Below are 115,343 nucleotides of genomic sequence, written 5' to 3'. Positions count from 1 at the left end.
GGGTCTCTTTTACCGGATTTCGTAAAAACTCCTGGTACGCGTCAACATCTAGACTGTCTGCTACCACCGAAGCAGCTTTCATGCTTTGATTCGCAATGGAGAGTCGGACGGATTGAATCGTATTGAAATAGGAAATCGCGATGCTTACACAAGTCAAGATCAAAACAAGGATACCAGAAACGAGCATAATGAGTAGTACTCTAGGATTTTTTGGATGTGAACTCGTCATAATCCCCTCAATCTATCTGTTCAAAAAGTCGTCTGTGGATGACGCAGTTGTACTAAAAACACGACCTTTTGAACACGTCTCTCTAATATTCTAGAGATTTCTACTGGAAATGTCTACATAATATGAATTTCGCTTCATTATAGTTCTCAAAATCATACATTGAATTATGATTCGGAATATTTTTATAATAAGACGAATACGAAATACCAATCTCTTTCCCTAGGAAAAAGGAGTGGGTTCGATGGAAGAAAAATGGTTTGCCCGACTGCAGGAGATTTATCCAGAGCTTGTTTCATTCAGACGTGATTTGCATATGTATCCCGAGCTTTCTTTTCAGGAGGAAAACACAGCGAAGAAAGTTGCGGACAAGCTGGCTTCTTTTGGTATAGAAGTACAAACCGGTGTCGGCGGCATGGGTGTTGTCGGTCTCTTGCGGGGTGGAAAGCCAGGAAAAACAGTTGCGTTGCGGGCTGACTTCGACGCCTTGCCCATTCAAGATGAAAAAGAAGTACCGTATAAGTCCCGCATTCCAGGCGTTATGCACGCTTGCGGTCACGATATACATACCTCAGGACTTTTGGGAGTCGCACAAGTGTTGAGCGAGTTTCGCGATGAGCTCCCAGGAAATGTGGTATTTCTGCATCAGTTCGCGGAAGAGCTACCACCTGGTGGCGCCAAAGCCATGGTGGAGGCGGGTTGCCTCGAGGGAGTCGATGTCGTGTATGGCGCGCACGTCGCCTCCGAGCTTCCCGTAGGCACTGTCGGGATCGGTCATGGCTACATTACGGCAGCAGCAGACAGCTTTGAGATCGTCTTGTACGGAAAAGGCGGACACGGTGCTTATCCTCATACCTCCGTTGATCCAATCGTATTGGGCAGTCAGGTTGTCATGAATTTGCAGCAGATTGCCAGCCGTCAGGTAGATCCGCTGAAACAAGTCGTTCTGTCTGTTTGCTCCTTCGTGGGCGGGGGCGAAGCGTTCAACGTCATTCCTGATCAAGTAAAGCTAAAGGGAACCGTCCGCACGTATGACGAGGAAGTGAGAGTCGCGGTTGAGCAATCCCTGAAACGTATCGTGGAAGCCAGTTGCCAGGCAGTCGGCGCTACTTGCGAAATCATGTACCAACGCGGCTACCCAGCTACTTGGAACGATGAGACCGAGACTCCGCTTTTTGTAGCAGAAGCCAAGCGGATTTTTGGTGAGGAGCGCGTATTGAAAATCCCACCTGGCATGGGCGGAGAGGACTTTGCTTACTTTGCCCAAGAACGCCCCGCTACCTTCTTCATGGTCGGTGGGCGCAACCCGGAGATTCAGGCGACGTATCCGCATCATCATCCCAAATTCGATGTTGATGAGCGCTCCATGATTCAAACCGGTCAGTTATTCATTGCAGCGTTGCTAGCCTATCAGGCACGTCATCAATAAACGGATAAAGTTGAAAGGCAAGGGCCTCATGCACCTTGCCTTTTTTCTGCCGCCGTATTCACACCTCGTGTCCAACAATCCAGTCCAGTCTTCTGCTCTGGATACGGGCAGGAATCGTTTTTAACAGGAAATGACGGGTCGCGATGGCCAGCGGATTTTCCCACTGGGTGACTGCCCCCATTAAGCGCGAACCTTTCACAATTGCATTCGCCCGCTTCTTCCGTTTCTCTTCATACATACGCAAAGCATAAGCCGAGTCCGAGTCCGCATCGGCTTCTGCCAAGCATCTGGCCAGCACAAGTGCGTCTTCCATTCCCTGACCCGCTCCTTGCCCCAGATTCGGCAGCATCGGATGGGCCGCATCGCCTACTAATGTAACTCGGCCCTCACTCCATCTCCTGAGTGGTGCACGATCGTAAATATCATGCCGCAAGATGGCTGCATCCTCTGTCGCCTCAATCACTGCACGTACTGGCTCATACCAGCCATCCAGTCGGCGCAAAGTCTCTCGCTTTCGGCCCAGCGGTCCATCCTTTTCTCCCTCAGGTGCATTGATGGCGGCAAACCAATGAATTCGATTGTTGCCGATATGGGAAAACCCGAAACGAATCCCCCTGCCCCATGCTTCAAAGCCGCCTCCTGACTCCAGTGGATAACGAGGGTCTTGGTAAGTAGCAATCCCGCGAATCGCCGTGTACCCGGAGTATCTCATCGACTCTTCACCGAACAGTCTCTTTCGTACATGAGAATGAATCCCGTCCGCTCCGATCAGAATCGCCCCCTGTGTACTTGACCCATCTGCAAAAGCGGCTTGAACCCTTGCTTCTTTTTGAGAAAAAGAAACGAACTGCTTGCCTAAAACCAATTCATGTGTTGAGATTTTCGCCAAAAGAGCCTGCTGTAGATCAGCCCGATGAATCAAGTAGCTGTCAGCCCCGTACCGTTCTGCTTGTTCCGTGACAGGTAGCTCGACTAACAAATTTCCCTTCCAGTCGCGAATCCTTGCTGAACGGACAGCTGCCCCAAGCTCGCGTACTTCCTGTCCAACTCCCAGCTTATCCAATGCCTTCATCGCATTGGCAGCCAAAACGATTCCAGCACCGATTCCTTTATGCTCCCGTGCCTGCTCATAAAGCGTCACTTGCCACCCCTTTTGCTTCAAGGCAAGCGCTGATGCAAGCCCGCTCAAGCCTGCCCCGATGATCAGCGCGTGTTTTTCGTTGCTCATCGCCTTTTCTCCTAATTAGAAAAGATTCATACTCAAATACCGCTCCCCCGTGTCAGGCGCAATGCAAACGACCCGCTTACCCACTCCCAGCCTTTTGGCAATCGTGATGGCAGCAAAGACCGAGGCACCCGATGAAGGCCCGACGAGAATCCCTTCCAACGCTGCAAGCTGCCTCATGCTTTGTAGGGCGTCTTCGTCTGCGATTTGAATGATTTCATTATAAACGCTTGTATTGAGGATTTGCGGAACAAAACCGGGGCTCGTGCCTACCAGTTTATGTGGACCAGGCTTTCCGCCAGACAGAACCGGGGAGCCTTTTGGTTCGACAACAGCGATATACAGCTCCGGGAGCTTTTCCCGCAACGCTTCGCCTGTCCCGGTAATCGTTCCACCTGTCCCAGCAGTGGCGACAAAAGCATCCAGTCGACCATTCGTTTGCGTAAAAATTTCCTCAGCTGTCGTCGTTCGATGAATGTCCGGGTTCGCCTGATTCTCGAATTGCTGAGGAATAAAGCTGCGCGGAATCTCGTTTTGCAGCTCTTGCGCTTTGGCAATCGCCCCCGGCATTCTCAGCTCGCTCGGTGTCAATACCACCTCTGCCCCATACGCTTTCAATATATTGATCCGTTCCTTCGACATATTGTCAGGCATGACCAAAATCGCGCGATAGCCTTTTGCTGCGGCATTCATCGCCAAGCCGATTCCGGTATTTCCGCTCGTCGGCTCTATGATCGTATCCCCCGGTTGGATCAGTCCCGCTTGCTCAGCCGTCAAAATCAGATTGTAGGCAGCGCGGTCCTTCACACTTCCGGACGGATTGAATTTCTCCAACTTCACAAAAACTTCTGCTGCTCCTTCAGGAACCATGCGCCTCAGTCGAACAATCGGCGTATTTCCAATCAATTCGGTAATGTTCTGGTAGACGCTCATCGTACTCCTCCTGGAAAATTTGCCTTATGATTATCTCTTAGTAATACTATAAGAATAATACAGTTTTTTCGACCTGAAAACGACAAGGGTGCCCAAATGGGAAAAAGCTCTCGAATGAGAGCCTTTTTCCTGTCTAAAAACCATACTTTGCTTTTGTCTGATTCAGTACATTCACCGCTTGTTGATACAGGCCGTGCGCGGTTTCTTTCACTTTTGCTTGTCCGCTTTTGTCTACCGAGCCTTGGCGCTGCTTCGCCTGCGCGATTGAATCGGTCGCCGTCTTGACTGCTGCATGGATTGCTTTTTCCCTTTTCTCGGCATCCGGCACGCTCGCTTTGATTTCCGCCCATATCGTTTGGATATCCTTCAAGTCGGTCTCCATGATGGCGATCATTTCCTGCATGTTTTTGTTTTTATCCTGGATGGAACCATCCATCGTGTTCATCCCATCGACCAACACTTTCATACTACCCAGTGTTCCTTGCATGACCTCGAATTCCATCTTGCTCAAGCCTGGCTGTGTCGAATAGGTACGAATCTCTTCCAACAGTCTTTGCAGCTCCGCTATTTGATCGTTTGAAAACTGCGCTTCATCCGTAAATTGCAGCTCGTCCAAATACTTTGCCGTTTCAATCAGATCAGCCTCTAGCTTTCCTGTCTGTTCTACTTTTTTGGCGAAGTCGACACGTGCTGCTTCTTTGACTCTTTGTTCTGCTACTTCTTTCTTTTTTACTTCCGCTTCCTCGTTGGTCCGCTTGGTTAGTGTCGCCAATTTACTTTCATACGCGCTTTTGTTTGTGGCAACCAGACTTGTCGATCTCTTATTCTCTTCCATAAGCAGACCGTCAAATTGGAGCTCATCACCCTTCACTGTGCCGATGATATCCTGACCAGTTGCCGGATTTTTGAGAGTCAGCTTCTCCCCATCCAGCGTTCCCTCCAGCAAGATCGACTCCGTTTTCAGAACAGGGATGCTGTCTTCTGCTTCGACGATGGAATCCTTCATTTCAACGTTTACTTTCTCGTTATTCACCGTGACACTCGTGTATAGCATGCGTGTATCGTCTTCATACAAATACCCTTCCGCCAGTGTCACAGGACCAAGGAATCGATAGCCTGCGTATCCCAGCAATGCGACGATGACCAGAGCCATGACGATCATGATGCTTTTGTTTTTTCCATTCATGCTGCGACCCCTTTACCCACAATTTCTATTACGTTTGACCTGTTTTTCCTGCCAAAACGTGCCATAGTTTTATGATACATGAATCGCGGGGGAAAACCCTATGAGTCTAAAGGCCAAAACAAGCTTAAATATAGGTATTACCAAAATCGTGGCTAAAATCGAGCGTTTGGTTTTCTTCAATCGTAATTTTTGAAAGTTCATGTTTATACAACAAAAACGTAGCGGCTTCGAAATTTTCCCAATCCCTAACGTACGGATTTAACGTATAGGCAGTAAGGTCATCTACAGGTTCCTGCACATTTCGAATGGTTTGTTTTGACACTACTAAGATATGATACTCCCCAGCAGGCACGTTGCCGATCTCGTAATTTCCATACCCATTTGCTTTTGCAGCATACAATCCCGAGCCTTTTGGAGCAATGGTATCATACGCAAACATACCCTCTTCCAGATCTGTAATCGTATTTTTATCAAAGTCAGTAGGAATGAGGTAAATCCTTGCATTCACATCCGGCTTCGTCCCAACAAAATCGTTATATTGCCACGTAATCGTGCCCTTGAGTGCTCCCTTTTCAGTAGGAAGTTCGGTTCGTGATACCTGTCCTCGCTCATTACTTTGTTGGCCTGGCGTTTCGACGGGATAGGCCGCTGGCATTGCCACGTCCGTTGCACCAGTTCCCTCAGAGGAAACAGCTACAGCGTTTGAATGCTGATTTGTGCCCGCTTCTTGATCTGTCGACGCCGGACTTTTGGGTGCAGGAGTAGTTGCAGGCTGATTCACTTCCTTTTTCGCTACAGGTCGCGCACCTAGTAAATCATCAAGATTTTTCCCAGATAAATAGAAAATAGCACCGCTGGCAATTCCGAGGATTAAGGCAACTACAAACAAAAAAGTAATGAGTTCTTTGAAAAATCCTGGCTTCTTCGCTGCTTTTGCTGTTTTGGCTTCTGCCATGGTACCCCTCCGTCTATTTCTCTCTATTCATGCGAAAATTTTTCCAATCTATATTTTACCAAATGAAAAGAATCTAGGTCTAGGCTTCTATGTCCGCTTTCATAGGAAAAAGCCGATGTATTCAAACATCGGCCCCCACAACTCTCATTCTATTAAACCTCAACCATTTCACGCTCGGACGGATAATACATGCCTGCTGCACCGAGCACACCTGCTTCCGCTCCGATCGTCGTCAACTGGATGTTCGCTTGGTTTGCCATCCGGGAGATAGAGCGCTCGCGAATGACGTTCTTCGCTTCCGCAAGCAGCAGCTGTCCGTTCTTCATCACACCGCCACCAATGACAATCACCTGCGGATTGAACAGATGGATCAGATTAGTCAGCCCGACCCCGAGATAATAACCAGCTTCCTTCATCAAGGTCATGCTGAGTAAATCTCCCCGAACCGCTGCCTCTCCGACCTCTCTCGCCGTTATCCTGCTCAGGTCATTCCCATTTTCAACGAGCAACGAGCTGGTAACACCCTGTAGAAGCTGTTCCCTAGCTCTACTTGCCAAAGCCAGCCCAGACGTGTAATTTTCCAGACATCCTCTATTCCCGCACACGCACAACGGTCCTTCGGGATCAAGCGAAATATGCCCGAACTCCCCGGCACTATCACCAACACCTGTCATCAGCCGTCCTCCACTAATAATGCCAGCACCAACACCCGTACTGACCGTTACATAGATCAAGTCTTTCGTGCCTCGTGCACTTCCAAACGCCCATTCTGCTACCGCTGCTGCATTGGCATCATTGATTAAGTGCACGGCTACGCCAAACCGCTCCTGAAGCATCGCACCGATCGGCACATCGCTCCAGTTTAGATTGCTCGCAAAAATGACCATTTGGCGCTGTGTATCAATAATTCCCGCAGTTGCAATCCCGATCCCGCGAATGCAAGAGAGAAGGATGCCGCTATCGTCTAAGACAGTCTGCACCAAATCACCGATACGACCGATGACTGTCTGCGCTGCCTCTTCTGTTTGGGTCGCTGCGTTCGCCTGACTGAGGATATTGCCATGCTGGTCGACGATCGCGGCTATGATCTTGGTACCACCCAGATCAATCCCGATGGCATATGGTTTGTCTTGATTCATCTTACGCTTCACATCCTTGCTGTCCATTCACGATTGAAAAATGGCGTCCAACGCTTGGGACGTATGCGCGATCAATTGCTCAGGCAACTGGCTGTAAGGCGAGATTTCCGGGATGATGTAGCCGTCGTACCCGATCTCACGCAATGCTTCCACCACACGGTTCCATGGAATATCGCCAGCAAGCAGCGGCACGAAACCTGTGATGTTGCCAGTCGACGTCTTGAAATCTTTGACGTGAATAGCTTGGATTCTCTTGCCCAAAATGCGAATCCATTGCTCAGGAAAACCGAATTGCAGCACGTTGCCTACATCAAAATAAGCACCTACCCATGGACTGTCTACTTCATCGATCAAGCGGGCCATCTCCAGTGGACTGAGCAAAAACTTGTTCCACACGTTTTCTACCCCAATGTATACCTGATGCTGCTCTGCCTTTTTTGCCAAGCGCTGCAATGCTTCACGCGCTCGCTCGTAGGCCGTATCATACGACACCTCAGCCGTTACGAGACCTGGGACGACGAGAACGGTCCGTGAGCCAAAAATGCTTGCCGCCTCTATCATTTTCTCGACAACACGAATGCCTTGCTCGCGGATCGCTTCCTCATTGTGTGTCAACGGATATTTCCATAAAAGAGCCGTAGAGACGCTTGGCAGCTCCAAACCGAGCTCGCGAGCCTCATCCGCCAAGCCCTTTAATTCCTGCTCTGTCATTTCTAGATGAAAGGGAGCATCTCCCTCGTCCAAATTCAGTTCTACCCCTTGATAGCCATGTGCTTTCGCCTGGCGAAACATTTCTTGCACGCTCGTTTCCTTTGGGAAGCACCACGTATTGATTCCCTTTTGAAAAGTCATGTTGCTCACTCCCCTTTTCTCAAAATAGTGACAGGCTTCCCTTCTTGTGCCGATTGATTCGCTGCCAACGTTACTTCTAGCGTCTTTCTCGCTGATTCATACGGCGACAGAATCAAGCTGCGATCCCCTGTCAAAATCGCTGTGATAAACGCCCGATCTTGCTCCATGTACATATCCACCGTGCTCTCTTTTGTACGTGTTCCCTGCTCATCCAAGATCACTACTTTCTTTCCGTCGATCATGACGCGGAAATCTTTGCCCAAGATTTCTACATTCGTACGGTGATCCTGCTGGATGAAACACGTATCCAGATGTCCTAGCGCCCCTGACTGAAACACCATACTGATGGAAGTCACGTCCGGAATATCGATGTTTGGAATGTCACGCGAGACGAGTAAGGCCATCTGCGCATAGACCTTCTCGATATCTCCTGCCAAATACCGCATCATGTCAAGCGTATGTGTCGCCTGCTCGACAAGCTGTCCACCTGACTTGCCCATTTCCCTCCACCAAGGCGTCGTGACGAACTTGGTCAAATAATGGCCGCGGACGAGTGCAATCGACTTGCCCTCCAAGTACGCTTTCGCTTCCTGCACGATATCGAGATAGCGCAGGCAATAGCCAGTTGCAGTCATAATCCCTGCCTTTTCAATCGCTGCTTGCTTTTCGTTCACTTTCTGTATGTCCAGCCCAATTGGCTTTTCCACAAACAGATGAATGCCTTTCGCCGCCGCCGTTTCCTCAATCTCTTCATGTGCAAAAGGAGGGACGCACACAAACAAAGCATCCAGCTTTTCTACCTCCAATAGCTCACGCCAAGAGGTGTAGCCATGCGCACCAATGCGCTCAGCAGTCTCTGCAGCCGCCTCATGGTTCACGTCGCACACTGCAACGACCTTTACCCTTTCGTCCGTCAACAAGCCTTTCAAATGATGCTGCCCGATTCCACCTACGCCGATCATGCCTACACGTACACTCATGCGTTATTCACCGTCCTAGCGTAATACGACTGGTTGCTTCTGTTCAGCAGATTGATAAGCTGCGAGTGCTACTTCCACCGCTCGCAAGCCGTCTTCACCGGTAATCGACGGTGCTTTCTTTTCACGCACGCTGGTGACGAAATCTTTGACCAATTGACTGTCCATGTCATCGCCCCAGTTGACCCACTTCAAGCCTTTTTCATTGGAATAGACATCCAGCTTTTGAGAAAAAGCGTCGAGCGAGATCGTGCCTTCTGTCCCGATAATTTCCATCGTCACGTCTCCCCATGTCGGGAAGGCCTTGTTGCGAGACCAGCTGCAATCGAGTGTGGCAAAAACTCCGTTCTCAAATTCCATGGTCAAAATGCCGCAATCATCAATCGGTGTATCGGAAAACTTGCTGTCTACCTCCGCATAAACCTCACGCACTTCAGAGTCCATGAACCAGCGCATCAAATCAACAACGTGAACGGTGTGATCGATCACTGCACCTCCGCCGGATTTTTCCGGATCGACGAACCAGCCACCAGGATTTTGTCCACGGTTCGTACCCCGGATCGCCATGATACGTCCGACCTTGCCTTGCTCCACCAGTTGCTTTGCTCGCACGACAGCCGGATGGAATCGCACTGGGAATGCCGTCTGCAAAATGACGCCCTGTTCGCGGCAAAAGTCAATCATCTCTTGAGCAGCCTCTGCTGTTGTCGCCAGCGGTTTTTCGCACAAGATGTGCTTGCCAGCCTTCGCTGCCGCTAACGTATGCTCTTGGTGCTTGGCATTTTCCGAGGTGACGATGACCGCATCGATATCCGTTGCGAGCAGCTCATGATAATCGGAGAAGAACGGAACGCCAAACGTTTCAGCCGCCGCCTTTCCGCGCACTTCATCCTCGTCTGCTACCCCGACCAATTGAACCCCATCTAATTTCGCAACCGCATTTGCGTAGCTGTATGCATGCATATGTGCAACACTGATGATTCCGAGTTTCATGTCCAGTCCCCTCCTACACCAAAGTTACGGGTTTACCCGTTTCGATTGACACAAGCGCAGCACGAGCGATTTCTACCGCTTTCACGGCATCTTCTGCCGTCACGAGTGGCTCCAGATCACGGTCGATGCATTCGATGAAATGCTTCAATTCTCTGAAATACGGGTTTTCACGCAACGGACTCTCCGGAACTGCTACTCCGCTCATACCCGCTTGCTTCGAGCGATTAACCGCCACTAACGGTTTTTCCTTCGAACTGTCGTAGGAAATGATGCCTTCCTTGCCTGCCAGCTCCATTTTCATCGCGAAGCCTTCATGTGCCCACGAGCCTTCCACATGTGCGATCATGCCGTTCTTGAAACGAAGCGTAACCAGTGCGTAATCCATCCGGGCAAAACCTCGGCCAAGCAAGCCTTTCGCGTACACACGCTCCACATCCCCGAAGCACCAACGCAAAAAGTCAAAATCGTGAATGATCATATCTAAAACAAGGCTGCCACTGTTTTTGTAGTCCGCGTACCAGTCGTTCCACGCTGTCGGGAAGATACCACCACGGAACGTACGTGCCACACCAATGTTGCCAATCGCGCCGTCATTAACCAGCTGACGGGACTTCTCGTACTCTGGGAAAAAGCGCAGGACGTGTCCGACGAACAGCTTGACGTTCTTCTCCCGGCAATAATCAACGATAAAACGAGCTTCTTCCTTATCACGAGCCAACGGCTTTTCGCAAATGACATGCTTGCCTGCATCCGCTGCCTTTTTTACATAGGTTTTATGCAGGTACGTAGGCAAACACACATCTATGATGTCGACCTGCGCCAGTTTTTCCATAGCTTCTTCATAACTCTCAAACCATTCCGTTTTTGTCTCGGCTGCTAGCTCTTTTCCTCTCTCGCTGCGGATATCGACGATCCCGACCAGCTTGACGTTTTCCATGGCAGCATACGATTTCGCGTGAACAGTCCCCATGGTGCCTGCTCCGATTACCAGAACATGATGCATAATGGTTTCACTCCTTTTTTCGAAAATGACTATTTGCGGTTTTTCAAAAAGCCAACTTTTTGAACTTGTACTATTTGGACCCAGTTAGGGTAATTCCCTCGACAAAATGCTTCTGCAAGAAAATAAAGACGATAATCATCGGCCAAATGGCAAGAACGGAGCCCGCCATCAATATCGGGTAGTTCGTCAAATTGGTGTGCTCGCCTGTCAAGTACGCCAAGCCAGCAGAGAGCGGCATTTTATCAGGCGTGCTGTTGACGATCAGCGGCCACATCAGGTCGTTCCAAGACCACAGCGCTACGAAAATGGCGAGTGCGATCAAGCCGGGCTTCGCCAGCGGTAGCATAATTCTCCAGTAAATCTGAAAATGGTTGCAGCCATCGAGCTTCGCCGCTTCTTCCAGTTCTTTTGGCAGCGACATGAAAAACTGACGCAGTAGAAACGTGCCGAATGCACTGAACAAGCCCGGTACAATTAATGCTGTCAACGTATTCAGCCAGCCGAGCTCTTTCATAATCATAAATTGCGGGAGCAGAAACACCTGACCTGGCACCATCAAAACGGTCAAGAACAGGATGAACAAGGCGTTTCGCCCTGGAAATTCAATTCGCGCGAATGCGTACGCCGCAAGTGAGCAAAGGAATACTTGCCCGACTACCTTCGCCAAGGTTGTGATCACGGTATTCCAATAAAAATCCAAGAACGGCAGCATCTCAAAAATATGGGTGTAGTTCTCCCATTGATACTTGGTCGGCAAAATGACCGGAGGCACCTGTGTCGATTCGCCCAGTGACTTGAGCGAAGTGAGAACCATCCAGATGAATGGCGCAATCATCACGAGAGCACCTGCAATCAACAGCAGATGAATGAACAACTTCTTGCCCATTTTGTTCCGACTCGTATAAACACTCATTCCATATCCCTCCCGTCTGTTCAGCTTTAATTAATCATAGTGAACCCATTTTTTCTGCAATTTCATTTGAATAGCCGTGACAATCAGGATCATCACCAGAAGCACGACGGCAACCGCGGCCGCATAGCCACCGTTCCCTGATTCAAATCCATTGGTAAAGAACAAGTACGCCATCGTTTGCGTTTGCTCAGTAGCTGGATTGCCCATTTTGCTTCCAAGCATCAGATAAATCAGGTCAAATACCTGAAAAGCCCCAATCAAGGAAGTGATACTGACGAAAAAGATGGAAGGAGTCAACAGCGGCAACGTAATCTTGAAAAACATGCGAACCGGTCCTGCGCCGTCAATTTCTGCTGCTTCGTAATAGCTTCTCGGGATGCCTTGCAGTCCGGCCAGGAAAATCACCATGTTGTATCCGATGGAGCTCCAAACGGCAACGATAATCACCGCATACAAAGCAATAGCGGGATCAGATATCCAGCGTGGCCCCTCAATGCCTACCAAGCCCAGTAAATAATTGATCAGACCGTAATCAGCGTTGTACAACCATCTCCACACCATCGCCACCGCTGCCGCCATCGTCACAACGGGCAGGAAGTACAGGGTGCGATAAATCGTAATCCCCTTAATTTTCTGATTAAGCAGCACAGCGATAAAAATGGAGATAGCGATACCGACAGGAACTGCGATCACTGTATAAATCAGCGTGTTTTTCAGCGCGATCCACAAGTAAGGGTCCTTAAACAACAACTCGTAATTATGTAAGCCAGCCCACTTGTACTTGCCGAATCCTCCCCATTTGGTAAAGCTCAAATAAATGGTTTGTACGATCGGCCATAAGTAGAAGACACTCAAACCGATCAGTGTCGGAGCAATCATGAGATACGCCCAGAACCAATCATTTCTCTTCATATGATTCAACGATTTTTTCGTTTTTTGCTGGACGGCGGCGTGCATTTCAGGCTGCAACTGGCTGCTCATCGCATTCATTCCCTCCTTACATAAGCTTTTCAAAAAAGGATGGCCTCGTCCATGATACGAAGCCATCCATCATGGACCTTTTATTCTTGACTAAGCATTTCATTCATTTTTTGCGCGAGCTCTTTGGATGCATCCTCTACGCTCATTTGTCCAGCCCAAGCCTTGGTCATGAGTTCTGTTTCCAGCTTGGCCCATTTTGCCGTGTCCTTCGAGATCGGATACGGTTTCGCTACAGCTGCCTGATCAATAAAAATTTTCAGATTAAAGTTCGGCATGGATTGTATCCATGTATCCTGTGTTCCGTTAAATGCCGGAATCGCAGCACCCGATTTTGCCAGGATTTCTGCCCCTTCTTTCGAGCCCAAGAATTTCACGAATTCCCATGCTTCCTTCGGATGTTTGGTATTAGCCGAAATCACGTTGCCCAGGCCGTGAATAACGCTTGTGTTCTCTTTCCCTTTTGGAAGATACGTCACGTCCACTTTGTCCTTTGTATACTCATTCTTATTAAAAGCGGATGCCATCCATGATCCGTTGTACATCATCGCGATCTTGCCTGATTCAAACAGCTGTGTTGCCTCTGTTTCGGACAATTGCGCTGCTGTTGGCGATGCTTTTTCGTTGATCAGGTCTGTCCAAAACTTGAGGCCATCGATCGTTTCCGGTTTGTCATAGCCGGACGTTTTCTTGTCTTCCGAAATAATATAGCCACCGTTTTGATAGATCGTGTTATAGAAGCCGTCCTGTCCATAAGGAGGTGCTGCAATTCCCCAAACGCCTTTTTTCTCATCAGTCAGTTGCTTTGCTACTTCCTTCAGCTTGTTCCAATCCCAAGTTTCGTCTGGATACGGTACTTTTGCGTCGTCAAACAGCTTCTTGTTGTACCAAAGGCCAATGGTGTCGAAATCTTTCGGTAGCGCGTAGTTTTGTCCATCGTAGGTGTAGAGATCAACGAGAGCTTTCGGATAATTGTTCAGATCGATGCCATCTGCCTTCATTTGATCTGTAAGCGGCAAGAGCATGTCATTCGCTGCGTATTTAATGATACGTGGACCATTAATCCAAAAAATGTCCGGCAAGGTGCCACCCGTTGCGGCTGCCTCCATCTTTGTCCAGTATTGCTTGTTAGGCGTTAGCTCTATTTTGATGTCCACGTTCGGGTTCTTTTCGTTAAACTTTTTCGCCATTTCCTCCATCGCAGGCAATTGGTTTTTGTCCCACAGCGCATATGTGAGCGTTACCTTTTCACCTGAAGCAGCACTGCCAGTCGTTCCAGCTGGTGCGGAGCTCTGTCCGCCGCCCGAACATCCTGCCACTGCTACCAAGAGAGCAGCCATTGCAATCGAAACCAACTTCTTCATCAGAAATCCCTCCTCGATTTACGTTCTCCTCTTTTACCCCCAAAATATTGCCAAACACGACACGCTCCCCTTTTCGACTCGCCCCCTTTCAACGATTTTTGATGGGTTGACTTTCTTTTTCCAATGACCAAATTAAGTTTGCAAAAAAGATGTTACAAGCTGAAGTGAAAAACATCTTGTAACAAAACAGCAGCAGCAGCCTTGACCTCGAAATCAGCCCCCAATACCGTTGGACGGAATTCCAGCCCTTCGACCATCGTCCCCATCGCTTGAGCCATTACTTGTTTTTGGATGCGCTCAAACAACACTTGATTGTCCCGGATCATTTCTCCACCCAGTATGATCAGTCTCGGGTTGAACAAATTCACCAGATTCACAATACCGATCGACATGTACGAAGCGATTTCGTCGACGATGTCTTGGCATACTTGATCCCCCTGATGCAGTGCTTGGCGAAAAACATCAAATGTGATTTTTGTCATATCTCCGTCTGCCAAATCCATGACGAGCGTTTCTTTTCCGCGTGTAACGGCGGACAGTATACCTGAGTAAATGGCTGGCCACGCCACGTAGTTTTCCAAACAACCAACGTTGCCGCAGTCACAGCGCATCCCGCTTCGATCGACTGTCGTATGTCCGAATTCACCTGCTCCACCACGACTTCCACGGAAGATGGAACCGTTTACAACGAGACCCGAACCAACCCCTTCTCCTACGGTGACAAACAGGAGATTATTAGCATTTAGTCCACCACCGAAGTTTTTTTCTGCCAGGGCGATTGCATTGGCATCATTGTCGAGCCAAGTTTTTAGCCCAAAACGCTCTTCGGCCATGTCTTTTAACGGAACATCATGCAAGCGCAGCTTGGAGTTGAATCGGATGACCCCACTCGCTGCATCGACAATCCCTGGTGCGATGATGGAAATGCCAAGACAACGGCTGACATCATCCACCGACTGGAGAAAGTCCTCGATCGAATCCAGCACATACTGGATGATCAAGTCACTCACTAGACCAGCTTTTACCGGATAGATTTTCTTTTGCTTTGTAGCCGCTTCCAAATTCATTTCGGCAATCGTAATCGCTGTATTCGTAATAGAGACGCCAATCAAAAACTTCCCGTCTGGACAGAAGCGAACCATAATCGGCTTACGGCCACCCTTTGACTCACCTGTTCCATCTTCTGCAACCATTCCGTCACGAATCAGCTCATTGACTGCCGAGGTGACTGTAGTTGGACTGATGCCCTGCTTTTTGGCGATATCACTTCGCGAGATGGGCCCAAACTGGCGAATGGTGTCGAGTATAATAAAGCGATTGAGCTCTTGGATTAGTTTCAGATCTCCAGTTCTGCGCATCGTATTCGTTCATCCTTTATTTTTCCAATGACTTTATAAAGTGATCATACTGAAATTTGTATTTTGTGTCAATTTCGTTTTTTTTTATATTTCGATCAACTTTTTCTGATTGAAAAAGAACCTCCCTTAACCTGCTGGCAAAGGAGGTTCTTCTTGCTTATGGCTTGGCTTATTTCTTATGTATGTTAAAATTTACAAAAAAGGGAAATGGGGCGTTAGTATGAGTGAGCAGCCCTTTTGGTTTAAAGCGACTACAACTGTTGTTATTGTCATTGGAATTTTAGCACTACTGACAAGTGTCGCTTTCTTTCAGCTATTAGCATTGGTAGGCCTTGTCGTTATCTGTACCTCGAAAGGTGTATTGGAATGGAAAAAGAACAGAGACTGGGCTGTTATTATTTTTGGTCTAGTTGCACTACAAATCGCTATTTTTATCAAGGCATTCTATCGCTTTTTTACATAAGCCACTTAGTTAATTCAACATGAGTGGAAAATATTTCTTGATTACTATTATGAACATTAATATAATAATAGTGAATTTGGAATTTTAAGGAGGGGCTTCTATGAATACTGCAATTGCGATTCTTACTTTTATTGGAGATCTTATTCCATTAGTCCTCCAACTGTTAAAAGCCTTTGCTTAATTTCCAAACGAACAAATAGGGGCTGTTCTTCCGTCATTTTCATGACTGGAGGGACAGCCCCTTCCCTACTTATTGGGTATCTACATTTCCTTCTGTTTCTGGTGTTTGTTCTGTTTCTTCAGTACCTTCTGTTCCTTCAGTACCGTCTGTTTCCTCCACAATTGGCTCATCTACATAACCCTCGACGCCTTCAACTGCCGCTTGTTGTTGAACTTGCCAGAGAGCTGCTACATTTGGTGGCTCCCATCCCACGAGTGAAGTGTGTGGTTGCAAACATTTGTATACCTTGCCTTGATAGCTGACCAGATCACCAGGCACGTAGCTTACATTTGGTGCCCACGCTGGGGTTCCCGGATTTGCAGCATCTGTTACACCTACTACCTCGACGCTCTTCTGTGAAGAATTACCTGCCGCATCCTTCGCTACCACAGAGAAGGTATAAGAAGTGTTAGGTGTGAGTCCTGTGACAGTTGCAGTCGTAGTTGTTACATCCGCAGCTAATGCTGTTCCGTTGTAAACCTCGTAATTCGTCACCGCGATATTGTCCGTAGAAGCAGCCCAGCTCAGACTGATACTCGTTCCTGTTTTCCCTGTAATAACCAGATTGCTTGGTGTGCTTGGAGGTTGATTATCTGGCTGAATTGTATCCGTCGTAACCGTTACCTCATTGCTTGCTACGGAGGAATTACCTGCTGCATCTTTCGCCTTCACAGTGAACTGGTAAGCGGTTCCAGCAGTAAGCCCGCTAATTGTAGTAGTTGTACCGGTTACCGTTTTTGCAAGCTGAGTGCCATTGTATACCTCATAGCCAGTAACCCCTACATTGTCGGTAGCAGCTCCCCAACTCAGGCTAACACTTGTCGCTGTTTTTGCAGTCGATTGGAGAGTGGCTGGTGCTGTCGGCGGTACGTTGTCGACTGGAGCTGGCCCGCCCAGAAGATCGCCATACACTTTATCTAGCAGTGCTTTGTTACGGTCTCCGCTAAATTCCCAGAACATCGCGCCTGCCAAACCTTTGGATGTAATATAAGAAGTTTTGTGTCCGATTGAAGTCACATCGTCATAGCTAATATATGTTTTCGAAGCCGGGTTGAAGAGATAGGGCACTTTTGCCGCGTCATTCCAGTGGCGTGTGAAGCCATTTTTGTTCACATAATTATTTTGGATATCCGTGAAGTCAAGCATGCCAGGTTCCCATGTTCCGACTGACGGCCCCGTGCAATTTTGATATTCTCCATTGTTAGCCGTTGCGCAACCCGACCAGCCCCTTCCGTAAAACGGAAGTCCGAGAACGAGCTTGCTGGCAGGAACACCGTCACGGAGATGACCCTCTACAGCTGTTTGGATATTATAGGTTTGAGCATTTGGCAAACCAGCTGCTCCTGCTGCCGGATCATAGGCCAACGGCGCATTATGTCCGCTCTGCTTTTGGAAGGCTCCATAGAAGTCGTAGGTCATAATATTGATCCAATCCACAACCCGGGCAATGTTTCCAAGCTCTGTATTTGCGGCATAACTAGGGCTGGCACCAGAGGCAATCGTCAAATAGTACTGTTTGCCATCCGTTACCTCAGCCGCATCGAGTTTGTCTCTGACAGCCTGTAGCAATAGCGTGTAATTTTGTTTATCTTCTGGACGTGTGCTGTTTCCAGGCAACCCTCCACTAACCGGGTACTCCCAATCGAGATCGACCCCATCCATCTGATATTTCCGGATAAAATCTACCGAGGACTGTGCAAATACTTGGCGTGCAGCCGGATCTGCCGCTACATCAGAGAAGCGATTGGACCACGTCCAGCCCCCGATCGATATTAATGTCTTTAATTGAGGGTTTTTTTGCTTTAATTTTGCCAATTGATTCAAATTTCCGCGGATCGGCTGATCCCACGTATCTCCTGGAAAGGACTTTTGCACATCAATCCATGGATCTCCGAGAACAACTGTACCATTCGGGGCGTTAATATTGCCTACTTCATCCTGGCAAGCCCATGTTTGTGGGTTGGGCCCCGTTGGATCTGGGTTGCCGTGTCTGCCATTCCAGCAAATATCCGCAAATGCGTAGTTAATATGCGTTACTTTATTGGGATCGATATCCGTTACATTGTAGTTTCGTCCATAAGCTCCCCATGAGGGATAGTAGCCAATAATTTTGGAATTGGATACCGCTGTCGCCTCCGCTTGATTTTCCTCTGCTTGTGCCGCCATGGGCAATACGGAAGTGACAAGCAGGGCACCTACCATTAGTACATTCCTAACACATTTCTTGAATTTCATAGTATCCCTCTCGATCTTCATGGATTATGTTACAAATCCATCTTATTACGACTTATATCACGATATGCTAATACATTTACATAAATGGTAATAAAAGGGTTATTGAGCGCAATTGAACATAAAAAAACCCCTCCCTTCCGGCCAAGGGAAGAAAAGGGCGGCTGGGTCACTAGAGATTACCGCCAGCCATGTATTGAAAAAACTCCTCGAAATTTCAGTATTCACATTTTTGTAACAAATCCTTCCATACATCAAAAGGAAAACAATTGATAGTCAAGAAATTCATATTGAATTGGAAAAAAATTACAATTGAGGAGTTGTTTTTTATGAAGCGAACTTTGTCTTGCCTATCTGCTACATTACTTTTAGCTAGTATGTTGGCTACACCATCGTATGCTGAATCAAATAAGACGACTGCCACCTCTCATTCTTCAAAATCAAATCAGTCCATTCAAGCAAAAGCAATAGATCCACATCTATTGAATGGTTTTCGGGTGAAAGAAACTAACAGTGCAACTGTATATTTGGTCATGGATGGTAAAAAAAGAGGCATTGTTAGTGCCGAAGTTTATTTTAAATTATTTAATAATTGGGATGGTATTCGGGAATATTCGTCTCTAAGCAGTATTCCAGATGGGCCAGTCATTGGTGAAAATGCTCAACTGATAAAGTTCCAAAATAGTGCAACTGTCTACCTTTTGGATGAAGAAAATGGAAGAGTCGTTAAGCGCGGCATCACAAGCGCATCTGTTTTTAACAAGTACAATTTTGATTGGAGTAAAATTATTGTACTTGCTGACTCTCTAAAGAATGCATTTCCCGATGGTTCCCTACTAGACAACTAAATTTACGTTTTAACAAAGTTTGATAATAGACACACCTCTTCCATTTGGTTAAGAGGTGTGTTGACGTTTCTTGCGTCTTTCCCCTTCATGAAATACTTCTGTTCCTTCATAAGGATATATTTTGCCAACTTTCATTCCGTATTTCATGACATATCCCCCCTTACATTTATCAAATCGTGTGCTAAGTTCCCATATGCAATCATTCCAATGGTTGATAGATCAATATTTTACAAAAATTTGAAAACAAGTTACACCATTATATTGTCCGTTATATGACATACCTTACTTTTGGGGTTGTCCGCAATCACAATTAAGTAGTGACATTAATGAGTGTAATTGTTGCTTGCAGTTTCGAGTAATTTTCAATGTTTATGGGCGGCTTTATTAGCTGCCCTTTTTACATAATTGCCCTTTAAACTTTGTCGTTCATTTGGATAAGCCTTTATTAAATGAATTTGCGAATCAATTAGCACATTTGCGTTTACCATAGGTTCGTATCAGTTGCCAAGCTTCCCTCATTTGCATTCTCTATACCATGTGAGAGAAACGAGCTGATTAATATGTCGAGAACTGGCGTGGTGGTCATTCCATTCAAACGTATCAGCGTGGCTGGCGTACGGAGGCCAATTATACGCAAATCTCTCTCACAAAAACATCAAATTTAGTATTAACGATCGTTTATAAGGAGGTGCAGAATTGGCAGCACAAAAAGGTGTTACAACTTCGTCGAGAAAAGTGTCCTTAGAAGTACAAAGAAAGAATCGTAGAAAAGCAGTCCGTTTAATCAACAGAATTGTTGTAGTAAGAACAATATTTGATACATTTACAGGCTGTCTGCTCAGTGTCGGACCAAATGGTTTTCGCGTTCGGGTCTACACTGGTAGCAATGAAACGTTCACCATCATCACCATTCCATTAAATTTCGTTATAAACCTCTTTCCTTTCCCTTGCAATTGCAATTGCTAGGTTCAAGGCCCCAGTCCAACGGGGCTTATACATATTCACCAGATATAAGGAATTCAGTAGACGACCTTTGTAAAATAGGGTCGTCTTTCTACTTTCCTATTTCTCATATGTTAATACTTGTTCTCCATTCGAAAGGAAAGAATATTTCGAGTTTTAAAATATTGTATTTTTTGTCATATAAAGGTAACCTCTAAATAAACCGAAATATTAGGAGATGATAGAAAATGAAAAGATTAGCATCTGTAGCTTTATCAATTTTTTCACTCTTTGCCATTGTTTCATCAGCGAGTGCCGCATCACCTCATCCCGTACAATCAAATGTTACAGCTCCAGTCACTGTCACGAAGCTTGTTATTGAAGAAGATATCCCTCGTTACTTCTATCCTGGTGACTATGCTCCGATTTGGGTAACTGCATTTTTTTCAGACGGCACATCTAAGGTTGTGTCAAATGAAGTTAACATACTTGAGGAAGCAGCATGCGAGTACATTAAACAGCCTAGAACTGTATATGCCATGGTTAAAGCGACACATTCTACAGGATCGGATGTTGGATGGTTTACTGTTGAGTACGGTGGCTTAGAAAAGACAATCTATTTTAGTGTTCGATAAGAAATGAAACCAGAGTCCTTCAGTAATATAGAAGGACTTTTTTGTTCCCCTCCCCCTGCCGCCTCTGCCTCATACCGATTTATACAAATGGGATTTCAAAACACATAAGATCATTCCTATCAGTAATAAGTGAAACCGTATATCTTTATTCGCCAAACAGCATCCGGTGTGTCTTAGTTCAAAGGGCACACCGTTTTTATTGTTTCTAGAAAAACTCGCGAAAGGTCTCTTTGGCCAGTTCAAGAGTATTCAGAACTTCTCCATTTAACTAATCGTGTGGTTTGTAAAAAATTGAAATAAGTTGTAACAAATTACCATTAACTTCGTCCTTAAAATGTAAGCAAGAGCAGTATTAGAATCGGAGGTAATTCATTTTGAACAAAAAACTTTTTAAATCCGGAAACTTACTAGTTGTTCTGCCTCTCTTATTTGCACTTTTAATTCCTGCAAGTTTCTTTCTTGACCCATTACCAGCCCAAAGAAATGAATTTGACTGGAAATTACAAGCCGGTTCTGCCAATGGAATTGTATCCAAAACTCCAATTGATGTAGCGAGCGGTTTGTTTTACAATGGTAGGCCGTTACGGAATGCATTAGTAAAAGTAACTTACTTTGACAATAACCAAAATGTGAGCATTGTAATGCAACCTTATGAGGATGGATATGAAGGGATAATTTTCTTCCAAGAATCAGGAAAATATACCCTTCGATTTACTGTAGAAAAAGGAAATATTATAGGCTCAGAAGATTGGGAAATTGATGTAAAAGAGTAAAAATCAATGTCTCTTCTTACACTTCTCGGTGAGAAGTGTTTTTTTAATTTTCATAGTTACCGTTTTGTTAATAACCATTGAACTCAGGCATTTGATCGAGCTGCCACTGCTGCATGGTCTCTACTACGATCTGATAGTCCTCGAAAATCGTGTTCGTTCCGTCGATCCCATACCAGCAGGAATATGTGGTGTAAACGTCTTAATCTTTGTGCAATCCAACATACCCTCCCCTCCCTAACTAATCAGTTAACGTCCGCTTTTTTATGGTAATATACTTAGACTGACCAAATTCGAGGTGAAACAATTGATTTATGCTAAAGTAAAAAACATTATTGATAGATGGGACCCGATTGGGTTAGTTAGTATAGATCCCGAACACGATCATTACCGATTTGAAATAAATGAGATTATTACACTGCTTCAATCTAGCTACAGCACCCCTGAAGAGTTGGCCAAACATGTAGAAACCATTTTCATCGAATATTTCGATGACGAAATTTATGATCATCCGTTCGCAGAATGCCTGGATGTCGCTCACATTCTAATAACAATCGATAGCGATTAACAATGCCCCTTTTAAGTGCTACATCTATCTTTTCCCCCATTCTCTTCATACACTTTTTGATAAATTGCTCTTCGCCAGTCATATATTGAAAAATGTGCCTCAGAGCGCTATCCATAAACTCACTGATCGGCATCCCTTTTTCCCAATTGCGTCCATCGCCGTATTTGATTTCACCTAGCTCACTTCTCTGTGCTATTCGGCGCATTGCTACAGGCGAGAGCACATCATATCTGCCTTTCCCTAGCGCTCGATCTCGTTTTGCTCCAGTTTCAAACGTCTTGTGTTTTCCGTCATCTCGGATTCCAGCAGGCACCATCGTTCCCACACCTTCACTCCCGAAATATTGTGTTAAATACTTTGGCTCCGCTGCCTACCCACACTTAACCCAAAACAGCTATTCTTCTCCGTCGATCCACCACATGTGCTCGAACACAATTGGGGGGGGCCCTCCGTGGATTCATCTTTGCAGTAGAGGATAATTGCTATTTTCATAGTGAACGAGGGCGATCATGCTCTCGTTTTCTTACTTTCTCTTTTGTTAAGTAACGATAGACTAACCATGTGTGGGACAGTCCTCGCAATCGAAGTTTTGATCGCACTGTTTCTTGGCATGTTCTGCCAATGATTGGAGCTTTCGCAAAATCATTAACAAATTCAGCTATTCATTTCATCATCTGTAAAGCGAAATACCGACCGCTAAGTTGTACTACTCTTTGCTTCATTATTTTCAAATACCTCTTTCAGACCGATAAGTGTTGCTATTTTGAAATCTGTCAATCTGGTACTACCAGGACGGATTTCAAGACTTATGAGCTTGAACATGAAATTGCCAATTGCCAGATTTCGTTCGTGATATTGATATTGTATATACTCTTTTAAAGCGTCATAGATGCAACATATCAATAGAGGAAACAGTCGTTCCCACTCTGTATTTCCTTTCAAATCATCTTGAATCAATGCTTCATTCTTAAAGCCAATAAGACCTTGACATGGTTCGATTACGAAATCAACGATGGCATAATGGTCTGGCCCTGCCTGTCTAATATATCTAGCTTGTTTTTCAACCCATTCCGTTACAGTAATAATCGATACTTCTTCTACTTCATAAGGTGGATTAATCCAGATCATAGCGAGCCCCTTTCTGTTTTAACATCTGAAATGATTGCTTCCATAAATAACTCCTTCACCAGATATCTTATTTAAGCACATTCTAAGGAGATAACTGATTGTAATTGTAATGAATTTAGTCTTGGATTTCTAAAGATGAGGCAGTCGGAAGAATTAATCACCGAAGGTCCCTAGATAAACTCCGCTTTATTCTTAACTCCCGTAATGTTGTGTTAACTCATTCGAACCACATACACTTCTTTTATGTGCGACTTATTCACATCGTAATATTCACTCGCGCCCACTTGTTATTTTTCTTTTCGTATACCAACTCTCCGTTATTGTTGATAAATACCCATTGGTCAGTCACTACCACGCCGCCTTCGCGTTTGATCAAAATAAGCGGAACCCCGTTTGTCCAATCCTTTCCGCCATGATGTATGTGAGACGTTTTCGGGTCTTCGTACTTTGTCACTTCCTCCAATTTCTCGATCTTGATTAGATTAATCATGCTAAACCCTCCATTTAACAAATGTGTGTTTTGTAAAATGCCGCTGTACTTCTAGTAAGTTGTTTAAAATCGATTGCATATTTACCATTTTCTTGAAATATGATCTTCATGTAGTTACTTTCCTGAGAGGGTGTTTTTTCATGAGTGCACTTAAGTCGACGTTTATCGGCGCTATTTATTCCGCTCCTTCCCCATTGCCTGGTCAATCGCATCGTTCTAGCTCAAATATTGGTACGGAAGTCCTTCCGCCAGACACAGTTAATTTTCAATGGGTAATAAGTGGAGTTTCCAATCCTAATCAAATTAGTTTTTCTGTCAGTCAAGATGTTAGTGGAGGCAATGATCCTACTCATTTTACTGGAGTAGTTAGCGAGAAAATCACAGATGTTGTTTCTACTCGCTCTCTTTACATTGGGAGTCCCAAGGGTGCACAAGAAAACTTTTTGGTTGAAATCTATGCACTTTCAAGATCATAAATAATGCTGTTCAATTAGGGTGTCCTTTGGGAAACTTCTTTGTTATTTGCAAATGACTATCTTGCATTACCGTTGTGATAAATCAGTGCCATTGACAGCATGACCTTTCCTGGCTGCAGAAATTGCTCATCTGCCAGTACGTGGGTGATAACCCGCCTTACAATCCGACCGATGTACTCTTCTTCTTCTGCGTCCCACTCTCGAAGCAAAAGTGTATCTCCTGCCTTATAGCCTCTATCATTTTTTCGTATCTCTGCCTTTTTGGTGCCGTACATGACCTTAAGAAAAATAAATTTGATTAGCAGTTACATTTTTCCATAATCCTCGTATTTCATAATGAAACCAACTTTATATGAAGTAGGAGGAAATATGAAAATCAGAAATATTGTTATTTTGAATCTATTAACTTTAGCAGTTACTTTAACCCCAACAGCTTTCGCAGCGGAGGCAAGTAATTCGAGTCAGCCTAGTAAAATTAACGAAACACACTTTTTTTTAGAAGCCCCCATTCATGATACCTATGTAATTTCCTCTGATTTCGGCTTGCAAATTAATCCTGAAACTAAGGAATCAAAAGGTCATAACGGATTGGACTATGCAACCGCTAAAGGTACAGCTATCTTTGCAGCAAATGATGGTGTCATTCTTTTCGCTCAAAGCTTAAAAGGATTTGGAGAAACTATAATAATCAAGCACAATTCCGAATTCAGTACTCTCTATGGTCACATTCTCCTTGGTTCATTTCTTGTGAAGGCCGGAGATACCGTAAAAAAAGGGCAAAAAATAGCAGAAGTAGGATCGTCCGAAACAGGAGATATGTTGCATTTTTCTGTTATCAAACAAGGAACTCCAGTGAATCCTACCCATTATTTACCACAAAGTACTCAATGAGGATTTTAGTCACCTTCCGCAAGGATTGGTGGCTTTTTCAATTCCACACATTAACTATCTCAATTGATTGTTTTCTGATGCCCATTTCCCTAAAATGGTGGATCTCATTAAATAAATTCATTTCTGGAGAAAGTCGTTATGTTGGCGAAGACCAATAATAACAAAGTACACATTTTGATAAATTGCTCTTTAAGAAAGTCCATATACTTGAGGTTTTAAAGCCAAAAATGGTAATATTTTTTCTAATCAACATTTAGGGGGTGTCTCAAATGAAGTTATATCCTCAAACATAGAAAATTTGAAAGCGAGGAGTTATATGTCATTTGAGATTATAGAACGCACCCCTACTCTTGAAGAGTTTCATCAATTGTGCGTTTCGGTTGGTTGGGAAAAGACGATGAATTTCAAAGTGATCAAAGACTCACTTGAAAATTCGTTGTAAGTATCCTGCTTTAACAGGAATGTTTCAAGTAGCGCCATTTTAGTTAGTACAAAAAGCATCTCCTTCGGGAACAAACTACATCTTCTTGCTTGTGACCCATACTCGAAAGGCGTTGTGTTCCCACCAATTGCTGGTATTCTTCTGTATGGAAGATTTCCATGTAGTCTCACTTCAAAGGAACATCTGATTTAAAATCCTTTGTTTCCATGTAGAAAGTATCTTCAAAACGTCTTTCTTCTCCCCATGTGTGCATCTTCATTTCGTATATCGTCCCTATGTACTGCACTGTACGTTTCATCATTTTTAATTCTGCACCCTTGGCAATTAGGGCATCTAACTTTGAATGGTTCCGATAATGTGGTGGCCGAAGCCTCCAGCCCGCCATTACCGATTACATCCCAACAGCCGAAGAGATTCAAGCTCCGTTCAGATCCTATACCCTTCGACCATCGCCTTCTCTACTTCTTTCTTGTTTGCTATTTATACAAAAGTAATTAAAAGGGCATTTAAACGCAAATGAACATAAAAAACCCTCCCTTCCGACCAAGGGAAGAAAAGGGAGGCTGGGTGGACTGGGTTCAAATCTCTAGTTCACCAAGTCGAACGAGTTCGACTACTGCCTGAGATCGACCTTTGACACCTAATTTTTGCATGACATTACTAATGTGATTGCGCACAGTCTTTTCGCTGATGAAGAGTTGTCCGGCAATCTCTTTGGTTGTCTTATCTTGGACCAAGAGTTCAAACACTTCTCTTTCGCGATTCGTTAACAACGGCTTGGTTTGGTCGCTACCCTTCAATCGTGCCACCCCTCCTTGTGGGCTCTACAGGAACAAGGTTGAGGGATTACAGAGTCACCTTATCCTATGATGGGGGGTGGGTGATGGTGCCGGAATTTCAAGGATTTTAGGCTTTTGCCTTACATCCTATTCAGAAAATGGGCAATGGGTTCCGAACACCGCAGAGAAACCTCTTCGACATCCGCCGTGAATTTTTCCGTTCGAGACGACGATGGCCGCCAGTTGTCCCCCGTTCAGATCGCGACGAGTTCGCCTCGCCTGATGAGATTGCCATCGGAACCCAAGGCCAACACCGCCCCCGACACTCCAGTCTATTCACCCGACACATATACTGCTCCCTACAATTCGACTTCCATTCCATTATTTTTAATCGGATCAACCAAAAATGCCCTTGATTCGTAAAAATCAAGGGCACCATAACTTAAATAAATGGGGTGCGATTATACGTTTGCTCGAACTTATCACGCAAACCTTTGGCCAACAAGCTAAATGCTCCAATGGCGATCATGAATGCCCCCAATGGTACGAGAAAAATCCACGTATAATTACTGTAAATAAAGCCTCGATAAGACCCGAGCAGTCCTGCCCATTCGTGTGTAATAGAATGATTCAGAACCGGGTCAAAGGTCATTTTGGTACCACCTACAAACAGGTCAAATATACCGAGAAGCCCCATCAAGGTCATGACGGCGATCATTTCTGTCACCAAGATGATAATGAGCTGTTCCTTCAAATGTGGCAAGATGTGGCGAAAGACGATTTGATTTCGGCCAGCTCCCAGTGCAATGGCAGCCAAAACGTATTGTGATTCTTTAATTTGTTCGGTCATTTGACGCACAGAAGAGGCTACAGAAGGGGTTCCAAGAACAGAGACAAGCCCAATGAAAATCAGTACGAGCGTGAACGTCGGTAGCTCGGAATTCACATTGATTCCTCGCAAAAGAAAATACACGGGAATAAACACAGGCATATAGCTCCATGCATTTTCAATCGCCATCCACCAACGCTGTTCTTTATCTTGGATGCCGATATAGAGTCCAATCCATGTACCAAGTAACACGCGAATAAATGCGATCGCAAGGGTAATAAAAACGGTGTATGGCGCTCCATCGAGCAAGAGGGTCAGTAAATCATACCCCCATTTGTCCGTGCCGAGTAAATGTTCCTCTGACGGCGGAAAGGGCGGTGAGACCATGACTTGTTTACCGTTCACAACCTCGTGACGCATCTTCGCTTGATATTCCAGATCATAGGGAGCCAAGTAAGGCCCCGCCACAGCGATCACGATCAGAAGGAACACGAAAATACTGCCTAGCCATAAAGAAAAATGGAATCGTTTTTTCATCAAAAAACCTCACTTATCCCTCATGCTGAAAAGTGACCAGCTGCTTAAATAAATGGGGTACGACTATACGTCTGTTCGAATTTATCACGCAATCCTTTGGCCAATAGACTAAAGGAACCGATTGCAAGCATATAAGCAGCAAGTGGAATCAGGAAAATCCACGTGTAATTCGTGTAGACAAAGCTTCGGTAAGTCCCGAGCAGTCCTGCCCATTCATGTGTGGTCGAGTGATACTCAACAGGGTCATAGTACATAGTCGTGCCGCCTACAAACAGACCAAAAATCCCGAGAAGCCCCATCAACGTCATGGTGGCGATCATCTCTGTCACCAGGACAATGACCAGATGCTCCTTCAAATGCGGCAGGATGTGGCGAAAGATGATCTGATCCCGCCCAGCCCCCAGCGAAGTCGCAGCCAAAACGTACTGGGATTCCTTGATTTGCTCCGTTTTTTGACGGATGGACGCAGCTACCGAAGGCGTCCCAAGCACTGCCACTACCACTACGAAAAACAACACGAGCGTAAACGTTGGCAATTCGGGATTGATATTGATTCCTTTCAATAAAAAATAGACAGGAATAAATATGGGCATGTACCCCCAGGCGTTCTCTATCGCAATCCACCAACGCTGCTGCTTGTCCAATATCCCAATATACAGACCGATCCATGCTCCAAGCAATAATCGCAATAACGCAATCAAGAGCGTAATAAAAATGGTGTAAGGTGCCCCGTGGAGCAGTTTTGTAAGCAAATCATAGCCCCATTTATCCGTACCCAACAAATACTCGCCTGAAGGTGCCAAAGGAGGCGAAATGATCACTTGCTTCCCGTTTACCATCTCATTGCGAACTTTCACCTGGTAATCGATGTCATAGGGGGCCAAATAAGGTCCGGCTACACCGATAATTATTAGAAAAAATACCAAGATACAACCTAGCCATAAAGCCCAATTGAACCGTTTCCTCATACCATACCCTCACTCATTCCATAAGAAGTCTGGGCTATTTATACACAACCGCGCGTTCAATCACATACAGAATGAGACGAATCAATACATAGACCAAAATGGATAGCAAAATAATACCTAAAAGTCCCATGACAGCAGCATTGAATTCGTATCCGCCATCTTTACTAAAAATAAAGCGAGTCAATCCTACGACGTTTAATAAGTACTCAACAATAAACAAGTTGGCTACTGTAATGGCAATCGTCTTCTTTAAATCAGCAATGAGAAACGGCTTGATATTTTTATAGACGTGGTGAATGAGAACATGCCAAATCCCCATCCCCTTGGCAAGTGCTGTTTTAATGTAGTCTTCGCCGCCGATTTGTACATACTTCAGGCTAACAACCTTCATGAGGAAAATCGTTGGTCCAATTGACAGTAACGTGATCGGAAACCATGTACTCTCAGAGTCACTTATAGGTGACAGGGTGATAATTCGAATGTTCGTCAGCTTGTAAAATCCGACAGCACCCACAATCGAAACAACAATTAGGATAAAGTCAGGAATCGTGGCAAGCAGATTCAAAACCTTTTGAAATTGACGTACAATCCGAAAGCGCTGCAATAGCAATCCAAAAATAATACTAGCAAGGACTGCGACACCAACACTCGCGAACAGTAGTTCAAAGGAGCTAATTGCAAATGGGAGGATATCCTCAGCGATGCTCCTTTCCGTTTGCCCCGAATAATAGGTTCCGAGGGAGCCCTCTGCAATCTGCTGAATCAGATATACCGTATGAACTACGATATTTCCCGGTTCGAACACGATTTCTTCCTTTTGCGTATATAGCATGAACGGCCCACCGCAAACGACGATAACTAGGAAAAACATCCCAATTAATTGTTTTACATAGGTCAAGCTCTCATACCCCCTTACTATTTCCAACAATACACTATCTATTAAAAATCATCCAGACAATAGAAAATATTTTATTTTTTTATTCTATTCATATAGAATGACAAAATAAAAAGTGGCTGAGCAGGATAGCCTGTCAACCACTTCTCCATTCTTGGGACAGTTGATTCGAAAAAGATGATAGCTGATCGACTACTTCGCAGAAGAAGTAGCTACACGCAGCTGCTCATTTTTCATGAGAAGATTTTGAATCGAAGCAGTGAACGGTTTTCTTACTCCGTCTTTCAAACGTGGTACCATTGGAATCATCTGATAGTCCTCCTTTCTGACAATATCTTCTTAAGAATAGCATTTTTCCTTATTTAGCGTCAATTACGGCTCCCAGATAGGAAGCGAGTTGATTGATTTCGGCCATATAGATGTTTTCTTGTCCGTAATAGCCCTCCTGCTCCCCTGCAACCTGTGCAAATTTCGAATAGAGCCGGTTCAGATAGGCATGATCAGCATCAGCGCAAAAGGTCACCTGTTTCACTTGTGCATTTTCTGCGTGAACCTGTCTGATTAGATGGCGAAAGCCTTTCAGAAATACCCTGCTCCTTCGATATTTTTCTTCGACGATGACAGAATGAATATAGCAAATTTCTCCCTCTGGGTTTGGTTGCCTTTCTGCTGTCATGTATTGATAGTGGCCCCATCCGACCACTTTACCGCGCTCGTCCTCTATCAGGATCAAATGAGAATCCGGGAGGAACGTCAAAATATGAATGAGCGTGTCACTAAGGGAAAACATACGACTAAATTCCAATCGATTGCGCATAAAGAATAGCGTGAACTGGGCAAAATCATTGTCACTGGTACAACTTCTAAATTGGACATGCATCCTTTGCACACTGCCTTTCTTTTTCTGTTCGTTAGCGTATTAGCTGTTGGGCGTTTTTGCCAATCGTCGAGTGTTGGGACGTGATGTACTGGTATACCTTTAAAGGCAAGGTCAAAACAACACAAGAGGTGAGAGCCGTCACCGTTGTTGTCTGTAAAGCACCCGCTAGGTCTGTTTCTCCAAAGTGATCGCCGTCCTCCAGAATCGCAAGTCGAATCGGCTCCTCAAATTCAGCAGATGATTGGGAAACTTCTACCTTTCCGCGTGCGAGGATATGAAACTTTTCTGCTGCTTCTCCTTCCCGAATGATCGTCTGTCCAGCAGTAAACGTCTCGGTATGGAAAAGATGCAAAATATCAGACACGTCGACACCTAGAACATCCATAACACCTTCTGGGCTGGCCAACACACTTTGTTTCTCCCATAGCCTTTTGTAATAACCCCGCTTTTGCAACAGTTGAGAGTGTGTCCCTTGCTCCACTAGTTCCCCGTGCTCCAACACAAAGATTTGATCCATGTCCGTTATCGTCGACAAACGATGTGTCACCGTAATGACAGTCCGATCGCTGGAAAGCTTCGCAAAGGTCTTGTTAATAGAAGCCTCTGAAATGGGATCGAGAGCAGAAGTTGCTTCATCTAGAATGAGTAGAGAAGGATTACGCAGAATCGCTCGAGCAATGGCAAGGCGCTGCCTTTGTCCCCCTGAGAGGTTGCTGCCCCCATCCAAAACAAGTGTTTCGTACTTGTCTGGTAGACTCATGATATAGTCATGGATCTCCGCTTGCTGTGCAGCCATCCTCAGCTCATCGTTGGTCGCATCGAGTTTGCCGAGCCGGATGTTTTCGGCTATGGTTCCGTGAAAAAGAAAGTTATCTTGAAAGACGACCCCTACATGGTTGCGGAAGGCTCCCCGATTATATTCATCGAGTTTTGTGCCGTTTATCTCGATATGACCAGAACGAGGTTCATAAAAGCCTACTATCAGCTGAACGATCGTGCTTTTTCCAGACCCACTGGAGCCAACAATGGCAACTTTTGTCCGAGCCGGAATCTGCATGCTGACCTGATTGATAGACAACTGATTTTCCTGATAACCAAACGTAACATTTTTTACGGACACTTCAGTCATACGCAAATCGAGCGGATCCGCTGTAGAATGGTCGACTTTTTCACTAGGTTCATCCAGTACCTTGTGGATTCGTTCCATACTGACTTGTGCATCTGTAATCAGAGGGAGCGTAAAGGTCAGATTAAACACTGCATTCCCCATCGACGTATACATGGTGAAAAAGGCGACAAGCGAACCGACAGAGATTCGCCCGGTGAGTGCCAGATAGGAACCAAAGCCAATGATCGTAAAGTTGATGAGTAGTAGGCATAGCGCAGGAATTCGTTCCAGCTTCGCTGCCATCAAATTTTTGCGATAGTTGCTGAGCAACAGCAATTTGAGTCTTCCATTAAATTTATCGATCATGACTTCTTGCAGGTTGAATCCCTTGATGACCATTTGCGCTTTCGTATTTTCCTGAACATCATTCGTCATAGCTGCGAGCTGTTCTTTGTATGCGGCATTGACGGCATGGGCACGTCGGCCAAGCAAATAAGGACCTGTAAAGATCAAGATTGCTCCCACCAAAATACACAGCGCCATCACCCATTCCAAGTAAAACAAAACCATCGTACTAATCGTCACGACCACCAATGACTGAATACCCGTCGTGAAGAGAATGGCCAACGATCTATCAATGACAGGCAAATCCACTGAAAAGGAAGAGACCAGATCGCCAGAACGCGTTTTGTGGAAGTAGCTGACCGGCAAATGCTGCATATGCGCAAACAGTTTTTGCCGCAAATCATTTTGCACACGTGCATTTAGTTTTGCCAGCACATAGTCACTGATTATTCCAGCACTGACACAGATAAACCCGCTAATCGCCAATACGATCATGATGACGGTGAAAACGTACATATCTTTGGGAACAATCGCTTTGTCAATGATCATCTGGAAACTAAGAGGTGCCAAGGATAAAAAAAGCAGATCGAGTGCAAGCGAGAGGAAAAAAAGGAAACTGAGGAGCTTATAGGGGCGTATGTAGCCAAACAGGTTTTTGATGACGAACAGCATCGTAACGTCTCCTTCTTGGATTAGAAAAATGGTTCATGTTGAAACCTGGCTGCATAGGATTGCCAAGCCAAAAACGATGCGCGATATTCATCCAATGGACCGTTTGCCGTTTCCACAGAAGCTACTCGTTCTGCAATCTTGGTAAACAATTTGCGTAAAGAGTCTTCCGAGGAAGTCCAGAATCGAAACTCCTTCACGTCCTCCTCCATATAGGCGATATATTCGGTTACATACTGAAGAGCGTGCAAAAAAAGGCGACTGCTGCGATACTGTTCTAAAAAATAGACCACCTGAATTTGAACGATATGCTTGTCTTCGTACTGATTTTCACCTGTCCCGTAAATGTACGAAAAAGCACCGATCACTTCATCGTCATCGTTGAAGCAAAGAAATGCTTTCCCCTCCATTAAAACGGGACTCGCCAGAAAACTGAGCGCCACAGGAAAGGAATATGGCATGCGGAGCTGGTCGTAGTTTTCCAATAAAAAGGCCATGTATTTCTCATAATACATCTCAGCTGAACAAATCGAGAAGTAATGATCCATCTCTTTCCATCCCTCCTTTGAATGATGATGTGTAGCTACGTATCCTTCACAAAAAAGACGGCCATAAGCCGCCACTATCTTATCACAATAATTTGAATATCCAGTCTGCCCATGTCATGGAGATCGAGCGGTGCAGTCAATGCTGTCCCTGCCATGCCTTTCAAGTCATGCTGGTGTAAAAATAAGGGCGGGGTAATGTCTACAAGAACACCTCGATTGGACAAAAGCGTACTCGCATTCCCGGAAATCATGTTCCCCAACTCAGAAATGGCACTTTTTCCGAGCTCATCCATCTCTTGCACGGGATAGCCGCCCATCATGGCCGAGACAATGCGCAAAGCCAATTCCTCTTGCAGACCGAAAAAGACCTCACCCTGTAATTGACCTGTCATTCCGATTCGAATCCATGTATGGCCTTCTACATGGCTCCATTCTCTTTCAGCTAACTCTCCACGCGAAATGTCGACATTGCATACTTGTTGAATCACGGACGAAGCTGATTCAAGAAATGGATCAAGGTACTGGACTATCATCTGCATTCTCTTCCTTTCCCGGGCAATTCACTCTTAGAGGTTGTTCAAAAAGTCGTCTTTTGATCACGTAGTAGTACTGGAAGCCTATTCGACATCGAAAGAGGTGCTGAAAAGACGACTTTTTGACGTACTCGTATAGGACTATCATAATGTCGACTTTTGGCAGATGCAATAGGATTACGAAAACTTCATAGGCATAAGGTCACGAAAACAGGGAGTACTGGGAAAATAATCCTCTACTTTTGTCTCATGACGAATGGTATAGATGGCCGTGCACGTTCGCAAGTCTAATATTTCTACACCGATCTCATGCTTACTCAATTGCCACATCGGAAGCTGGACGCGATCAAAGGCAAAAACAGTATCTCCAAATGCCAAGCACTCTTGTATACAGCGGACAGCATCGTAATGTTCGTCGGCCTCAAGCAAATGAACGGGCTCCAAACCGAATTGTTCGATCAGATGAATGCGATCCCACAATTGCTCTGCCACACGCTTCCTTCTGGCGGTCCTTCTCGGTGATAGCACAGGGTACTCTCTCGTAACATATTCCCACATGATCCCGTGGTAAAACATCAAATAGAATCCTCCCACAAAAATTTGGCCCGGCAATAGCCTTCTATCTGCTACTGACGGGCCCGCTATCCTATTTTTTCTTTCCGACGACATTCATCTCCGCTCGGGCTTCCCTACCCAGTGCATCAGTCGCAACAACCGTCAGTTTTTGCTTGCCTTCCTCTACCTCATGAAGCACCAGGCGAAATAGCCCACGATCATTCGCGTTGGTCTGAAAGCTTTTTGATCCATAGTTGATTTGGAGGTTAACAGCACCAGCACCTGTCACCTTCCCTTCGATGGGCAGCGCTTCACCTTCCTGCCCTTCTAGCTGTTTGTTCGGCAGCTGGATCGTCGGAGCTGGCACTGTTCGCGCCTTGTAGGATATACGCTGCTCTCCATTACTTATGACGACCGACCCTGCATTGGCATCGACATACGCATACACCAGCAACATGCTTTGATTGCCTGCACCGTCTTTGCCTTCAAGCAAAATGCGATTCTCTCCCTGCTTCATACTCAAAATTTGCGTTACGTATTTTTGCGCAGGGATTTCCAATTGCTCTTCTTCAAAGTAGGACACGATTTGCCCATTGATACTTACCTGACCTTTATAGGTTTGATCTCTGTACATGAAGCGGACTGGAACCAGCATGTTCTTGGTTGCTGCATCGAATTGTACGTCTTCACTGCCATCGTTGATCAATTGCAGTGTCGGAGGACTCGTATCGACGATGACCCGTTGCGTGAATTGGCGCTTGTTTCCATACATATCCATTGCACTGTACATCACATAATTGAGACCTTCCGTTAATCGCAGGATGGTTTCAAATGATCCATCCGTCGCCAGCTTTACAGGCGTTTTGTTAATCGATAAGCGGACTCTGTCCATCATATCCTCGCCTGTTACTTTGCCCCTGAAGGCTACATCCGGCTGCTTGGATATTTTCAGATAAGGAAACAAATCATCCGGAAACTCCACAAATGGCGGAGTACTGTCACTTTTCCCGTTAATATGCGCCACGCTGATATTCCCTGCATAATCATACGCGACTACACTCATTTTTTTATCTGGCTGATTAATAAGTGTGCTGGACACTTTTGGAGAATAGGGGCCTCCTACCCTCTTGCCGTTTACATAAAGGAAATAGGCTTGGATATCTTTATCGCGGCTGCTCCACTGAACCCGGTTTCCTGACACAGAAGCTGTAATCACAGGAGCTTTTGTATCCACGCGGATGGGGAGTGTCATCGTTTGCCAATTGGCATTGCGGTCGTCTATTTTGGCCTTAATGGAGAATTGGTACTGTCCATCAGGTGCCTGTATATAGGCGCCTTTTTGTGGTGAAAAGATCTTTCCGTCCCAGCTCCACGCTTCCTTTTCTGTATAATAGTATGGCGTCCCCAGCTTGGATTGGTCGTACTTGCTCACCTTTTCATCACGCACAAGAGTGCGAATCGGCTTGCCTGACTGATCTGTTACTTCGACGATAATATGACGGGCATTGCGCAAAAAAGTAATCGAAGGAGCAGCGACATCGTAATGCCCATCCCCGTTTGGCGAAAAGGCAATATGATTGGGATCGATTTTCGCACCGCCATCGGCTTTGACACCTGTAACACCTAGATAATCCCGATAGCGCCATTTGTCATTGCGTTTATCGTGATACCAGCTCGTCTTGACACCTGTTCGTTTTTCCTGACTTTCTGCCTCCCATACGGGCTGATCCATTATCTTTGGTTCATCCCAGTCCCCGTAGAAGCCATAAAACGGCGTGCGCAAAGTAGGCAGCTCTTTATCATCTGGTTGAAAGGAAATAAATCCTTCTGCAAATTGATTACGTGGAGAACCTGTCGGAATCGTGAGCGTTACCTTCACTTCCTCTAACTTCCCCGGCGCAACGGTAATCTTAGGAGCGGAAAATTGTAGTTCTGCCCCCTCCAAAAGGGTATCTGTCAGCATGTTGATCCCGTTTTTGCGTAAGTCAGTCATGACACCAAACTCATTTTGTAGCTGATACGTAATTGGCTTTTTACCAAACTTGTTATTAATAAATAGAGAAAAGGTCGTTGAATTCCCAATCTCTCCTAACGAGACACCTGCTTTTCCTTTTGCATTCACAACAATGGCTGGCGTCTTGATCGCTTTTGCGATTTGCATCAGGCCTGCCCCTTGAACCCGTGGGCTGTAAGGAACTTTTTTTGCTTTCTCTTTATCCGCTGCGGGTATGCTGATTTGCGGATCGATAATCGGTTCTGCTGTATTCATCGCCGCAGCCTTCAACGTATCGACAAGCGATTTGCCTTGCAGGTTCCGCCCTTGCTTGAGATAACCTTGTTTCAGCAAAGCCATCCCGCCCGCCACATGGGGCGTTGCCATTGACGTACCACTTTTCACGGCATATTCAGACTCTCGCGTGAGTGACAAGATGCCTCCACCTGGAGCAGCAATCTCCGGTTTGAACTGCAAATCGGGTGTTGGTCCCCATGATGAAAAAGCCGAGATCGTTCCTCCGTCTGGATAAGGCATTGGATTTTGGCCATATTCACCGTTAAATGAGACCGTCACTTTCTTGCCTTTTTTAATCGCTTGCGCCATTTGCTCGCCCATGTGCTTCAAGACAGAAACAGCCGGGATTTGCTTGGCATGCTCCGCACTGATAATGAGTGGTCCCATTTCATTGTTGTAGATAACAGCACCAACTGCTCCTGCTTCTTTGGCGAGGCGTAGCTTATCGTCGAATGAAATGTCGCCTCGCTCGAGCAATACCACCTTATCTTTTACGGAAACATTGTAGTCTTCCTTCTTCCCTTTCCCCATATAGACAAGCGGATACGGCTTCATCAATGTCATGACCGGGTTTATCGCACCCCCGCCTTCCACATAGCCCGATAAATACACGACTTTCTCCATACCGGGTACCCCTTGCACCGTGAAGCTATAGCCAGCTAGTGCTGTAGCGTTGACAGAAGCAACCGAAAACGCATCAGGACTCAAGCCTGGAGAACCGATCATGGCGATATCTGGATTCTGTGCTCGTACCTTATCACTGCCGAAATACGCATCATTGCCGGCGGCTGCCACAACTACGATCCCATTATCGACTGCTCGCTTCACAGCCATTTGCTCCACATTTGTTTCATCCACATAGCCCGCTGAGGAACCGAGACTCAGGTTGATGACATCTGCTTTTTTCGTAATGGAATCATTGATCGCAAATAAAATCGATTCACCTAGCCCAGGAACCTCGCTTTGATAATTGGAAAATACTTTTTGGCTGATGAGCTGGGCTTCAGGAGCAACTCCTTTTACTTTTCCGTTCGCCCCAATAATTCCCGCCACATGGATACCATGCTGAGATTCCGATACGTCTTCCGTTGTTTGCGTACGGTCAGCCCAGTTAAAGCCAGGGATCACCTTCTGGGAAGAGCCTGACTTTTGCATGGCTGAACGCTTATCATGTGGGACAGGGAAATCGGGATGGCGCGGATTGACTCCCGTATCGATCACGGAAACGAGCGTCCCTTCCCCTTTTACCCCCGCTTCCTCCCAAGCCTTCGTTGCCTCAATCATTTCCAGCGAATCGACAGGCGCAGATTTTAATTGCTCACCTCGCAGTAGCAGTTCTTGTCGTTGCCATTCATCTGCCTTCGTTTTATATTCCTTGTCCGCGTTGCCTGTATGTAATGGCTCGTGCATTTCCGCGAGATCCTGCAAAATCTGCGTACGAATGGTCGCTGTTCCTTCAAACGCTGTTGTGCTGACAGTCGTTGCGGGAAGCAAAGCCAATATCAATCCAATGCTGCATACCTTTTTCTTCATCGTTTGCCCCCTTGCTGGAAGTCATTCCATTATGTTTTCAGTTTTCACTAGGAATCGCTTGGGTATTCCCTTCTTTTCGCGAAGGTTGACAAACGAAGTACTTTCAGCCTATATTTAAGTGCGTTAAATATTACATATCAAATATTCCCGATAACGAAGAAATAGATCAAATAAGGAGACGATACGAGCATGCCCTCCCCCTTAACAGATACGCTTGAGCGCCTGCAGGAGGCGTTTCGTACCATTATGCGCACGATGGGAACGCAATTAGCCGAACCTGTCTCTGGTTTAACTGGCCCGCAATTCTACATTCTTCATCAGTTGGAACAGAAGGAAAAATGCACAGTCGGAGAATTGGCTGAATCAATGGGGGTCAAACCAAGCGCCATCACAGCAATGGTCGACCGTTTGGATAAACACGGTTTCGTCGCCCGTGATCGTGATGAGGAAGATCGCCGAGTGGTTTACATCAGCTTGCGCGATTCTGGCAAAAAAATTCTGCAAGTAGCCAAGCAGAATCGAAGAGAAAAACTAAATAAAATGTTCTCTCACCTCAGCGAAGATGAACTCCAGCACTTCGTCCTCCTTTTTGAAAAGCTGGCGATGGCGGCGGTCATCGAGGCGAGTGAATAAACTCCTTGTACGTTGCTGTTGTGGTGGGGAGAAAACAGGAGAAAACGCTCTGCTTCCTCTACGATCTTTCCATGTGATCCGCTTTTTTAAATCCTTCAAAGAATGAAATACCTCATCTGTTACGACAGAGAAGAATATTTCCAGGCGTAGCGACTTGTGGAGTCCTACCGCGCGGAGAAGGGATTTGCGGGCAAAAGAAACGCAACGTGCCCGTGCTACGAAGCGGCTACCACTTTTGCGTTTCCCCGCAAATCCCTTCGGAGCGGACAGTCTTATCCCCCAGCAGGACGGAGCCTGGAGCCTAACCTGGAAATATTCTTCTCTCCACTACAGCGACATATACAGTAAACACTTAAACAAACTTTCCTAAACTAAAAAAAGGCGTGCATTCCGGATCACCGGTGCACGCCTTTTCTATTGCAAACAATTAGGAGAAGAAGAACTTCTTCACTGCATGTTTGGTTGTTTCTTTGTTCATGTGAGCGATCGAAGTTGTGAGCGGAATACCTTTTGGACATGCTTGTACGCAGTTTTGCGAGTTACCGCAATCACCGATACCGCCATCTTCCATCAGGGCTTCCAGACGCTCATGCTTGTTCATCATACCCGTTGGATGCTGGTTGAACAGACGAACCTGCGAAATCGCGAACGGACCGATGAACTCAGCCTTCGCATTCACGTTCGGGCATGCTTCCAAGCAAACACCGCACGTCATGCACTTCGAAAGCTCGTACGCCCATTGACGCTCAACTTCCGGCATGCGAGGACCTGGTCCCAGATCATGCGTACCATCGATTGGAACCCACGCTTTTACGCGCTTCAGCGCATCGAACATGCGGCTGCGGTCAATCGACAAGTCACGTTGTACAGGGAAGGTGCTCATTGGCTCAAGACGAATCGGCTGTTCCAGCTTATCTACCAGTGCCGAGCAAGCTTGGCGTGGTCTTCCGTTAATAACCATCGAGCACGCACCGCATACTTCTTCCAAGCAGTTCGATTCCCAGTTTACTGGAGACGTTTTTTGACCTTGTGCGTTGAGTGGATTACGTTGAATCTCCATCAAAGCACTGATCACGTTCATACCAGGACGGTAAGGAATCTTGAACTCTTCCTTGTACGGAGTGCTGTCAGGGCTATCTTGACGAGTGATAATCAAATGAATCAATTTTTCTGCCATGATCAGTTTCCTCCTCTCTTATTTCTTGTCAGACGTATAGTCTCGCTTACGTGGTGCGATCAGGGATACGTCGATGTCTTCATAGTAGATTTCAGGCGCAGTCGTTTCAGCATTGTACTTCGCCATTGTCGTCTTCATGAAGTTCTCGTCATCACGCTCTGGGAAATCAGGCTTGTAGTGAGCACCGCGGCTCTCGTCGCGCTTGAGCGCACCGATCGTGATCGCACGGGACAGTGCGAGCATGTTCCACAGATGACGGGTAAACGCCGCACCGGAGTTGCTCCATTTATTCGTATCGTTGATGTTGATTTTCTTGTAGCGTTCCATCAGTTCAACGATCTTATCATCCGTTTTTTGCAGACGGTCGTTGTAACGTACTACCGTTACGTTGTCAGTCATCCACTCACCCAGTTCCTTGTGAATCAGGTAAGCATTTTCTGTTCCATCCATTTTCAGGATGCTGTCGTATTTCGCTTGCTCTTGGCTAGCAAAACCGTCGAAGAGCGTGGAAGACAGATCATCAGAGGATTTGTTCAAGCCTTTGATGTACTCGATTGCTTTTGGACCTGCTACCATACCGCCATAGATAGCGGACAGGAGGGAGTTCGCACCCAAACGGTTTGCACCGTGCTGAGAGTAATCGCACTCACCTGCTGCAAACAGACCAGGGATATTGGTCATTTGGTTGTAGTCTACCCACATACCGCCCATGGAGTAGTGAACCGCAGGGAAAATCTTCATTGGAACTTTACGTGGGTCATCCCCAACGAATTTTTCGTAAATCTCGATAATACCGCCCAATTTTACATCCAGTTCTTTTGGATCTTTGTGGGAAAGATCGAGGTATACCATGTTTTCGCCGTTGATACCCAGCTTCATATCTACGCAAACGGAGAAGATTTCGCGAGTCGCGATGTCACGCGGAACCAGGTTTCCGTATGCAGGGTATTTATCTTCCAGGAAGTACCAAGGCTTACCGTCTCTGTACGTCCATACACGGCCACCCTCACCACGAGCAGACTCGGACATCAGACGCAGCTTGTCGTCTCCAGGGATTGCAGTTGGGTGAATTTGGATCATCTCACCATTGGAGTAAATAACCCCTTGTTGATACGCCGCAGACGCTGCTGTACCTGTATTGATAATCGAGTTCGTCGATTTACCGAAGATGATACCAGGTCCGCCTGTTGCCAAAATAACGGCATCCGCACGGAAGGATTGAATTTCACCGGAACGCATGTTTTGCGCAGTAATCCCGCGACAGGTTCCTGTATCGTCCAAAACGGCTCCGAGGAAATCCCAATATTCGTACTTGGTTACCAGACCTTCAGCTTCATAACGGCGTACTTGTTCGTCCAATGCGTACAAGAGCTGTTGTCCAGTTGTCGCACCCGCAAAAGCGGTACGGTGATGTTTGGTTCCTCCGAAACGACGGAAGTCCAACAAACCTTCTGGCGTACGGTTAAACATAACACCCATACGGTCCAACATATAGATAATGCCAGGTGCTGCATCGCACATTGCTTTAACTGGCGGTTGGTTTGCCAAGAAGTCTCCGCCATATACTGTATCGTCGAAGTGCTCCCATGTGGAGTCGCCTTCCCCTTTGGTATTTACCGCACCGTTAATACCGCCCTGCGCACAGACAGAGTGGGAACGTTTTACCGGAACCAGGGAGAACAGCTGAACAGGAACGCCTTTTTCTGCTGCTTTGATGGTAGCCATCAAGCCGGCCAAACCTCCACCGACAATGATCAGTTTACCTTTTGCCATGAGTTTAGTCCCCCTATCCCTACAAAATGAAAGCCGACATCGCACGCAAGCCGATGAAGGTTACAATTACGAATACGCCCAAAGTCAGGAATGTTGCAATGCGTTGGGAACGCGGCCCAACTGTAATTCCCCAGTGAACCAGGAACGACCACAGTCCGTTGGAGAAGTGGAAAGTCGTGCTAATAATCCCGATTGTGTAGAATACGATCATTGCAGGACTGCTCAAAATGTTTGCCATCATGTCATAATCCACGTGTGCACCCAGTGCTTTTTGGATACGAGTTTCCCAAACGTGCCAAACAATAAAAATGAGGGTAATGACTCCTGTAACGCGTTGCCACAAGAACATTTGGTTTCGGAAGTAACCGAAGTTCCCTACGTTATGCTTCGCTTGGAACGCGATGTAGAGACCGTAAACAGCGTGAAACAGGATCGGGAGGTAGATCAAGGCAAATTCAAGTACTAACAGAAATGGAAGGCTTTCAATGAAGCCTACGGCCTGGTTGAAAGCTTCAGGCCCACGAGTCGCTTGATAGTTGGCTGTCAAGTGGAACACGAGGAAGAGCCCGATCGGAAACAAACCAAGAAGTGAGTGTAGCTTGTGACTGAGAAAGCTATGGCCTTTCGCCATACAATGGTCCCCCTTTCAATGTATGTAACTCTCAATTCTGTGAAAAACGTCAAGCGTCACCGCAAGCAGTCCAAAACGGTTTTCGGCCGTTTTGATAGACCTTTCCCCAATATCCTAACCCATTGCCTCACCCATTAGACATAGCAAAACCGCCACGATCATTTTATGAAGAGCGTCTTGACGCTGTTCACAAAAAGACTGCGTTCGCTAGATCACATGAATTTGTCGGAATGTGTCAAAATCCGAGAAAAAGTTGGGCAAAACTTTGACCAAATCCAATTGTACTCTTGTCGACACATAGCGTCAAGACAATCAATGTACTAAATACATTGATAGAATAACTTTGTTTAGTCCAGCTATTTTTTCTATTAAGATGTCATGAATGCGAGTCCCTCCTCATAATCTAGTACAGACAGGAGGGAAGCACATATGAAAGAGAAGGATCAGCTTGCAGCACTGTTGCCGCCAGAGACCATTCCCTATGCGGAAAGAATGAATATGCCCTATCTTGGCTATCATCTTCTACGCGAAACGTTGACTAGCACCCTGCTAGGCGATAGTGAAAACCATATTCTCTATTGGATTGGAAAAAATATGGGCCGCCAAATCCCCATTCAATCTGCAACAGGCCCGATTATGCCTTTTATTCGGCTCGGATTAGGCCAGCTCGACGTCGTGGAGGAGTCCGGGCAAACTATCGTCTATTCGCTTACTCATTCCATTTTTAGCTACCAGTCTATCGAAAGACTAGGATTCAGTCTTTCTTTTGAGGCTGGGATCATTGCTGGTATGATTGAGCAATGGAAAGAAAGAGAAGCGTTCAGCAAAATCGAAATGGAAAGCTCCTCTGACATACGTATATCTGTACAAGTGGCGTCATGAAGAAAATGCCCCCTCTACCTATAACAAAGGGAGAGGGAGCATCCATGTTTTATACTCCGTGCACGACCGCGGTTTCCTCGACATCCAGACCATATGCCGAATGAAGACTGCGAACAGCCAGCTCCGTCAAGGCTGCTGGAATGACACAAGAAACCTTGATATCAGACGTAGATACCATTTTAATAGAAATTTCTTTTTCTGCCAGGACACGGAACATTTCGGCAGCTACCCCTGGATTATTGATCATGCCTGAGCCAACAATCGATACCTTGGTCAAGCCTTCCTCGAAATCGACTTTTTCAAAGCCAAGCTCGTTTTTGTTTCTGTCCAGCGTATCCAGTGCTTTTTTCAGGTCATCCGCTGCAACTGTAAAAGAAATATTCGTAACAGACGCATCATAAGAGCTTTGGATAATGATATCGACGTTCACCTGATTGTCCGCCAGCGTATTGAACAGACGGGAGAGCGTCCCGACCTTGGCAGGCATGCCGACAACCGTGATTTTGGCTACATCTTCATCGTGTGCAACTCCACTTACTACTCTTCCTGTTTCCATGTTGGCAACCTCCTCAACGTACGTACCATCTTCGGCAGTAAAGCTGGAGCGGACGACCAGCCTTACCTTGTATTTTTTCGCAGCCTCTACTGACCTTGGATGAAGAACCCCTGCACCGAGGTTCGCCAACTCCAGCATCTCATCATACGAGATCGTATCCAGCTTGCTCGCAGCTGGAACCACTCGCGGATCAGCTGTATACACCCCGGACACGTCTGTAAAGATTTCGCATTTCTCAGCGTTCAAGCTCGCTGCGAGTGTAACCGCAGATGTATCCGATCCACCGCGGCCGAGCGTCGTAATTTCACCTTCGTCACTGATCCCTTGGAATCCTGCCACGATCACCACACGACCACGGCCGAGCTCGGATTGAATCCGCTCTGGATCAATCTGCTTGATCCGTGCTCTTCCGTGAATCGCCTCCGTGGTGATTCCAGCCTGCCAGCCCGTAAGAGAAATGGCGTCGTAGCCTTTTGTATGCAAGGCCATCGACAAAAGCGCGATCGATACCTGCTCCCCCGTGGTCAGCAGCATATCCATTTCACGCTCGGATGGGTATGCGCTTATCTGCTTGGCCATATCTACCAACACGTCAGTAGATTTGCCCATTGCAGAAACAACGACTACCACATCATGCCCTTCCTCTTTGTAGCTGACAATTCGATCCGCAACTCGTAAAATTCGCTCAATGGTACCTACAGAGGTGCCTCCATATTTCTGCACGATCAACCCCATGCGGCTTCTCTCCCTTTTTCTCATATCCAATGTTGGTATTTATCTCGTATCGTATGGTTTTTCACTATTCTCTCTATAAGGAAAAATCTTGCATTTTATTTTACAAAAAAGGCACCGACAAGGAATAAGACCTGCCGCTGCCTACTGTTTCGACATACCGGTTCCTCCCTCCCAATACACGCGGACAACGAAGATTGACAGTCATCACCATCAAAACTCACATTGACACACCGTGAGATAGCTCTCCATCTGACAATTGGTCATTGTGCAGATGACAGTCCTGCATTTGTTCAACGCAGACCCAGCATGGAGAAAAGCGGGTTTCCCTCCACACTTCGGCGAATTCCCCTTTCCCGTCCCCTTCACAGATTCCCGATCTCAGGGTGGTACTCTTGGTTTTCGCGCCTCTACCTCACTCCATAATGGAAGTGAGGCTAACTATTCTGTTTGAATCGGATTATATCATGAGTCTAAAAATGGATCAATTCCTTTTTAGAGGTTGTTCAAAAAGTTACATGTGCTATGTGTCCAGCTTGCGCAGATGCCCGATGATTTCTTTTGCCAGCTTGTCACCGATCCCTAATTGGCGGAAGTCTTCAACGGTCGCCTCTCGCATTTTTTTCAACGAGCCAAAATGAGAGAACAACAGCTTGCGTCGCTTCTCACCGATACCCGGGATCTCATCTAACTGCGAGGAGAGCATCGTTTTTGTCCGGGATTGTCTGTGGAATGTAATAACAAAACGGTGGACTTCATCTTGGATGCGCTGCAACAAATAAAACTCATAGCTATCACGTCTAAGATTCACAGGCTCTGGCGGATCTCCGTACATGAGCTGAGCGGTACGGTGCTTCTCGTCCTTCGCAAGTCCACAGACGGGAATATAGAGACCCAGCTCGTTTTCCAGCACGTCCATAGCCGCACTGATTTGGCCTTTTCCACCATCGATCACTATCAGGTCAGGCATCGGCTGGTTTTCTTTCAGCAGGCGTGAGTAACGACGGCGAACCACTTCGCGCATGGAGCCGTAATCATCTGGCCCCTCGACGGTTTTGATCTTGAATTTGCGGTATTCCTTTTTGTCAGGGCGACCATCTGTAAACACAATCATTGCAGACACAGGCTCTGTTCCCTGAATGTTGGAGTTGTCAAACGCTTCAATTCGATGAGGAACCGGAATCCCTAAAATGTGACCAAGATTGTGTACCGCTTGGACTGTACGAGCATCGTCCTTGGACATCAGCGCGAACTTCTCCTGCAAAGCAATACGGGCGTTCTCGGAAGCCATCTTCACGAGCTCATGCTTTTTGCCTCTTTTCGGAGCATGGACTTTGATGCCCAGCCACTCACCCAAAAGCTCCGGTTCACTCTCTTGCGGGAGCAAAATTTCTTTTGGTAGCGCATTTTGTTTATCGTAGTAGAACTGGCTCACATAAGACATAAAGTCCTCGGTTTCGCTTCCATAGTATGGAAAGGAAGTCGTCTGACGCTCGATCATCTTCCCTTTTCGCATGTAGAACACTTGAATGCACATCCAGCCTTTTTCCACAGCAAATCCGATAATATCGCGGTCTACCGTATCCGTGAACGTGATCTTCTGCTTCTCCATCACCGCTTCGATGCTCTTGATCTGATCGCGATATTCCTTGGCTCGTTCGAACTCCATGTTTTCAGCGGCTTGCAGCATTTTTTCCGTGAGAGTTTGCTTCATTTCCTCGTGGCCACCATCGAGGAACCGGCTGATTTCATCCACCAAACGCTGATTTTCCTCTGCCGATACCTCGTACACACAGGGCGCTAAACATTGTCCCAAATGGTAGTAAAGACAAACCTGCTTGGGCATATTGCGGCACTTGCGCAACGGATAGAGGCGATCCAGCAGCTTCTTCACCTCGGAGGCATCTCCGGCATTCGGATACGGACCGAAATACTTGGCTTTATCTTTTAATACCTTACGGGTAATCTCCAGGCGTGGCTGCGCCTCATTCGTAATTTTGATGTACGGATACGTCTTGTCGTCGCGGAGCATGACATTGTAACGCGGATCGTGCTCCTTGATCAGGTTGCACTCGAGGATGAGCGCCTCAATCGCGGAGGATACCACAATGTACTCAAAGTCCACGATTTCACTGACCAACAGCTGCGTCTTCCCGTTATGACTGCCTGTAAAATAAGAGCGGACGCGGTTTTTCAGTACCTTGGCTTTTCCTACGTAAATGATTTCCCCGCTCGCATTTTTCATCAGGTAGCAGCCTGGCTTATCTGGCAGGACGGCCAGCTTATCTTTTAAGGAGCTGTTCATGGCTGCTCCCTCCTCTTTGCTCTATATCTGCTATGCATCTATTTGTTCTTGTGAATTGGTTTTTCCAATACATACAGTTCATCTTCTAAGGAACTCATCCGTTCCATCAGCAGCTTGCGGCTGTCTTGCACCCCTTGATTGTAATAGAAGGGGCCGAGCTCTTTTGAGAAAAAGGCAATCAACTCTTCCGTCTCCAAATTGCCGAGTGTCTCCGACCGTTCTTCTTTAAAATAGCGTTGTACTTGATGAACAAGATATTCCATTTGCTCTCTCGTCAATTTGGCTGGCATCGTATCCGGCTTCCTTCCCTATTTCGCATCATAAGAGAATATACGTTCTATCCTTTATAGTACCATGGAATGATGACGAAAAAAACTGCCGCCTCATTCCATGGCGACAGTTTTTTACAGGCAGACTAGTGCTTGCGACCACCCAAATATGCTTCTTTTACACGCTCGTCGTTTAACAACGCTTCTCCTGTGCCGTCCAACACGATTTGCCCTGCCTCCAGTACATACCCGTAATCAGCGATTTTGAGGGCTTGTTTGACATTTTGCTCCACGATGAGGACGGTTGTACCTTCCGCATTGATTTCTTTGATCACCTTGAAAATGTCCGACACCACGATGGGAGCCAAGCCCATCGACGGCTCGTCCAAAAGCAGCAGCTTCGGTCGAGACATCAATGCGCGAGCAATGGCTAGCATTTGCTGTTGACCGCCAGACATCGTCCCTCCCAATTGGGAAAGCCGTTCCTTCAGGATGGGGAACCAGGTCATCATCTTTTCCATGTCGTCCTTGATGCCTTGTGCATCGTTGCGCTGGAATGCGCCCATTTCCAGGTTTTCCAGCACGGTCATCTTCCCGAGGATCGCACGCCCTTCTGGTACCAACGCCAATCCGGCTTTTACGATCTGATGGGGTCTCGAACCCTCTATGCGTTGACCACAAAACGTAATCGTCCCTGCTTCAGGCTTCAGTTGACCCGCAATCGTACGCATGGTTGTGGTTTTTCCCGCTCCGTTCGCCCCGATCAGCGAGACGATTTTTCCCTCAGGCACTTCCAGCGTTATCCCACGAATTGCCTTGATTTGACCGTAGGAGGTCGTCAAGTTTTGTATATTCAGCATCTTATTCGTCCTCCTTGCCGAGGTAAGCTTCAATCACATCTGGATTGTTTTGTACCTCTGCCGGGGTGCCGTCAGCAATTTTGACCCCAAAGTTGATACATACAACCTTTTCACACAGGTTCATGACCAATCCCATATCGTGTTCGACCAACAGGACAGTCGTCCCGTCATCGCGAATTTTTTTGACCAGCTCCATGAGCGCTTTTGTCTCGGTCTCGATCATTCCCGCAGCAGGCTCGTCCAAAAGCAAAAGCTTTGGCTCAGTAGCCAGTGCCCGCGCAATCTCCAGACGCCGTTGTTGACCGTAAGCCAATGTATCCGAGCGAACATCAGCAATGTCAGACAAGCCTACGAATTCGAGGAGCTCCTCTGCTTTTTTGGTAACAGCCTTTTCTTCCGCACGTTGTCCGGGGGTTTTCAAAAGGGAAGCCCAGAAGCCCGCCTTCATGCGCGAATGACATCCTACCTTCACATTGTCCAGCGCACTCATGTGACCGAAGAGGCGAATATTTTGGAACGTCCTTGCAATCCCCATTTCGGTAATTTTGTTAGGCGCCACCCCATTTAGCTTTTGTCCGGCAAAAGAAAAGGTGCCCGTGGTTGGTTCGAATATGCCCGTTGCCATATTGAAAATGGTCGTTTTGCCCGCACCATTCGGACCAATCAAGCCAACAATTTCGCCCTCTCCGACCGTAAAAGAAACGTCACGAAGAGCGGTGATGCCGCCAAAGCTTTTTCCTACGTTCGCAAGTTCCAACAACATCTTATACTCCCCCCTTCGCTTCCTTGTCCGATGGCTTGCCCCGACGACGCTTGAACAGCTTTTGGAACGTATCGGCGCCAATCAAGCCATGCGGACGGAACGCCATTACACCGACCATGATCAAACCGTACATGAGCATTTTGTACTCGGCCAAACCACGTAGTACCTCCGGCAGCGCTGTCAAAACCAAGGCACCAAACAGCGGCCCCCATACCACTTCGCTGCCGCCGATCACGGCATAAGACAGAATCTCTACGACTTTATGATAGTTAAAATCATCTGGCGTAATGGTCGTCGTAATGTGGGCGAACAATCCTCCACATACACCAGCCAAAATGGAACCGATCACAAAAGCAAGCATCTTATAATAGTTGACTTGCAATCCCATCGCTCGTGCCGCCGTTTCGTCTGCTTTGATCGCTTCAAAAGCTCGCCCGAGACGAGAACGGTTCAGACGCAGCGTCAGGAAAAGAACGAAGGCAAACAGGAGCAGCATAAACACAAAGGTCGATAATGACTTCATTTGCATGACCGAAATGCCAAAGGTTTGCGCTTTTAACCCCATTGCTTTTTCAAAATCGTATAAGTAATTGCCAATCGATTGAAGTCCGGTCAGTCCGAGGGCGCCATTTGTAATTTCCATATTGAGAAAAATAACGCGGATCACTTCACCAAAGCCAAGCGTAGCAATGGCCAGGTACAAGCCGTGGAGCTTCAATGTCGGAGCACCGATCAACAGTGCAATTAGCCCTGCCGCAAGTCCACCGATTATGATGGCGATAAACAGAGGCATGTCCGCTTGCTTTGTCAAAATACTCGCCGTAAAAGCACCAATGCTCATAAAGCCCGCATGTCCCAAAGAAAGCTGGCCCGTCGAGAGTGTAATGTAAATACTGATCGCCAAAATACTGTTTAACAAGATAAAAGTCAGTACCTGTAAGTTATATGGATTGAGAATGTCCAATGTCTGCACCTCCCTTACGCTTTGCGTCCAAATAGTCCTTCCGGCTTCAAGAGCAAAATGAGAATGATCAAGCCAAAAGCAACCGCATCTCGATACGACGAGTCTCCGTATGCGACGGTAAACACCTCGATAATCCCGAGCAATACGCCGCACACCATGGCCCCAGGAATGCTGCCTACCCCGCCTAAAATCAAAACAGCCAAACCTTTGAAGCCAAGCGTCATCCCCATCGTCGGAATGAGAGCAGAGTACGCCATCCCGATCAATATGCCGGCGACACCTCCCAGTGCCGACGCAAGCATGACGATCACGACAATGACCATATTCGTGTTAATCCCCAAAATATTTGCTGTATCCGTATTTTCAGCCGTCGCGCGAATGGCTTTTCCCATTTTCGTTTTTTGTATCCAAAAATGCAGGACGAACATCAGCAACACAGAAATCCCTAAAATAACGAGATCGACGCTGCGAATTTGAATGAGCCCCAAGTCAAAAGTGGTATCCCCAAAGGATTGTGGGAACGCACGGGAGTCAGCACCGAAAAACTTGTGCATGGCTTCCTCCATCAAAATGGCAAATCCGATCGTACTGATCAAGGATGCCAGATGGGGTACATTTTTTTTACGAAGTGGGCGAAGCGCTGTATACTCCAGCACAAGACCCAAAATGGCCGATATCACGATGGCCACAATCAGCGCTACCCCTAAAGGCATGTTCAGGCTGGTCATCAATACCAAGCCAACCAGTGATCCAAAAATAAAAATTTGGCCATGTGCCATATTAATGATTCCTAAGACACCAAAAATGAGCGTATAGCCCAATGCAATCAATGAATAAGTGCTACCAACTGTCAAACCGTTGACTAATTGCTGCCAAAACAAATGCCTCACCTCACTGTTAAGTGGTTACTATCCAACGATGATTGAGTTATTCTCGCTGGATCAGCAAGCGAAGAACATGATCTGGTACTTACTGATCCAGCGAGATAACGGATAGAAAAAGAAGCCCGGAGCGACCCCGGGCACAATCCTATTCAAACGGGACGAATTTGCCTTCTTTTGCAACAACGACAACCGCATCCCCAATCGGATTACGTTTCTCGTCAAAAGACAGTTTGCCGGATACACCTGTGAAGTCTTTCAGCTGAGCCAATTGTCCGCGCAACTCTTCGCGATCTGCTTTTCCTGCGGCAAGCAGTGACTGCGACATGATGTACAGCGAGTCGTATGCTTGGGCTGCGAACTGGTCAGGCTTTTTGTTGTATTTAGCTTCGAATGCTTTTACGAAGGCTTGTACTTTATCATCTTTCTTTTCAGGGCTGAATGGAGTCGCAACGATCAAGCCCTCAGCAGCTGGACCTGCAATTTCAAAAACTTTCGGATTATTGAAACCATTTCCACCAAGAATTGTCCCCGTAAAGCCCAACTCACGTGCCTTTTTCACAACCATAGAGCCTTCTTTGTACAAAGCGGACACAAGCAGAGCGTCTGGGTTTGTTTGTTTCAGCTTGGTCAATTGTGCCGAGAAGTCCACATCACCATTTGCGAAAGTCGCTTCACTGGTAATCTCCAAGCCCAGCTTTTCAGCGGTTGCTTTCATGACTTTGTAACCATTCACGGAGAAGTCATCGTTAGAAGCGTGGATAAGTGCTACTTTTTTCAAGCCATTTTTCTCCACAGCTGCTTTCATAGCTGTCGGGATCGCAATGGATTCAGGCAAAGAATTTCGGAACACATACTCCCCGATATCATTGATTCCTTCTGATGTGTTGGAGATACCAAAAATCGGAGTTTCGGCCTCGTTTGCAACTGGTCCTGCAGCAAACATTTCACCGGAAAGTGTCGGTCCGATGATCGCCACGACATTATCCTGATTAATCAGTTTATTTACCGCATTAATCGCGCCTTCTTTTTCTCCGGCGGAGTCTTCAAACTTCAGTTCGATCTTGAGCTTGCCTTTGTTCGCTTCATTCAGCTCGCCCAACGCCAGCTCCAATCCTGCTTTTTGCGCTTCTCCATAAGCTGCCCCAGAACCAGAGAGGAAACCAACCACACCGATTTTTGCCTGAATCTCTTGTCCGTCAGTGCTAGCGGCTTGCCCGGAGCCACCTTCTCCTGCTGCAGGAGCACTTGTATTTCCTCCGCTCGAACATCCGACCATCAATACCGCCCCTAGCGAGATCGCCGCCAGCGAGCGCATCAAATGAAATCCCTTCATTAGAAAAGCCCCCTCTATTATCGAAATAAATTGAATATATGAAGTTTAATCAAAGTATTCTAAAAACGCAATTATTTTCGCTCAAGTAAACTTAATTTTTTGACAAACGATCGTTCAGAATTCCGTATCCAAACATAAAAAAGCGGCATATTGCTATGCCGCTTCACTCATTGCTTTGCGATTACAGATGTTTGCCTACAGTTGCCATAAGCGCTTCTTTTGGTTGGAAGCCGATCACTTTGTCAACTGGTTGACCGTCTTTGAATACGATCAGCGTTGGGATGGACATTACGCCAAAACGACCAGCAGAATCTGGGTTGTCATCCACGTTTACTTTGACGATTTTGAGCTGGGAGCCCACTTCACCGTCGATTTGCTCCAGTACAGGAGCGATCATTTTGCAAGGGCCGCACCATGGAGCCCAGAAGTCAACCAGGACTGTACCGCCTTGCTCTACTTCCTGGGAAAAGTTTTGGTCAGTAGCATTTACAATTGCCATGAGAAGTTACCTCCTTGAATTTCAATTGCTAAATAAAGGTTCCTAACGGTTATCAGTATATCATTCAAACACCAAATTGACTACGCCGCTCCACACTTTGCCCTGCACTTCTCACTTTAGTTTGTCCAGTCTGGCTGCACCTTATTGCCCGACTTGTTTTAGCCGATTAATCTCCCGTTCGTGATCACTTACTTTCCGATGCAACAGATCGAGGTCTGCATCGATGTGTTTGTTTTGGCGTTCCAGTCTGTCTAATCGGCGCGTAGCATCATCACGGAATTCGTACATTTCATCACGAAACGCATACATCTCGTCACGAAACGCATACATCTCATTCCGAAAATCATACATCTCATTCCGAAAATCATACATTTCTTTCTTAAACTCGCGTAGCTCCTCCTGCGTTTCTTTAACCAATCGGTTATTCTCCGCCACCATGTGTATCAGTTGTTGCAAAAGCTGTTCGCTCATCCCGATCACCTCTCCTTACTGCCTATTATACCAAGCAAGGAAAGCATAAAGTAAGCCTTGCGGACAAAAAAAGCGCCCCAAAAGGAGCGCCTTGTTACTGTCTTTCTGTTACACCAACACTTTTTTAAACTCAGCCGTCAGCAATGGCAGCACTTCGAACAAGTCACCTACGATACCGTAATCAGCCACTTGGAAGATTGGCGCTTCCGGATCTTTGTTGATGGCAACAATGATTTTCGAGCTGGACATACCAGCCAAGTGCTGAATCGCTCCCGAAATCCCGCATGCGATATATAGATCAGGTGTAACAACCTTACCTGTCTGTCCGATCTGCATGGAGTAATCGCAATAGTCTGCGTCGCAAGCGCCACGAGATGCACCAACAGCCGCACCGAGTACTTCCGCCAGATCGTTCAATGGCTGGAAGCCTTCTGCACTCTTCACTCCGCGTCCACCGGAAATCACGACTTTTGCTTCGGAAAGGTCTACTTTGCCACTTGTTTTTCTTACAACTTCTTTTACAATCGTGCGCAAATCCTTAATTTCCAATTCAACTGGTACCACCACTGCCGTTTTCGAAGGGTCCGCAGCGCCGATGGCAATGTTGTTTGGACGAATCGTAATAAATGTTGTTCCATCAACGAATTTGCGTGTTTGCGTCGCTTTTCCTGCATAGATCGGGCGAATGAAGACAGGGCCTGCTTCTACACTTGTTACGTCTGAAACTAGACCGTAACCGAGTCGCGCTGCTACGCGAGGTGCGATGTCACGACCGATCGCGGTGTGACCCAAAACAACTGCATCTGGAGAAGCTAGCTCAATCAACTGCGTGAGTGCCTGCACATACGCATCTGGCGTGTACTGTGCTAACGCTGTATGATCAGCCGTATACACCGTGCTCGCACCATGCTGACCCAATGTCACTGCATGCGTTGCTGCATTTGCCCCGAATACACCTGCTACAATTTCGCCGCCCTCAGCCAATGCTTGTGCTGCAGTCAATGCTTCCAGCGACACGTTGCGAAGTTGTCCGTCACGTACTTCTGCCAATACAAGTACTTTTTTCATGGATATCCTCTCCCTCTCGCTTAGATCACTTTCGCTTCATTGCGCAACAGTTGCACCAATTCCGACGTTTGAGCTGCCAATTCGCCTGAGAGAATGCGACCCGCCTGTTTTTTCGGAGGCAATGTCTGATCGACGATTTCTGTCTTTGCTTTTACCTCATCCGCAGTAATGCCCAAATCGTCTGCGCCGAGTCTATCCAATGGTTTTTTCTTCGCCTTCATGATACCTGGGAGAGAAGGATAGCGCGGCTCGTTGAGTCCTTGCTGAGCCGTAATCAAAACAGGTAGGCTCGTCTCCACGACTTCCAGGTCACCTTCTACATCGCGCTCTACGCGTACGTTCGTCCCGTCCACCTCTAGCTTCACAGCAGTCGATACATGGTTAATTCCCAGTTCTTCTGCTAGACGAGGACCGCCTTGGCCAGCCCCGGAGTCTACAGCCATTTGTCCACCAATGATGATATCGTAGCCAACCTTTTTCGCTACGGCAGCCAATACTTTGGCAATCGTGAATTCGTCTCCGAACAGAGACTCGTCATCCACCAAAACAGCCTTGTCTGCGCCCATTGCCAAAGCCGTGCGCAGCGCACTTTCAGCACGGTCTGGGCCGACGCTGATTACGGTTACTTCCCCGCCATGATCTTCCTTGAGCTTGATTGCCTCTTCTACAGCGTACTCATCGTAGGGATTAATGATGAATTCAACGCCATCTTCGGAAATTTGTCCGTTTTGGATGACGATTTTTTCTTCTGTGTCAAACGTCTGTTTCAACACAACCACGATATTCATCAGGATGCCTCCTCCTTAGTGGTACCTCATACTTGTGAAGCTATATGCTTAACTACCGATCTGCGAATTGCGGCTTGCGCTTTTCCAGAAAAGCAGTCACGCCTTCTTTTACGTCCTCCGTCGCGAATGCATCGCCAAATAGCTTTGCTTCCTGCTCCAAGCCTTGTGATAACGAAAGCTCCGTTGTGTTATGGATAGACGCTAGCGCAAACTTCAGGGTAATCGCACTCTTACTTGCGAAAACAGCTGCCAGCTTTTGTGCTTCTGCAAGCAACTGCTCTACGGGATAAACCGCTTCCACAAGACCGATGCGCAAAGCTTCCTCGCCACCGATCATCTCTGATGTAAGAATCATTTGTGTCGCTTTGCCACGGCCAACCAGACGCGGTAGACGTTGCGTACCACCGTAGCCAGGAATGAGTCCGAGATTCAACTCAGGCAGCCCAAGCTTGGCCTCAGGTGCTGCGAAGCGGATATGGCATGCCAAAGCAAGCTCCAATCCTCCGCCAAGGCAAGCACCGTTAATTGCTGCAATGATTGGCTTCGGGAACGTTTCCAAGCGATTGAACAATGCTTGACCCTTCTTCGCCAGTTCTTCCGCATTATCCCGATTCAGTTGGGTAAATTCTTTGATGTCCGCTCCTGCAATGAAAAACCGACCTTCGCCAGTCAAAACGATTGCTTTGATCTCATCGTTATTTTCCCACTGGTCCAAAAGTTCACTCAATTGACCGAGCACTGCTTGACTGAGTGCGTTAGCAGGCGGGTTGCTAATCGTTACCGTAGCAACGCGATCAACGATTTCTACATTCCAATGCGACGCCATTCCTCTCCCCCCAAACTCTCCCCATATATAAAAACAGCTACTATTTCATTCCGAGCGATCGCTCAGTCTTACTGTTTCCATTGTAACAAACGTTTTCATGCAAAAAAAGCTTTTCTTTTCATTCTTTTCCCTTCATACCAAGCAGGAAGAGGTTATGAATGGAATCAACATAAGAGACAAGGTCGTACTTGCACTGTTTCATCACCCAAGATGTCGTCACTTCGTCCAGCGTTCCAAAAATCATTTTGCGCGTAATCCGCACCTCGAGATCGGATCGGAATACACCCTGTTCCATACCCGCTACGATCACTTCGTCAATGAGATTAAAATACTGCTTCATCACGTTGCCGATTCCTTCACTAATGATCGGACTGGATTGGCGCAGCTCGATTTGAGTCACTTTTGCCAGATCATGGTCCTTGGATAGCTGGCTCAAGTGTGCATGAATGAGTACATACAGCTTTTGCTCAATGGTCGTCGCTTCCGAAATGCGTTTGCGGTTTGTCTCCACAAACAGGCCCATCTTTTCGTTAAACAGTGAAATCAAAATATCATCCTTGTTTTCAAAATAGAGGTATATGGTGCCGTCTGCTACCTTCGCCTCTTTCGCAATTTTCGATACCTGGGCACTGTAATAGCCCTGTCTGGCGATTACTCGAACAGCAGCATCAATAATGGCTTGATACTTTTCCCCCGTTTTCTTTGCCATAACTACCTCCATGTTTACTAACATTGATGACGAAATGAATGATCACTCATTCATAATTAGTGTAATACAGGGCCACTCCTCTGTCAATCGCAAGAGGTCAGCAAAAAAGGCCGCTTTCCGCCTGGGATCGCAAGCCTCAAAACATCAGCTACTAGCTCGTTTTGATTTCTTCCTGGGCTTCTCTTTTCTTCTTGTCTTCTTCTTGTAATTGGCGACGCAATACTTTTCCGACCATGGTTTTAGGCAAATCTGTACGAATCTCGTATTGTCTCGGAATCTTATAGGCGGCGAGTCTCTGTCTGCAATGCGCTTCCAGATCCGCTTCATTCGCGAGCTGTCCATCCTTGAAAACGACGAATGCTTTGACGGTTTCGCCCCGGTACGGATCTGGGACACCGATGACTGCTGCTTCCTGGATGGCGGGATGCTCAAACAGCACTTCTTCTACTTCGCGCGGATAAATATTGAAGCCACCAGCTATAATCATGTCTTTTTTACGATCGACGATATAAAAATAGCCGTTTTCGTCCATATAGCCCATATCTCCCGTCAAAAACCAGCCATCCTTCAATACGGCAGCGGTATCCTCTGGGCGATTCCAATAGCCGCGCATGACTTGAGGCCCTTTTACAGCCAACTCCCCGACCTCGCCTTGGGGCATCTCATCTCCCGTTGCCGTATCCACAATTCGGCAATCCGTATCTGGCCACGGCATTCCGATGCTTCCGGTAATGCCTTTTTCCCAAATGGGATTGGAATGTGTGACGGGAGAAGCCTCCGTCATCCCATAACCCTCGACCAGCTTGCCGCCCGTCAACTCTTCAAATTTGAGCTTGACTTCGATCGGCAACGGAGCTGATCCACTGACACATGCGTCGATGGAAGAAAGATCATGCTTCTTCAAGTCCGGGTGGTTGATTAAACCGATATACATGGTTGGTGCCCCTGGGAAAAGAGTAGGCTTTCGCTTGTCGATCATTTCAAATATTTGTTTCACGTCGAATTTGGGAACGAGAATAATTTCTGCTGCGATACAAATGCCTTTGTTCATCACGGTAGTCATCCCATACACGTGGAACAGTGGGAGTACACACAGAATCCTTTCCTTTCCCATTTTCAGCTTGTAAAGGACCGCTTGGCACTGGACTGCATTCGCAATGAGATTGGCGTGCGTCAACATGACGCCTTTGGCAACACCTGTTGTCCCCCCTGTATATTGGAGGAGTGCGATATCCTGGGTCGGATCGACTGGTACTTCTACAGGCTTGGTAGCGCTTTCTTTTAAGGCGGAAAGAAAAGGTTCAATATCTGCGCTGTATGTAACCTGCGGATTTTGTCCTTGTTTCTTCTGCACGAACGGATATAGCCATTTTTTCAATAAGGGAAGGAAATCGCCAATGCTTGTGATGATGATTCGTTGAAGTGAGGTAGATGCACGGACTTGGGTAACACGTTTGTACAACAAATCCAGTGTGATGATGGTCTCGGCGCCTGAATCGTTCATTTGGTGAATCAATTCTCGCTCGGTATACAGCGGGTTGGTCATGACCACGATCGCGCCTGCAAAAAGCGCCCCGTAGTAGCTAATGACGGCTTGAGGAGTATTTGGCAGCATAATCGCCACGCGGTCACCTTTCTTTACACCGCGCTTGATCAATGCATTGGCAAATTGGTATGACAACTGCAAAAGCTCTCGATACGTAATGCTTTTTCCCATGAAATAGATCGCGTTACTGTCTGGATACATAGCTGCAGACTGCTCCAGAAAATGCGTCAAAGGAACACGGGGGTAATCCAATGACGGCGCAGTTTCGGGCGGGTAATTGGCAATCCAAGGCTTGGCATTTGACATGGTCATTCCCTCCATCCCTTAAATGGCCTTGCCTCTCCCTATGATCTACATTCATAATCTCTTCCTAATGACTATTGTATTCGAAACATATTCAATTTTCCAACTAAAATCATATATTTTCCTTTTTTCGGAACAAGACTATTCGACAAAAAAAGGACAAAGCCCATGACGAAAGCCGTGTCCTTTGCCCTTATGCTCTTCGTGTTTTACGGTGTAACTTCCTTGACAATTTGCTGTCGTGCCCTTTCCCGTTCAGATGTGGGGACGAGATGATACCAGCCAACGATTCCATTATGCCAAATGCGCTCATCCTGCCCGACCAATGTATCAGCTTGAATGGAGTTCGGAGTGCCATCGCCATAGGACAATAACAGAGAGGCGATTTCCTGCTCAGTGAGGTCCGTTTTCACATGCTGACCCAGTATTTCCATGAGTGAAAATGCCTTCGTATACACTTGGAGCGAGGTGCCTTTTGAAGCTAATGCTTTGAGAATCTCCTGCTGTCGGTCAATCCGCATGTAATCACTGTCTTCCTTGCCCAAATCACTTTTTCGATAACGTGCGTAATCCAATGCCTGCTCACCTGATAAAGTCTGTAGCCCTGGTTGAATGTCGATGTACGTATCGTCGCTCGGATCGCTGTACTTCATTCGTTTCTTCACATCGACAGTGACACCTCCCAGCTCGTCTACAATTTGACGGAAGCCATCGAAATCTACGGAGATATACCGATCAATTTTTATTTGTAAATATTTTTCCAGCGACTCTTTCACCATTTTTGGACCACCAAAAGCCATTGCATGGTTCACTTTGTCGTATCCTTTTCCCGGGAGCTCCATGTAGCTGTCACGCGGAATCGCCAAAAGGTAGACGGATTGCTTCCCGGGATGAATCGCCGCAAGCATCAATGTATCTGAACGTGCACTTTCCCCGTCTCGACTATCCACACCAAGAAGCAGGGCGACGAAAGGCTTCAACGGTTCTGTTCCTGTCAAAAGATCACGTGGTGGAAGGGAAGCAGCTGCCTGTTTTGCGCTCCCTTTGGCTCCATCAATCGGAGCATACCACTGATTTGTCATTTGCTTATATTGATAGGCACTGTAGGCAACCAGCAGCAACGCCCCGATCGCCAAACAGGATAAGGTATGAAACGCAATCTGTTTTCCATGTCGCTTGAAAAATGACCATATAAACATGACAAAGCCTCCCCCTTTGCTTCCATTTTTAACAGGGGAGACTTCGTTTAAACCTATGGGCGTTCGACAACCATTGCCATACCCATCCCACCGCCAACACAAAGGGCAGCCATGCCTCGTTTCAGCTGTCGTCGCTTCATTTCGTGCAGCAAGGTTACGACAATTCGGCAGCCAGTAGAACCGACAGGGTGACCCAACGCGATGCCGCTTCCGTTCACATTCGTTATTTCCCGTGGCAGCTCCAGCAGTTTTTCCACGGCGAGGTATTGCGCGGCAAAGGCTTCATTTACTTCGATCAGTTCGATATCCGCGAGCGTCAAACTGGCTTTTGCCAATGCACGCTTTACTGCTGGAACGGGTCCATATCCCATCAAATCAGGCTCTACCCCCGCTACCGCCCACGAGACAATTCTGCCGAGTGGTTCGATCCCGAGCTCTCTCGCTTTGCCTTCTTTCATCAAAACGGCTGCGGACGCTCCATCGTTGAGACCGGAGGAATTGCCTGGCGTCACTGTACCATTGTCACGAAAACTGGGTCTTAGCTTCGCGAGACTTTCCAAGGTCACTCCCCTGCGAGGGAATTCGTCTTCCGTTACGACGATTTCTTCGGTGCGCTTTTTAATGGGGACCCCGATGATTTCCTCGGCAAACAAGCCGCTGTCTATGGCTCGGATCGCATTTTGCTGACTGCGCAAGGCAATCTCATCCGACTCCTCGCGCGTGATCCCATAACGATCTACCAGACGTTCTGCCGTCTCGCCCATCAGGATTTGATGGTGAGGGTCTGTTAACAAATCCCACATCGCGTCGGTCATTTCCCCATGTGTCAAGCGTTTGCCCCAGCGCGCATTTTTCAGGACATACGGGGCGTTGCTCATGCTCTCTACGCCGCCTGCCAAGACGATTTCACTGTCACCTAAAAGAATTTGGGAAGCGCCGCTCACAATCGCTTGCATGCCGGATGCACATTGACGTTGAATCGTGTAGCCCGTCACTTCTTTTCCCAAGCCCGCATCCAATGCTGCCACCCGCGCTATGTTTGGTTCGTCTGTACGCTGAATGCAATTCCCTAAAATGACTTCATCGATCAGAGAAGCTTCCAAACCAGATCTAGCCATGACACCACGAATGACGGTTTCTCCCAGCTTGCGAGCGCTTACATCTTTCAGGACGCCACCAAACGTACCGATTGGCGTACGTCCAGCAGCAGCAATGACAACCTGCTCCATTGATTTTCCCCTCCATTTGAGTACCCTATTTTCTTTATTGTCTCACACGGAAGTTACAGGGCGGTTCCCAGCAATGTTTTTCAATACAACGGTGACCCATTCGTCTTGTTGACTTTCTTTCTCTACTTGGAAGCCTGCCTGTTCAAATGTGGCAATGACAGCTTCCCGATTCCATTCAACAATTCCCGAGAGAATCAAAATTCCTTCAGGAGCCATTCGCTCCGTAATCATCGGAAGCATCGCGACATTTTCATCGCCTCCGATGTTGACCAGAATGACATCAGCTTGGTCAGGCAATTGGGACTTAACTGCGTCCTCACACGCATCCCCAATCACGACTTGTACAGCGTGGTCAGGAAGGTGGTTATTCGTCGCATTGACGAGAACCTGATACTCGCTTTGCGGATTAATATCCACAGCCCATACAGGATGCTTCGCTCCATTCAAAGCACAGTACAAAGAGAGAATTCCTGAGCCAGCTCCTACATCAATGACTTGCTTACCCTCCAGATTCATTTCTTGCAAAAACAATAGAATGTCCTGCGTCGTTCCATGATAGCCGGTTCCGAAAGCTGCACCTGGATCAATCCATAGGATATGCCGAGCCGACTCCAACGCTGCGGGGTCCGTCCACGTTGGTGCTACCCACCAGTCGCCTATCTTGACTTCCCGGAACTCCTCTTTCCACGATTCATTTTCTTCAGCTACAAGTTCTACTTCTTTTATAGTGACTTGTCCATTCCAGCGTTGAATGTAGCTCTTTAGGCGGTCTACATGCTCCTCTTCACGATCATGCTGGGGTTCAAACAAATAGCCAACAAGTGGACCTTCCGTATTTTCTGCGTAATCATATCCATTTTCCGTTGTCAGCACTTCGATTTGCGGTTCGATCCAGCCAAGCGTGTAGGAGCTGGTCAAAACCTCTGCCACAAACAAATCCTCAATCTCTGGTTCCACTAGTAATGTGTATTTGAGCCACATGCTTTCCATGATGAAAAATGCTCCTTCCCTTCTGCTGTCATTCGCCCCTATTCTTGCGGACATCTATTCACTCATATGTGGATGGCAAGGATGATAGAGAACATGGTATGATAGTAGAATGGACTATCACAACCGCAGGGAGGCTTACCATGTTTGACGAATTTTTTTACCGTCGCCGCAAAAATAAAGGGCTGTTCATCGTCATGATTGCCCTCATCGTTCTTGGCATCGGCATGTTCGGTATGGGTTTCCTCTATATGTTCTCGTAAGTCGGAACAACATCATTATACCCTACGAACGGCGCTGCACCCACTGTATCTGTCCAAACAATTGGGGCGTGAAGTTTTCTACTGTGGTTGCTTTACTTCCGCTTGTTTACTCGATTATACTTGAGAATGTATTTTTCCTGTACGTTTGATATAGAAAGAAGGTTCACTCCATGTCGCGAATTCTCATCTCCGGGTACTACGGCTTTAATAATGCCGGAGACGATGTGGTCCTGTACGGCATCATCAGCTCTCTTAAGCGGGAACAACCAAATATCTCTCTCGCCGTTCTGTCCAATCAGCCTGATCGGACTACGGAACTGTTCGGGATTGAAGCCTATAACCGCTGGAGCTTTGGAACCATCGTCCGCGAGCTTTCGCGAAGTGACATGCTGGTGATGGGCGGCGGTACACTGATGCAGGATGTAACCAGTCCGCGCAGTGTCCTCTACTATTTGGGCATCGTCACCATTGCCAAGCTTTTAGGTAAACCCGTGGTCTTTTACGCACAAGGATTTGGCCCCATCCTCAAATCGCTCAGTCGCACGATGATTAAACGCGTGGTCAATCACGTCAACATTATCACGGTTCGCGACTACGAATCAGGAGAGGACTTCAAAGCCTGCGGCGTAAAAAAAGCCCCTATCTATATAACAGCTGACCCTGCTCTGACGATATCCCCAGACGATATTGCAGATCAACGGGGAAAAGAGCTGCTCCATGGTATGTTTGATGATCCTTCCAAGCCTTTGGTCGCCATCTCTGTCCGGGACTGGAAGCAGGAACAACCATTCAAACAGAAGATAGCCCGAGCAGCCGATTGGTTTATCATGCGCGGATGGAATGTTCTCTTCCTGCCGATGCATGTCCCTAGCGATTTGGCACCGTCCCAGGAAATCATGGACCAGATGAGCCAACCAGGAGCACGTCTTCTCGATGCGCCTGTAACTTTTCATGACATTATGTCGGTATTGAAGCAATGCAACTACGTCGTTGGAATGCGGCTTCACTCGCTTATTCTTGCGTGCATGCTGCGAATCCCTTTTATCGGCATCTCCTACGATCCGAAAATCGATCGATTCGTCGAACGAGCTGGAATGCCTAATGCTGGTCACATTACTGAACTCGATGAAACTACACTTTTGACCTTGCTCGCTGAAAAACTGGACAACCTCGATCACGAAATTGATGTGGTAACGAAGCATTCCCATCTGTTAGCAATCGAAGCTTCCAAAAGCAGTGAACTTGTTCTGCAAGCGCTGCGTAAATAAGGCTGACCTGGAAAGGAGGACATCATGTCCTTTTCTTCACAAGTGTTACTAGGTTTAAATCGATTATTTCCTCTCCCCGTTCACCCTTTCAATCTGGCAAACAACGGGGAAATGAGCTATACCGAATGGCAATTTCAAAAAGGGGATCAAACCATTCAGTTTTTCCTCCCCTTCCATTCACAGGAGCAAATGTTCCATGACAAAACCGTTTTGGACATCGGCTGTGGCGGCGGGGGAAAAACCTGCTATTACGCCACGTTTGGCCCGAAAAAAATGATCGGCATCGATATCGTCCCCCACTATGCGGAGGAAGGAAATGAATTCGCGAAGAAAAAAGGGCTGGATCATCTTGTCTCCTTCATGACTGGTGATGCCGCGAGAATGGACTTCCCGGACAACACGTTCGATACGATCATCATGAATGACGCGATGGAGCACGTAGGCGAACCGGAAAAGACGCTGGAGGAATGCTTTCGGGTATTGAAGCCTGGCGGGCATCTCTACATCAATTTTCCGCCGTATTATCATCCATTCGGTGCCCATTTGTCAGATGCGATCGGCATTCCTTGGGTGCATGCTCTCTTCTCGGAGCAAGCCTTGATTGATGCCTATAAAAAGCTAGTCCGTGACTTGCCAGACGGTTCTGACCGGATTGCTTTTCGTTTCGACAAGCTTCCTGATGGCAGAGATACGATCTCGTACATTAATCGCATGACGATCAAACGGTTTCGAAAAATTCAACAAGGCGTGGTGCAGCCTGCGGTTTACCAGCGAGAGATTCCGTTGCGCAATCAGTTGCAGTCCTTGGCGAAATTATCTGCTACCCGTGAATTTTTCGTAAAAATGGTTGTATGTGTTTATCAAAAAGCAAAATAAGTAAGATCACATAAAACCCCTTCCTCCGTTTTTGGAGAAAGGGGTTTTTCGATTCTATTAGTCGTTATTTGTATTGGACTTTAACGAGGAAGCCTGCTTCTTCCGAATGAATTGGATAAAGGCGCGCAGCTTGTTTCCTCCTGGCAGCCAGTCCAGCTCCTTATCCTCAATGAGTGGAATGAGGATCAGCAGTCCCAGGTAAACAACGAGTCCTACACCGACTCCAGCGACGGTCTCTATCGCTCCCAAAATGCGCACTGGTTCTCTTCCCCTGAACAGGAAATCAACTGCCTCTGTCGCTCCCCAAGCCAGAATCAGCATGAGGTTAGCCACCAGTAACGGATAAACGGTATCAAAGCGCCAGTTAATCGGAATCGATACATAATGGTTGATGACGCGCATATTCAGTACGCAGACAAATGCAGTCGCAACCAGCCATGACAGGGACAAGCCGTCCATACCGAACATCGAGGTAAACACGAGTGTCGCCAGTACTTTTACAATGACACCATACAGCAGATGACGCGCAGGGATTTTTTCTTTACCGATTCCTTGCAAAATACCATTTGTAGCAAGCAACAAGGAAAGCGGAATCGCTGTGATGCCTAAAATCGCCATTGCACGCGTGCCTTCCATATCACCATACAACGCGAGATTCGCCCCTTCAGCTACAGCTGTCAGTCCAAGACCAGCAGGTAGACCGATTAGCCAAGCAAAGCGGAGCGAGAGTTTGGTCAAGGTCGTAATCCGTTCCTGATCCTTTTGTCTGATCGCTTCGGCAATGGCAGGCACGATCGAGAGGGCAATCGACGATCCGAACAAGCTCGCCATTTGCAGAAGTGGTCCTCCCCTGCTGTAAATGCCAAACCACGTATCCGCCGTCAATCCATCCACGTTCCAAATGTAGCGGAAGATGTTAATCGCCAGGAAGGAATCCGTCAGGCTGAAAATCGGGATAACCAAGGCGCTGATACAAATCGGCCAGGCAATTCGCCACATCGAGGCGAAGAAGGCACGATCATACCACCAAGTAAGACGCCCCCACTCTGCCCCGCTAAATACGGAATTTTTCCGATTGTGGAGCCACATGAGCAACGCTAGAAACCCGAGACTTAAAAATGTACTGATCATCGTACCGAAGTTGACTCCGGTAATCACGGTGTCCGTATCTTCACCGAGTGACACGAGATACAGGGAAGCTACCAAAATAAATACGACACGCAACGTCTGCTCTACGATTTGCGAGAGCCCGACAAACAACATTTTTTGATGGCCGTAGAAAAAGCCGCGAATAACCGCAATCAAGGGAACGAACAGCAGCGACATGGAAATCGCCCGAATCGGCTCAATCAAATGCGGATTCCCCATGAGCTTTGCGATCAGTGGAGAGCTGGCGTACAGGAGCGCAAACAAGACAAGTCCGATCCCGCCCATCATGACCATGCTACGGGCCAAAATTTGTCCAATAGAGCCTTGTTTCCCTTCAGCCAATGCCTCTGCAATCACCCTCGACAACGCTACTGGCACACCTGCTGTCGCCAATATGAGGAAGGTCAGGTAGAGAGGATATACTTCCTGATAGAGTCCGAGACCTCTGTCGCCCACTATCTCCTGAAGCGGAATCCGATAAAACATCCCGATAACTTTTGACAAAATCCCCGCTATGGCTAAGATCAATGCTCCCGCGAGAAAATGACTTTTTTTCAACATGGGTAACTCCTTTATTCGTCTCTTTGACTGGATACCCGTGGGGCAGTACCAATCGACATGAACCCACTCTCTATCCTACTATCATTTCCCTCTTCCAGCAAACAGGTATATCGATGGAATTTCGCAGCAATACTGGTAAAAAACAGATTCCATTGATTTTTGTGAAAAACGTCTCGACGTTTTTCATTAGACAGAATGTGACCGCTTGCGGTCTGCCTGTGTGATCTGTGAGTAGGAGGGGATATTATGCCCACAACCGGATTTTTGATCCGACATGTACAGTGGCCGTTAATGGAGGCTTTGAAAGGAAATCGCATTCGTCCTTACATGAAAGAATTGCAAGCAGCCGAGCATCTATCTGCCGCAGCGCTTAACGTGCAGCAGCGAGAAAAGCTGGTGAAGCTACTCGATCATGCGATACAAAACGTACCAGCCTACACTGCCCTCGCCCCAGACTGGAGCAAAATGCGCGAGATGCCTGAACGTTTTTTGCAGCGTATTCCTGTTCTGACCAAAGCACACTTTCGGCAAAACGCTGATCAATATATGAGCCAAGGACTACAAACCAAAAGCCTCATTGCAAATCGTACGGGAGGCTCCACAGGTGAACCTACCCATTTTTATCTCGATCGTCCTACTGTCGAGCGATATGAAGCTGCGCGCTGGTTGGGGTTATCCTGGTACGGCATTCGCATAGGTGACCCATGTGTAATGATCTGGGGCTCTCCTCTCGAATTAAACGCCCAGCAAGCTCGCCGCTACCGCTGGAAGGAGCGCTGGTTGAAAAACCGTATGATGATTTCTGCCTATGAACTGGACGAAAGACATTTGGAAGCAAACCTGCGCCTCATCCGGGATTTCCAACCAGCCTATTTATACGGGTACACTTCCGCACTTCATGCGCTCGCCACGATGATTCTACGACGCGGCATGGCACTCGGAATCCCGCTCAAAGCCGTGGTCTCTACAGCAGAAAGCCTGCACGAACACCAGCGACAAACGATTACCCAGGCTTTTGATGCGCCTGTTGTGAATGAATACGGCGCCCGTGACGGCGGAATCATTGCCTACCAATGCAAGTCTGGAAGCATGCATGCCTTTTCTGGGAACTGTTATTTGGAGGTAGTCGATCCAATTACGCATATTCCCGTCTACAAAGGGCACCCAGGAGCACTGCTTGTCACAGACCTGCACAATACCGTCATGCCTCGCCTGCGCTACCAAATAGGAGATGTCGTCGCGCTTTCTGATTCAGCCTGTTCATGCAATCTCCCTTTTCCACTTCTTGCTTCGATCGACGGCAGAGAAGACGACATGTTCCTAGCGCTAAATGGACGGTACGTGCACGGACATTATTTTAATCACATCGTGCGCAATATGGACAGCTTCCGCACCTTCCAGATCGTCCAGCATGAGCCCGAGCGACTAAGCCTGAGACTGGTGAAGGAGCCTGAACATTTTTTACCTGCCGATGAAGCAAAGCTTTTGGCAGGAATTCGCTCGGCGTTAGGTCAAGTAAGCATCCAAGTTTCTTACGTGGAGACCATTCCCCCCGCAAGCTCGGGTAAGACTCGTTATGCAATCCGGGAATTCCCGCTTACGATCGCCCTCCCGCTGGAGTAGACCGCTTGCGTACTTTTTGCAGTAGCTCTGATACGAGTGGCTCGCGAACCAAAATGAGCACCACGAGATATAAAAGCGCTGCACCGATAATTCCTAACGGCAAGTACAGCCAGACAGGCCATGCGGATAACCATGGATCGATGAGTAAAATAGCACCGGCCATGACTGCGCAGCCCAAAATGGTTTTCCCGGCAGTCATGAGGAAATTCGCCCGTACAGGGCTGCCTACCGCCCTCCATAGCAAAACAAACAGCAGGAGTGCTTGACTGATAGCCGAAACTGCATTAGCTAGGGCAATTCCGCCATGACCAAGCAGTGGAATGAGCAACCAGTTGGCAAGGGCATACACAACGATCCCGATCGCCCCGATCATAACGGGTGTCTTCGTGTTTTCCAGTGCATAAAAGGCGCGAGTCAGCAAGTCTCTTGACGCTAAAAAGAAAAGTCCTACGCCATAAAACGGCAGTGCCCACGCTGTCAAAGCTACAGAATGCTCATCGAACGCTCCGCGCTCAAAAGCTAGTCGGATGATAGGCTCTGCATATAACGCAAGTCCAACCGTCACGGGCAGCAGCAAAATGAGGAGATAGGCAAGTCCTTTTTGCAGGATTTGCTTCATCTCCGTCATTTCCCCCCGCTTGACATGACTAGCCAACAGTGGGAATAACGGCAACGTAAACGCCCCGACAAAAATAGCCAGAGGCAATTGCATGATCTGGTTCGCATTGGCGAGAGCGGAAACGACACCCGTTCCGAGTCCTTCTGCGAAGCCGCGCTCCAAAAAGGTAGTGGCCTGGGCTACAACCGCACCAATCAAAATCGGAATGACGCGCTCGCCCATGCCTTTGAGAGAAGCGTCCTCACGCCAAGAAAATGAGAAGCGGTGCTGGTAGCCGAATCCGCGCAAAGTCGGGAGAATCGGCAACAGTGCCGCCAAGTAACCGATTGTCGTAGCCATCGCCAATCCAATGGGACCATACATCGGAACGAGCACATACATGCTGACAATCACCAAAGCTCCATTGACTACCGTGCCAAGCGTCGGTGTAAAGAAATGCTGGTGCGCATTGCAAATACTCGACCACAGTCCGGTTAACCCGATGAAAATAGCTGATGGCCACATCCATTGCAGCATATTAGCCGTGAGTTCCAGCTTCTCACCTGTCAGTCCAAACATCCCAGCAAGCTCGTAAGAAAAGACAACTCCTAAGACAGAGAGAGCAACGAATACGCCCAAAATGATCGTGAGCATCTTCTGATACAAATCAGTCGTCCGCTCTCCTTTTTCCATCATGCCGCGCATCGTCGGAATCAGTACAGCATTGACCGCTCCCGGTATGACCAAGAACAGCGTCAGCGGGATCGTTGCCGCGATATTAAACGCATCTGCCTCCATCCCAGTACCGTACAAACTCGATACATACACACTGCGAAAAAAACCTAGAAGCCTTCCAACGAGAGTCAGCACGACAATCATGGAAGCGATTTTTAACAAACTCATGTCCACTTTTCTCCTATCCCTATTCGAAACCCTACGTTCCAGGCTTGGTTCTAACCCTCAAACTACCTAGTTATCATATCTTATTTCTACCTTTCCTACCAACCTCTTTCCCCCCGGCTTGCTACTGGGTTGTCAGATTCATTATAATAGGTAAGTTAATCCCTACCTGTAGGAGGACTACAATAAAAATGAGAGAAACCGTGTTGAAGTGGGGAAGCCAATCATCTACGTGGTTGTATTTGCTGTTGGCCTATCCAGTAATCGATTACGTCTTGCGACAGATTCTACCGATTCCAGTCATATCTTCTTTGTGGGATGAAGGACTGCTCATCGTCTTGATGCTGTTTACATTCGTTGCGTTTTTACAGTCAAATCGGACGATGCCTGGAATCAAACATTGGCTTGGAGCCCTTTTCGTCCTCGGAGTTGCCATCATGGTGACAGACATGGCGAACTGGGAAGCGAGCGTAGAAGGATTCCGTTCCGTCTACCAGTACATCCTCGCCTTTTTCATGGGCTTCTATTTATTGAAGTCGATGGAAGACCTAGACAAGTTCATGAAGGGACTTGTGCTGGTTGGTTTCATAGCGGCACTGTATGGTGTCTTGCAAGTCATCGTAGGCGTCAAAACACCTGAATCATGGGTGCAGGAAGGGGAAGCAGTTACCACGCGTGCATTCTCCTTCGTAACGAGCCCGAACGTATTGGGCAGCTATATGGCATTGATTACACCGATTGCCGCTGGTCTATTCATGACAGCGAAGGATCGCAAGCAAAAATGGATTTGGGCCATCGTTGCGCTGACGACTTTGCTCGCCATGCTGTTAACAAGTTCCCGCGGTTCTTGGTTTGCCCTTGCCTTTGCTGCATTTGTTTGCTTCTACATATGGAACAAACGAGTCGCAGGATACTTGGTGATCGCAGGGATTATCGGGATTGTAGCCCTGTTCTTCGTTCCTGATTCTGTTCCGCTTGTCGGAAAAGTAAAAGATCGCATTTTCACGCTGTTTACACCTGAATACTTCGAATCTAGCAGCCAAGGCGGACGTATTGGTCGCTGGGGCGAAGCCTATGACAAGATGCGCATCGAGCCATTATTTGGCGTCGGTCTCGGTCATCATGGCGGTGCAGTAGCGACTCGCCATTTCGGAACGATTTATTCAGACAGCTATTTCTTCAAAAGTCTAGCGGAATACGGTCTGATCGGGATCATCCTGTTAATCGGAACCGTGATCACCATGTTCAAATACGGAGCTGGGCTTATCCGCAACCTCCAAGGCTCGCCGCACTTTTTTGCGATACTCGGCCTATTGGGCGGTTTAATAGCCGTAGCTACCCATAACCTCGTGGAAAACATTTTCGAGGTGCCGTTCATGGCCCTCTATTTCTGGCTGTTTGGTGGCTTCCTGTGCGCATTATTCGTCGACCAGACACAAAATAAAAGGTGGTGAGGGCATGCGCCGGAATCCTATTCTCGAAACGATAAGCTGGGCGCTGTACGCCATTGCCCTGTTTCTGATTTACCATTTGCTCGTGAAACCAGCTTTCCTTGATTTAACGTGGATTGCTGTACTCATTTTCCTGCCACTGCTAGCATTTTGCTACTTCGTGGTCCATCCGTCGGAACGTCGTCAAGTGCTTGTGTTTACGATCGGCTTCTTGCTCTTGGATCGGGCATTGACACGCGTCGATGTGAAAACGACCGCTGCTCTGTTGATCGGAGGAGCGATCGCCATCATCGTGATTGCCCTACTCGTAAAATGGTACGGGCGTCTCAATTGGCGTGCAGTCGGCTCATTAGTTTTGATCGCCCTCTTGGCGAATGTCACGTTCAACCGAGATACATTGACTGCACTCAGTCACTTTACTGTGAAATACGAATCTGACCGTCTGTACAACGGAGATTGGGTGGATTACTTCCCGGTCACACTGCATGACGTCAATGGCGATGGCAGCATGGAGATCATCACGTACGGCAATGCCGAGGAGCTTCCACTGCCTGAAGAAATTGAAAAGCCAGAGACGGAAGAAGAGAAAAAAGCAATGGCGGAGAAGCTGCGCCATTTGCAGGCTGAACCTGTTTCTCTTTACGTCCTGACCTGGAAAGACGGCCAAATGGTGCGGATGCCGAATGATCAAATTCCGGCAGATACCATGGAGATCATCAAGGAAAAATTGCCAACCGACTACCCGGGCTTCCCGTATTACACGATGAAAGACGGTCAATTGGTACCGAATGTACAACGCCAACCGTATGCGGAAGGCATGATGCAAATCGGAACGGCACCATATCGTGCGTTGATGCTTGATATGGAAAACATCGCAAATCAACTGACAGAAAACGAAGGCAGTATGGACGTACGACAAACGTTGGGCTCCAAGTACACGGATCTACACATCAAGGATGGTATGCTGACAGGAAACTACGACGGCAAGCCTTTTGGCGGGATGACCAAATCAACCAAGCTGTTGACCACCATGATGCTCCCAGATGGACACGAAGGACTCATTGTCATGGGTGAACATCTGAGTGTACTGACCGTCGATTCTGATGGCACACTGACGGAAGCCTATACCTTGACTCGCAAAGAAGCTGAATTGGCAACTGGCGAGTTCATTCCTGCCGATATCGACAACGACAAGGTCGACGAGCTGCTCGTAGCAGGCAAGCCTTCGTACATCTTGAAACCAAAACCAGATGGTACGTGGGAAATATTGTGGGCTAGCGGTGACCGCGACAAGAGCTTCCGCTTCTCCAACTTTGCTACGCTCGGTAACAGCGACAAGCCTGAGATCGTAGCAAAGGCTAAGAGCTGGGTAAGCACAACGGATTCCCGCTATTTGTCTGGCTATGACTACACACCTGAAGGTTTGAAACAAAACTGGCGTATTTACTTGCCACTGATCAATGTTCAAATCGGCGACATCGATGGCGACAAGCAAAACGAAATCGTGGCCAACATGTACAATACGCATCGCATTCTCGTGTTTAAGCAGCACAACATTCCGGTATTCGGACTCACAATCGCACTATTCGTGGGACTCTTGGGATACGGAGTCGTAAGGAGGTTTCGCCATGCGTAAAGCGACGAAAGCATGGGCATTACTCGCTGCCATCTGCACAGCCTCCCTGCTCGGTGGCTGCACGTATGAATCAGGAACGAAAGCATTTGCCACCACCAATTTTGACCAGAAGCCGGATCAGACGACGACAGTCCAAACTGAGTCAGGTGCGGAGTGGCTGAAAACAGCCCTAGAAAAAGGCAAGACGGATAAAGAGGCACAGACCTACTGGTACAAGGGCCATGTAAAAAACACCATCTTGTCACGTACGACGACGAGTATGTTCAATGGTGCCGTCATTAACGGGAAGGGCTACAATGTCGATGCACGCATCGCAGCCCAACCCTATTCGTACTATCGCATTCACGACAAACGCTACATCAAGGCAAACGAGCAGTTTGTAACCGCTCCGGATGAGCCGCTGGCGTTTGATGTATTGAAAGGCTTCGAGGACTGGCTGCCTTTCATGGACAAGGCCGTCCAATTGCCTGAGGAAAAAGTAATTGGCGTCGTCAGCGTTCCGTTCCAATTGAAAATGACAGGAGCAGAATGGCTGAAAAATAGCCAAAGTCCACTGTTTGAACCATTGAAAAAGCAATTGGGCGAACGTCCTGATCTGGATTACATCTTGAAGGAATCCACGATCAAAACAACGATTTGGTTCGGCAAGGAAGACCGTCTGATCCACCAGTACGAGACGTGGATCATTCTGCCGCTGCCTGAAGCCGGAACGATGGACCAGCAAGTGATGTTCAACCTGTTTAAATACGACGATACGGGTGGCATTCACATCAAAGAACCGGAAGAAGTAGAAAAATATTTGCTGTACTAAAAAAGCCTGCTACATTTGCGTGGTAGCAGACTAATCGGTACGAATCAGGGCCTGGCGATTATCGTCAGGTCCTTTTATTTTGAAGCAGAAGAAGTATGCCTGTCATGAAGAAAACCCCGCAGCCTTCATTGGCTCCGGGGCTATGCTGTCCTATTTTTTTACCAGTTCATCCATCACGTTCGCCAGTTGCTTCGCCTGTTCACGACGTTCGTACGGTTTCACACGTTCTGCAAAATCCGCTCCGCGTTTCTCGCTACCCGTTTTTCCTTGCGCTTTCCACTCCTGATACAGCTTCAGGTACGCTTGCTTGATCTCGTCTTTTTGCTCTGGATCGGCTACTTGTCCGAGACAGAAATCTTCAATAATCTCTGTCGCTTCGCCTCTTTTATTCAGAGCAAGAATCGGGTTGCCGATCCCCATGTATTCGTAGAGCTTACCCGGAATATACGCTCCAGCGTCAGCAGACACATCCCCGATCAGCAACAGGGCATTCGCACCTTTCATTAGTCCGAGTGCTTCTTTATGCGGCAGATTCCCCAACACGCTAACGATGTCCCCCAGCCCCAATGCTTCTACACAGTCGCGATTTTCGGAATAACCCGGATAATCGAACACCCCTGCAAAGCTGAGTAAGAGATCATTTCGGTCTACTGCTTTTTCATCGATGAGTTCCCGGATGGCTTGCAGGAGTAGGCGTGGGTTGCGCTTTTGATACAAAATACCTGCGTACACCGCATGAAATTTGTCCGGAGCAGCATGACTAGGAGCCAACCCTTGAAAATCAGCCTGATCAAACCCATTGTAGATCAGTTCCATCCGCTTGATGCGATCCTGGTGCTTCTCGCGAAAATTATAGGCGAAGGTCGCGGTAACGGTCGTGATCGCATCCGCTTGGGACATCACGGCCTCCTCCATTCGCTCTTCCATACGCTCTCGCCATTCGATGCCAGAGGTGTGCATATTTTGCGTCCACGGATCTCGGAAATCCGCTACCCATTTGCAGCCAAACTCACGGGAAAGCTTTTTCGCAATCAAATGGTTCGTAACCGGTCCCGATGTAGAAAAAATCACGTCGATCTTTTCACGGCGCATAATTTCCCGCCCCAGCTTGAGCGCATTCGGCATCCACAGGATTTGGTCGTCTGGAATCAATAAGTATGGCTTTACTTTTTTCAGCACATTGACGATCTGTTTTTTTACCTGCGCTTTGAACGAAGGCTGTGATGGTGTGGACGTTGTATTGGCACTTGCTGATGCGGCTTGTCCCCCTCGATTCGGCAGCAGCTGCCATTCCTTCGCACGGTGAATGGTGACATCACTCGGCAGCTGTGTCAAAAGGGATGGATCGAGCGTCGCATGATAAGCAGGATCTACTGTCAGCACATGGACATTCCAGCCAAACTCCCCTAAATATTTGGCCATTTTCAACGGTCTTGGCACGCCGCCTCCACCAATTGGAGGAAATATGTAGCATATGATCAACACATTGTGCGTATTCATTTACGTAACCGTCCTTCTCCATTTCAATTTTCCATCATCAACGATACCATAAGTGCTGTCTTATTGCGAATCTAGCAGGCATCTGCTATAGTGAGAATGGCTTTGTTTACAAATTATCCTTCATTTTCGGCACACCGCCTGTATTGGGTCGTGCCTCCATGTACATACCTCGGTAGAGGTTGTTTTTTAATTACGATTCGGGTGAATTCAGATGAGCAAATTACGAGTCCTCCACGTGATTGGCGGGGGGGAATTTGGCGGTGCTGAACAACATATTCTCAATTTGGTCACTACTTTTCCAGTCGACGAAGTAGATGTCGCAGTCGTATGCTTCTATGATTCTCTCTTCGCGAGTAAATTGCGGGAATCAGGCATTCAAGTCATTACTCTGAATCAATTCGGACGTTTTGACTTACGATTGCTGCAGGCTCTGCGGAATGCCTTTTCCACATTCCAACCAGCGATTATCCATACGCATGGGATTAAAGCCAATTTCTTTTCTCGACTGGCAGCTCGCGGTATGAAGGTGCCTTTACTGACCACTGTTCACAGCTCACTCCGTTATGATTATACAAGCTCCTTGGCCTACGCCATTGTCAGCATGATGGAAATGAGCACGAGACATTGGAACCGTCACTATATCGCGATCAGTGGTGCGATTGCCGATATTTTGCGGGGGCAGGGTGTTCGCTCGTCTGACATTAGCGTGATTTATAACGGAATGGACATGAAGCCTTATCGGCAAAACCATTTACGGGAGAATGACCGCAATCGACTGCGTGCGGAATGGAACATACCAGAGGACGCCTTTTTATTCGGGACAGCAGCTCGCTTTGTTCCCGTAAAAGGTCTCCCGATTCTGCTCGATGCTTTCCATACGCTTGTGGTGGACAAGAAAGAGGTCCCTTATCTCGTGTTGATCGGAGACGGCTCTGAACGTGCTGCGCTCGAAGCTAAGGTGAAAGAATTGGGCCTGGAATCGCGTGTTCGCTTTGCAGGATTTCGGCAAGATATTCCTGCGTGCTTGCATGCCTTAGATGGCTTTGTCCACTCTTCTCTGTACGAAGGGCTAGGCTATACGATCATCGAGGCAATGGCTTCGGAGGTTCCTGTCGTAGCAAGCAATGTCGGCGGCGTGAAAGAGTTTGTTTTCGATGGCGAGACGGGGCTGATCGTCGAACCGGGAAATCCCACTTTGTTGGCGCAAGCAATGGAACGGTTATGGACTTCACCACAGTTGCGTGAGACCATGGTGCAACACGCTCTGAATAAAGTAGAATCCACTTTTACCATTCAACTCATGACCAAACAAATTGTTGCTCTTTATCGTACGTTACTGAAATGACGAAAAGCACGGTGAAACGCGAACAGCGGGCATCGTGCTTTTTTCATGTGATTTGTTTGAAGAATCTGTTTTTGTGGTTGCCTACTTATGATCAATCTGGTTACATATGAATTGGAACTATTTTGTATAGCAAGCTGTACCAGACAGAAAGGGTGAAAATGAGATGAAACTATTTCTATCGGTAGACATGGAAGGTATTTCAGGCATTGTGGATACGAGCTATATTAACCCGGATTCGGGGGTTAACTATCAGCGTGGCCGCCAGTTTATGACGGACGATGCTAATGCAGTTATTGAAGCTGCACTTGAGTCTGGCGTAACGGAAATTGTTGTTGCAGACAGTCACAACACGATGAACAACATTCTCTGGGAAAAGCTCCATCCTAAAGCGAGACTGTTGGCAGGTTCTCCACGCGATTCATCCATGATGCAGGGACTCGATGAGAGCTTTGATGCAGCGATGTTTATCGGCTATCATACCCGCCAAGGGATTCCTGGCGTGCTCAGCCATACGATGTCCGGTGTGGTTCACAATATGTATATCAACGGACAAGTCGTGGGTGAGTTCGGCTTTAACGCCGCGATTGCAGGCATGCACAACGTTCCTGTTGTCATGGTGTCTGGTGATAATCTCATTGCCGTCGAAGCCCAGGAACTGATTCCAGGTATTCAGACAGCGATCGTGAAGGAAGCTGTATCCCGCACAGCTGCTATCTGTCTCTCGCGTGAAGAAGCGACCGCTGAACTGAAGCGCAAGACGACCAATGCCTTGCGCAATCGGAACAACATCCAGCCATTCCGTACAGCTGTACCTGTAGAGCTGGCGATGGAATTCTCCCATGCAGGACAAGCCGAGATGGCCGCGATTGTCCCGGGCACGCGCTATGAAACAGCTACAAACATGGTTTATTACAATGCAGCCAATCCGCAGGATATGTACAAAACGATGCGGGCTATGCTGAACCTGGCGTCAGGTGCAGAGTTTTTCTAAACAGGTGAGGAGAGAACGGAAGACTGAAATCAGTTCTTCCGTTCTCTATTTCTTTTTTTCGCCTCTTTTTTCATTTTTTATTTGTTTTTACAAAGCCAAAGCCACTGAGAAAGAAGTGCAGCTACTCCTAATCCAAATAAAAAAGCAGACCCATCACCTGAGTCTGCTTGTCGTTTCAGCTTTTATAGTCTCCGAACGTTCGTCGCTTGAGGACCGCGTTGACCGTTTTCTACGTCAAACTCAACCTCTTGCCCTTCGTCCAAGGATTTGTACCCTTCGCCCTGAATAGCGGAGAAGTGAACGAATACGTCATCTCCACCATCACGCTCGATAAAACCGAAACCTTTTTCACTGTTAAACCACTTTACTCTTCCACGTTCCATTTTTTGCCTCCTAGCATGTAACCCTTACATGACATTTGAAATATTGTCTTACCCCGGTTACTATTGCCATTTACGAGGCTTATTATACGTGACCGAATTTTTTCTCCTACTTCGCAGCCTCTGTTGCTTCTTTGGCTTTGCTCTGGTCCACAATAAATTGTCCCTTCCAGTTGCCCTTTGTTTTGCCGATCCGGTTCACATCGATGTTTAAGGTGAGTGGCTGTGGTAGCTTGACTCCATGCGTGACGAAGGCAAGAACGCCCTCTGGCTTGTCATGATCGGCTATTCCCACCTCTACTTCCTTACCAGTCTCGTCTGTTAAGTAGAAAGGCATAGTATCCTCTTTGGTCCCGATAAAGTTTAGGACACTTGTACCTTCCAAGCCTTTATCCTGGTACACAGGATTGCCATTTGCTTCGCCTACCACATTTAAACCTGTCGTATCGAATTCGAAAGGCACCAGTTCTCCATTTTGTTGTTCAATGCGATAGTGCAGCAGAACCTTGCTATCTTCCGCATACACTTCCGTAAAATGAATCGTAATCCCCTGATCGGTAATTTTTTGATCGATCGGAATGGACAACCCTTTTTCCGCTGCTCGCTTAACCTCTTCACCCACCAAACTGTTCAAGTCTTTTGGATTGTCTGCAAAATAAGAGGTTCCATTTAAAGCCGCATATACTCCAGTCGGCAGTATAATAGCAGCAACTAATCCCATCATAACTAATTTTTTCTTCATCGGTACAGTCTCCTTTTTTTTGTGATAGCGTTGAAAGGACTGCCTGACTCGCTGGTCTACTTCACCAGGAATCATGGTCTCGTCAATTTGTTTGGTGAGTGACTGTTTTATGATTTTCTCGATAGACATGCTTGGAGCTCCTCCTCATTCCACTCGACCTCAAACGACTCTCGGATTCGCTTTAATGCCAGATGATTTCTCGATTTCGCTGTCCCCACTGGTATTTGCAGCAGTTCGGCAATCTGATCGTACGTATAATCGTAGTAATACCGATAAATCACGACGATCCGCAGCTTGAACGGCAGCTTTTGGATTGCTTGCTGCATCTCTGTGGCAGACTCCATCGCAAGCATTGGCTCATCCGGCGTTTCGACATGTTGCTTTTCTTCCAAGCTCTGTTTTCGTTCTAACAGACGGAATCTTCTCCAAATCTGTCTACGCCAGTTTTTCACCTGTCTAATGACAATCCCATTCACCCAGAAAAGAAACGGACGCTTGCGATCATAGCCAGGCAGTGATCTCCATAGCTGATAGTAAACTTCGCTCACAATATCGTGAACATCTTCTTTATTCGTGACCATGGCTGATACGGTCCCGTAAACTTTTGTCCGTGTCATGCTGTAGACCACCTCAAAAGCTTCTTGATCTCCATCAAGCAAACGGTCCAGCCACAGTTCTAACATTTGATCATTCATCGGAGGGCCCCCTGAAATTGTATACACCTTGTATTGGCTCTCTCGTTCAATATGGTTCACTACTTTATGAAAAAAAACCTCGCCAAACGCTTCTACATGCGTTTAGAGAGGTTTTCTTGTACGAATCATTGGTACTTGTTCAAGAATTAAATGCGCACCACAGTAGCCTTGCTGACAAGGTCACGCGGGATGCGGTTCTTCGTATCGAAGAGAATCGGCGCGTCAGCCATCTTTTCAGCCACATGGGCCCAATCCGCCTCAGCAAATTCCTTTTGGACAGCAGTCAGGAACAACGCATCTGCTCCATTCACTGCTTTCTCCAAACTGTCAACCTTGTGATCATACACAGTCGGAACAGCTGGATCGTAGGAACGAACGTCTACTCCTTTTACTATGAGCTGCTTGATCAGGTCGTGGACAGGGCTTACGCGGTCGTCATTGGAAAAGTCTTTCATCGCCATCCCCAATACAGCTACGCGGCTTCCTGCCAATGTCTTGCCGTTATTCTTCAAGGCTTGCTCGAGCATGCTAATCAACACTTCAGGTACTGCATCATTCGTATTGCGGGCCAGTTGCAGAATCGGGAGGTTTACTTCCAATTCACGTGCCTTAGGCTGTAAGTAGTACAGCGCATTCGGCAAGCAGAAGCCGCCTACACCCGGTCCCGGCGATAACAGGTTTACACGCGTGTGCGTATTGGCAACCTTGATCAGCTCGAACGTATCGATTCCGAATGCCTCAGAGAAACGAGCAAATTCCTGTACCATCGCAATGTTCACATCACGCTGGATGTTCTCGATGACTTTTGCTGTCTCGACTACGCGGATATCCGTGATCGTGATGTCCGTCTCGCTGATGAAGGACAACAACTCTTTTCCTTTTTCAGCGCTTTGTTCATTGATGCCACCCAGAACGAGCGGCATATGGATGAACTCTTCAAAAGCACGACCCTCTGCAATTCGCTCCGAGCAGTATGTCAGGAAGAAATCGACACCAGCAACAAGACCACTTGTCTCCTCCAAAATCGGCAGAATCACGTCTTCTGTCGTTCCTGGTACGACGGTGCTGCGGATCATGATGGTATCGCCTTTTTTCAGTACGCGACCGAGCGATTGTGCACAGCTTTTCAGCGGTCCGAGATCAGGATCACCGTTATGAACAGGCAATCCGACTGTTACAATATAGTTATGGACTTCCGCAGCAGCTTCCTCGTAGGAGGTCGTTGCACGGAAACGTTTTGCTTCAATCTGCTCTTTGAGGATCTCTGGCAACGTTTTTCCCTGATAGGACTCCAGGTGATGGGAATGTGCCGCATTGATCTCATCGACGACATGCGGTAAGGCGTCAATACCGATGACGTTTGCTCCTTTCATGGCATAGGTAAGCGCCAACGGCAAGCCTACAAACCCCAATCCCACAACAGCTACGCGTACAGGTTGAGTCATTGCGTATCTCCTCTTTCACATTCTCCAAGTAAGGTCCGTATGACTGTAGAAGAAGTCAGGCGGCCAACTTGCGTATATTTTTAGGACAGGTAGTAAACACCTGCAGCGATAAAAAGCACACACAATCCGATGAGGACCTTGTACAACGTTTCCAAGGCTGTTCCTCCCCCATACAATCTTGGCTTGTCCTCTTTTTCGTAAAAAGGACTTTGATTGGGCAGAATAGTTTGGTACTCTTTCGCCAAATCAAATTATACTCTCGTTTGAAATATCGTTCAACCCGTCTAACGAGGCAAGGATGCCCCTATGATATACGAAAATCCGATGGACAGGACCATCGCAATAAAACCAATAGCCCTGTTATCTTTTGCAATTTCCTGATCGACATTAAAGGTAGGGGTCATGAATTCAAAAATGAAGTACGCAGACAACAACAGGAAAAATCCGAATGTCGCCCAAATCAACGCTTCGCCCAAAGAAAAATGCGCCTGAATGGAATAACGGAAAATGTTCGCGATCCCAAAAATTTTCCCGCCTGTTGCCATTGCTACTGCCATGTTCCCGCGCTTCAATTCTTCCCAAACACGATAACGCGTTACCAGTTCAAAAATGGCTAAGAATAACACCATCGCCAGTCCAGACACAGTAAAATAAGCTGCAGTTGCAAAATATGGATTGTGTAGAAGGCTTTCCATATGTCCCTCCCGACCTCTTATTTCAATTCGGCAATGGTAGCACCTACGCCGCCTTCTCCTTGACCACCTAAGCGGAAGGATTTTACATTACGATGACTTCTCAAATACTCGTGCACGCCTTTGCGCAATACTCCTGTCCCGTGGCCATGAATAATGGAGACCGAGTGCAGGCCTGCTAACAGCGCATCATCTAAAAACTGATCGATTTCCCGAATGCTGTCCTCAACGTTGTAGCCGCGCAGATCAAGATCCATCTTGATATTGTCACTGCGACGCTTCACAGAGGTGTACGGAGCCGCTTGCGGTTTTTGCTGGATGGAGTTTTGTACATGCATATCATCGCGCTTCACCTTCATTTTCATGATCCCGATCTGCACGAGGAATTCTTCATTGTTTACTTTTTCCAGCACGGTTCCTTTTTGTCCGAAGCTCGTCACCATTACCTCGTCGCCCACCTTGATCTGTGTGGCACGAACGGCTTTCGCAGGCTTCTTCACCTTTTCCTTCTCCAGCTCAAGGACGGCATTGCCCAAGCGCTTCTTCGCATCGATGAGACGATGCTCCTTGATTTCCATGCCTTCTGCCATCATCTCGCGCAGCTCGCGAATGATTGTTTCCGCTTCTTCTTTTGCGAGTTGGACCGCAATTCGCGCTTCGTCTTCTGCTCGCTCCATTCGTTTGTTTTTCTCTTCAGCAAATTGCGCGCGCTCTTCTTCCAGCTGTCTACGCAGCTCTTCCGATTCCTCGCGTGCCGCTTTTGCCGCCAACCTGTCTGCTTCCGCCGACTTGCGATTACGCTCCAACGAAGCGATCATGCTCTCGACCTGATTGTCTTCCTCACTGATCGAGCCGCGCGCTACATCAATGATGTGTTCCGGCAATCCCAGACGTCTTGCGATGGCAAACGCGTTAGATCGACCAGGCACCCCGATGAGCAAGCGATAAGTAGGACGGAGCGTCTGTACGTCAAATTCTACGCTGGCGTTGATGACCTCGGGCCTATCGTAGGCATACGCCTTCAATTCACTGTAGTGTGTCGTTGCGACCAATCTCGCACCGGAATCAATCACATGGTCGATAATGGACATGGCCAGAGCAGCACCCTCTGTCGGGTCTGTTCCTGCCCCTAGCTCGTCAAACAGTACCAAGCTCTTGTCATCCATTTTCGCCAAGATTTGAATAATATTGGTCATATGGCTCGAGAATGTAGACAGGCTCTGCTCGATGGATTGCTCATCCCCGATATCGGCAAAAACGGAGGAGAATACGGTCATCTCGCTCTCTTCCTCTGCGGGAATATGCAAGCCTGCCATGGTCATCAAGGACAGCAGTCCGATTGTTTTGAGAGAAACGGTTTTTCCGCCTGTATTCGGGCCTGTCACAACAATCGCCTGATACTCTCCACCTAGCTCCACATCTACAGGAACGACAACTTCCCGTGGAATGAGTGGATGACGCGCTTTTCGCATGTTTACGTATCCGCGATCATTGATGCGTGGACAGATCGCCTTCATGCTCCAGGCAAGCTGAGCCTTGGCAAACATGAAATCGAGCTCTGTCAGCGCTTCTGTGTTCTCGATCAAAGCTTCTACCGCAAAGGACACCTGCTCCGTCAACACATACAGAATGCGCTCCACTTCACGTTCCTCGCGCAGGCGAAGCTCGCGAAGCTTGTTGTTCATCTCGACGATCACTTCCGGCTCGATAAAGAGCGTCGCCCCAGATGCCGACTGATCATGAACAATTCCGCCAAATACAGAACGATACTCCTGCTTCACCGGAATGACGAAACGATCGCCACGAATCGTAACGATGTTTTCCATCAGCATTTTTTGGTAAGTAGACGAGCGTGTCATTTGATCGAGCTTTTCGCGAATGCGCGACTCAAGTTGTCTGATCTCTTGACGTACCTGACGCAATTCAAGACTCGCGCTATCCAAAATATCGCCGTTTTCATCAACACAGCGGCGAATTTCGGTTTCCAACTCGCGCAGGCCCTCAATCCGCTCTGCCTGCTGTTGCAATAACGGCAGCTCGTGATCCTCACACATATCGAGCAAAAACGTTTTGAGCCTGCGTCCAGCCATAACAGTGCTGGCGATATCCAGCAATTCCATCGGGGCGAGCATGGCATTCAATCTGGCGCGCTGTACGGGACCGCGGATATCGCGTATGCCACCGAGAGGCACGCTGCCTTTTAGGCGTAACACGGTTGCTGCTTGTTCTGTCCCTTGCTGAGCAGTTATGACTTCATCCAAACGTAAAAAAGGAATCAGCTCTGATGCTTTTTCTTTTCCATATGTGCAAGATGCCTTGTCAATTAACAGGGCGACTATTTTATCGTATTCTAACGTCCTTAAAACCCGTTGTTCCACTGTGCTCCTCCTTCTTTATCCAGCGGCGACCGTTGTACCGTGCGGGCGGGAGCGACGGTCTATACCGGCAATCATTACGATCTCCCCATTATAACATGGCAGCGGAGCTTAGAAAACTTGAGCTACGGATAGCTTCGGACAGGCACCACCGGCGAAGGATAATTTTACACGTTTTCGTTTGGCATAGTTCTACTCTTTGCGTGAGAGAATGAAAGGTGAAACAACCCTAAAGGAGGAGTACACTTGACGATCATGCGCCATATCGTCCGCTTTATCGTCGCTGCCGTAGTCCTGATGTTTGTCGGCTTTCTGGTCCCCGGCTTTTCGGTTAGCAGTTTTTGGACAGCTCTGTTCGCGGCCGTTGTCATCGCACTGATTGGCTGGGCCGTAGAAGCCATTTTCGGAGATCGAATTTCGCCGTACAATCGTGGTATTATCGGCTTCTTGGTCAGTGCCGTCGTGATTTATCTCACTCAGTTCATCGTCTCTGGCTTCCGCGTCACGATTCTTGGGGCGCTTCTCGCTTCCTTGGTGATCGGGATCATCGACTTGTTTATCCCGATCAAAACCCATATGGATATGCGTAATGGAGATGCCGGGAACAAGCAGGAGACATAGGCAAAATGCGACAAAGAGCCATCCCATCAAAGACGGGGTGGCTCTTCTCCTTTTACCCACAACGTGAAAAGAGAGGCATTCCGCCCCTCTTTTCCTTAATCTATCGGTTTAGCCTTTGCCTCTTCCTGAATGATTTTCAGCAGTTCTTCGTACTCCTGACGCAAGCGGAAGTATTCATCCGCGATATTGACTGCAGAAAGTACGGCAATTTTGGCAGTATCCAGTCGATGGTTGCCGTTTGCGATTTCGTTCATCTTGTCATCAACGAAACCGGCCACCATGCGTATGTGATTGACACTTGCCTTGCCACTGAGCCGGTATTGTTGGCCAAAGATGTCCACCGTCAAACGATTTTTCCCATCACCTTGCACGAGAGGTACCTCCCTACTGCGACCTTTGCTCTACTTTATCTTTTTTAGGTTACTGAAAATGTCAGATTTCGTCAAGCAATCTTACATGCGCAGTTCAGCGCCAGTGTTGTTTTTCAAGGCTTCGACGACAGCAGTGGTCACTTGTTGAATCTCTTCGTCCTGCAAGGTACGCTCTGCGTGACGGAATACAAGGGCAAATGCCATGCTCTTCTTATCTTGGGCAATACGCTCACCCATGTATACATCGAACAGGGTTACGGACTCGAGCAGCTCGCCTGCCGCTTTACGAATCGTTGCTTCCAATGCACCAGCAGCTACACTGCGATCCACAACGAGAGCCAAGTCACGCGTTACCGCTGGGGACTTCGGCAACTGATTGTAATGTCCTACCTCGGCAGCTACATCAATCAAAGTAGCTACATCCAGCTGGAATACGTACGTTTCGGACAGATCATACGCTTTTTCTGTACCCGGATGAACTTGCCCCAAATAGCCCAGTCGTTTTTCTCCTACCCATACTTCAGCAGTACGTCCTGGGTGCATACCCGCGATGTCCTGTACAGCTTTGTATTCAGCAGCTTGGATACCCAAACGAGCGAAGAGTGATTCCACAATCCCTTTGGTTTGGAAGAAATCAACAGGCTGCTTAGCGCCCATCCAGTTTTGTGTGAGCAGTTGTCCAGTCAATGCACCCGCTACATACAGACGCTCTTCTGGAAGCTGCGTGAGTGTTTCTTCTTTCGTCAAGAACACACGGCCCAACTCAAAAATCGCGACATCGTGGTTTTGGCGGTTTTTATTGTAAGCAACTGTTTCCAAGAGGCTTGGAATCAAGCTCGTGCGCAGAACGCTATGGTCTTCACTCATTGGCATCATGAGCGCAACAGGGTTTACTTTCTCCTGATGCAGACCGGCTACTGCCTCGACACGATCTGGATGAACCAGTGCATAGGAAATCGCTTCATTCATGCCAGTACCGATCAGGTGATGACGGATGGTACGGCGCAATTGCTGTTCTTTTGTCAACTGTCCCTGTGTGGTCGAACCGGAAGGCAAGCTGGTCGGAATGTTGTCGTAGCCGTACAGACGTGCAACCTCTTCCACCAAATCCTCTGGCAGCGTAATGTCGCCACGTCTTGTTGGAACCGTGACCGTCCATTTTTCGCCCGCTACTTCATATGGGAATTGCAGACGCTCGAAAATCGGCGATACCTCAGAAGCCGCCATGTCGGTTCCGAGATGCTGATTGATTTTTGCAAGCGTAACAGAAACAACAGCAGGCGTAGCTTCGCTTACAACAGCAGAGCTGATTCCTTTGGATACCGTTGCCCCAGACAATTGCTGAATCAGAGCAGCAGCGCGCTCTCCCGCTTCCTGCACACGTGCTTGGTCAACGCCTTTTTCCCAACGTACGCAGCCTTCTGTACGCATGCCGAGCATTCGAGCTGTACGGCGTACTGTTTTTGGCGTGAACCAAGCTGCTTCAAGAATGATTTCGCTCGTCTCGCCTGTGATTTCAGAGTTAGCTCCGCCCATTACACCTGCGATCGCCAAGCCTTTGGTCTGGTCGGCAATCAGCAAGGTTTGCTCATCCAGCGTGCGCTCTTGATCGTCCAATGTCACGAGCTTTTCGCCTTCGTTTGCCAGTCGAACGACAATAGAGCGATCAGCTACCTGTGTCGCATCAAAAGCATGCAGCGGCTGACCGTACTCGAGCAGGACGTAGTTGGTCACGTCTACCACGTTGTTGATCGGACGAATTCCCGCTGCCATCAGGCGATTTTTCATCCATTGCGGAGATGTCGCGATTTTGGCGTTGGTGAAGTGACGACCGTGGTATTGATAACTTTCATTCGTCGCTTCGATCTTGACTTGGATCGGGTTGTCGCCACCGTTTTCGGTCAGCTCGATTTGTGGGAATACCACTTCTTTGCCCAAAATAGCGGCTACCTCGTAAGCAACCCCCAGCATGCTCAAACAATCCGAACGGTTCGGCGTCAGTCCCAATTCCAGTACATAGTCATCCAAGCCGAGGTACGAAATAGCATCCATTCCGATTTCCGCATCCGCTGGCAAGACCATAATGCCTTCTTGCTGATCTTTTGCCAGAAGCTTGTCGTTTAAGCCCAATTCTTTTGCCGAGCAGATCATCCCTTGGGATTCTACACCACGCAGCTTGGAACGTTTGATATTCAAACCATCTGGGAGCTTCGCACCGATCAGGGCAACGAGAACTTTTTGTCCCTTGTCTACGTTTGCTGCTCCACAAACGATTTGCAGGTCTTCCCCTTGTCCTGCATCAACGACGCATACGTTGAGACGGTCTGCATCCGGGTGCTTGCTGCGTTCTTTTACATAACCGATCACAACACCGGATACACCTGCGTTGCGCGATTCAACTGCGTCTACTTCAATCCCGCTGCGAGTCAGCTTTTCAGCCAGCTCCTGGGGCGTCGTTCCACTCAGATCGACATATTCAGATAACCATTGGTACGATACCTTCATCTTTGCCTCTCCTCTCTAACCTCGATTGAATTGACGCAGGAAACGAACGTCGTTGGTATAAAAATGGCGGATGTCCTCCACCGCGTATTTGAGCATCGCAATTCGTTCTACACCCATACCGAATGCAAAGCCACTGACTTCCTCAGGGTTGTAGCCGGCCATTTCCAGTACACGCGGGTGAACCATACCAGCACCCAAAATCTCGATCCAACCTGTTTGCTTACATACACGGCAGCCATGACCGCCGCAGTTGAAGCATTGCAGGTCTACTTCTACGGAAGGCTCCGTGAACGGGAAGAAGCTCGGGCGCAGACGAATTTGCTGGTTTTCCCCGAACATTTGACGGGCAAACGTCAAGAGGGTACCTTTCAAATCACTCATCCCGATTTTTTTATCAATGACGAGGCCCTCGATCTGCGTGAATTGGTGGGAGTGTGTCGCATCGTCATCATCGCGGCGGTACACTTTACCCGGGCAGATCATTTTGAGTGGGGTCTTGCCTTCTTTTTTCAGCATCGTACGTGCTTGCACAGGAGATGTCTGCGTACGGAGCAACAGCTCTTCTGTGACGTAGAACGTATCTTGCATATCGCGTGCCGGGTGATCTTTCGGCAGGTTCAGCATCTCGAAGTTGAAGTGGTCCATTTCAACCTCAGGACCTTCTGCCACCTCAAAGCCCAGGCCAATGAAAATGTCTTCGATCTCTTCAATAATCCGAGAGAGCGGGTGCATGGTGCCTGCTGGTACTGGACGTCCTGGCAGTGTCACATCGATCGTTTGAGAAGAGAGCTTTGCATTCAGAGCCGCTTCTTCAAAAGCTTTTTGTTTACCGGAGAACGCTGCTTCCAGCGCTTCCCTTACTTCATTCACCAGCTGACCGACAACTGGACGCTCTTCTGGGGACAGGCCACCCATTCCGCGCAGCAGTTCTGTCAACTCGCCCTTTTTCCCCAGGTATTTGACGCGCAAATCCTGAAGTTGTGCGGCTTCTGTCACTTGGCTGATTTGGCCCAGTGCGGACTCTTTCATTTCTTGCAACCGAGTTTGCACTTCGAATCGCTCCTTTTTCGTTTGATAAAATAACCTCTATCGAGGCTAACGTAAAAAAAAGAAAAACCCGCCCCAGAAAAGGGACGAGTTACTTTTTTCTCGCGGTACCACCCTTGTTAGACAATTCGCTTCCACCCTGTGACAAATCCATGACAATATCACTAGTGGAAAGAGACATTTGTCTCACTTCAGATCATTGGTAACGGGTATGACCCGGCTGCTCCTACTGCGCGAAAAGCGGTTCAGAGTGCGGCTTTGGAGTGAATTCGGCAGCTATCATGTTAAAGATGCTCGCAGTCTGTGACATCTTCTCCCTGAAAAAACAGATAGGTCCTGCGTACTAGTCTCCGTCATCGCTTTACGTTATAATTGTGATGTAAGGAAAATTATAGCGCAACAAGAGAGAACTTTCAATTCTACAAATGTTACATATCAAGAGAGTGTTTTCATGTGTATGTTACCATTCGAAAGGGGATTTTGACATGATTGATAATGTTTCCGCCCTTTACGATAAGACAATCAACTGCCGCCATTGCAAAGCGTCCTTTTCGACCAAAAGGATCAGAAGCGGTACGTTGACGATGGTCAATCGCGACAGCGATTTTTATACCACTTTTAAAGAGCAATCTTTAAATCCCATTATATATACCGTCAATGTCTGCCCTGAATGCGGCTTCGCCTTTACGGATCAATTCCGGGACAAGCTCGCCCCCTGGCAAAAGCAGATTGTGGATGAACAAATCTCCTCGAAATGGAAGCCAAAAGATTTTGGCAAGGTTCGTCATATACCAGAATCCATTGTCAGCTACAAGCTAGCCATTTACGCAGCTGAACTAACAGATCAGCCCCATTCCGTAAAAGCGGGTCTGTATTTGCGTCTCGCATGGCTTTATCGATTCCAGACAAATGTCTCGGAAGAAATGCGCTTTATCGATATGGCCGTGGAAGAATATGAACAATCGTATATTCATTCCGACTATACACGTGGCGATAAAGAAATGACCGAAGTTCGCTTGCTGTACTTGATTGGTGAGCTCTACCGCAGACTCGAAAAGTTTGACTTAGCCATCAAGTATTTCGGTAAGGCCCTGGCTTTTCGCAACCACACCATTGAGAGCGGCATTATCCGGATGGCGCAAGATCAATGGCAACTCGCGCGCGAAGAGTATAAAGAGAAAAAAAGTGAGCAAAAGATCGGCTAAGCATGCCGATCTTTTCTTTTGCGTTGTGCCTCGTATACAAAAATTCCTGCCGCGACAGCTGCATTCAATGACTCTGCGCCGCCATAAAGCGGGATGTGAACGAATTGGTCTGCCCTGGCAAACATCTCTTTAGAGACGCCTCTTCCTTCATTTCCGATGACCATTGCCGTTAAACCAGCATAATCAGCCTCGTCATAGGAAACACTGTTTTGCTCCAAGGAAGAGATCAGAACTCGCCCTCCCTTTGCCTTCCATTCATCTGCTGTCTCGACTAATGACTGTGTAAAGATTGGGATGCGGAACAGTGCCCCCATTGTGGCACGTACCACTTTTCCATTGTAAATATCGACACTGCCACTTCCAAGTACGACACCATCGACTGCTGCCGCCTCTGCTGTACGCAAAATCGTGCCGAGGTTGCCCGGGTCTTGTATTTCGTCCAAAAAGAGGAGTAGCAAGCTGTCTTGTTCCTCTCTCTTCTTATCTACCCATTTTGCCCAATCTGTTGCTGTTTTTTTCACTTCGGCCACAATTCCTTGTGGTGACTTGGTTTCGGACAGCTTCGCCAGCACTGTCTCTGATGCCGCAATAACCTGAACAGCTTCCGGATGATTAGCCAGAGCACGTTGGCAGGCAGGGTCCATGTCACGCTGCTGATCATAAATAACCGTGACTACCTCCGCCCCGCTTTTTAACGCCTCCTCTACCAGATGCGCCCCTTCCACGAGAAAACGTTGCTGCTCTTCCCGTCCTTTCCGTGACAGCAACTGGTGCAATCGCTTTACCAGAGGGTTTTGTACCGAAGTAATGATTTCATTTGTCATAAACCTATGCCCGCTCCTCAAATTCGCGTAAGTCTTTGTTGTTCCCGATCACCACAAGCACGTCGCCGTATTGGATGACTTCATCCGGGCTAGGAGCGATGTTGAATTTATCTCCGCTTTTGATGGCAATAACGTTGACCTCGTATTTTTTCCGAATATCCAGTTGCCGCAAGTTTTGACCGACCAGCTTGGACGACACGACGACCTCTGCCACGCTGTAGTCCTCTGCCAGCTCAATAAAGTCAAGAACGTTAGAGGAGATCAGATTGTGGGCAACCCGCACCCCCATGTCGCGCTCAGGGAATACGACACGGTCAGCTCCTACCTTGTACAATACTTGTCCATGACGCTCATTCTGTGCTTTTGCCACGATCTTTTTGACACCCAAGTCTTTCAGTGTCAATACTGTCAGGATGCTCGCCTGAATATCGACCCCAATGGCCACGACGACTACGTCAAAATTGCGGATGCCGATTTCCTTCAAGGCCCGTTCATCCGTAGAATCAGCCGCTACCGCGTGCGTTACGTACTGAATATTTTCGTTAATACGCTCCTCGTTCTCATCTATTCCCATGACTTCATAATCCATCTCGTACAGCGTTCTCGCTACGCTAGAACCAAAACGTCCCATCCCGATAATGGCAAATTGCTTGGACATGTTAATCTTCTCCTTTACGGAACTTACCAATATCAAGCATTATAGCACATCCAAAACATCCGCCACAAAACGGTCATGAACGTTTTGTTCGAAAAGCATGGTATGCACAAATCAGCGTTTACAAATACTATTTCTTGAATTCATTCTCACAAGAGAGGTGTAAGCACGGTCATGAATATTGCCTCACTCAACTTACGTCAAGCGATCATGTACAAAATGCAAGGCTCAGATCCAAACGCAGTCGAAGAAACCATTAGTGATGCCATCTCGAGCGGTCAGGAGAAGACGCTCCCGGGTTTAGGCGTTTTGTTTGAAGTGCTTTGGCAAAACAGCGATGCTTCCTCACGACAATCCATGATTACGACGATCGCGGAACACTTGCCTGAGCAAGCCGAAAAACCGATCTAACCCCATCTTCTTCGAACAAAGCAAGCTATAAAGGGAGGGACTCTTATGTCCCTCCCTTTTCATTGTTCACTTCCCGACCTTTGTTGAACTGATTGCGCATGAATTGGGTGATTGCCAGCAAAATGGGAATGATGATGGTGATCAAAAATCCCACGGCAGTCAAATGCTGTGTATAAGAAAACAATTCCACTATATTTTGCGGCAGTAATGTTAGGAAAAATAGTGGCACCATGATTACAATCGCGGTGATTTGCTGAAAACGAATTCCTTTGTGAAACCAGCGCCGTAATGAAAAAATCGTTGCGTAAAGCATATTGCCGATCGTTGTAAATACAGAAGCAACCCAAATGGCAAGAAAGGCGGACTCAAAACGCTCCAAAAACCAACCAGTTCTCTGTGTTACCTTGACCAGTTCAAGCGTAGGCCAAACCAGCCTCTGCAATTCTTCATAGCCAAATACAGTAATGCCTGCAACAACTGTGAGCAAATAAACGACAAGAGCAAAGCTCATACCTGTCATGCTGGCCACCCCTAGCCTTGCCCCGGGAATAGCGAAGGCAAAGTAAACCATTAACAGCTCATACCCGGTGTAGAGCGTATACGTATTCAGACCTGTTTTCATGACCTGTTTCCATGACTCTACTTGGAATGGCAATAAATTGTACCAATCTGCGTTCATGAAAGAGACGAGCGGAATCAAGAGAGACGGAAACAGGAGGAAAGGAATCAACAGCTCATTCACTCTCGCCACAACTTCAATCTCATGACAACAAAGAAACATGACCAACAATAGCAACGTGATGATAATTACTTCCAGTGGCGTTTGCGGTAATACGGAGGTCACGACGACTTCCCCGAACAATCTGGCTGTGATTCCCGCATTGAGGAATTGATAGAGAATGAAAAGAAACACACACAGGGTACCGATGGCAACCCCAAATATTCTCGGCATAAATTCAACAAAGGTAAGGCCTGGAAACTGGTTACCTAAATAAACGATGGCCGCCACAGCCACGGATGCTACGAAAGCACCTGCAATGGGTCCCAACCATCCCATTTGATGAAGAAGTTCGGTTGCCGTTCTCGGGATGATGAGAATACCCACCCCGATCATCGAACTGATCATAATGCTTGTCAGTTGCCAGGTACCAAAATTACGTTGCTGATTCTCCACAGTGATCGCTCTCCTATTGCATTTCCATACCGAGACGGCGCAGCTTGATTGTGTATGTAACGCGAACCGGAAAATCCCTGAAATCTTCCTTCCAGTTGTGCGTTTTCCAGTAGTCTTGGTAATGCTTCGCACGCAGTGTAAGACCCAGCTTCAAAATGTCACTATTGTACTGCTTTTGTACTTGCTGCAGTAACTTCTTGGCGCGCTTTTCCATTTCTTTTTGGATAAGCGCTTGCATTTGTAGGACGAATTGCTCTGCTGGAATTTTCAGGTCTTCTGTAAGTTCGACAATATCTCCTTGGAGCTCGCAATGATAGGTAGCGGAAGAGGATTTGTGAATGATCACCTTTTTTTTTACAAAATGAGGACGAAAACTAACATATCCGTTCTTGGTCTTCGGCAACGGAATCAGAATGTCTCCACCCGGTTTTTCATTGCGCAGTTGGAGCAATACCCATGTCTGCATGTGATCAAGTATCCCCACCATCTTGTGCCCGCGAAAAACAGCAACCCCTTTCCAGCTCACCTCATTCTTACTTGCCTCAACATAATTCAAAAACGGCTCCATGGTTAGATTAGAGGTCTGATTGAAATAGTCGCCCAACGTTTGGTCCGGAATTCTTCCTAATTTCATGCCATTTTCGATCACCCCCATCAAAAAGACGACTGGAATCGGCTCGATCCTCGGTTTGATTTCCAGCAAGGTAGACGCTTTGCCTCTCACGACGATCGGCCACAGGAGTCGCCTTATTTGCGGCTCGCGACGAAAGCTGTCCATGATGTCTTGGATTCCCTTTCTAGCGACCTCCTCGCTTACTGCAAGAATACGCGTGTGTCCAAGAAACACTCGTTGGTTCAGCCGCATTTGCAGGTTGTTGGAAGCATCTGTCACCGTTCTTCCTGTCACACTCATGATTTTCACGGCATCCGCATTATTTCCTCCACCTTTCCCACTGCTCCCCGCAATTTTGATGGGAATCGGGATTTGGACGGTCATTTTGTACAGATTTTCATTCTTTTCATCCTGATCAATCGCAATGGCCAATACCGATGCGCGTTCCTCCAATTCACGTCTATCCCAGCACCCCGTCAGCAAGATTGTACAGATGATCAACAAAGCGAAGTATCTAAATGACTTACCCATCGATATTCCGCCCCTCTCGTCGGGTTACCATGTCACGGATGAGGATTGCTACCCAGTAAACGACGGGGAACAGCAAATTAATAACCAGGCTAGACAACCCTAGCAACGATGCCCACTTAAATACTTCTGTAATGTTTTGTGGAATAAGGGCAAAAAAGAATAATGGGACGAGAAGGGCAGCAGCCACGATTCTTTGAAACCTGATTCCCTTGCGAAACAACTGTCTCAGTGAATAAACAACGACGTAATACGCATTGGCTACCGTAGTAAAAACAGCCGAAACCCACACGGCCAAAAAAGCGGACTCCAATCGTTCCAAGATCAATCCAGGCACCTGCGTCGTCTTGACCAATTCAAGTGTCGGCCACGTTACCCTTTGCAGCTCTTCGTAACCAAACACCGAAATGCCAGCCACCACAATTAACATGTAGAGCAATGCTGCAATTAACAGACTGTAAAACCCTGCCAATTCCCTGTTTGTGTTTTGTTGCGCATAGGCGAAAAAGACAAACATAATTTCAAAACCGGAATAGGAATAAATTCCTTCGTATACCCCCTCTAACATTGAACGGAATGACACATGATTAATTGGCAAGAGATTCCCAAATTCCGCTTTTTGGAACGACGCAATCGCGATAAAAAGAAGTGGCAAGATAATAAAAGGAAACAGCAGCTCGTTCACTCGCGCTACTACTTCCACCTCATGCATGCACAAAAATAGTACCAGCAAAAACATCGTGATAAGCACAACTTCCAACGGCGTCTGCAAAAGAACGGAAGTCACAACCACTTCACCAAATACACGCGATACGACTGCCGTGGAAAAATACAGGTATACCAAGTAGATACAAATCCAAGGGAGGCTGAATACTTTGCCCACCCAAGGCCTTCTGACAGATCCCCATACCTTGTGACTATATTCAATAAAGGTTTCCCCCGGGTAACGCTTGCTCAATTTGACAATTAACCATAAGGAGACATACGCACCCGCTGAGCCAATCAGAGGTGCCATCCAGCCTGCTTCAAATAATTTCGAACTGGTTGTACGAGGAAGGGTCAAAACACCGACACCGATTAAGGTACTTGTGATGAGACAAATTTGCTGCCACATCGATAGAGTCTGGTGCCAGCCGTTCCCCTCCCTCCTGTTCATTTCGGGTTATCCTCCTCTCTGATCCGGATTTTATCTTGAACATGAAACATCATCGGTCTTGTTTTCATCAGATGATTGGGGGCCCGTACGAACAAGTCCTTCATTCCATTCAGGTTGAGCGGACTAAGCGGGCTCATATAGGGTACTCCAAACGATTTTAAGGAAGACAAGTGAATGAGGATGACGATCAAAAACAGCATAATCCCGTAAAGACCGAACATCCCTGCCAAGATCATAACCGGAAAGCGGAGCATGCGAATGGCAATCGCTGCACTGTAACTGGGCGATGCGAACGAGCCGATTGTCGTCACAGCCACGATGATCACCATGACAGGACTGACAAGCCCAGCCGTTACCGCCGCTTCCCCGACTACGAGTGCTCCAACAATCCCGATCGTAGGACCTATTGGCCCCGGCAGCCTTACACTTGCTTCCCTCAATATTTCAATAGCCAACTCCATAATCAGGGCTTCGATTAAAGAAGGGAATGGAACCGTAGATCGTCCTGCCGCCATCGCAATGACCAGTCGAGAAGGGATCATCTCTGGATGGAACGCGCTAAAAGCGATATAAAGAGACGGCAACAGCAAGGCGATGCTGATACTGATAATCCGAATGAACCGAATCAAGGTCGCGATATAAAATCGCTCGTAATAATCCTCGGGACTCTGATAAAACTGCGAAAATACAGCGGGAGCAATCAAACCGAACGGAGTCCCATCTACCAGAATGCCTACCTTCCCTTCCAATAGATTGGCCACTACTTTATCGGGGCGCTCCGTATTTTGAATCTGCGGGAATGGGGACCATCTCCGATCCTGAATCATTTGTTCGATGTAACCACTCTCCAGCACAGAATCCAGATGAACGCTCTCTATTCGCGCAATCACTTCCTCCACCATCGGGGGATGCGCAATGCCGTCGATGTACATGACGTAAATGTCAGTCTGTGTTCGTTCCCCGACAACCATATGACGCACTCTGAGATTGGGGTCCTTCAAGCGGAAGCGGATCAGCGCTGCATTCACGCACAACGTTTCACAAAAACCATCGCGTGGCCCTCGTACGACTGATTCCGTCTGAGGCTCTTCCACTGAACGCCTGTCCCAACCTCTCGTGTTGTTCAAGTAAGCATTTTGACACCCATCAATGATCAGCACCGCACATCCAGACAAAATATTTCGGACGATCTGCCTCAGTTTGTCTGTCAAATCCAGCTCATTTGTCGCCGGATCTTGATAGGTGATATCGGGAGTCGTCATATAGCGAATAATAAAATCACTAATGACATTGCGATCCACCATGCCATCTATAAAAACGATAGCGGCTTGAGCCTTCGACTTTGTTTGAAAACGACGAACGACGAGATCATCACACTTTCCAAACTGCGCTTGAATCAATTGGATGTTTTCTTCCACATTTGTCGTGAGCGTAACATCCGATACGCTTTCCATGCTCTTGTTGGAGTGCTGATCCAACCCTTTTGACTGGAGGGCTTCTTTTCTTTTTTGCCATGCTTGAAAAAACTGGTTCAAGCTGCTCACCCTTATCCATGGAATGTATCCTGCCTACAGGTACGGATAGTGTGCCCAATACATGGAAAGGAAATCCCGTAAAAGGCGTAATCAAAAAGAAAAACAGGTCCAACCTAAGTCGGACCTGTCAAGCAACTACCTCGCGCTTGTTCTCAAATTTCTCGTAGCTCTTCTCTTGCATGATCGTCTTTAAGATCTGGACACTTTCCCAAACCTCTGTATAAGTCGTATAGAAAGCAACAGGGGCTAATCGGATGATGTTCGGTGCACGGAAGTCAGGAATAATGCCCGCTTCCTTCAAAGCCTTGCATATACGTATGGCCTCATCGTGTTCAAGGCTGACATGCCCACCTCGGCGATCATCCTGCTGTGGGTTCGCAATCGTAAAACCCATGTCTGCCAGCTCCACCTCGATCAAATCCATCATGAACCGCGTTAGGCCGAGCGACTTGGTACGAAGCTTTTCCACGGATGCCTCCTGGAACATTTCCAAGGAACCAAACAGTGGTGCGAGGCTCAGCATATGGGGGGTACCAATCTGGTAAGCGCCCGCATTTTCGCATGCATCCAGTGTATGTTCCATGTCAAATTGCTTATCCTTTTTCGAACTGAACCACCCGGCCAATCCCGGAGCCCTGCCAAAATGCTTGCGGTTGACATATAGGCTGCCCACGCTTCCGGGCCCTGCATTTACGTATTTGTAGTTGCACCAATATGCAAAGTCCACTCCCCATTTGCTGAAGGAATGCGGGATCGCGCCTACAGAATGACATCCGTCAAAACCAATCAGAATACCTCTCTCATGTGCAGCTGCTGTCAACCGTTCGATATCGAGCAGCTGGCCGCTGCGATACAGGACCGTCGGGAGGACTACCAATGCTACTTCATCAGTCATCGCATCGATAATGTCCTCTTCCTCGATCAGACGGCCATCTCTTGACGCTACCCGAACCAAATGCTCTTCTGGGTCCAGCCCATGGAGCTTCATTTGACTCTGGAGTGCGTATATATCGGTAGGGAAATCCAGCTCGGTGGCAACGACCTTCGTCCTTTTCCCAACCGGATGATAGAAGGTAGCTGCCAGCTGATGGAGGTTAATCGTCGTAGAACCCGTTACGATCACTTCCTCGGGGCTTGCCCCTACAAGTGCTGCGCTCATCTCTCCCAATTTCTCCGAGAAGAAAAACCACGGAAGGTTACCCGTTGTCCAGCCTTCCACACCCAGCTCCTTCCAAGACTGCATCATATCCATGACACTCTTTTCCGCTCTTTTTGACATGAGGCCAAGCGAGTTGCCATCCAAATACAGGCTCGGAAGCAGATAAAACTCTTCGCGATAGCTCGCGAGTTCGTCCTGTGCATCCAATTGCTGCGCGTCCGTTTTCGTTAGGGGGCTTGATTGAGACATAGCTACCTCCTCAGCTTGTTCTATCGTTCCCCTCTATTATAGGCTGAATTTTCAAACAGCGGAATCCCATTCGTAAAAAGAAAATCCCGTGCCACCTACGACACGAGACTTTTATTCAAGTATAGCTGCGTCAACCAAATGACTAACAAAATTTGCGCGATGCAAAAGAGCGGGAGCAGGATGAGAAAAGACATATGCTTGGTCTTATGCCGTTGAATAAGCATGCCCTCAAGCGCACCGATTCCTCCTCCTAAAAATGCGACTAACAAAAGACTCTGTTCTGGAACCCGAAAACCTTTTTCTTTCGCCAGACGCTTGTCTGTCTGCATCAGGTAATAAGCATAACCATTTAGCAGTAAAGCTCCCGCAGCCAGCACCCAGACATTCGAATTGAAGTATCCTGCCAACAGGAGGACCCAGCTTATGACGAGCATCAGCACGAAATTGCGGCGATGGGCAGCTAATTGTTGATGGTACATTTCTTATTCTCCTTTTGCCCGATATGCCCGATTTCCCATAAACTGCTTGCGTACGAAGAATACCACACCCAAAACAACCACGAGCACCAGCAAAGCATAAAAACCGTATTTACGGATGACTTCGATAATCGCTTCCACGTTATTACCAAATACATGGCCGAGAAAGTAGAAAGCAACGGTCCAAACCAACCCGATTGGATAAGACAGCATCGCATAACGCCGGAACGACATACCGCCCAGTCCGACCAAATAAGGGACGACATGACGGACAACCGGAAATAAGTAGCTAATGCAAAGAGCAGTAGTACCGTACTTCTCCAGCAAGCCCGTTGATCGATTCACAGCGTTCCTCATTTTCTCGGTTTTGCATAGCCATTGCAATATCGGTTTCCCAAAATACTTTCCAAGTAAAAAGCCAATCGTCAATCCGGAGGCAACCCCTAAATATCCCGCCAAAAAAGAATACCATGGGTTTAGCACGCCAATGGAGGCAAGAAATCCTCCTGTAGCGACAACCAGCTCATCGGGAATCGGCAAACCGACAATCCCCAGCCAGAGCAGGAAAAAAATCGCTACGTAACCGTATTGCTCTATGATTGACATCAGCAGGTCGACTTCCATGAGGCAAAATCCCCTATCCTTGCCACAGTGCGGTCTTTCTTGACATACTAGCAGCTATGGCATCGCACGATATCTGACTCTATGTATTACGTATGAACCTCAAAAAAGGTACTTGTTTATTTTGCAATAGATTTACGTATTTTATCAAGCACAGATACGCTAGACGACTCTATCATGACAGATGTTTGAGCGCTTCACGTCTGGACAAACTCGCGAGTGGCGTCGCTTCTACAAATTCACGTACGGCGTCGGGATTTGTTTTCGCATACTCTCTCAACGCCCAGCCAATTGCCTTCTGAATAAAAAACTCTTTGGAATCCGCGCATCTCTCCACCAAGGAAAAGAGCAGCCGCTGATCTGTCTTGTCTTTGTATGACAACTGAAATAAAATCGCGGTTCGTTGCAGCCACATGTTGGTTCCATTCATCCAGGCTGTCGTATTCGGTTCGATCAGTTCGGGATGCAAGGCAAACAATCTGCCCATTGTATGGGAAGCCAAATAATCCACGGTATCCCACCACGATTTTGTTGTGATCAGTTCGACTACGAACGGGAGATGGTCAGGGGTGAGACGCTTTTTGGACTTCTCGAGTACGTCAAGCGCTACATACTGGTACTCTCGCGCTGACAAAGTCCACAAGGAACTAACGACCTGCTCCCAATTTTCGGGTACGCCATAATCTCGAAAGATTTGTTTAGTCAGTTCTTTGCGCTGTGGTGATTTTATCCCCAGAAAAGGAAAATGATTTTTCATGTACTGCTCCATTGGCCCAGCCACCATCGAATCACCATGTGCACGCAACAGTTCCTCGACAGCCTCCGTATACTCGCTTGCGTTCATCTGCCTCTCCCCCCTTCCACTCATCTCATCATCCGGTGGTTTAGCCTGCTACTTGGACGTCCTGCTTGACGACAGCAAAAGCATTTTGCTCTTCATCTTTGTACGGATAATACACGACGAGTGTAAAATCTCCCTCGACAAACTCACCGGTCTCCATCCATTTTTCAATATCAAAGGTCACTTTGGCAGTCAGCGTGTGCTTGAAGTAATCTTTTTCCAACGCAGCATGTGCCGCAAAATCATCGCGGAGTCGCTCACGCTGCTCGGTTAGGACAGCGAACGTCTGTTGCATCTCTTCCTTGTCCATGACATCCTCCCACCACAGCTTGCGCGGGCGATGCTTCTGATTTCGCAGGAAATCGAATTTCATCATGCTGAGCACATGCCCCATACCGTCCACTTGCTGGATTTGCAAAAACTTCTGCAAACGCACGAACAAATCCTCTAATTGATGACCGATACGGCTCCAGCCTTGATTTTCCCAATAGTCGCCAAATGTCTGGAAGAAGTCAAAAGCTGTTTCAAATTGATTCGCCAACAGCCACTCCACTGTATAGTCCATCCGGTGCGCATTCCAGTACTTTTCCAGAATGTCTTCTACACGCTTGATTTTTTGCATGTCATCAAAGGAAAGGACATTGTTCCCCAAAATTTCGTAAGGAGCCTCATCCATAAAAACATAGCCGTGATTAGCCGCACGCGCACGAACACCTGTCCCGCGCAGCATTTTCAAAAAGCCGAGCTGAAGCTCTTCCGGGCGTAAACCAAACACGTCATTAAAGGTTTTGCGGAAGGATACATAATCTTCCTCAGGCAAACCAGCGATCAAGTCCAGATGCTGATCGATTTTTTTCGAATCCTTGATCTGTGTCACTGTCCGCGCAAGACGATCGAAACGCTGAATCCGCTGAACAAGGCGGTTCGTTTCATCATTTGTGGACTGAACCCCAATCTCGAAGCGGAAAATGCCTGGAGGTGCATTCTCGGTCAAGAAGTCGAGTACGTCCGCGCGCAAAATGTCTGCCGTGATCTCGAATTGAAAGACTGTGCCATTGTGGTTGTCGATCAAAAACTGAAAGATTTCCAACGCATATTTTTTATTGATGTTAAACGTGCGATCCACGAACTTGATCGTTTTGACCCCGTGATTGATCAAGCGCATGAGATCTTCTTTCACTCGTTCCAGACTGAAATAGCGTACGCCGTCTTCAATCGAAGACAGACAGTATTGGCATTTGAACGGACACCCACGGGACGCCTCAAAATAGACGACGCGGTTGTTCATCTCGTCCAGATGGTCCGCGTATGGGGAAGGAATACTGTCCATCTCTTCCACTTGCGCACGCGGCATGGAAAAACGCACGTACTCCTCTTCGCGATAAGCGATCCCGGCTACATCACGCAGGCGTGGAGGCTGCTTGGTTTGCAAGGATTCCTGATACACCTGCAAAAGCTCCAAGAAGGTCTGCTCCCCTTCACCAATGCAGATGACATCGATTTCAGGATGCTTCTTCATCCATTCATCCGCATCGTAGGTCACTTCTGGTCCCCCGAGGATAATCGGAACATCCGGGCAAATCTTTTTCAGCGTGCGCATGACACTGAGGGTCTCGCGAATGTTCCAGATATAACAGGAAAATGCAACGACATCCGGCTTGCGCTTGTGTATATCTGCTACTATATTTAACGTTACATCGTTGATGGTATACTCCACCACCTCAATCGAAGGAAATGCTTCCTGGGCATAGCTTCGCAAATAGCGCAAAGCAAGTGAGGAGTGAATAAACTTGGCGTTTAAGGTCGATAGTAAAATCTTCATGGATGGGCCTACTCTCCTTGCAAAATTCGGCACCAAAAAACCATCTGCAATCGATGGTTCATGGTCTGACCGATCTTTATCCTTTCGTAACAGTACCATACGAGACTACTAACGGCAAATCCATCCGCTTACAAGATTGTTGAACCCGAATGGTTACCGATTTAATTCGCGCACCACATGCCCCAGCTCTGGCACGATCAACCGATTCATCGCCAATCGCACCGCACCTGTCGAGCCTGGTGTGGAAAAAATCATCTTCCCTTTCCGTGTCCCTGCAATCGCACGACTGAGCATCGCTGCGGAACCGATGTCTTCTGTAAAGCTCAACATCCGAAACAACTCGCCAAATCCCGGCATTTCCTTATCAAGCAAGCCAGAAACAGCCTCAAAGGTATTGTCTCTTGGCGAAATGCCAGTACCGCCATTGAGAAGAATGACTTGAACGTCGCCATGTGCGATTCCCGCTTCAATCGCCGCAATGACCTGTTCAGGCTCGTCCTTTACCATTTGATAAAGAGCAACGCTGTGACCGGCTTCAGTCAGAAGCTGCTTCATTAACTGACCGCTTTTATCTGTATCCTCTGTCCGAGTATCGGAAACGGTAATGACCATGCATGTGACTTGCTTGGGCGCTAGCGCCTTGTGTTCCTGCGTACTCATCCGTAATTTCCTCATTTCTTCAATATATATCTTTTTCTCATGATACCATGTTCGAGTTTCCAATACCCTCGTCGTTCCGGCAACAATTTCTTCACTCCCTATACCCGAGATGCTTCGCTTTCCTATATAATGCTGATGACTGCTATTTTTTCGACAGACAAGGAGGCGTGCGCGAATGCCAGAGCGACCTTATTTTTCTTTTCATTTCCACAAACAATCGCACACACCAATCTATGTACAACTCGCTGAACAATTAAAAACAGCGATTCTGCGTGGTGCCTTTCTTGTAGATGGACAACAATTGATATCACTGCGAGATATGAAGACCATTAGCGGGTGCTCGTTGGAGACAGTCAAAAAAGCATACGATCATCTTGCGCTGGAAGGCTGGCTGGAAGCTGTGCACGGTAAAGGCTATTACTTGACGCAGCTTGCCAAAGAAGCTCGTTTGGAAAATCGCCTCCCGCTCACAGATATTCCGATTGCTTCCCTAGCTGATTCCTCCCCTCGTCCAAGCGAAGAGCTGGTGAAGCGTTTGCGTGGTGCTTTTTATGAGAGCCTGACCGTATTGGATGAACCGTCCGCGAAGAAGAAAATCATGCGAACGCAGGCTGCCAAAGTTTTCGCTGATCATCTCAGCCGCAGAGGACTGCCACACTCACCTGAACGACTTCTGCTTTTTAACAGAAGCACGAGCGGCTTCGCCTTTCTAGCACAGCGCGTCATGAATGCGCGCGATGTCGTCTATGTGGAGGAGTATAGCTATCCCGTATTCCTGCGCTTACTGAGCCAGTGCGGTATTACGGTTCGCCCGATTCGCATGGATGAAGAAGGCGTCTGTATTCAAGCCCTCAATGAAGAGCAGGAGCATTACCCCGCCAATTGGCTGTTGATTAACCCGCATTACCAATTCCCAACGGGCATCAGCTATTCATTGAAACGAAAGGAAGAGCTGCTCGAATGGGCACATAATCATAACGTACGTCTGATTGAAAACGACCATTATGGCGACCTCTGGTTTGAAGAGCCGAGCGTTCCACTGTACCACATGGCTGCGCAGGCAAAAAACTCTATTGAGGTCTACTATTTGCATTCTTTGTCCAAAACACTGGCTCGCGACCTGCAATTGGGCGTGTTGATGCTTCCCTCTGATTTATCGGATGATGAATTGGAGCGCTACAGCCAGCTTGTTTCCATGACCGGAGCGGAACCTTCTCTGCTCGTCGTAGAAGCAGCCGTTCAACTCCTTGATGATCCTTGGTTTTATGAAGAGTTTCTTGCAGATCGACGTTCCCTATTCCAGGCCCGCTTCCTGCGACTCTGGCAAGAAAGACGGCAAGCACTCCCCGATCATGCGCGGATGTTCCCCATCACAGGCGGCTTAAATACATGGATCAAATGGGGCACGCCAACCGCAAGAGCAACCGAACAGGAAGAGAGAGTCGTCGCTATTCTGCGGGAGGAAGGTCTCGAGCTGACAGGCGGCCATGCCTTTCGCGTAGCGGATGAGCCTGACGATATTCTGCGCTGCCCGGCTGTCCGTTTCCCGCTTGCTCCATTGGAAGAGCGAGAGTTGAAACATTGGCTTCACCGATTGGGCGCTGCTCTTCTTCGGTAAGTTTTCCAAGGGAAATGCCATACTAAGAGATGGGTTTCCCTTCTTCTCATACACAAGACTCGAAAAAAGCCGAGGTATAACCTGCTATGATTAAAAAAATCGTAGAAAAGCTTCACCTTGATCCACCAAAAACGCTTGTACTTGGGTTTGCCTTGATTATTTTCCTGGGTACGCTGCTTTTGACACTCCCGGTCTCTACCGTTGATGGACTTGGCCTGTATTGGCTTGATGCTCTGTTTACGGCCACCTCTGCTACGTGCGTAACAGGCTTAGTTGTCGTCGATACTGGAACGACTTTCACTACCTTTGGTCAGCTCGTCATTTTGTCGCTCATTCAAATTGGCGGACTTGGCTTTATGACATTCGCTACCTTTTTCGCACTGATTATGCGTAAAAAAATCTCATTGCGTGAACGGCTCATCCTTCAAGAATCACTGAATCAGATATCGATAGAAGGGGTCGTACGTTTAGCTAAAATGATTTTGATTTTTACTGCCGTCACTGAGTTTATAGGTGGAGTGCTTCTCTCTATTCGTTTTGCCTTTGACTTTCCTCTGTCAAAGGCGATCTACTTCGGCTTTTTCCATGCGATTTCTAATTTTAATAACGCTGGATTTGACCTGATGGGCGATTTCGCCAGCTTAACAGCTTATGTAGATGATCTGCTCGTCAATCTCGTCGTCTGTTTGATGATCATTCTTGGTGGTATTGGTTTCATTGTTGTGAGTGAGTTATACGATTATCGTCAAACCCGTCGCCTGTCTTTACATACGAAAGTGGTATTGGCAACAACCGGTCTCTTGATTACGGCTGGGACCGTGCTTATCTTCATTTTGGAGTACAACAATCCGAAGACCTTGCAGCCCCTTTCCATGATGGGCAAAGTGCTTGGCTCCTTTTATCAGTCAGTTACACCTCGTACGGCAGGTTCGAACACATTGAATATCGGGGATATGTATCAGTCTTCACTTTTCCTCATTATTATCCTGATGTTCATCGGTGCATCTCCGGGCTCAACGGGAGGCGGAATCAAGACGACGACCTTTGCCACACTGCTTGGTGCTGTTATCGCCCAAATTAAAGGGAAGGAAGATGTCATTTTCTTCCGCCAACGCATCCTGCCTCACATGGTCTACAAATCACTGACGCTGACCATGATCGCTCTGTCCATTGTACTTGTCATGACGATGGTGCTCTCGATTACGGAGACAACCGCCCGATTCGAAATGATCCTGTTCGAGGTCACTTCCGCGTTTGCTACGACTGGACTATCCATGGGGCTGACCCCTCATCTGACTCCGATCGGAAAAACGCTGATCGTATTGACGATGTTTGCTGGTCGGGTGGGACCACTCACGATTGCCTTTGCCCTCGCACAGCGCAAACAAAAGGAATACTTCCGCTATCCGAAAGGGAAGATCACGATCGGATAAACCGTATAAAAATGGAGAAAACCCTGCCAAAGCACCCGAAGGACTTTGGCAGGGTTTCGTTTTGTATGATTTATAGTTTTTGCCACTGTTTGGACAGCTCGTCGCGAACCAGTTGGCCCATCTCGATTGTACCAATCGCTTTGCTCCTGTCTGCCGCGATGTCGCCAGTGCGATGTCCTGCTTCCAGTACGGACCAAACTGCGTTTTCCACTGCTGCTGCCGCTTCATCCATACCGAGCGAGAGACGAAGCATCATCGCTACGGACAGAATGGTTGCCAGCGGATTTGCAATGCCTTTTCCAGCAATGTCAGGGGCAGAGCCATGAACCGGTTCATACAGGCCAAAACTGCCTGCTGCCAAACTCGCCGAGGACAGCATCCCAATCGAACCCGTCAGCATCGCTGCCTGATCGCTCAAGATGTCGCCGAACATGTTTTCCGTCACGATGACGTCAAACTGCTTTGGTTCACGTACGAGTTGCATCGCGCAGGAGTCTACCAACTGGTGAGACAGCTCTACATCTGGATAGTCCGCCGCTACTCGCTCGGCTACCTTGCGCCAGAGGCGGGAGCTTTCGAGGACGTTCGCCTTATCTACAGATACGAGACGCTTTTGGCGTTTTCGCGCAATGTCGAAACCGACTCGAATGATTCGCTCGACTTCCGCTTCATGATAGATGCACTGATCTTCTGCGACTTCACCGTTTGGACCGTCATAGCGTTTTTTCTCACCGAAATAAATCCCCCCGGTCAGTTCACGTACAACGATCAAGTCAACGCCAGAAACGACTTCTGGTTTGAGGGAGGAAGCATCGACCAGAGAGCTGTGCATGGTAGCTGGGCGAATGTTCGCAAACAACCCGAGTGCTTTGCGAATACCGAGCAGCCCTGTTTCTGGGCGAAGATTCCCAGGATTCTGGTCCCACTTCGGTCCGCCAACAGCTCCTAAGAGCACAGCATCCGCTTGCTTAGCCAGCGTTACCGTTTCTTCTGGCAACGGTGTTCCATCCGTATCGATTGCGATACCACCGATCCGGCCTTCTTCACATGTAAAAGTGACTCCTTCAAGTTCCCCTACGAGTGTAAGGACTTTGACCGCTTCCTGCATGATTTCTGGTCCAATACCGTCTCCAGGAAGAACGGCGATGCGATAGTTTTTCTTCATCGTTTATCCCTTTTCTATACGTAATGGTTTCCGAACGCTGCTGGTTCCTATGATCCTATCCACATTTGACCTATCTTTATATCGTTGCACTGACGGGCGTAGGTTCGCCACGACGCTCCATGATCTTGTTCACTGCCCGGACGTAGGCGATCGCGCTCGCTTCTAGCACATCTGTGCTCACGCCGCGGCCGGTAACGATCAGATCGCCCTGCTGTAGACGAACGAACACTTCACCCAGCGCATCTTGTCCGTGAGTAACGGAAAGGATTTTGTAATCGACGAGGGAGACTTCTTCTCCAGTAGCGCGGTCAATCGCTTTGTAGATGGAATCAACCGATCCATTTCCACATGCGGCTTCTTCGCATACTGATCCGTCGGCACGAACCAGTCGCACACTCGCTGTCGGAACGGAAATGTTGCCGTAAGCGAGCTGTACGGATTCCAGCTGGAATGCTTCTGGTCCGCGAACCATTTTGGAGTCTACCAGAGCGAGAATGTCGTCATCCGTGATTTCTTTCTTCTTGTCGCACAATACTTTGAACGCTGCAAACGCTACATTTACCTCTTCTTGCTCCAAGTGATAGCCCAGATCAACCAGCTTTTCCTTGAAAGCATGGCGCCCAGAGTGCTTGCCAAGAACCAGTTTGTTTGACTTGAAGCCGACCGATTCCGGACGGATAATTTCGTACGTGGTGACTTCTTTTAACACACCATCCTGGTGAATACCGGACTCGTGCGCAAAAGCATTTGCCCCCACGACTGCTTTATTCCCTGGCACGATCATCCCTGTCAAACGGCTCACTAGCTGGCTGGTCCGTGCGATTTCTTTCAAATTCAGCTTGGTCGTCGCCTGGTAGTAATCCTTGCGCGTCTCCAATGCAAGCGCCACTTCTTCCAGAGCAGCATTTCCAGCGCGCTCTCCGATTCCATTGATGGTGCCCTCGACCTGCGTAGCTCCACCCTCGACTGCAGCGAGACTGTTGGCGACTGCCATCCCGAGGTCATCGTGGCAATGGCAGCTCAGACGAATCAGATCGGTAGAAGGCACGCGTTTTTTCAGCTCACGGAAAATGTTTCCGTACTGATATGGCGTCATGTAGCCAACCGTATCTGGAATATTTACCGTAGTAGCCCCTGCCTTGATGACCGCCTCTACAACCTCTGCCAAAAAGTCGATCTCGGTACGCGCCGCATCCTCTGCGGAAAACTGAACTTCCGTAAAGTACTTTTTCGCATAAGTAACTGCCTCCACCGCCCGAGCAAGGACTTCTTCCTTGCTCATGTTCAGCTTGAACTGACGGTGAATCGGAGATGTTGCGAGAAAGACGTGGAGGGAAGCGTTTTGTGCGTTGCGAAGCGCTTCGTATGCCTTATCCATGTCGTCTTTTACGGCACGAGCCAGACTGACGACGGTTGCATTCTTCACCCGTTTTGCAACTTCGGCCACAGACTTTTGGTCACCAGGGGAGGCAGCAGCGAAGCCCGCCTCAATTCTGTTTACGCCCAGCTTCTCGAGTTGAAGGGCGATCTCCACCTTTTCGTTCGTGCTAATATTGACGCCCGGAGACTGCTCCCCATCACGCAGTGTCGTATCAAAAATCTCAATGGTCCGCATGAACTTTTCACCTCCACATTTTTCCCTACATTATATATAGATTTTGTATACGGCAATTATTGGCCGATTTTCGCTTCTTCTTTTTTCGTGTCTTTGTTGATCCAAGACATCATGCCACGCAGCTGCTCTCCTACTACCTCGATGCCATGCTCGGATTCCAGACGACGACGGGAAGTGAAGCCAGGACGGTTTGCTTGGTTTTCCAAGATCCAATTGCGAGCGAATGTACCGTCTTGGATTTCAGCCAGTACTTTTTTCATTTCTTTGCGAGTTTCATCTGTGATGATGCGACGACCTGTGCTGTAGTCACCGTACTCAGCAGTGTCACTGATGGAGTAGCGCATACGAGCCAAACCACCCTCGTACATCAGGTCAACGATCAGCTTCAGCTCATGCAAGCACTCGAAGTAGGCGATCTCAGGAGCATAACCTGCTTCCACCAATGTATCGAAGCCTGCTTTTACCAGCTCACTTGCGCCACCGCACAATACTGCTTGCTCACCGAACAGGTCTGTTTCTGTCTCTTCACGGAAAGATGTTTCGATTACGCCAGCTTTTGTGCAACCGATACCGCTGGAATAGGCGAGTGCAAGGTCTTTCGCATTGCCAGTCGCATCTTGGTAGATCGCGATCAGACCAGGTACGCCAAAGCCTTCTTGGTATACGCGGCGAACGAGGTGGCCCGGGCTTTTTGGAGCAGCCATGATTACGTCTACATCAGCTGGTGGCACGATTTGCGCGTAGTGGATGTTGAATCCGTGAGAGAAGCACAGGGCAGCGCCGGATTTCAGGTTTGGCGCGATCTCGTCGCGGTATACTTGTGCTTGACGCTCATCTGGCATCAGGATTTGAACCACGTCAGCGCGTTTGGTTGCTTCTGCTACAGTCAAAACTTCAAAACCGTCTTTTGCCGCTACATCCCAAGATTTACCTGGACGAAGACCAACAACTACTTTATAACCACTGTCGCGCAGGTTTTGAGCTTGTGCATGACCTTGGCTACCGTAGCCGATGATTGCAATTGTTTTTCCACGCAGTACCTCTTGTTTTACGTCTGCTTCATAATACATTTTTACCATTTGTATAGCCTCCCTAAAAATGTTTAGTTTGAATTTTTATTCTGAAATTTGGCAATTTAAACCGTTGCTGCGGCTGTTGCTGGAACAATACTGCGCGCCATCGCTACTGAACCCGTTCTTGTCAGTTCAATAACGCCGTAGCTTTGTAATAGAACGAGCAGCGCATCAATCTTTTCGGTGTCACCCGTTACTTGCACGATCAGTGAGCTAGGACCCACATCAACGATCGCGGCACGGAACGGCTCGACAATTCCGTTTAACTCTGCCAGCTGGCTAGGCGATGCCGTCACTTTAATCAGCGCCAGTTCCCGTGATACAAAAGGGTTCTCACTGAGATTCGTGACGGAGATGACATCGATCAGCTTGTGCAATTGCTTCATGAGCTGATTGATTTGGCGGTCATCTCCCCCGGTTGTAATGATCATCCGGGACAGCCCCTGTTCTTCCGTGCCTCCCACCGTAATGCTGTCGATGTTGAAGCCACGCTGGCCGAACAGTGTCGCCACTCTGGTCAAAACGCCTGGTTGGTCGTTGACGAGTACGGAAATGGTATGTCGCTGCATCCTAATCGTCCCCCAATTCCATCTGATCTAGTGTGTTGCCTGATGCAACCATCGGATATACGTTTTCTTCCTGTGCAACGCGGAAGTCCACCACGACTGGTCCATCATGCGCAAGCGCTTCTGCCCAAACTGCCTCGGCTTCTTCCGGCGTGCTTGCTCGCAAGCCTTTTACGCCATATGCTTCCGCCAGCTTGACAAAATCTGGGCTGCAGGTCAGATCGATTTGGCTGTAGCGATTATCGTAGAAGAGCTCCTGCCATTGACGAACCATTCCCAAGCACTGGTTGTTTACAATCGCTACTTTGACCGGAATGTTGTATTGGGAGACGATTGCCAGCTCCTGGTTGGTCATCTGGAATCCGCCATCCCCAACGACGGAGATTACCGTGCGATCCGGGTGAGCGATCTGTGCGCCAATTGCTGCCGGAAAGCCAAAGCCCATCGTGCCGAGACCACCGGAAGAAATAAAGGAGCGCGGGTGCTTGAACTTATAGTATTGAGCTGTCCACATCTGGTGTTGTCCAACGTCTGTTGTGACGATCGCTTCCCCATCTGTGGAGTTGTACAAGAGTTCAATGACTGCTTGTGGCTTCAATACGTCGCCATCTTTTTTGTACTTGTACGGATATTGTTCTCGCCACTCTTTCAACTGGCTGATCCACGCTTCCGAATCACAAGCTTTTGCGAGCGGAATTGCTTTTTCCAGCGTGCTCTTCACGTCGCCCGCTACTGTGACGGCTGTCTCAACGTTTTTCCCCAGCTCTGCTGGATCGATGTCGACATGTACGATGCGTGCTTTTGGTGCGAACTCCTTCGTGCGTCCCATCGTGATCCGATCATCAAAGCGTGCTCCCAGACCAATCACACAATCCGCATTCAAGAGCGCTTGGTTCGCTGTGTAATTTCCGTGCATACCTGGCATTGCCAGCGACAACTCGTGTGTTCCAGGGAAACCACCCAATCCCATGAAGGTGTTGATCACCGGGATGCGTGTTTTTTCTGCAAAGTCGCGCAATTCTTTCTCTGCTTGAGCTGCAATGATTCCCCCACCCGCCAAAATGACTGGACGCTTCGCTTCGCTAACGGCTTTGACAAACTCTTGTACTTCTTCGTCGCTTGGTACGAGTGAAGCGCGGTAGCCGCGAATCTCCACTTGATCCGGGTAGGTAAATGGTGCCTTCGCATTGGCGACGTCTTTAGGAATGTCGATCAATACTGGGCCCGGACGACCGGTTGTCGCGATGTGGAAAGCTTCCTTCACCATCCGTGGAAGATCGCGAATGTCGCGGACAAAGTAGCTGTGCTTCGTAATCGGGATGGTAATTCCCGTAATGTTCGCTTCTTGGAACGCGTCGGTACCAATCAGCGACTGTGCCACGTTACCTGTGATGCAGACCAGCGGAACCGAGTCCATCTGAGCGGTTGCAATCCCCGTTACGAGGTTCGTTGCTCCCGGACCGGACGTAGCGATACATACACCCGGTTTGCCTGTCGCTCGGGCATATCCATCAGCAGCGTGGATAGCACCTTGCTCGTGGCGAGTCAAAATGTGCTTGAAGTAGCTCCCGTACAGGGAGTCATAAATGGGGAGAACCGCCCCGCCTGGATAGCCGAAAATGTATTCGACCTGCTCCAGGATCAAACAGCGCAGCAGCGTTTCTGCTCCTGTCACTTCTTCCCCGAACTGAATCGGTGGAATGCCGTTCTTTTTCTGCAATTCGGCCATTTCAACACTCATTGACCTCTCCTCCTCCCAATTCTCAACAGGTATTGAAAATAACTATAGACACATAGAAAAACCCTTTCGCCCCGACACGGTTTTATTTCCATGTCTTTTGGGGCGAAAGGGTTCGCGGTACCACCCAACTTTATCGGCGCCTCACGGTCAGCCGATCTCAGCCAGTCACAGCAAATGTGGACTGTAACACGTTAACGGGTGTTAAGCGGTTTGGCCTACTACCTGCAAGGCAAGTTTCAGCAAAACGGCTCAGAGGTGAGCAATGCGACATACCCTATACCCGTTTCTCAGCATCAGGGCTCTCTGTAAAAGGGGTAACGCGCACCATCCTCGTCATGGCCTACTATTAAAACAATATTTTCAATATTGTTGTTGTCAGAATAAAGTGTTACGTCTGATTATAGCTAGGCACCTAGGGGGTGTCAACGAAAACAAAAAGATTTTACTGGACTTTCGTCCGAACGAATGCTCAGTTGGAAATGGCTTTACAGCGCGGTTTTTGCGTGAAAGCGGATACAAGAAAAAGAAAACTCGTCCAGTTTTTGCATCGGAAAAAGAACGGCATTGCCGTCCCTCTCCTGCTTTTTCGGTTCCGTTTTATTGCGGGGATTTCAATCCCTCTATCAAAATCGTTGCGACTTCCGGACGTGTAAATTCCAGAGGTGGCGTGATCCCGTTTCTCAACATTTCCCTCACTTTTGTTCCCGATAAGGTCATATGAGATTCTTTGTCATGCGGGCACGTTTTGGTCGTTGCCATCCCTTGGCATGCCTTGCAGTAAAAGCTGTGCTCAAAAAAGAGCAGCTGGATACCGAGCTCACCTGGGACAAACTCGGAAAAGATGTGTTGCGCATCATACGTGCCGTAGTAATCACCTACCCCTGCGTGATCGCGGCCGACGATAAAGTGTGTACAACCGTAATTTTTTCGTACCAATGCGTGGAAGACCGCTTCACGCGGACCTGCATATCGCATGGCAGCCGGAAAAGCGCCGAGCAATACACGGTTGTGCGGATAATAATTTTCGAGAAGGGCGAGATAGCTTTTCATTCGTACTTGTGCAGGAACATCGTCTGATTTCGTTTCCCCCATCAATGGGTTGAGAAAAAGACCATCGACAATCTCTAATGCCGCCTTTTGAATATATTCATGCGCCCGGTGAACGGGATTGCGCGTTTGGAAACCAACCACCGTTTGCCAGCCATTTTCTCGAAATCTTTCTCTCGTTTCTGCCGGCGTCAAATACAAATCAGAGAAGCGCTCAGGCTTAGGCTTTTGCAGTATTTCTACAGGCCCACCCACGTATAGGTTTGGCTTTTCAAACAGCTTTTTCACACCAGGGTGAGCGAGATCCACCGTGCGAAAAACGAGCTCTGCCTCACGCATTTTATCTGGCACAAAGCAGCTTTTCACCTGCAAAATCGCATAGTCCACTCCATCTTCCCCACGTAACAGAATACTGTCGCCGGGTACAAGATCGTCGTGCTCATCTGCATCGACAGCCAATGTCACTGGCAACGGCCAAACCGTTCCATTGGCTAGACGCATCGTTTCCACGACCGTGTGGTAATCCGCCTCTTCCATGAATCCAGCCAGCGGCGAAAATGCTCCGATAGCAAGACATTCGATGTCCGACAGGGTCCATTTGTCCACGATAATGGCCTTTTTGATCCCGTGCGGCAAGATGGTTTGCTTCACATCTTTCCCTCCTGCACTGTTCATTTGTGCAGACCGCATTCGGTCTTTTCGAAGCCAGCCCACCGTCCCGACCGAGAATCTTGGCCAGGCATGACAGCGCGCGTGCATACTCGGCAGCCAATGCTTGGATAGTTTCGGTCGTGCAATGGATTGTAAGGGACATCATGCGCATGGATATATTCCCACACCTGGGCCTCCGTCCAATCTGCTAGCGGATTGAATTTTACCAGGTTGAATTTTTCGTCCCACTCCACTTTTTTGGTATTTGCTCGGGTAGGTGATTGCTCGCGGCGAATGCCCGTAATCCACGCCTGATAGTTGGACAGGACGCGCTTTAACGGCTCTACCTTCCGAATCTCGCAGCAAAGATTCGGTTCCCTCTCCCACAGTTTGTCTCCGTGTTTTTCTGCCTGCTCGGCTAACGTCAACTGTGGCTGCACTTGAATAAATGTCGTGCCGTATCTGGCTTGCAGCTTGTCACGCGTATCATACGTTTCAGCAAAATGAATGTTGGTATCGAGGTAAAATACAGGAATAGTGGGAGCCAATTTGTGCAGCATGTCGATTAAAATGACATCTTCAGCGCCAAAGCTGGCAGCTAGGATTAGACTGGCTGCATAGTTTTCCACGGCGTTCACAAGCACGTCCTGCGGCGCTTGACCTTCCAGTCGGCTTGCCCATTCCTGTATTTCCTCATCCGCCATTTTCTGGCGATTGCTCATCAGCGAAGCTCCTCTCTTGCTAGGATTCACCCACCATCATATGCCTAGTGACTGGAAGTGGCGCATCGTCCACCTATATCCAACTCGCCCAAACCAAACGGTCACATCCACTTTTATGAAAAACGTCGAGGCGTTTTTCACAGAAAAAAAGCCGCCAGACAGGGTCTGACAGCTTTCTGCTGCTTTATTTTTCATCTTTTTCGTTTACAGCCGGGGCGAAAATAAACGAAGGGCCGATTTGTTGCGTCTTTTTGGCATCGGTTACTTGAACCGTTTGAACGGTTGGTATCGCATATGAACCAGGGCTTACGAAGGAAGGCGGCACCGAGTAAGAATCATCCTTGTCTTTCGCAAACGCTCCTGGCACGAACATCGCTGAACAGACTATCGCTGTTACACCCATCATCATCCATTTTTGTTTTCTCATCTATGTCTCTCTCCCTATCCAATGTTTTCCTGTACGCTTTTTATTGTATGGCATTGGGGAGTCTGCTCGACACGGACGAAAGATTGTTTTTTTCTCAGACTTGAGGATTACATCCATTTTATTCCAAACAAAAAGCATCCTGTACGGATGCTTGAAGCCCATTAGTTTTCTTCTTTTTCGTTTACAATTGGAGCGAAAGTAAACGCACTTCCTGCTGTTTGCTTGCCTGCTACCGCATCTGTTTTCTGGACTACTGGAGCCGAGTACGGACCAGGCGCGAAGATAGAAGACGTCACGGAATATGAGTCATCTTTGTCTTTGGCAAACGCCCCTGGCACGAACATCGCTGAACAAACAACTGCTGTAATTCCCATCATCATCCACTTTTGTTTTCTCATTTTGATCTCTCTCCCTATCCAATGTTTTCCTCTTATGGCCTTATTTTAAGGGATCAGCCAAGCTATATACCACGGACGGGAGGTTGTTTTTTGCTCAGACCTCGGGCGGATTCTGCTTTAGGACCAGGGCCCAGTTCTGTAAGCAACGACTCGCCTCAAAACGAATAAGCCGAGTTCGGGCAGCCTCAGAACCAGCCGTCAATACAGACAACCACTTTCGAAGTTGTTGGTCAACCATTTATCGATGCCCCAATCCAAGTCAAAGTGGATCTATAGGCATGAAAAAAAGCACCCGTTGTGGATGCTTTCGCCGTCGAATACGTTCGATCGCTTTTTTCTTACACATCGATCATTGTTCTTGTATGCTTATACAGTTCTTCCATCGTCTGCCCTTTTGCTCGGGCAAGTACCTCCATGCGCACACTCAATTGCTTTTTCGCAAACTGCTGCAAATCAGCGACCTTCACTCCGAATGCACTCACCCCTTGTGGGTCATCCATCCAGTCGTACAGATGACTTGCCATTGGAGCCAGCTCATCCATCTTTTTGGCAATGACATCGTAAATATGGGGATGCTCACAGATCAATCGCTGCAGCAGAAATGTTCCGTAGCTAATGTGCCGCGATTCGTCTGTCTTCAAATACCCAATTCCTTGCATTAAACCAGGCATGAGCCCCGTTTTGCTGAGTGCTTCGTAAAACGCATAGTAGCCTGTCTCTGCGAGCACGCCTTCCACAAACATGTTGTAGACAGTAGAAGCCTCTGCGATGGCTTCTGGGGATTTATCTGTCAGCAGACGATTGAGGGCATTTGGCAAGATCTCATGGAAAATTCGCTTGTACACATCATCGTGAAAATGATGCAAGTCTCCTGACTCACCGATGTTGTCGAGAACCAACCGGAAAAACTCTGTGTGCTTGGCCTCTTCAAAGAGGAAGGTCGTCAAATACATTTCTTCCTCCAATCGCCCTTCCTCAGCAATAACCATGATCAAAGGCAAAAGATCAAGGGTGACTGCCTCTTCCCCACCCAGAAAACCAGCAATCCGTCCCAAAGTTTCTTCCTTCTGCTCTAGATTCATATTCGCGTAATCTTCGCGGTCTTGCGTAAAATCAATGTCCTGCGGGTTCCAAATGCCGTATCTCTTCGCTTTTTGATACAATTGGTACGGTAGTAGCTCCTGATTCAATCCTTTTTGGCTGGTCGAAACAAAACCATTTCTCATCCCCATCCAACCTTTCTTTTTTCTCATACGCCTTCTATTTCGAATGAATGAAAGAAGTCATGATATTGTTAATTTATACCAATTCCATTCTTTACGCTCAGATCAGCCATTTGATAAAATGAAGGCGCTATAGGTTGATTATAGGTCAAGCTGAACGATCGTTCATATCCCCAAAAATCAGGGGGTGTTCATCACTCAAATGGAGGTGGCAATCACTCCATGGTCAGTCCAGAGCTGAACATGTACATCGATCGAATCGAAGAAACGGCATTTTACGAGGAGAAACTGGTGCTTGCTGTACGTGGCTTCGTGGATCTCTTTCCTTTCATGGGAGCCATTCTGTGCAATTACTCGACGCTCAGTCAAATGGGTGAGGGACTATGGTCGATCCTTGA

Annotated in this window: 109 protein-coding genes and 1 riboswitch (2 of these 110 cut by a window edge); of the genes, 25 read left to right on the top strand and 84 right to left on the bottom strand. The window is 47.6% G+C overall.

From position 1 onward, the window contains the following. Nucleotides 1-187, bottom strand: the 5' portion of a protein-coding gene (locus tag HPY28_RS09715; RefSeq protein WP_254613029.1) for an ATP-binding protein. Its footprint begins 1,100 nt before the window's first position; the window shows 187 of its 1,287 coding nt (coding positions 1-187); the start codon lies at nucleotides 185-187; the stop codon falls past the left edge of the window. Nucleotides 188-470: 283 nt separating this feature from the next. Between HPY28_RS09715 and HPY28_RS09710 the strand changes: the two genes are divergently transcribed. Next, entirely contained in the window at nucleotides 471-1,655 is a 1,185-nt protein-coding gene (locus HPY28_RS09710; protein ID WP_069845512.1) for an amidohydrolase, read from the top strand. Nucleotides 1,656-1,713: 58 nt separating this feature from the next. On the opposite strand, the gene HPY28_RS09705 is transcribed toward HPY28_RS09710, so the two are convergent. The 13 genes from HPY28_RS09705 to HPY28_RS09645 form a co-directional block, all read right to left on the bottom strand. Then, nucleotides 1,714-2,883: an FAD-dependent monooxygenase gene (locus tag HPY28_RS09705; RefSeq protein WP_174230490.1), complete on the bottom strand. Its 1,170-nt coding sequence runs from the start codon at nucleotides 2,881-2,883 to the stop codon at nucleotides 1,714-1,716. 15 nt (nucleotides 2,884-2,898) lie between these two features. After that, on the bottom strand, nucleotides 2,899-3,813 hold the full coding sequence (cysK, locus tag HPY28_RS09700; protein WP_069845514.1) for a cysteine synthase A: 915 nt from the start codon (nucleotides 3,811-3,813) through the stop codon (nucleotides 2,899-2,901). Nucleotides 3,814-3,946: 133 nt separating this feature from the next. Further along, on the bottom strand, nucleotides 3,947-4,999 hold the full coding sequence (locus tag HPY28_RS09695) for a hypothetical protein (protein ID WP_174230489.1): 1,053 nt from the start codon (nucleotides 4,997-4,999) through the stop codon (nucleotides 3,947-3,949). 124 nt (nucleotides 5,000-5,123) lie between these two features. After that, entirely contained in the window at nucleotides 5,124-5,954 is an 831-nt protein-coding gene (locus HPY28_RS09690; protein ID WP_174230488.1) for a hypothetical protein, read from the bottom strand. A 152-nt stretch (nucleotides 5,955-6,106) separates the two neighbouring features. Next, nucleotides 6,107-7,093, bottom strand: coding sequence for an ROK family protein (locus HPY28_RS09685; RefSeq protein ID WP_017251128.1), 987 nt, complete (start codon nucleotides 7,091-7,093; stop codon nucleotides 6,107-6,109). 27 nt (nucleotides 7,094-7,120) lie between these two features. Next, nucleotides 7,121-7,945: a sugar phosphate isomerase/epimerase family protein gene (locus HPY28_RS09680; protein WP_174230487.1), complete on the bottom strand. Its 825-nt coding sequence runs from the start codon at nucleotides 7,943-7,945 to the stop codon at nucleotides 7,121-7,123. Between the two features lie 5 nt (nucleotides 7,946-7,950). Continuing rightward, the gene (locus tag HPY28_RS09675; RefSeq protein WP_173622409.1) at nucleotides 7,951-8,925 is read right to left on the bottom strand and encodes a Gfo/Idh/MocA family protein; all 975 of its coding nucleotides are present in this window, start codon (nucleotides 8,923-8,925) and stop codon (nucleotides 7,951-7,953) included. A gap of 15 nt (nucleotides 8,926-8,940) precedes the next feature. Continuing rightward, nucleotides 8,941-9,915, bottom strand: a complete 975-nt coding sequence (locus HPY28_RS09670) for a Gfo/Idh/MocA family protein (protein ID WP_174230486.1) — start codon at nucleotides 9,913-9,915, stop codon at nucleotides 8,941-8,943. A 13-nt stretch (nucleotides 9,916-9,928) separates the two neighbouring features. Then, entirely contained in the window at nucleotides 9,929-10,918 is a 990-nt protein-coding gene (locus tag HPY28_RS09665) for a Gfo/Idh/MocA family protein (RefSeq protein WP_174230485.1), read from the bottom strand. A 70-nt stretch (nucleotides 10,919-10,988) separates the two neighbouring features. After that, nucleotides 10,989-11,831 (bottom strand): carbohydrate ABC transporter permease, encoded by an 843-nt coding sequence (locus HPY28_RS09660; RefSeq protein WP_017251123.1) that lies wholly within the window; start codon nucleotides 11,829-11,831, stop codon nucleotides 10,989-10,991. Nucleotides 11,832-11,861: 30 nt separating this feature from the next. Continuing rightward, entirely contained in the window at nucleotides 11,862-12,821 is a 960-nt protein-coding gene (locus tag HPY28_RS09655) for a carbohydrate ABC transporter permease (RefSeq protein ID WP_173622406.1), read from the bottom strand. A gap of 71 nt (nucleotides 12,822-12,892) precedes the next feature. After that, nucleotides 12,893-14,173 (bottom strand): ABC transporter substrate-binding protein, encoded by a 1,281-nt coding sequence (locus HPY28_RS09650; RefSeq protein ID WP_017251121.1) that lies wholly within the window; start codon nucleotides 14,171-14,173, stop codon nucleotides 12,893-12,895. Between the two features lie 152 nt (nucleotides 14,174-14,325). Continuing rightward, nucleotides 14,326-15,531, bottom strand: a complete 1,206-nt coding sequence (locus HPY28_RS09645) for an ROK family transcriptional regulator (RefSeq protein ID WP_174230484.1) — start codon at nucleotides 15,529-15,531, stop codon at nucleotides 14,326-14,328. Between the two features lie 220 nt (nucleotides 15,532-15,751). Between HPY28_RS09645 and HPY28_RS09640 the strand changes: the two genes are divergently transcribed. Then, nucleotides 15,752-15,994, top strand: coding sequence for a hypothetical protein (locus HPY28_RS09640; RefSeq protein ID WP_174230483.1), 243 nt, complete (start codon nucleotides 15,752-15,754; stop codon nucleotides 15,992-15,994). A gap of 250 nt (nucleotides 15,995-16,244) precedes the next feature. On the opposite strand, the gene HPY28_RS09635 is transcribed toward HPY28_RS09640, so the two are convergent. Then, a complete protein-coding gene (locus HPY28_RS09635) occupies nucleotides 16,245-18,470 on the bottom strand; it encodes a glycosyl hydrolase family 18 protein (RefSeq protein ID WP_174230482.1) in 2,226 nt (741 codons plus the stop codon). Nucleotides 18,471-18,775: 305 nt separating this feature from the next. Between HPY28_RS09635 and HPY28_RS09630 the strand changes: the two genes are divergently transcribed. From HPY28_RS09630 to HPY28_RS30895, 5 genes are all read left to right on the top strand, one after another. After that, on the top strand, nucleotides 18,776-19,294 hold the full coding sequence (locus tag HPY28_RS09630) for a hypothetical protein (protein ID WP_017251117.1): 519 nt from the start codon (nucleotides 18,776-18,778) through the stop codon (nucleotides 19,292-19,294). A 696-nt stretch (nucleotides 19,295-19,990) separates the two neighbouring features. Next, nucleotides 19,991-20,260, top strand: coding sequence for a hypothetical protein (locus tag HPY28_RS09625; RefSeq protein WP_174226543.1), 270 nt, complete (start codon nucleotides 19,991-19,993; stop codon nucleotides 20,258-20,260). Nucleotides 20,261-20,484: 224 nt separating this feature from the next. Further along, nucleotides 20,485-20,871, top strand: coding sequence for a hypothetical protein (locus HPY28_RS09620; RefSeq protein ID WP_174230481.1), 387 nt, complete (start codon nucleotides 20,485-20,487; stop codon nucleotides 20,869-20,871). A gap of 374 nt (nucleotides 20,872-21,245) precedes the next feature. Then, complete coding sequence (locus HPY28_RS09615) at nucleotides 21,246-21,644, top strand: hypothetical protein (protein WP_069845525.1); 399 nt, start codon at nucleotides 21,246-21,248, stop codon at nucleotides 21,642-21,644. A 295-nt stretch (nucleotides 21,645-21,939) separates the two neighbouring features. After that, a complete protein-coding gene (locus tag HPY28_RS30895) occupies nucleotides 21,940-22,209 on the top strand; it encodes a DUF1871 family protein (protein WP_371813453.1) in 270 nt (89 codons plus the stop codon). On the opposite strand, the gene HPY28_RS09605 is transcribed toward HPY28_RS30895, so the two are convergent. The 3 genes from HPY28_RS09605 to HPY28_RS09595 form a co-directional block, all read right to left on the bottom strand. Then, nucleotides 22,118-22,525, bottom strand: coding sequence for a dATP/dGTP diphosphohydrolase domain-containing protein (locus tag HPY28_RS09605; RefSeq protein WP_254613098.1), 408 nt, complete (start codon nucleotides 22,523-22,525; stop codon nucleotides 22,118-22,120). The genes HPY28_RS30895 and HPY28_RS09605 overlap by 92 nt on opposite strands. 380 nt (nucleotides 22,526-22,905) lie before the next feature. Continuing rightward, complete coding sequence (locus tag HPY28_RS09600; protein WP_174230479.1) at nucleotides 22,906-23,337, bottom strand: hypothetical protein; 432 nt, start codon at nucleotides 23,335-23,337, stop codon at nucleotides 22,906-22,908. A gap of 256 nt (nucleotides 23,338-23,593) precedes the next feature. Then, the gene (locus HPY28_RS09595; RefSeq protein WP_254475982.1) at nucleotides 23,594-23,827 is read right to left on the bottom strand and encodes a hypothetical protein; all 234 of its coding nucleotides are present in this window, start codon (nucleotides 23,825-23,827) and stop codon (nucleotides 23,594-23,596) included. A gap of 140 nt (nucleotides 23,828-23,967) precedes the next feature. Here HPY28_RS09595 and HPY28_RS09590 point away from each other — a divergent pair, with 140 nt between their 5' ends. Continuing rightward, nucleotides 23,968-24,303: a DeoR family transcriptional regulator gene (locus HPY28_RS09590; protein WP_085965035.1), complete on the top strand. Its 336-nt coding sequence runs from the start codon at nucleotides 23,968-23,970 to the stop codon at nucleotides 24,301-24,303. 56 nt (nucleotides 24,304-24,359) lie between these two features. On the opposite strand, the gene HPY28_RS09585 is transcribed toward HPY28_RS09590, so the two are convergent. Further along, nucleotides 24,360-24,593 carry a DUF3850 domain-containing protein gene (locus HPY28_RS09585; RefSeq protein WP_035291682.1) on the bottom strand — a complete coding sequence of 78 codons (234 nt, stop codon included), beginning with the start codon at nucleotides 24,591-24,593 and terminating at the stop codon, nucleotides 24,360-24,362. Nucleotides 24,594-24,672: 79 nt separating this feature from the next. On the opposite strand from HPY28_RS09585, the gene HPY28_RS09580 reads away from it, so the two are divergent. After that, nucleotides 24,673-25,194 carry a M23 family metallopeptidase gene (locus tag HPY28_RS09580; protein ID WP_017251108.1) on the top strand — a complete coding sequence of 174 codons (522 nt, stop codon included), beginning with the start codon at nucleotides 24,673-24,675 and terminating at the stop codon, nucleotides 25,192-25,194. A 1,020-nt stretch (nucleotides 25,195-26,214) separates the two neighbouring features. Here the strand turns inward: HPY28_RS09580 and HPY28_RS09575 are convergent. The 10 genes from HPY28_RS09575 to HPY28_RS30820 all read right to left on the bottom strand — a co-directional run bounded on the left by HPY28_RS09575 (nucleotide 26,215) and on the right by HPY28_RS30820 (nucleotide 38,105). After that, nucleotides 26,215-26,436, bottom strand: coding sequence for a helix-turn-helix domain-containing protein (locus HPY28_RS09575; protein WP_003387736.1), 222 nt, complete (start codon nucleotides 26,434-26,436; stop codon nucleotides 26,215-26,217). Nucleotides 26,437-26,857: 421 nt separating this feature from the next. After that, the gene (locus tag HPY28_RS09570) at nucleotides 26,858-27,781 is read right to left on the bottom strand and encodes an ABC transporter permease (protein ID WP_174230478.1); all 924 of its coding nucleotides are present in this window, start codon (nucleotides 27,779-27,781) and stop codon (nucleotides 26,858-26,860) included. Nucleotides 27,782-27,825: 44 nt separating this feature from the next. Continuing rightward, nucleotides 27,826-28,749, bottom strand: a complete 924-nt coding sequence (locus HPY28_RS09565) for an ABC transporter permease (protein WP_017251104.1) — start codon at nucleotides 28,747-28,749, stop codon at nucleotides 27,826-27,828. A gap of 34 nt (nucleotides 28,750-28,783) precedes the next feature. Then, nucleotides 28,784-29,647 carry an ABC transporter permease subunit gene (locus HPY28_RS09560; RefSeq protein WP_017251103.1) on the bottom strand — a complete coding sequence of 288 codons (864 nt, stop codon included), beginning with the start codon at nucleotides 29,645-29,647 and terminating at the stop codon, nucleotides 28,784-28,786. A 355-nt stretch (nucleotides 29,648-30,002) separates the two neighbouring features. Beyond that, nucleotides 30,003-30,524: a GNAT family N-acetyltransferase gene (locus HPY28_RS09555; RefSeq protein WP_100169666.1), complete on the bottom strand. Its 522-nt coding sequence runs from the start codon at nucleotides 30,522-30,524 to the stop codon at nucleotides 30,003-30,005. Nucleotides 30,525-30,555: 31 nt separating this feature from the next. Then, complete coding sequence (locus HPY28_RS09550) at nucleotides 30,556-32,649, bottom strand: ABC transporter transmembrane domain-containing protein (RefSeq protein WP_174230477.1); 2,094 nt, start codon at nucleotides 32,647-32,649, stop codon at nucleotides 30,556-30,558. 20 nt (nucleotides 32,650-32,669) lie between these two features. Beyond that, entirely contained in the window at nucleotides 32,670-33,194 is a 525-nt protein-coding gene (locus HPY28_RS09545; protein WP_174226539.1) for a hypothetical protein, read from the bottom strand. 74 nt (nucleotides 33,195-33,268) lie between these two features. Then, nucleotides 33,269-33,727, bottom strand: a complete 459-nt coding sequence (locus HPY28_RS09540; RefSeq protein ID WP_017251098.1) for a chemotaxis protein CheX — start codon at nucleotides 33,725-33,727, stop codon at nucleotides 33,269-33,271. 177 nt (nucleotides 33,728-33,904) lie between these two features. Next, nucleotides 33,905-34,303: a hypothetical protein gene (locus tag HPY28_RS09535; protein WP_069845532.1), complete on the bottom strand. Its 399-nt coding sequence runs from the start codon at nucleotides 34,301-34,303 to the stop codon at nucleotides 33,905-33,907. A gap of 70 nt (nucleotides 34,304-34,373) precedes the next feature. Further along, nucleotides 34,374-38,105: a S8 family serine peptidase gene (locus HPY28_RS30820; protein ID WP_174230476.1), complete on the bottom strand. Its 3,732-nt coding sequence runs from the start codon at nucleotides 38,103-38,105 to the stop codon at nucleotides 34,374-34,376. A gap of 189 nt (nucleotides 38,106-38,294) precedes the next feature. Here HPY28_RS30820 and HPY28_RS09525 point away from each other — a divergent pair, with 189 nt between their 5' ends. After that, complete coding sequence (locus tag HPY28_RS09525; RefSeq protein WP_017251095.1) at nucleotides 38,295-38,738, top strand: MarR family winged helix-turn-helix transcriptional regulator; 444 nt, start codon at nucleotides 38,295-38,297, stop codon at nucleotides 38,736-38,738. A 427-nt stretch (nucleotides 38,739-39,165) separates the two neighbouring features. Here HPY28_RS09525 and sdhB read toward each other — a convergent pair whose 3' ends face one another. Genes sdhB through HPY28_RS09510 form a run of 3 tightly spaced genes read right to left on the bottom strand, consistent with a single transcriptional unit; the run spans nucleotide 39,166 to nucleotide 42,319 of the window. Then, a complete protein-coding gene (gene sdhB, locus HPY28_RS09520) occupies nucleotides 39,166-39,915 on the bottom strand; it encodes a succinate dehydrogenase iron-sulfur subunit (RefSeq protein ID WP_007722466.1) in 750 nt (249 codons plus the stop codon). Nucleotides 39,916-39,933: 18 nt separating this feature from the next. Next, the gene (gene sdhA / locus HPY28_RS09515; protein WP_007722462.1) at nucleotides 39,934-41,688 is read right to left on the bottom strand and encodes a succinate dehydrogenase flavoprotein subunit; all 1,755 of its coding nucleotides are present in this window, start codon (nucleotides 41,686-41,688) and stop codon (nucleotides 39,934-39,936) included. Between the two features lie 19 nt (nucleotides 41,689-41,707). After that, nucleotides 41,708-42,319, bottom strand: coding sequence for a succinate dehydrogenase cytochrome b558 subunit (locus tag HPY28_RS09510; protein WP_007722458.1), 612 nt, complete (start codon nucleotides 42,317-42,319; stop codon nucleotides 41,708-41,710). A gap of 429 nt (nucleotides 42,320-42,748) precedes the next feature. Between HPY28_RS09510 and HPY28_RS09505 the strand changes: the two genes are divergently transcribed. Beyond that, nucleotides 42,749-43,201: a YslB family protein gene (locus HPY28_RS09505; protein ID WP_174230475.1), complete on the top strand. Its 453-nt coding sequence runs from the start codon at nucleotides 42,749-42,751 to the stop codon at nucleotides 43,199-43,201. A 49-nt stretch (nucleotides 43,202-43,250) separates the two neighbouring features. Here the strand turns inward: HPY28_RS09505 and HPY28_RS09500 are convergent, their stop codons facing one another. The 18 genes from HPY28_RS09500 to HPY28_RS09415 form a co-directional block, all read right to left on the bottom strand. Further along, nucleotides 43,251-44,492, bottom strand: a complete 1,242-nt coding sequence (locus HPY28_RS09500) for an aspartate kinase (protein ID WP_069845535.1) — start codon at nucleotides 44,490-44,492, stop codon at nucleotides 43,251-43,253. A 230-nt stretch (nucleotides 44,493-44,722) separates the two neighbouring features. Then, a riboswitch (Lysine riboswitch) is annotated at nucleotides 44,723-44,910 on the bottom strand. A gap of 102 nt (nucleotides 44,911-45,012) precedes the next feature. Further along, on the bottom strand, nucleotides 45,013-46,794 hold the full coding sequence (uvrC, locus tag HPY28_RS09495; protein WP_069845536.1) for an excinuclease ABC subunit UvrC: 1,782 nt from the start codon (nucleotides 46,792-46,794) through the stop codon (nucleotides 45,013-45,015). Nucleotides 46,795-46,832: 38 nt separating this feature from the next. Next, nucleotides 46,833-47,084, bottom strand: coding sequence for a DUF2164 domain-containing protein (locus HPY28_RS09490; RefSeq protein ID WP_106833037.1), 252 nt, complete (start codon nucleotides 47,082-47,084; stop codon nucleotides 46,833-46,835). A gap of 125 nt (nucleotides 47,085-47,209) precedes the next feature. Further along, nucleotides 47,210-47,923: an ABC transporter ATP-binding protein gene (locus HPY28_RS09485; RefSeq protein ID WP_017251090.1), complete on the bottom strand. Its 714-nt coding sequence runs from the start codon at nucleotides 47,921-47,923 to the stop codon at nucleotides 47,210-47,212. A 1-nt stretch (nucleotide 47,924) separates the two neighbouring features. Continuing rightward, nucleotides 47,925-48,686: an ABC transporter ATP-binding protein gene (locus tag HPY28_RS09480; RefSeq protein ID WP_017251089.1), complete on the bottom strand. Its 762-nt coding sequence runs from the start codon at nucleotides 48,684-48,686 to the stop codon at nucleotides 47,925-47,927. A gap of 1 nt (nucleotide 48,687) precedes the next feature. Further along, on the bottom strand, nucleotides 48,688-49,659 hold the full coding sequence (locus HPY28_RS09475) for a branched-chain amino acid ABC transporter permease (protein WP_174230474.1): 972 nt from the start codon (nucleotides 49,657-49,659) through the stop codon (nucleotides 48,688-48,690). A 5-nt stretch (nucleotides 49,660-49,664) separates the two neighbouring features. After that, a complete protein-coding gene (locus tag HPY28_RS09470; RefSeq protein WP_174230473.1) occupies nucleotides 49,665-50,531 on the bottom strand; it encodes a branched-chain amino acid ABC transporter permease in 867 nt (288 codons plus the stop codon). 148 nt (nucleotides 50,532-50,679) lie between these two features. Continuing rightward, on the bottom strand, nucleotides 50,680-51,867 hold the full coding sequence (locus HPY28_RS09465; RefSeq protein WP_069845540.1) for an ABC transporter substrate-binding protein: 1,188 nt from the start codon (nucleotides 51,865-51,867) through the stop codon (nucleotides 50,680-50,682). Between the two features lie 181 nt (nucleotides 51,868-52,048). Then, nucleotides 52,049-52,366: a thioredoxin gene (trxA, locus tag HPY28_RS09460; RefSeq protein WP_007722428.1), complete on the bottom strand. Its 318-nt coding sequence runs from the start codon at nucleotides 52,364-52,366 to the stop codon at nucleotides 52,049-52,051. Between the two features lie 141 nt (nucleotides 52,367-52,507). Beyond that, nucleotides 52,508-52,837, bottom strand: coding sequence for a hypothetical protein (locus HPY28_RS09455; protein ID WP_174230472.1), 330 nt, complete (start codon nucleotides 52,835-52,837; stop codon nucleotides 52,508-52,510). A 108-nt stretch (nucleotides 52,838-52,945) separates the two neighbouring features. Further along, the gene (locus tag HPY28_RS09450) at nucleotides 52,946-53,905 is read right to left on the bottom strand and encodes an electron transfer flavoprotein subunit alpha/FixB family protein (protein WP_174230471.1); all 960 of its coding nucleotides are present in this window, start codon (nucleotides 53,903-53,905) and stop codon (nucleotides 52,946-52,948) included. 20 nt (nucleotides 53,906-53,925) lie between these two features. Continuing rightward, complete coding sequence (locus tag HPY28_RS09445; RefSeq protein ID WP_017251083.1) at nucleotides 53,926-54,693, bottom strand: electron transfer flavoprotein subunit beta/FixA family protein; 768 nt, start codon at nucleotides 54,691-54,693, stop codon at nucleotides 53,926-53,928. 52 nt (nucleotides 54,694-54,745) lie between these two features. Continuing rightward, nucleotides 54,746-55,519 (bottom strand): enoyl-CoA hydratase, encoded by a 774-nt coding sequence (locus HPY28_RS09440; RefSeq protein WP_017251082.1) that lies wholly within the window; start codon nucleotides 55,517-55,519, stop codon nucleotides 54,746-54,748. 118 nt (nucleotides 55,520-55,637) lie between these two features. Beyond that, nucleotides 55,638-56,228, bottom strand: coding sequence for a fatty acid metabolism transcriptional regulator FadR (locus HPY28_RS09435; protein ID WP_017251081.1), 591 nt, complete (start codon nucleotides 56,226-56,228; stop codon nucleotides 55,638-55,640). Nucleotides 56,229-56,379: 151 nt separating this feature from the next. Continuing rightward, a complete protein-coding gene (locus HPY28_RS09430; RefSeq protein ID WP_174230470.1) occupies nucleotides 56,380-58,080 on the bottom strand; it encodes an AMP-binding protein in 1,701 nt (566 codons plus the stop codon). A gap of 206 nt (nucleotides 58,081-58,286) precedes the next feature. Continuing rightward, nucleotides 58,287-59,276 (bottom strand): LCP family protein, encoded by a 990-nt coding sequence (locus HPY28_RS09425; protein ID WP_174230469.1) that lies wholly within the window; start codon nucleotides 59,274-59,276, stop codon nucleotides 58,287-58,289. Nucleotides 59,277-59,329: 53 nt separating this feature from the next. After that, complete coding sequence (locus HPY28_RS09420) at nucleotides 59,330-60,505, bottom strand: acetyl-CoA C-acetyltransferase (protein WP_174225756.1); 1,176 nt, start codon at nucleotides 60,503-60,505, stop codon at nucleotides 59,330-59,332. A 42-nt stretch (nucleotides 60,506-60,547) separates the two neighbouring features. After that, a complete protein-coding gene (locus HPY28_RS09415; protein WP_173622385.1) occupies nucleotides 60,548-61,495 on the bottom strand; it encodes a 50S ribosomal protein L11 methyltransferase in 948 nt (315 codons plus the stop codon). A 430-nt stretch (nucleotides 61,496-61,925) separates the two neighbouring features. On the opposite strand from HPY28_RS09415, the gene csaB reads away from it, so the two are divergent. Together csaB and HPY28_RS09405 are read left to right on the top strand one after the other, a co-directional pair. Next, nucleotides 61,926-63,023: a polysaccharide pyruvyl transferase CsaB gene (gene csaB, locus HPY28_RS09410; RefSeq protein ID WP_174230468.1), complete on the top strand. Its 1,098-nt coding sequence runs from the start codon at nucleotides 61,926-61,928 to the stop codon at nucleotides 63,021-63,023. Between the two features lie 24 nt (nucleotides 63,024-63,047). Then, nucleotides 63,048-63,899 carry a class I SAM-dependent methyltransferase gene (locus HPY28_RS09405; protein ID WP_069845548.1) on the top strand — a complete coding sequence of 284 codons (852 nt, stop codon included), beginning with the start codon at nucleotides 63,048-63,050 and terminating at the stop codon, nucleotides 63,897-63,899. A gap of 57 nt (nucleotides 63,900-63,956) precedes the next feature. On the opposite strand, the gene HPY28_RS09400 is transcribed toward HPY28_RS09405, so the two are convergent. Then, nucleotides 63,957-65,609 (bottom strand): putative polysaccharide biosynthesis protein, encoded by a 1,653-nt coding sequence (locus HPY28_RS09400; RefSeq protein WP_173622384.1) that lies wholly within the window; start codon nucleotides 65,607-65,609, stop codon nucleotides 63,957-63,959. Nucleotides 65,610-65,855: 246 nt separating this feature from the next. Between HPY28_RS09400 and HPY28_RS09395 the strand changes: the two genes are divergently transcribed. After that, a complete protein-coding gene (locus HPY28_RS09395) occupies nucleotides 65,856-67,232 on the top strand; it encodes a phenylacetate--CoA ligase family protein (protein WP_174230467.1) in 1,377 nt (458 codons plus the stop codon). Here the strand turns inward: HPY28_RS09395 and murJ are convergent. Beyond that, on the bottom strand, nucleotides 67,207-68,733 hold the full coding sequence (gene murJ, locus HPY28_RS09390; RefSeq protein ID WP_017251072.1) for a murein biosynthesis integral membrane protein MurJ: 1,527 nt from the start codon (nucleotides 68,731-68,733) through the stop codon (nucleotides 67,207-67,209). The genes HPY28_RS09395 and murJ overlap by 26 nt on opposite strands. Before the next feature lie 188 nt (nucleotides 68,734-68,921). Between murJ and HPY28_RS09385 the strand changes: the two genes are divergently transcribed. From HPY28_RS09385 to HPY28_RS09375, 3 genes are read left to right on the top strand one after another with little or no spacing between them, the layout of a single operon-like run. Further along, nucleotides 68,922-70,184, top strand: a complete 1,263-nt coding sequence (locus HPY28_RS09385) for an O-antigen ligase family protein (RefSeq protein WP_017251071.1) — start codon at nucleotides 68,922-68,924, stop codon at nucleotides 70,182-70,184. A gap of 4 nt (nucleotides 70,185-70,188) precedes the next feature. After that, nucleotides 70,189-71,817: a hypothetical protein gene (locus tag HPY28_RS09380; protein ID WP_174230466.1), complete on the top strand. Its 1,629-nt coding sequence runs from the start codon at nucleotides 70,189-70,191 to the stop codon at nucleotides 71,815-71,817. Beyond that, nucleotides 71,810-72,628 (top strand): hypothetical protein, encoded by an 819-nt coding sequence (locus HPY28_RS09375; protein ID WP_174225753.1) that lies wholly within the window; start codon nucleotides 71,810-71,812, stop codon nucleotides 72,626-72,628. Before HPY28_RS09380 ends, HPY28_RS09375 begins: the two co-directional genes overlap by 8 nt. 150 nt (nucleotides 72,629-72,778) lie before the next feature. On the opposite strand, the gene HPY28_RS09370 is transcribed toward HPY28_RS09375, so the two are convergent. After that, complete coding sequence (locus tag HPY28_RS09370) at nucleotides 72,779-74,128, bottom strand: glycosyltransferase family 4 protein (RefSeq protein WP_174230465.1); 1,350 nt, start codon at nucleotides 74,126-74,128, stop codon at nucleotides 72,779-72,781. Nucleotides 74,129-74,339: 211 nt separating this feature from the next. Here HPY28_RS09370 and HPY28_RS09365 point away from each other — a divergent pair, with 211 nt between their 5' ends. Together HPY28_RS09365 and HPY28_RS09360 are read left to right on the top strand one after the other, a co-directional pair. Then, entirely contained in the window at nucleotides 74,340-75,473 is a 1,134-nt protein-coding gene (locus HPY28_RS09365) for a glycosyltransferase (RefSeq protein WP_174230464.1), read from the top strand. 163 nt (nucleotides 75,474-75,636) lie between these two features. Beyond that, the gene (locus HPY28_RS09360) at nucleotides 75,637-76,464 is read left to right on the top strand and encodes a M55 family metallopeptidase (RefSeq protein WP_017251066.1); all 828 of its coding nucleotides are present in this window, start codon (nucleotides 75,637-75,639) and stop codon (nucleotides 76,462-76,464) included. Between the two features lie 182 nt (nucleotides 76,465-76,646). Here HPY28_RS09360 and HPY28_RS09355 read toward each other — a convergent pair whose 3' ends face one another. The 6 genes from HPY28_RS09355 to HPY28_RS09330 form a co-directional block, all read right to left on the bottom strand. Then, nucleotides 76,647-76,847, bottom strand: coding sequence for a cold-shock protein (locus HPY28_RS09355; protein ID WP_007728493.1), 201 nt, complete (start codon nucleotides 76,845-76,847; stop codon nucleotides 76,647-76,649). A gap of 106 nt (nucleotides 76,848-76,953) precedes the next feature. Beyond that, on the bottom strand, nucleotides 76,954-77,715 hold the full coding sequence (locus tag HPY28_RS09350; protein WP_174230463.1) for a DUF4179 domain-containing protein: 762 nt from the start codon (nucleotides 77,713-77,715) through the stop codon (nucleotides 76,954-76,956). After that, nucleotides 77,694-78,281, bottom strand: coding sequence for a sigma-70 family RNA polymerase sigma factor (locus HPY28_RS09345; RefSeq protein ID WP_174230462.1), 588 nt, complete (start codon nucleotides 78,279-78,281; stop codon nucleotides 77,694-77,696). Before HPY28_RS09345 ends, HPY28_RS09350 begins: the two co-directional genes overlap by 22 nt. A 146-nt stretch (nucleotides 78,282-78,427) precedes the next feature. Beyond that, nucleotides 78,428-79,726 (bottom strand): nucleotide sugar dehydrogenase, encoded by a 1,299-nt coding sequence (locus HPY28_RS09340; RefSeq protein WP_174230461.1) that lies wholly within the window; start codon nucleotides 79,724-79,726, stop codon nucleotides 78,428-78,430. Nucleotides 79,727-80,010: 284 nt separating this feature from the next. Beyond that, nucleotides 80,011-80,421: a DUF350 domain-containing protein gene (locus HPY28_RS09335; protein WP_017251061.1), complete on the bottom strand. Its 411-nt coding sequence runs from the start codon at nucleotides 80,419-80,421 to the stop codon at nucleotides 80,011-80,013. A gap of 17 nt (nucleotides 80,422-80,438) precedes the next feature. Continuing rightward, nucleotides 80,439-82,796 (bottom strand): endonuclease MutS2, encoded by a 2,358-nt coding sequence (locus HPY28_RS09330; protein ID WP_017251060.1) that lies wholly within the window; start codon nucleotides 82,794-82,796, stop codon nucleotides 80,439-80,441. A 243-nt stretch (nucleotides 82,797-83,039) separates the two neighbouring features. Between HPY28_RS09330 and HPY28_RS09325 the strand changes: the two genes are divergently transcribed. Further along, a complete protein-coding gene (locus HPY28_RS09325) occupies nucleotides 83,040-83,414 on the top strand; it encodes a phage holin family protein (protein WP_017251059.1) in 375 nt (124 codons plus the stop codon). Between the two features lie 95 nt (nucleotides 83,415-83,509). Here HPY28_RS09325 and zapA read toward each other — a convergent pair whose 3' ends face one another. The 3 genes from zapA to pheS form a co-directional block, all read right to left on the bottom strand. Further along, nucleotides 83,510-83,785, bottom strand: coding sequence for a cell division protein ZapA (gene zapA, locus HPY28_RS09320; protein WP_007728510.1), 276 nt, complete (start codon nucleotides 83,783-83,785; stop codon nucleotides 83,510-83,512). Between the two features lie 81 nt (nucleotides 83,786-83,866). Next, on the bottom strand, nucleotides 83,867-86,290 hold the full coding sequence (gene pheT, locus HPY28_RS09315) for a phenylalanine--tRNA ligase subunit beta (protein WP_017251058.1): 2,424 nt from the start codon (nucleotides 86,288-86,290) through the stop codon (nucleotides 83,867-83,869). Nucleotides 86,291-86,305: 15 nt separating this feature from the next. Further along, nucleotides 86,306-87,340, bottom strand: a complete 1,035-nt coding sequence (gene pheS, locus HPY28_RS09310; protein WP_017251057.1) for a phenylalanine--tRNA ligase subunit alpha — start codon at nucleotides 87,338-87,340, stop codon at nucleotides 86,306-86,308. Nucleotides 87,341-87,822: 482 nt separating this feature from the next. Between pheS and HPY28_RS09305 the strand changes: the two genes are divergently transcribed. Next, nucleotides 87,823-88,542, top strand: coding sequence for a DUF2225 domain-containing protein (locus HPY28_RS09305; RefSeq protein ID WP_174230460.1), 720 nt, complete (start codon nucleotides 87,823-87,825; stop codon nucleotides 88,540-88,542). On the opposite strand, the gene HPY28_RS09300 is transcribed toward HPY28_RS09305, so the two are convergent. Together HPY28_RS09300 and HPY28_RS09295 are read right to left on the bottom strand one after the other, a co-directional pair. Continuing rightward, nucleotides 88,539-89,366 carry a TrmH family RNA methyltransferase gene (locus HPY28_RS09300; protein ID WP_174230459.1) on the bottom strand — a complete coding sequence of 276 codons (828 nt, stop codon included), beginning with the start codon at nucleotides 89,364-89,366 and terminating at the stop codon, nucleotides 88,539-88,541. The two genes, HPY28_RS09305 and HPY28_RS09300, sit on opposite strands and share 4 nt — an antisense overlap. Before the next feature lie 4 nt (nucleotides 89,367-89,370). Further along, nucleotides 89,371-90,024, bottom strand: a complete 654-nt coding sequence (locus tag HPY28_RS09295; RefSeq protein ID WP_007728524.1) for a potassium channel family protein — start codon at nucleotides 90,022-90,024, stop codon at nucleotides 89,371-89,373. A 171-nt stretch (nucleotides 90,025-90,195) separates the two neighbouring features. Between HPY28_RS09295 and sspI the strand changes: the two genes are divergently transcribed. After that, nucleotides 90,196-90,432 (top strand): small acid-soluble spore protein SspI, encoded by a 237-nt coding sequence (sspI, locus tag HPY28_RS09290; RefSeq protein ID WP_007728525.1) that lies wholly within the window; start codon nucleotides 90,196-90,198, stop codon nucleotides 90,430-90,432. A gap of 43 nt (nucleotides 90,433-90,475) precedes the next feature. Here sspI and HPY28_RS09285 read toward each other — a convergent pair whose 3' ends face one another. From HPY28_RS09285 to HPY28_RS09240, 10 genes are all read right to left on the bottom strand, one after another. Next, nucleotides 90,476-91,606 (bottom strand): GerAB/ArcD/ProY family transporter, encoded by a 1,131-nt coding sequence (locus tag HPY28_RS09285; RefSeq protein ID WP_017251054.1) that lies wholly within the window; start codon nucleotides 91,604-91,606, stop codon nucleotides 90,476-90,478. A 13-nt stretch (nucleotides 91,607-91,619) separates the two neighbouring features. After that, a complete protein-coding gene (locus tag HPY28_RS09280) occupies nucleotides 91,620-92,750 on the bottom strand; it encodes a Ger(x)C family spore germination protein (protein WP_017251053.1) in 1,131 nt (376 codons plus the stop codon). After that, nucleotides 92,743-93,903 (bottom strand): GerAB/ArcD/ProY family transporter, encoded by a 1,161-nt coding sequence (locus HPY28_RS09275; RefSeq protein WP_017251052.1) that lies wholly within the window; start codon nucleotides 93,901-93,903, stop codon nucleotides 92,743-92,745. Before HPY28_RS09275 ends, HPY28_RS09280 begins: the two co-directional genes overlap by 8 nt. Next, a complete protein-coding gene (locus HPY28_RS09270) occupies nucleotides 93,900-95,438 on the bottom strand; it encodes a spore germination protein (RefSeq protein WP_017251051.1) in 1,539 nt (512 codons plus the stop codon). Before HPY28_RS09270 ends, HPY28_RS09275 begins: the two co-directional genes overlap by 4 nt. Nucleotides 95,439-95,565: 127 nt before the next feature. Next, on the bottom strand, nucleotides 95,566-96,846 hold the full coding sequence (kynU, locus tag HPY28_RS09265) for a kynureninase (protein ID WP_174230458.1): 1,281 nt from the start codon (nucleotides 96,844-96,846) through the stop codon (nucleotides 95,566-95,568). Between the two features lie 95 nt (nucleotides 96,847-96,941). After that, on the bottom strand, nucleotides 96,942-97,325 hold the full coding sequence (locus tag HPY28_RS09260) for a DUF1294 domain-containing protein (protein WP_017251049.1): 384 nt from the start codon (nucleotides 97,323-97,325) through the stop codon (nucleotides 96,942-96,944). A gap of 3 nt (nucleotides 97,326-97,328) precedes the next feature. Then, nucleotides 97,329-97,946 carry a DedA family protein gene (locus HPY28_RS09255; protein WP_017251048.1) on the bottom strand — a complete coding sequence of 206 codons (618 nt, stop codon included), beginning with the start codon at nucleotides 97,944-97,946 and terminating at the stop codon, nucleotides 97,329-97,331. A gap of 172 nt (nucleotides 97,947-98,118) precedes the next feature. Beyond that, the gene (locus HPY28_RS09250) at nucleotides 98,119-98,787 is read right to left on the bottom strand and encodes a DNA alkylation repair protein (protein WP_174230457.1); all 669 of its coding nucleotides are present in this window, start codon (nucleotides 98,785-98,787) and stop codon (nucleotides 98,119-98,121) included. A gap of 40 nt (nucleotides 98,788-98,827) precedes the next feature. Continuing rightward, the gene (locus tag HPY28_RS09245) at nucleotides 98,828-100,606 is read right to left on the bottom strand and encodes a B12-binding domain-containing radical SAM protein (RefSeq protein WP_174230456.1); all 1,779 of its coding nucleotides are present in this window, start codon (nucleotides 100,604-100,606) and stop codon (nucleotides 98,828-98,830) included. A gap of 153 nt (nucleotides 100,607-100,759) precedes the next feature. Beyond that, the gene (locus HPY28_RS09240) at nucleotides 100,760-101,266 is read right to left on the bottom strand and encodes a MogA/MoaB family molybdenum cofactor biosynthesis protein (RefSeq protein WP_173622372.1); all 507 of its coding nucleotides are present in this window, start codon (nucleotides 101,264-101,266) and stop codon (nucleotides 100,760-100,762) included. 175 nt (nucleotides 101,267-101,441) lie between these two features. Here HPY28_RS09240 and HPY28_RS09235 point away from each other — a divergent pair, with 175 nt between their 5' ends. Continuing rightward, the gene (locus tag HPY28_RS09235) at nucleotides 101,442-102,884 is read left to right on the top strand and encodes an aminotransferase-like domain-containing protein (RefSeq protein WP_174230455.1); all 1,443 of its coding nucleotides are present in this window, start codon (nucleotides 101,442-101,444) and stop codon (nucleotides 102,882-102,884) included. An 86-nt stretch (nucleotides 102,885-102,970) separates the two neighbouring features. Then, complete coding sequence (locus HPY28_RS09230) at nucleotides 102,971-104,317, top strand: TrkH family potassium uptake protein (protein WP_173622370.1); 1,347 nt, start codon at nucleotides 102,971-102,973, stop codon at nucleotides 104,315-104,317. A gap of 70 nt (nucleotides 104,318-104,387) precedes the next feature. Here HPY28_RS09230 and leuB read toward each other — a convergent pair whose 3' ends face one another. The 10 genes from leuB to HPY28_RS09180 all read right to left on the bottom strand — a co-directional run bounded on the left by leuB (nucleotide 104,388) and on the right by HPY28_RS09180 (nucleotide 114,975). Continuing rightward, nucleotides 104,388-105,482 (bottom strand): 3-isopropylmalate dehydrogenase, encoded by a 1,095-nt coding sequence (leuB, locus tag HPY28_RS09225; RefSeq protein WP_174230454.1) that lies wholly within the window; start codon nucleotides 105,480-105,482, stop codon nucleotides 104,388-104,390. Between the two features lie 76 nt (nucleotides 105,483-105,558). Then, on the bottom strand, nucleotides 105,559-107,097 hold the full coding sequence (locus HPY28_RS09220; protein WP_017251041.1) for a 2-isopropylmalate synthase: 1,539 nt from the start codon (nucleotides 107,095-107,097) through the stop codon (nucleotides 105,559-105,561). 56 nt (nucleotides 107,098-107,153) lie between these two features. Beyond that, nucleotides 107,154-108,176, bottom strand: coding sequence for a ketol-acid reductoisomerase (ilvC, locus tag HPY28_RS09215; protein WP_007728552.1), 1,023 nt, complete (start codon nucleotides 108,174-108,176; stop codon nucleotides 107,154-107,156). Between the two features lie 56 nt (nucleotides 108,177-108,232). Continuing rightward, the gene (gene ilvN, locus HPY28_RS09210) at nucleotides 108,233-108,739 is read right to left on the bottom strand and encodes an acetolactate synthase small subunit (protein WP_017251040.1); all 507 of its coding nucleotides are present in this window, start codon (nucleotides 108,737-108,739) and stop codon (nucleotides 108,233-108,235) included. A 1-nt stretch (nucleotide 108,740) separates the two neighbouring features. Beyond that, complete coding sequence (ilvB, locus tag HPY28_RS09205) at nucleotides 108,741-110,477, bottom strand: biosynthetic-type acetolactate synthase large subunit (RefSeq protein WP_174225739.1); 1,737 nt, start codon at nucleotides 110,475-110,477, stop codon at nucleotides 108,741-108,743. A gap of 597 nt (nucleotides 110,478-111,074) precedes the next feature. Beyond that, complete coding sequence (gene sat, locus HPY28_RS09200; RefSeq protein WP_017251038.1) at nucleotides 111,075-112,214, bottom strand: sulfate adenylyltransferase; 1,140 nt, start codon at nucleotides 112,212-112,214, stop codon at nucleotides 111,075-111,077. After that, entirely contained in the window at nucleotides 112,196-112,897 is a 702-nt protein-coding gene (locus tag HPY28_RS09195) for a phosphoadenylyl-sulfate reductase (RefSeq protein WP_174225738.1), read from the bottom strand. The genes sat and HPY28_RS09195 overlap by 19 nt, the downstream gene beginning before the upstream one ends. A 184-nt stretch (nucleotides 112,898-113,081) precedes the next feature. Then, a complete protein-coding gene (locus HPY28_RS09190; RefSeq protein ID WP_173622367.1) occupies nucleotides 113,082-113,324 on the bottom strand; it encodes a hypothetical protein in 243 nt (80 codons plus the stop codon). A gap of 161 nt (nucleotides 113,325-113,485) precedes the next feature. After that, entirely contained in the window at nucleotides 113,486-113,722 is a 237-nt protein-coding gene (locus HPY28_RS09185; protein WP_017251034.1) for a hypothetical protein, read from the bottom strand. A gap of 338 nt (nucleotides 113,723-114,060) precedes the next feature. Continuing rightward, the gene (locus tag HPY28_RS09180) at nucleotides 114,061-114,975 is read right to left on the bottom strand and encodes a R2-like ligand-binding oxidase (protein WP_256437593.1); all 915 of its coding nucleotides are present in this window, start codon (nucleotides 114,973-114,975) and stop codon (nucleotides 114,061-114,063) included. 192 nt (nucleotides 114,976-115,167) lie between these two features. Here HPY28_RS09180 and HPY28_RS09175 point away from each other — a divergent pair, with 192 nt between their 5' ends. Continuing rightward, on the top strand, nucleotides 115,168-115,343 hold the 5' end (the start) of the coding sequence (locus HPY28_RS09175; protein WP_017251032.1) for a helix-turn-helix transcriptional regulator. 511 nt of this gene lie beyond the right edge of the window; 176 of the gene's 687 nt are visible here — the first part of the coding sequence; its start codon is at nucleotides 115,168-115,170; its stop codon lies beyond the right edge, outside the window.

It is taken from the genome of Brevibacillus sp. HB1.2 (genome assembly GCF_013332495.1).
Lineage (GTDB): Bacteria > Bacillota > Bacilli > Brevibacillales > Brevibacillaceae > Brevibacillus > Brevibacillus porteri.
This window is presented reverse-complemented; position numbering and strand designations above follow the sequence as displayed.

What these genes read in the sequence shown, in the direction of transcription:
- HPY28_RS09630 (WP_017251117.1), top strand. Translation starts at nt 18,776, where the DNA reads ATGAAGCGAACTTTGTCTTGCCTATCTGCTACATTACTTTTAGCTAGT.
- HPY28_RS09565 (WP_017251104.1), bottom strand. Translation starts at nt 28,749, where the DNA reads ATGAGGAAACGGTTCAATTGGGCTTTATGGCTAGGTTGTATCTTGGTA.
- HPY28_RS09380 (WP_174230466.1), top strand. Translation starts at nt 70,189, where the DNA reads ATGCGCCGGAATCCTATTCTCGAAACGATAAGCTGGGCGCTGTACGCC.
- HPY28_RS09260 (WP_017251049.1), bottom strand. Translation starts at nt 97,325, where the DNA reads ATGTACCATCAACAATTAGCTGCCCATCGCCGCAATTTCGTGCTGATG.
- HPY28_RS09645 (WP_174230484.1), bottom strand. Translation starts at nt 15,531, where the DNA reads ATGCGCAGAACTGGAGATCTGAAACTAATCCAAGAGCTCAATCGCTTT.
- HPY28_RS09185 (WP_017251034.1), bottom strand. Translation starts at nt 113,722, where the DNA reads ATGAGAAAACAAAAGTGGATGATGATGGGAATTACAGCAGTTGTTTGT.
- HPY28_RS09710 (WP_069845512.1), top strand. Translation starts at nt 471, where the DNA reads ATGGAAGAAAAATGGTTTGCCCGACTGCAGGAGATTTATCCAGAGCTT.
- HPY28_RS09365 (WP_174230464.1), top strand. Translation starts at nt 74,340, where the DNA reads ATGAGCAAATTACGAGTCCTCCACGTGATTGGCGGGGGGGAATTTGGC.
- sdhB (WP_007722466.1), bottom strand. Translation starts at nt 39,915, where the DNA reads ATGGCAGAAAAATTGATTCATTTGATTATCACTCGTCAAGATAGCCCT.
- HPY28_RS09665 (WP_174230485.1), bottom strand. Translation starts at nt 10,918, where the DNA reads ATGCATCATGTTCTGGTAATCGGAGCAGGCACCATGGGGACTGTTCAC.
- HPY28_RS09690 (WP_174230488.1), bottom strand. Translation starts at nt 5,954, where the DNA reads ATGGCAGAAGCCAAAACAGCAAAAGCAGCGAAGAAGCCAGGATTTTTC.
- HPY28_RS09440 (WP_017251082.1), bottom strand. Translation starts at nt 55,519, where the DNA reads ATGGCGTCGCATTGGAATGTAGAAATCGTTGATCGCGTTGCTACGGTA.
- HPY28_RS09570 (WP_174230478.1), bottom strand. Translation starts at nt 27,781, where the DNA reads ATGAAAAAACGATTCCATTTTTCTTTATGGCTAGGCAGTATTTTCGTG.
- leuB (WP_174230454.1), bottom strand. Translation starts at nt 105,482, where the DNA reads ATGAAGAAAAACTATCGCATCGCCGTTCTTCCTGGAGACGGTATTGGA.
- HPY28_RS09405 (WP_069845548.1), top strand. Translation starts at nt 63,048, where the DNA reads ATGTCCTTTTCTTCACAAGTGTTACTAGGTTTAAATCGATTATTTCCT.
- HPY28_RS09230 (WP_173622370.1), top strand. Translation starts at nt 102,971, where the DNA reads ATGATTAAAAAAATCGTAGAAAAGCTTCACCTTGATCCACCAAAAACG.
- ilvB (WP_174225739.1), bottom strand. Translation starts at nt 110,477, where the DNA reads ATGAGTGTTGAAATGGCCGAATTGCAGAAAAAGAACGGCATTCCACCG.
- HPY28_RS09180 (WP_256437593.1), bottom strand. Translation starts at nt 114,975, where the DNA reads ATGAGAAAAAAGAAAGGTTGGATGGGGATGAGAAATGGTTTTGTTTCG.
- HPY28_RS09705 (WP_174230490.1), bottom strand. Translation starts at nt 2,883, where the DNA reads ATGAGCAACGAAAAACACGCGCTGATCATCGGGGCAGGCTTGAGCGGG.
- HPY28_RS09635 (WP_174230482.1), bottom strand. Translation starts at nt 18,470, where the DNA reads ATGAAGATCGAGAGGGATACTATGAAATTCAAGAAATGTGTTAGGAAT.
- HPY28_RS09465 (WP_069845540.1), bottom strand. Translation starts at nt 51,867, where the DNA reads ATGAAGGGATTTCATTTGATGCGCTCGCTGGCGGCGATCTCGCTAGGG.
- HPY28_RS30820 (WP_174230476.1), bottom strand. Translation starts at nt 38,105, where the DNA reads ATGAAGAAAAAGGTATGCAGCATTGGATTGATATTGGCTTTGCTTCCC.
- HPY28_RS09280 (WP_017251053.1), bottom strand. Translation starts at nt 92,750, where the DNA reads ATGGGTAAGTCATTTAGATACTTCGCTTTGTTGATCATCTGTACAATC.
- HPY28_RS09275 (WP_017251052.1), bottom strand. Translation starts at nt 93,903, where the DNA reads ATGAACAGGAGGGAGGGGAACGGCTGGCACCAGACTCTATCGATGTGG.
- HPY28_RS09395 (WP_174230467.1), top strand. Translation starts at nt 65,856, where the DNA reads ATGCCCACAACCGGATTTTTGATCCGACATGTACAGTGGCCGTTAATG.
- HPY28_RS09245 (WP_174230456.1), bottom strand. Translation starts at nt 100,606, where the DNA reads ATGAAGATTTTACTATCGACCTTAAACGCCAAGTTTATTCACTCCTCA.
- HPY28_RS09240 (WP_173622372.1), bottom strand. Translation starts at nt 101,266, where the DNA reads ATGAGTACGCAGGAACACAAGGCGCTAGCGCCCAAGCAAGTCACATGC.
- HPY28_RS09450 (WP_174230471.1), bottom strand. Translation starts at nt 53,905, where the DNA reads ATGAAAAAAGTACTTGTATTGGCAGAAGTACGTGACGGACAACTTCGC.
- HPY28_RS09300 (WP_174230459.1), bottom strand. Translation starts at nt 89,366, where the DNA reads ATGACAAATGAAATCATTACTTCGGTACAAAACCCTCTGGTAAAGCGA.
- ilvN (WP_017251040.1), bottom strand. Translation starts at nt 108,739, where the DNA reads ATGCAGCGACATACCATTTCCGTACTCGTCAACGACCAACCAGGCGTT.
- sat (WP_017251038.1), bottom strand. Translation starts at nt 112,214, where the DNA reads ATGCGGTCTGCACAAATGAACAGTGCAGGAGGGAAAGATGTGAAGCAA.
- HPY28_RS09650 (WP_017251121.1), bottom strand. Translation starts at nt 14,173, where the DNA reads ATGAAGAAGTTGGTTTCGATTGCAATGGCTGCTCTCTTGGTAGCAGTG.
- HPY28_RS09695 (WP_174230489.1), bottom strand. Translation starts at nt 4,999, where the DNA reads ATGAATGGAAAAAACAAAAGCATCATGATCGTCATGGCTCTGGTCATC.
- HPY28_RS09660 (WP_017251123.1), bottom strand. Translation starts at nt 11,831, where the DNA reads ATGAGTGTTTATACGAGTCGGAACAAAATGGGCAAGAAGTTGTTCATT.
- HPY28_RS09555 (WP_100169666.1), bottom strand. Translation starts at nt 30,524, where the DNA reads ATGCATGTCCAATTTAGAAGTTGTACCAGTGACAATGATTTTGCCCAG.
- HPY28_RS09675 (WP_173622409.1), bottom strand. Translation starts at nt 8,925, where the DNA reads ATGAGTGTACGTGTAGGCATGATCGGCGTAGGTGGAATCGGGCAGCAT.
- HPY28_RS09255 (WP_017251048.1), bottom strand. Translation starts at nt 97,946, where the DNA reads ATGGAAGTCGACCTGCTGATGTCAATCATAGAGCAATACGGTTACGTA.
- HPY28_RS09345 (WP_174230462.1), bottom strand. Translation starts at nt 78,281, where the DNA reads ATGAATGATCAAATGTTAGAACTGTGGCTGGACCGTTTGCTTGATGGA.
- HPY28_RS09590 (WP_085965035.1), top strand. Translation starts at nt 23,968, where the DNA reads ATGAGTGCACTTAAGTCGACGTTTATCGGCGCTATTTATTCCGCTCCT.
- uvrC (WP_069845536.1), bottom strand. Translation starts at nt 46,794, where the DNA reads ATGAACAGCTCCTTAAAAGATAAGCTGGCCGTCCTGCCAGATAAGCCA.
- HPY28_RS09595 (WP_254475982.1), bottom strand. Translation starts at nt 23,827, where the DNA reads ATGATTAATCTAATCAAGATCGAGAAATTGGAGGAAGTGACAAAGTAC.
- HPY28_RS09540 (WP_017251098.1), bottom strand. Translation starts at nt 33,727, where the DNA reads ATGATAGTCCAGTACCTTGATCCATTTCTTGAATCAGCTTCGTCCGTG.
- HPY28_RS09525 (WP_017251095.1), top strand. Translation starts at nt 38,295, where the DNA reads ATGCCCTCCCCCTTAACAGATACGCTTGAGCGCCTGCAGGAGGCGTTT.
- HPY28_RS09190 (WP_173622367.1), bottom strand. Translation starts at nt 113,324, where the DNA reads ATGAGAAAACAAAAATGGATGATGATGGGTGTAACAGCGATAGTCTGT.
- HPY28_RS09425 (WP_174230469.1), bottom strand. Translation starts at nt 59,276, where the DNA reads ATGTTTATATGGTCATTTTTCAAGCGACATGGAAAACAGATTGCGTTT.
- HPY28_RS09420 (WP_174225756.1), bottom strand. Translation starts at nt 60,505, where the DNA reads ATGGAGCAGGTTGTCATTGCTGCTGCTGGACGTACGCCAATCGGTACG.
- HPY28_RS09195 (WP_174225738.1), bottom strand. Translation starts at nt 112,897, where the DNA reads ATGAGCAATCGCCAGAAAATGGCGGATGAGGAAATACAGGAATGGGCA.
- HPY28_RS09605 (WP_254613098.1), bottom strand. Translation starts at nt 22,525, where the DNA reads ATGGTGCCTGCTGGAATCCGAGATGACGGAAAACACAAGACGTTTGAA.
- HPY28_RS09445 (WP_017251083.1), bottom strand. Translation starts at nt 54,693, where the DNA reads ATGAATATCGTGGTTGTGTTGAAACAGACGTTTGACACAGAAGAAAAA.
- HPY28_RS09250 (WP_174230457.1), bottom strand. Translation starts at nt 98,787, where the DNA reads ATGAACGCAAGCGAGTATACGGAGGCTGTCGAGGAACTGTTGCGTGCA.
- HPY28_RS09535 (WP_069845532.1), bottom strand. Translation starts at nt 34,303, where the DNA reads ATGTTTTACCACGGGATCATGTGGGAATATGTTACGAGAGAGTACCCT.
- HPY28_RS09545 (WP_174226539.1), bottom strand. Translation starts at nt 33,194, where the DNA reads ATGGATCATTACTTCTCGATTTGTTCAGCTGAGATGTATTATGAGAAA.
- trxA (WP_007722428.1), bottom strand. Translation starts at nt 52,366, where the DNA reads ATGGCAATTGTAAATGCTACTGACCAAAACTTTTCCCAGGAAGTAGAG.
- HPY28_RS09500 (WP_069845535.1), bottom strand. Translation starts at nt 44,492, where the DNA reads ATGGGGTTGATCGTGCAGAAATATGGAGGCACCTCTGTAGGTACCATT.
- HPY28_RS09670 (WP_174230486.1), bottom strand. Translation starts at nt 9,915, where the DNA reads ATGAAACTCGGAATCATCAGTGTTGCACATATGCATGCATACAGCTAC.
- HPY28_RS09335 (WP_017251061.1), bottom strand. Translation starts at nt 80,421, where the DNA reads ATGGAAAGCCTTCTACACAATCCATATTTTGCAACTGCAGCTTATTTT.
- HPY28_RS09620 (WP_174230481.1), top strand. Translation starts at nt 20,485, where the DNA reads ATGAAAAGATTAGCATCTGTAGCTTTATCAATTTTTTCACTCTTTGCC.
- HPY28_RS09580 (WP_017251108.1), top strand. Translation starts at nt 24,673, where the DNA reads ATGAAAATCAGAAATATTGTTATTTTGAATCTATTAACTTTAGCAGTT.
- pheT (WP_017251058.1), bottom strand. Translation starts at nt 86,290, where the DNA reads ATGAAGGTATCGTACCAATGGTTATCTGAATATGTCGATCTGAGTGGA.
- HPY28_RS09490 (WP_106833037.1), bottom strand. Translation starts at nt 47,084, where the DNA reads ATGCCAGCCAAATTGACGAGAGAGCAAATGGAATATCTTGTTCATCAA.
- HPY28_RS09455 (WP_174230472.1), bottom strand. Translation starts at nt 52,837, where the DNA reads ATGAGCGAACAGCTTTTGCAACAACTGATACACATGGTGGCGGAGAAT.
- HPY28_RS09435 (WP_017251081.1), bottom strand. Translation starts at nt 56,228, where the DNA reads ATGGCAAAGAAAACGGGGGAAAAGTATCAAGCCATTATTGATGCTGCT.
- HPY28_RS09360 (WP_017251066.1), top strand. Translation starts at nt 75,637, where the DNA reads ATGAAACTATTTCTATCGGTAGACATGGAAGGTATTTCAGGCATTGTG.
- HPY28_RS09680 (WP_174230487.1), bottom strand. Translation starts at nt 7,945, where the DNA reads ATGACTTTTCAAAAGGGAATCAATACGTGGTGCTTCCCAAAGGAAACG.
- kynU (WP_174230458.1), bottom strand. Translation starts at nt 96,846, where the DNA reads ATGTCTCAATCAAGCCCCCTAACGAAAACGGACGCGCAGCAATTGGAT.
- HPY28_RS09355 (WP_007728493.1), bottom strand. Translation starts at nt 76,847, where the DNA reads ATGGAACGTGGAAGAGTAAAGTGGTTTAACAGTGAAAAAGGTTTCGGT.
- ilvC (WP_007728552.1), bottom strand. Translation starts at nt 108,176, where the DNA reads ATGGTAAAAATGTATTATGAAGCAGACGTAAAACAAGAGGTACTGCGT.
- HPY28_RS09685 (WP_017251128.1), bottom strand. Translation starts at nt 7,093, where the DNA reads ATGAATCAAGACAAACCATATGCCATCGGGATTGATCTGGGTGGTACC.
- HPY28_RS09305 (WP_174230460.1), top strand. Translation starts at nt 87,823, where the DNA reads ATGATTGATAATGTTTCCGCCCTTTACGATAAGACAATCAACTGCCGC.
- HPY28_RS09655 (WP_173622406.1), bottom strand. Translation starts at nt 12,821, where the DNA reads ATGAATGCGATGAGCAGCCAGTTGCAGCCTGAAATGCACGCCGCCGTC.
- HPY28_RS09340 (WP_174230461.1), bottom strand. Translation starts at nt 79,726, where the DNA reads ATGACTCAACCTGTACGCGTAGCTGTTGTGGGATTGGGGTTTGTAGGC.
- HPY28_RS09510 (WP_007722458.1), bottom strand. Translation starts at nt 42,319, where the DNA reads ATGGCGAAAGGCCATAGCTTTCTCAGTCACAAGCTACACTCACTTCTT.
- murJ (WP_017251072.1), bottom strand. Translation starts at nt 68,733, where the DNA reads ATGAGTTTGTTAAAAATCGCTTCCATGATTGTCGTGCTGACTCTCGTT.
- HPY28_RS09480 (WP_017251089.1), bottom strand. Translation starts at nt 48,686, where the DNA reads ATGTTGTTGGAACTTGCGAACGTAGGAAAAAGCTTTGGCGGCATCACC.
- HPY28_RS09415 (WP_173622385.1), bottom strand. Translation starts at nt 61,495, where the DNA reads ATGGAAAGCATGTGGCTCAAATACACATTACTAGTGGAACCAGAGATT.
- sdhA (WP_007722462.1), bottom strand. Translation starts at nt 41,688, where the DNA reads ATGGCAAAAGGTAAACTGATCATTGTCGGTGGAGGTTTGGCCGGCTTG.
- HPY28_RS09350 (WP_174230463.1), bottom strand. Translation starts at nt 77,715, where the DNA reads ATGTCTATCGAGAAAATCATAAAACAGTCACTCACCAAACAAATTGAC.
- HPY28_RS09375 (WP_174225753.1), top strand. Translation starts at nt 71,810, where the DNA reads ATGCGTAAAGCGACGAAAGCATGGGCATTACTCGCTGCCATCTGCACA.
- HPY28_RS09485 (WP_017251090.1), bottom strand. Translation starts at nt 47,923, where the DNA reads ATGCTGAATATACAAAACTTGACGACCTCCTACGGTCAAATCAAGGCA.
- HPY28_RS09550 (WP_174230477.1), bottom strand. Translation starts at nt 32,649, where the DNA reads ATGCTGTTCGTCATCAAAAACCTGTTTGGCTACATACGCCCCTATAAG.
- HPY28_RS09600 (WP_174230479.1), bottom strand. Translation starts at nt 23,337, where the DNA reads ATGATCTGGATTAATCCACCTTATGAAGTAGAAGAAGTATCGATTATT.
- HPY28_RS09370 (WP_174230465.1), bottom strand. Translation starts at nt 74,128, where the DNA reads ATGAATACGCACAATGTGTTGATCATATGCTACATATTTCCTCCAATT.
- HPY28_RS09235 (WP_174230455.1), top strand. Translation starts at nt 101,442, where the DNA reads ATGCCAGAGCGACCTTATTTTTCTTTTCATTTCCACAAACAATCGCAC.
- sspI (WP_007728525.1), top strand. Translation starts at nt 90,196, where the DNA reads ATGAATATTGCCTCACTCAACTTACGTCAAGCGATCATGTACAAAATG.
- HPY28_RS09430 (WP_174230470.1), bottom strand. Translation starts at nt 58,080, where the DNA reads ATGTCAAATGCCAAGCCTTGGATTGCCAATTACCCGCCCGAAACTGCG.
- HPY28_RS09295 (WP_007728524.1), bottom strand. Translation starts at nt 90,024, where the DNA reads ATGTCCAAGCAATTTGCCATTATCGGGATGGGACGTTTTGGTTCTAGC.
- HPY28_RS09640 (WP_174230483.1), top strand. Translation starts at nt 15,752, where the DNA reads ATGAGTGAGCAGCCCTTTTGGTTTAAAGCGACTACAACTGTTGTTATT.
- HPY28_RS09505 (WP_174230475.1), top strand. Translation starts at nt 42,749, where the DNA reads ATGAAAGAGAAGGATCAGCTTGCAGCACTGTTGCCGCCAGAGACCATT.
- HPY28_RS09400 (WP_173622384.1), bottom strand. Translation starts at nt 65,609, where the DNA reads ATGTTGAAAAAAAGTCATTTTCTCGCGGGAGCATTGATCTTAGCCATA.
- cysK (WP_069845514.1), bottom strand. Translation starts at nt 3,813, where the DNA reads ATGAGCGTCTACCAGAACATTACCGAATTGATTGGAAATACGCCGATT.
- HPY28_RS09385 (WP_017251071.1), top strand. Translation starts at nt 68,922, where the DNA reads ATGAGAGAAACCGTGTTGAAGTGGGGAAGCCAATCATCTACGTGGTTG.
- csaB (WP_174230468.1), top strand. Translation starts at nt 61,926, where the DNA reads ATGTCGCGAATTCTCATCTCCGGGTACTACGGCTTTAATAATGCCGGA.
- HPY28_RS09220 (WP_017251041.1), bottom strand. Translation starts at nt 107,097, where the DNA reads ATGCGGACCATTGAGATTTTTGATACGACACTGCGTGATGGGGAGCAG.